The organism is Pseudomonas sp. Pf153, assembly GCF_001269775.1.
Lineage (GTDB): Bacteria > Pseudomonadota > Gammaproteobacteria > Pseudomonadales > Pseudomonadaceae > Aquipseudomonas > Aquipseudomonas uvaldensis.
The window spans coordinates 1-115,343 of the sequence record NZ_LHVL01000030.1; the positions used below are offsets into that span (position 1 = coordinate 1).

At 61.1% G+C, this 115,343-nt stretch carries 93 protein-coding genes and 4 pseudogenes (1 of these 97 running past the window's edge); 41 read left to right on the plus strand and 56 right to left on the minus strand.

All coding sequences use genetic code 11. The features are described 5' to 3' along the window. On the plus strand, positions 1–12,172 hold a 12,172-nt coding region (locus tag AD666_RS21565; RefSeq protein WP_053156489.1), incomplete at its 5' end, for a non-ribosomal peptide synthetase. A 70-nt stretch (positions 12,173–12,242) separates the two neighbouring features. Further along, on the plus strand, positions 12,243–13,586 hold the full coding sequence (locus tag AD666_RS21570; protein ID WP_053156492.1) for an MFS transporter: 1,344 nt from the start codon (positions 12,243–12,245) through the stop codon (positions 13,584–13,586). Between the two features lie 54 nt (positions 13,587–13,640). Here AD666_RS21570 and AD666_RS21575 read toward each other — a convergent pair whose 3' ends face one another. Next, positions 13,641–14,432 (minus strand): LuxR C-terminal-related transcriptional regulator, encoded by a 792-nt coding sequence (locus AD666_RS21575; protein ID WP_053156495.1) that lies wholly within the window; start codon positions 14,430–14,432, stop codon positions 13,641–13,643. A gap of 136 nt (positions 14,433–14,568) precedes the next feature. Between AD666_RS21575 and AD666_RS21580 the strand changes: the two genes are divergently transcribed. Together AD666_RS21580 and AD666_RS21585 are read left to right on the plus strand one after the other, a co-directional pair. After that, a complete protein-coding gene (locus AD666_RS21580; RefSeq protein WP_053156498.1) occupies positions 14,569–15,672 on the plus strand; it encodes a polyamine ABC transporter substrate-binding protein in 1,104 nt (367 codons plus the stop codon). A 143-nt stretch (positions 15,673–15,815) separates the two neighbouring features. After that, a complete protein-coding gene (locus tag AD666_RS21585; RefSeq protein WP_053156502.1) occupies positions 15,816–16,061 on the plus strand; it encodes a hypothetical protein in 246 nt (81 codons plus the stop codon). An 11-nt stretch (positions 16,062–16,072) separates the two neighbouring features. On the opposite strand, the gene AD666_RS21590 is transcribed toward AD666_RS21585, so the two are convergent. From AD666_RS21590 to AD666_RS21605, 4 genes are read right to left on the minus strand one after another with little or no spacing between them, the layout of a single operon-like run. Beyond that, complete coding sequence (locus tag AD666_RS21590; RefSeq protein WP_156315974.1) at positions 16,073–16,906, minus strand: hypothetical protein; 834 nt, start codon at positions 16,904–16,906, stop codon at positions 16,073–16,075. 32 nt (positions 16,907–16,938) lie between these two features. Continuing rightward, a complete protein-coding gene (locus AD666_RS21595) occupies positions 16,939–17,928 on the minus strand; it encodes a PAAR-like domain-containing protein (protein ID WP_053156509.1) in 990 nt (329 codons plus the stop codon). 1 nt (position 17,929) lies between these two features. After that, positions 17,930–18,961 carry a hypothetical protein gene (locus AD666_RS21600; protein ID WP_053156513.1) on the minus strand — a complete coding sequence of 344 codons (1,032 nt, stop codon included), beginning with the start codon at positions 18,959–18,961 and terminating at the stop codon, positions 17,930–17,932. Next, on the minus strand, positions 18,958–20,052 hold the full coding sequence (locus AD666_RS21605) for a DUF2169 domain-containing protein (protein ID WP_053156517.1): 1,095 nt from the start codon (positions 20,050–20,052) through the stop codon (positions 18,958–18,960). Before AD666_RS21605 ends, AD666_RS21600 begins: the two co-directional genes overlap by 4 nt. 324 nt (positions 20,053–20,376) lie before the next feature. Here AD666_RS21605 and AD666_RS21610 point away from each other — a divergent pair, with 324 nt between their 5' ends. Genes AD666_RS21610 through dmeF form a run of 5 tightly spaced genes read left to right on the plus strand, consistent with a single transcriptional unit; the run spans position 20,377 to position 25,619 of the window. Then, a complete protein-coding gene (locus AD666_RS21610; protein ID WP_053156520.1) occupies positions 20,377–22,578 on the plus strand; it encodes a type VI secretion system Vgr family protein in 2,202 nt (733 codons plus the stop codon). Positions 22,579–22,594: 16 nt separating this feature from the next. Beyond that, positions 22,595–23,053, plus strand: coding sequence for a DUF6484 domain-containing protein (locus AD666_RS21615; protein ID WP_053156523.1), 459 nt, complete (start codon positions 22,595–22,597; stop codon positions 23,051–23,053). Positions 23,054–23,075: 22 nt separating this feature from the next. After that, positions 23,076–24,338, plus strand: coding sequence for a TIGR02270 family protein (locus tag AD666_RS21620; RefSeq protein WP_053156527.1), 1,263 nt, complete (start codon positions 23,076–23,078; stop codon positions 24,336–24,338). Positions 24,339–24,388: 50 nt separating this feature from the next. Then, positions 24,389–24,664 carry a metal/formaldehyde-sensitive transcriptional repressor gene (locus AD666_RS21625; RefSeq protein WP_053156531.1) on the plus strand — a complete coding sequence of 92 codons (276 nt, stop codon included), beginning with the start codon at positions 24,389–24,391 and terminating at the stop codon, positions 24,662–24,664. 19 nt (positions 24,665–24,683) lie between these two features. Then, the gene (dmeF, locus tag AD666_RS21630; protein WP_053156534.1) at positions 24,684–25,619 is read left to right on the plus strand and encodes a CDF family Co(II)/Ni(II) efflux transporter DmeF; all 936 of its coding nucleotides are present in this window, start codon (positions 24,684–24,686) and stop codon (positions 25,617–25,619) included. Positions 25,620–25,651: 32 nt separating this feature from the next. Here dmeF and AD666_RS27060 read toward each other — a convergent pair whose 3' ends face one another. The 4 genes and pseudogenes from AD666_RS27060 to AD666_RS21640 all read right to left on the minus strand — a co-directional run bounded on the left by AD666_RS27060 (position 25,652) and on the right by AD666_RS21640 (position 30,521). Next, positions 25,652–26,542 carry a sensor histidine kinase gene (locus tag AD666_RS27060; protein ID WP_371259627.1) on the minus strand — a complete coding sequence of 297 codons (891 nt, stop codon included), beginning with the start codon at positions 26,540–26,542 and terminating at the stop codon, positions 25,652–25,654. Beyond that, positions 26,543–27,028, minus strand: a pseudogene (locus AD666_RS27065) (response regulator transcription factor); the annotation flags it as partial. A 51-nt stretch (positions 27,029–27,079) separates the two neighbouring features. Further along, a pseudogene (locus AD666_RS27070) lies at positions 27,080–29,392 on the minus strand (ATP-binding protein); the annotation flags it as partial. A 16-nt stretch (positions 29,393–29,408) separates the two neighbouring features. Then, complete coding sequence (locus AD666_RS21640) at positions 29,409–30,521, minus strand: ABC transporter substrate-binding protein (RefSeq protein ID WP_053156539.1); 1,113 nt, start codon at positions 30,519–30,521, stop codon at positions 29,409–29,411. Between the two features lie 463 nt (positions 30,522–30,984). On the opposite strand from AD666_RS21640, the gene AD666_RS21645 reads away from it, so the two are divergent. From AD666_RS21645 to AD666_RS21655, 3 genes are all read left to right on the plus strand, one after another. Further along, the gene (locus tag AD666_RS21645) at positions 30,985–31,404 is read left to right on the plus strand and encodes an organic hydroperoxide resistance protein (protein ID WP_053156542.1); all 420 of its coding nucleotides are present in this window, start codon (positions 30,985–30,987) and stop codon (positions 31,402–31,404) included. 62 nt (positions 31,405–31,466) lie between these two features. Further along, positions 31,467–32,237 carry an alpha/beta fold hydrolase gene (locus AD666_RS21650; RefSeq protein ID WP_053156545.1) on the plus strand — a complete coding sequence of 257 codons (771 nt, stop codon included), beginning with the start codon at positions 31,467–31,469 and terminating at the stop codon, positions 32,235–32,237. A 127-nt stretch (positions 32,238–32,364) separates the two neighbouring features. Next, positions 32,365–32,910, plus strand: a complete 546-nt coding sequence (locus tag AD666_RS21655; protein WP_053156548.1) for a hypothetical protein — start codon at positions 32,365–32,367, stop codon at positions 32,908–32,910. A 73-nt stretch (positions 32,911–32,983) separates the two neighbouring features. Here the strand turns inward: AD666_RS21655 and AD666_RS21660 are convergent, their stop codons facing one another. From AD666_RS21660 to AD666_RS21675, 4 genes are all read right to left on the minus strand, one after another. Further along, positions 32,984–33,409 (minus strand): VOC family protein, encoded by a 426-nt coding sequence (locus tag AD666_RS21660; RefSeq protein ID WP_053156551.1) that lies wholly within the window; start codon positions 33,407–33,409, stop codon positions 32,984–32,986. A gap of 178 nt (positions 33,410–33,587) precedes the next feature. Further along, positions 33,588–34,223: a hypothetical protein gene (locus AD666_RS21665; protein ID WP_053156554.1), complete on the minus strand. Its 636-nt coding sequence runs from the start codon at positions 34,221–34,223 to the stop codon at positions 33,588–33,590. Positions 34,224–34,382: 159 nt separating this feature from the next. Then, the gene (locus AD666_RS21670) at positions 34,383–35,555 is read right to left on the minus strand and encodes a hypothetical protein (RefSeq protein WP_053156558.1); all 1,173 of its coding nucleotides are present in this window, start codon (positions 35,553–35,555) and stop codon (positions 34,383–34,385) included. A gap of 67 nt (positions 35,556–35,622) precedes the next feature. Further along, positions 35,623–36,765 carry a sensor histidine kinase gene (locus AD666_RS21675; protein ID WP_053156561.1) on the minus strand — a complete coding sequence of 381 codons (1,143 nt, stop codon included), beginning with the start codon at positions 36,763–36,765 and terminating at the stop codon, positions 35,623–35,625. Positions 36,766–37,033: 268 nt separating this feature from the next. On the opposite strand from AD666_RS21675, the gene AD666_RS21680 reads away from it, so the two are divergent. After that, entirely contained in the window at positions 37,034–37,507 is a 474-nt protein-coding gene (locus tag AD666_RS21680) for a (2Fe-2S)-binding protein (RefSeq protein WP_053156563.1), read from the plus strand. Between the two features lie 11 nt (positions 37,508–37,518). Further along, a complete protein-coding gene (locus tag AD666_RS21685; RefSeq protein WP_053156576.1) occupies positions 37,519–39,759 on the plus strand; it encodes a xanthine dehydrogenase family protein molybdopterin-binding subunit in 2,241 nt (746 codons plus the stop codon). A gap of 43 nt (positions 39,760–39,802) precedes the next feature. On the opposite strand, the gene AD666_RS21690 is transcribed toward AD666_RS21685, so the two are convergent. Next, positions 39,803–40,252, minus strand: coding sequence for an HIT family protein (locus tag AD666_RS21690; RefSeq protein WP_053156579.1), 450 nt, complete (start codon positions 40,250–40,252; stop codon positions 39,803–39,805). A 71-nt stretch (positions 40,253–40,323) separates the two neighbouring features. After that, positions 40,324–40,887 (minus strand): TetR/AcrR family transcriptional regulator, encoded by a 564-nt coding sequence (locus AD666_RS21695; RefSeq protein WP_053156582.1) that lies wholly within the window; start codon positions 40,885–40,887, stop codon positions 40,324–40,326. A gap of 137 nt (positions 40,888–41,024) precedes the next feature. Between AD666_RS21695 and AD666_RS21700 the strand changes: the two genes are divergently transcribed. After that, positions 41,025–41,726 (plus strand): glutathione S-transferase, encoded by a 702-nt coding sequence (locus tag AD666_RS21700; protein WP_053156585.1) that lies wholly within the window; start codon positions 41,025–41,027, stop codon positions 41,724–41,726. Between the two features lie 353 nt (positions 41,727–42,079). Beyond that, entirely contained in the window at positions 42,080–42,298 is a 219-nt protein-coding gene (locus tag AD666_RS21705; RefSeq protein ID WP_218186710.1) for a hypothetical protein, read from the plus strand. Positions 42,299–42,335: 37 nt separating this feature from the next. On the opposite strand, the pseudogene AD666_RS21710 reads toward AD666_RS21705, so the two are convergent. After that, positions 42,336–42,765: pseudogene (locus tag AD666_RS21710) on the minus strand (DUF1810 domain-containing protein). Between the two features lie 112 nt (positions 42,766–42,877). On the opposite strand from AD666_RS21710, the gene AD666_RS21715 reads away from it, so the two are divergent. After that, positions 42,878–43,285 (plus strand): hypothetical protein, encoded by a 408-nt coding sequence (locus tag AD666_RS21715; protein ID WP_053156591.1) that lies wholly within the window; start codon positions 42,878–42,880, stop codon positions 43,283–43,285. A 13-nt stretch (positions 43,286–43,298) separates the two neighbouring features. Here the strand turns inward: AD666_RS21715 and AD666_RS21720 are convergent, their stop codons facing one another. After that, positions 43,299–44,264, minus strand: a complete 966-nt coding sequence (locus tag AD666_RS21720) for a LysR family transcriptional regulator (RefSeq protein WP_053156593.1) — start codon at positions 44,262–44,264, stop codon at positions 43,299–43,301. A 316-nt stretch (positions 44,265–44,580) separates the two neighbouring features. Here AD666_RS21720 and argH point away from each other — a divergent pair, with 316 nt between their 5' ends. The 7 genes from argH to AD666_RS21755 all read left to right on the plus strand — a co-directional run bounded on the left by argH (position 44,581) and on the right by AD666_RS21755 (position 51,702). Beyond that, positions 44,581–46,008, plus strand: a complete 1,428-nt coding sequence (gene argH / locus AD666_RS21725; protein ID WP_053156596.1) for an argininosuccinate lyase — start codon at positions 44,581–44,583, stop codon at positions 46,006–46,008. A 58-nt stretch (positions 46,009–46,066) separates the two neighbouring features. Further along, positions 46,067–46,945 carry an amino acid ABC transporter permease gene (locus tag AD666_RS21730; RefSeq protein WP_053156599.1) on the plus strand — a complete coding sequence of 293 codons (879 nt, stop codon included), beginning with the start codon at positions 46,067–46,069 and terminating at the stop codon, positions 46,943–46,945. Between the two features lie 10 nt (positions 46,946–46,955). Beyond that, entirely contained in the window at positions 46,956–47,720 is a 765-nt protein-coding gene (locus AD666_RS21735) for an amino acid ABC transporter ATP-binding protein (protein WP_053156602.1), read from the plus strand. 38 nt (positions 47,721–47,758) lie between these two features. Then, the gene (locus tag AD666_RS21740; protein WP_053156605.1) at positions 47,759–48,583 is read left to right on the plus strand and encodes an ABC transporter substrate-binding protein; all 825 of its coding nucleotides are present in this window, start codon (positions 47,759–47,761) and stop codon (positions 48,581–48,583) included. 150 nt (positions 48,584–48,733) lie between these two features. After that, positions 48,734–49,573 carry a polysaccharide deacetylase gene (locus AD666_RS21745; protein ID WP_053156607.1) on the plus strand — a complete coding sequence of 280 codons (840 nt, stop codon included), beginning with the start codon at positions 48,734–48,736 and terminating at the stop codon, positions 49,571–49,573. After that, entirely contained in the window at positions 49,566–50,453 is an 888-nt protein-coding gene (locus AD666_RS21750) for a polysaccharide deacetylase family protein (protein WP_053156609.1), read from the plus strand. The genes AD666_RS21745 and AD666_RS21750 overlap by 8 nt, the downstream gene beginning before the upstream one ends. A gap of 61 nt (positions 50,454–50,514) precedes the next feature. Next, entirely contained in the window at positions 50,515–51,702 is a 1,188-nt protein-coding gene (locus AD666_RS21755) for an MFS transporter (protein ID WP_053156611.1), read from the plus strand. A gap of 73 nt (positions 51,703–51,775) precedes the next feature. Here the strand turns inward: AD666_RS21755 and AD666_RS21760 are convergent, their stop codons facing one another. From AD666_RS21760 to AD666_RS21780, 5 genes are all read right to left on the minus strand, one after another. Continuing rightward, complete coding sequence (locus tag AD666_RS21760; RefSeq protein ID WP_053156613.1) at positions 51,776–52,774, minus strand: saccharopine dehydrogenase; 999 nt, start codon at positions 52,772–52,774, stop codon at positions 51,776–51,778. 78 nt (positions 52,775–52,852) lie between these two features. Further along, positions 52,853–53,545 carry a type 1 glutamine amidotransferase domain-containing protein gene (locus tag AD666_RS21765; protein WP_053156615.1) on the minus strand — a complete coding sequence of 231 codons (693 nt, stop codon included), beginning with the start codon at positions 53,543–53,545 and terminating at the stop codon, positions 52,853–52,855. A 134-nt stretch (positions 53,546–53,679) separates the two neighbouring features. Then, positions 53,680–54,933: an OprD family porin gene (locus AD666_RS21770; RefSeq protein WP_053156618.1), complete on the minus strand. Its 1,254-nt coding sequence runs from the start codon at positions 54,931–54,933 to the stop codon at positions 53,680–53,682. A gap of 92 nt (positions 54,934–55,025) precedes the next feature. After that, positions 55,026–56,330 (minus strand): CitMHS family transporter, encoded by a 1,305-nt coding sequence (locus AD666_RS21775; RefSeq protein WP_053156622.1) that lies wholly within the window; start codon positions 56,328–56,330, stop codon positions 55,026–55,028. A 143-nt stretch (positions 56,331–56,473) separates the two neighbouring features. Further along, entirely contained in the window at positions 56,474–57,556 is a 1,083-nt protein-coding gene (locus tag AD666_RS21780) for a 4-oxalomesaconate tautomerase (protein WP_053156625.1), read from the minus strand. Between the two features lie 167 nt (positions 57,557–57,723). On the opposite strand from AD666_RS21780, the gene AD666_RS21785 reads away from it, so the two are divergent. Beyond that, entirely contained in the window at positions 57,724–58,614 is an 891-nt protein-coding gene (locus AD666_RS21785; protein ID WP_024777250.1) for a LysR family transcriptional regulator, read from the plus strand. Between the two features lie 75 nt (positions 58,615–58,689). Here AD666_RS21785 and AD666_RS21790 read toward each other — a convergent pair whose 3' ends face one another. Together AD666_RS21790 and AD666_RS21795 are read right to left on the minus strand one after the other, a co-directional pair. Next, positions 58,690–60,126 (minus strand): aldehyde dehydrogenase family protein, encoded by a 1,437-nt coding sequence (locus tag AD666_RS21790; protein WP_053156628.1) that lies wholly within the window; start codon positions 60,124–60,126, stop codon positions 58,690–58,692. A 95-nt stretch (positions 60,127–60,221) separates the two neighbouring features. After that, positions 60,222–60,971, minus strand: coding sequence for a creatininase family protein (locus tag AD666_RS21795; RefSeq protein ID WP_053156632.1), 750 nt, complete (start codon positions 60,969–60,971; stop codon positions 60,222–60,224). Positions 60,972–61,181: 210 nt separating this feature from the next. On the opposite strand from AD666_RS21795, the gene AD666_RS21800 reads away from it, so the two are divergent. Then, positions 61,182–62,114, plus strand: coding sequence for a LysR family transcriptional regulator (locus tag AD666_RS21800; RefSeq protein ID WP_053158790.1), 933 nt, complete (start codon positions 61,182–61,184; stop codon positions 62,112–62,114). Between the two features lie 34 nt (positions 62,115–62,148). Here AD666_RS21800 and AD666_RS21805 read toward each other — a convergent pair whose 3' ends face one another. From AD666_RS21805 to AD666_RS21815, 3 genes are read right to left on the minus strand one after another with little or no spacing between them, the layout of a single operon-like run. Further along, on the minus strand, positions 62,149–63,612 hold the full coding sequence (locus tag AD666_RS21805) for an aldehyde dehydrogenase family protein (protein ID WP_053156635.1): 1,464 nt from the start codon (positions 63,610–63,612) through the stop codon (positions 62,149–62,151). Continuing rightward, positions 63,609–64,904, minus strand: coding sequence for an aminotransferase class III-fold pyridoxal phosphate-dependent enzyme (locus AD666_RS21810; protein ID WP_053156638.1), 1,296 nt, complete (start codon positions 64,902–64,904; stop codon positions 63,609–63,611). The genes AD666_RS21805 and AD666_RS21810 overlap by 4 nt, the downstream gene beginning before the upstream one ends. Then, positions 64,901–66,424: a serine hydrolase gene (locus AD666_RS21815; RefSeq protein WP_053156641.1), complete on the minus strand. Its 1,524-nt coding sequence runs from the start codon at positions 66,422–66,424 to the stop codon at positions 64,901–64,903. Before AD666_RS21815 ends, AD666_RS21810 begins: the two co-directional genes overlap by 4 nt. 139 nt (positions 66,425–66,563) lie before the next feature. Between AD666_RS21815 and AD666_RS21820 the strand changes: the two genes are divergently transcribed. Then, positions 66,564–67,442: a GntR family transcriptional regulator gene (locus AD666_RS21820; protein ID WP_053156645.1), complete on the plus strand. Its 879-nt coding sequence runs from the start codon at positions 66,564–66,566 to the stop codon at positions 67,440–67,442. Between the two features lie 89 nt (positions 67,443–67,531). Here the strand turns inward: AD666_RS21820 and AD666_RS21825 are convergent, their stop codons facing one another. The 8 genes from AD666_RS21825 to AD666_RS21860 form a co-directional block, all read right to left on the minus strand. Continuing rightward, positions 67,532–68,815 (minus strand): OprD family porin, encoded by a 1,284-nt coding sequence (locus AD666_RS21825; protein WP_053156648.1) that lies wholly within the window; start codon positions 68,813–68,815, stop codon positions 67,532–67,534. Positions 68,816–68,926: 111 nt separating this feature from the next. After that, positions 68,927–70,555 (minus strand): ABC transporter ATP-binding protein, encoded by a 1,629-nt coding sequence (locus AD666_RS21830; protein ID WP_053156651.1) that lies wholly within the window; start codon positions 70,553–70,555, stop codon positions 68,927–68,929. A gap of 2 nt (positions 70,556–70,557) precedes the next feature. Further along, the gene (locus AD666_RS21835) at positions 70,558–71,424 is read right to left on the minus strand and encodes an ABC transporter permease (protein ID WP_053156654.1); all 867 of its coding nucleotides are present in this window, start codon (positions 71,422–71,424) and stop codon (positions 70,558–70,560) included. After that, complete coding sequence (locus AD666_RS21840; protein WP_053156656.1) at positions 71,421–72,362, minus strand: ABC transporter permease; 942 nt, start codon at positions 72,360–72,362, stop codon at positions 71,421–71,423. The genes AD666_RS21835 and AD666_RS21840 overlap by 4 nt, the downstream gene beginning before the upstream one ends. A gap of 14 nt (positions 72,363–72,376) precedes the next feature. Then, on the minus strand, positions 72,377–73,915 hold the full coding sequence (locus tag AD666_RS21845; RefSeq protein ID WP_371259628.1) for an ABC transporter substrate-binding protein: 1,539 nt from the start codon (positions 73,913–73,915) through the stop codon (positions 72,377–72,379). A 320-nt stretch (positions 73,916–74,235) separates the two neighbouring features. Continuing rightward, positions 74,236–76,521: an Orn/Lys/Arg decarboxylase N-terminal domain-containing protein gene (locus AD666_RS21850; RefSeq protein ID WP_053156659.1), complete on the minus strand. Its 2,286-nt coding sequence runs from the start codon at positions 76,519–76,521 to the stop codon at positions 74,236–74,238. Next, complete coding sequence (potE, locus tag AD666_RS21855; RefSeq protein WP_053156661.1) at positions 76,518–77,924, minus strand: putrescine-ornithine antiporter; 1,407 nt, start codon at positions 77,922–77,924, stop codon at positions 76,518–76,520. Before potE ends, AD666_RS21850 begins: the two co-directional genes overlap by 4 nt. A 133-nt stretch (positions 77,925–78,057) precedes the next feature. Further along, entirely contained in the window at positions 78,058–79,104 is a 1,047-nt protein-coding gene (locus AD666_RS21860; protein ID WP_053156664.1) for a class I SAM-dependent methyltransferase, read from the minus strand. Positions 79,105–79,586: 482 nt separating this feature from the next. Here AD666_RS21860 and AD666_RS21865 point away from each other — a divergent pair, with 482 nt between their 5' ends. Beyond that, complete coding sequence (locus tag AD666_RS21865; RefSeq protein ID WP_053156667.1) at positions 79,587–80,087, plus strand: type VI secretion system amidase effector protein Tae4; 501 nt, start codon at positions 79,587–79,589, stop codon at positions 80,085–80,087. Continuing rightward, positions 80,087–80,542: a type VI secretion system amidase immunity protein Tai4 gene (locus AD666_RS21870; protein WP_053156670.1), complete on the plus strand. Its 456-nt coding sequence runs from the start codon at positions 80,087–80,089 to the stop codon at positions 80,540–80,542. Before AD666_RS21865 ends, AD666_RS21870 begins: the two co-directional genes overlap by 1 nt. A 120-nt stretch (positions 80,543–80,662) precedes the next feature. Here AD666_RS21870 and AD666_RS21875 read toward each other — a convergent pair whose 3' ends face one another. The 3 genes from AD666_RS21875 to AD666_RS21885 all read right to left on the minus strand — a co-directional run bounded on the left by AD666_RS21875 (position 80,663) and on the right by AD666_RS21885 (position 82,277). Next, entirely contained in the window at positions 80,663–80,842 is a 180-nt protein-coding gene (locus AD666_RS21875; protein WP_053156673.1) for a DUF2986 domain-containing protein, read from the minus strand. A gap of 73 nt (positions 80,843–80,915) precedes the next feature. Then, entirely contained in the window at positions 80,916–81,794 is an 879-nt protein-coding gene (locus tag AD666_RS21880) for a hypothetical protein (protein ID WP_053156676.1), read from the minus strand. Between the two features lie 141 nt (positions 81,795–81,935). Then, positions 81,936–82,277 carry a carboxymuconolactone decarboxylase family protein gene (locus AD666_RS21885; protein WP_053156679.1) on the minus strand — a complete coding sequence of 114 codons (342 nt, stop codon included), beginning with the start codon at positions 82,275–82,277 and terminating at the stop codon, positions 81,936–81,938. Between the two features lie 109 nt (positions 82,278–82,386). Here AD666_RS21885 and AD666_RS21890 point away from each other — a divergent pair, with 109 nt between their 5' ends. Further along, positions 82,387–83,292, plus strand: coding sequence for an AraC family transcriptional regulator (locus tag AD666_RS21890; RefSeq protein ID WP_053156682.1), 906 nt, complete (start codon positions 82,387–82,389; stop codon positions 83,290–83,292). A gap of 24 nt (positions 83,293–83,316) precedes the next feature. Here the strand turns inward: AD666_RS21890 and AD666_RS21895 are convergent, their stop codons facing one another. Together AD666_RS21895 and AD666_RS21900 are read right to left on the minus strand one after the other, a co-directional pair. Further along, complete coding sequence (locus AD666_RS21895; RefSeq protein WP_053156685.1) at positions 83,317–85,371, minus strand: pyridoxamine 5'-phosphate oxidase family protein; 2,055 nt, start codon at positions 85,369–85,371, stop codon at positions 83,317–83,319. A gap of 189 nt (positions 85,372–85,560) precedes the next feature. Then, a complete protein-coding gene (locus tag AD666_RS21900) occupies positions 85,561–86,802 on the minus strand; it encodes an OprD family porin (protein ID WP_053156688.1) in 1,242 nt (413 codons plus the stop codon). A 341-nt stretch (positions 86,803–87,143) separates the two neighbouring features. Here AD666_RS21900 and AD666_RS21905 point away from each other — a divergent pair, with 341 nt between their 5' ends. The 7 genes from AD666_RS21905 to AD666_RS21935 all read left to right on the plus strand — a co-directional run bounded on the left by AD666_RS21905 (position 87,144) and on the right by AD666_RS21935 (position 94,296). Then, positions 87,144–87,947 carry a putative hydro-lyase gene (locus AD666_RS21905; protein ID WP_053156690.1) on the plus strand — a complete coding sequence of 268 codons (804 nt, stop codon included), beginning with the start codon at positions 87,144–87,146 and terminating at the stop codon, positions 87,945–87,947. 30 nt (positions 87,948–87,977) lie between these two features. Continuing rightward, positions 87,978–88,517 (plus strand): hypothetical protein, encoded by a 540-nt coding sequence (locus tag AD666_RS21910; protein ID WP_053156693.1) that lies wholly within the window; start codon positions 87,978–87,980, stop codon positions 88,515–88,517. A 38-nt stretch (positions 88,518–88,555) separates the two neighbouring features. Next, positions 88,556–89,476 carry a LysR family transcriptional regulator gene (locus AD666_RS21915; RefSeq protein ID WP_053156697.1) on the plus strand — a complete coding sequence of 307 codons (921 nt, stop codon included), beginning with the start codon at positions 88,556–88,558 and terminating at the stop codon, positions 89,474–89,476. 159 nt (positions 89,477–89,635) lie between these two features. Beyond that, complete coding sequence (locus AD666_RS21920; protein WP_053156705.1) at positions 89,636–91,015, plus strand: UDP-glucose/GDP-mannose dehydrogenase family protein; 1,380 nt, start codon at positions 89,636–89,638, stop codon at positions 91,013–91,015. A gap of 176 nt (positions 91,016–91,191) precedes the next feature. Next, a complete protein-coding gene (locus AD666_RS21925) occupies positions 91,192–91,899 on the plus strand; it encodes an HPP family protein (RefSeq protein ID WP_053156708.1) in 708 nt (235 codons plus the stop codon). A 134-nt stretch (positions 91,900–92,033) separates the two neighbouring features. Further along, positions 92,034–93,140 (plus strand): enoyl-CoA hydratase/isomerase family protein, encoded by a 1,107-nt coding sequence (locus AD666_RS21930; RefSeq protein ID WP_053156710.1) that lies wholly within the window; start codon positions 92,034–92,036, stop codon positions 93,138–93,140. Positions 93,141–93,144: 4 nt separating this feature from the next. After that, a complete protein-coding gene (locus tag AD666_RS21935; protein WP_053156713.1) occupies positions 93,145–94,296 on the plus strand; it encodes an acyl-CoA dehydrogenase family protein in 1,152 nt (383 codons plus the stop codon). Positions 94,297–94,421: 125 nt separating this feature from the next. Here the strand turns inward: AD666_RS21935 and AD666_RS21940 are convergent, their stop codons facing one another. The 11 genes from AD666_RS21940 to pssA all read right to left on the minus strand — a co-directional run bounded on the left by AD666_RS21940 (position 94,422) and on the right by pssA (position 106,392). Further along, complete coding sequence (locus AD666_RS21940) at positions 94,422–95,195, minus strand: enoyl-CoA hydratase (protein ID WP_053156718.1); 774 nt, start codon at positions 95,193–95,195, stop codon at positions 94,422–94,424. 13 nt (positions 95,196–95,208) lie between these two features. Beyond that, positions 95,209–96,336 carry an acyl-CoA dehydrogenase gene (locus AD666_RS21945; protein ID WP_053156721.1) on the minus strand — a complete coding sequence of 376 codons (1,128 nt, stop codon included), beginning with the start codon at positions 96,334–96,336 and terminating at the stop codon, positions 95,209–95,211. Between the two features lie 9 nt (positions 96,337–96,345). Next, positions 96,346–97,533, minus strand: a complete 1,188-nt coding sequence (locus AD666_RS21950; RefSeq protein WP_053156724.1) for an acetyl-CoA C-acyltransferase — start codon at positions 97,531–97,533, stop codon at positions 96,346–96,348. Between the two features lie 14 nt (positions 97,534–97,547). Further along, the gene (locus AD666_RS21955) at positions 97,548–98,309 is read right to left on the minus strand and encodes an SDR family NAD(P)-dependent oxidoreductase (RefSeq protein WP_053156727.1); all 762 of its coding nucleotides are present in this window, start codon (positions 98,307–98,309) and stop codon (positions 97,548–97,550) included. Positions 98,310–98,325: 16 nt separating this feature from the next. Beyond that, positions 98,326–99,990, minus strand: a complete 1,665-nt coding sequence (locus AD666_RS21960; protein ID WP_053156730.1) for an AMP-binding protein — start codon at positions 99,988–99,990, stop codon at positions 98,326–98,328. A gap of 257 nt (positions 99,991–100,247) precedes the next feature. Continuing rightward, complete coding sequence (locus tag AD666_RS21965) at positions 100,248–101,708, minus strand: glycosyltransferase family 39 protein (RefSeq protein ID WP_053158795.1); 1,461 nt, start codon at positions 101,706–101,708, stop codon at positions 100,248–100,250. 67 nt (positions 101,709–101,775) lie between these two features. Further along, positions 101,776–102,069 (minus strand): lipid-A-disaccharide synthase N-terminal domain-containing protein, encoded by a 294-nt coding sequence (locus tag AD666_RS21970; protein ID WP_053156733.1) that lies wholly within the window; start codon positions 102,067–102,069, stop codon positions 101,776–101,778. A 1-nt stretch (position 102,070) separates the two neighbouring features. After that, positions 102,071–102,814: a glycosyltransferase family 2 protein gene (locus AD666_RS21975; RefSeq protein ID WP_053156736.1), complete on the minus strand. Its 744-nt coding sequence runs from the start codon at positions 102,812–102,814 to the stop codon at positions 102,071–102,073. 23 nt (positions 102,815–102,837) lie between these two features. Next, complete coding sequence (locus tag AD666_RS21980) at positions 102,838–103,809, minus strand: NAD-dependent epimerase/dehydratase family protein (RefSeq protein WP_053156738.1); 972 nt, start codon at positions 103,807–103,809, stop codon at positions 102,838–102,840. Between the two features lie 211 nt (positions 103,810–104,020). Continuing rightward, positions 104,021–105,037 carry an AraC family transcriptional regulator gene (locus AD666_RS21985; protein WP_053156741.1) on the minus strand — a complete coding sequence of 339 codons (1,017 nt, stop codon included), beginning with the start codon at positions 105,035–105,037 and terminating at the stop codon, positions 104,021–104,023. Positions 105,038–105,048: 11 nt separating this feature from the next. Next, entirely contained in the window at positions 105,049–106,392 is a 1,344-nt protein-coding gene (gene pssA / locus AD666_RS21990; RefSeq protein WP_053156744.1) for a CDP-diacylglycerol--serine O-phosphatidyltransferase, read from the minus strand. Positions 106,393–106,529: 137 nt separating this feature from the next. Between pssA and AD666_RS21995 the strand changes: the two genes are divergently transcribed. Both AD666_RS21995 and AD666_RS22000 read left to right on the plus strand, forming a co-directional pair. Next, positions 106,530–107,117: a TetR/AcrR family transcriptional regulator gene (locus AD666_RS21995; RefSeq protein ID WP_053156747.1), complete on the plus strand. Its 588-nt coding sequence runs from the start codon at positions 106,530–106,532 to the stop codon at positions 107,115–107,117. 41 nt (positions 107,118–107,158) lie between these two features. Continuing rightward, a complete protein-coding gene (locus AD666_RS22000; RefSeq protein ID WP_053156750.1) occupies positions 107,159–107,638 on the plus strand; it encodes a nuclear transport factor 2 family protein in 480 nt (159 codons plus the stop codon). Positions 107,639–107,776: 138 nt separating this feature from the next. Here AD666_RS22000 and AD666_RS22005 read toward each other — a convergent pair. Continuing rightward, positions 107,777–108,839: pseudogene (locus AD666_RS22005) on the minus strand (M42 family peptidase). A gap of 259 nt (positions 108,840–109,098) precedes the next feature. Here AD666_RS22005 and AD666_RS22010 point away from each other — a divergent pair. Further along, positions 109,099–109,500 (plus strand): hypothetical protein, encoded by a 402-nt coding sequence (locus AD666_RS22010; RefSeq protein ID WP_082339896.1) that lies wholly within the window; start codon positions 109,099–109,101, stop codon positions 109,498–109,500. A gap of 178 nt (positions 109,501–109,678) precedes the next feature. Here the strand turns inward: AD666_RS22010 and AD666_RS22015 are convergent, their stop codons facing one another. From AD666_RS22015 to AD666_RS22030, 4 genes are all read right to left on the minus strand, one after another. Then, positions 109,679–112,102 (minus strand): TonB-dependent receptor, encoded by a 2,424-nt coding sequence (locus AD666_RS22015; protein WP_053156753.1) that lies wholly within the window; start codon positions 112,100–112,102, stop codon positions 109,679–109,681. 67 nt (positions 112,103–112,169) lie between these two features. Beyond that, entirely contained in the window at positions 112,170–113,117 is a 948-nt protein-coding gene (locus AD666_RS22020; protein ID WP_172679672.1) for a FecR domain-containing protein, read from the minus strand. Further along, positions 113,114–113,623: a sigma-70 family RNA polymerase sigma factor gene (locus AD666_RS22025; protein WP_053156759.1), complete on the minus strand. Its 510-nt coding sequence runs from the start codon at positions 113,621–113,623 to the stop codon at positions 113,114–113,116. Before AD666_RS22025 ends, AD666_RS22020 begins: the two co-directional genes overlap by 4 nt. Before the next feature lie 168 nt (positions 113,624–113,791). Then, positions 113,792–114,313: an SgcJ/EcaC family oxidoreductase gene (locus AD666_RS22030; protein ID WP_053156762.1), complete on the minus strand. Its 522-nt coding sequence runs from the start codon at positions 114,311–114,313 to the stop codon at positions 113,792–113,794. Positions 114,314–114,528: 215 nt separating this feature from the next. Here AD666_RS22030 and AD666_RS22035 point away from each other — a divergent pair, with 215 nt between their 5' ends. Continuing rightward, positions 114,529–115,343, plus strand: partial view of a GAF domain-containing sensor histidine kinase gene (locus AD666_RS22035; protein ID WP_053156765.1) — the 5' portion only. It continues 370 nt past the right edge of the window; only the first 815 of its 1,185 coding nucleotides appear in the window; it begins with the start codon at positions 114,529–114,531; the stop codon falls past the right edge of the window.

Consider the following 115,343-nt stretch of genomic DNA (forward strand, 5'->3'; position numbering starts at 1 on the left):
CCCGCGCTGCATCGAGCGAGTACTACGGCGGTCACCTCCCGGGCAGCTGCTCAACGGCTACGGTCCCACCGAAAGCACCACCTTTGCCACCACCCATCGCATCACCCTCGAGGATGCGCTGGCGGGCGACATTCCCATCGGYCGGCCCATCGGCAATACCCAGGTCTACGTCCTCGAYGAGCRGCGCCAGGCCCTGCCCATCGGCGTCGCYGGCGAGCTGTACATCGGTGGCGACGGGCTGGCCCTCGGTTACCTGAACCAGGCGCAGTTGAGCGAAGAACGCTTCGTCACCAACCCCTTCAACCCCGGCACGCGCTTGTACCGCACCGGTGACCTGGTGCGCTGGCGCGCGGACGGCGTGCTGATGTTCCTCGGACGCAACGACCTGCAGGTCAAGGTCCGCGGCTTTCGCATCGAACTGGGGGAAATCGAAGCGCAACTCAAGGCGCTACCCGGCATCACCGAAGCGGTGGTACGAGTCGATGCCCAACAGCGCCTGCTCGCCTATTTCAGCGCGACCCAGGCTCAACAGCCCAATGAGCTGCGAGGCCGCTTGGCCGCGGTTTTGCCCGACTACATGCTGCCGGCGGCCTTTGTGCAAGTTGAGGCTTTCAGCCTGACCGCCAACGGCAAACTCGACCGTCGCGCCCTGCCCGAGCCCGGTGAAGAGCACTTCGCCTTGCAGCGCTACGAAGCACCGCAGGGACCGGTGGAAACTCGTCTCGCCGAGCTCTGGGCGCAAACCCTCGGCGTGCCGCGGGTGGGACGCCAGGACAATTTCTTTGCCCTGGGCGGGCATTCGCTGCTGGCGGTGCAGTTGGTCGAGCAACTGCGGGTAGACGGTTGGGCCATCGATGTGCGCACCCTGTTCGGCGCCCCCACGGTCAGCGCACTCGCGGCGATCCTGGCCAAACCCGGCGAGACGTCGACCGACGCCCCTGATGCAGCAGGCGGTCCCCTACCGCCGGGCTGCACCCGGATCACCCCAGACCTGCTGCCTCTGGTGGACCTGACCCAGGCACAGATCGATCGGATCGTTGCCGGCGTTGAAGGGGGCGCGGCCAACGTCCAGGACATCTACCCCTTGGCCCCGTTGCAGGAAGGCCTGTTTTTTCATTATCTCTTGCAGGATCAGGGCGATACCTACCTGCTGCACACCACCCTGGCGTTTGACCAGGAGACCGGCCTGGACGCGTTCTGCGAAGCCTTGCAACGGGTCATCGACCGTCACGACATCCTGCGCACCGCCCTGGCCTGGGAAGACCTGGACCAACCGGTGCAGGTGGTCTGGCGCACCGCGCCGCTGCCGGTCGAGGTCCTGCGTATCACCCAGGACGATGCGTTGGCGCAGTTGCAAGCCCACACCGATCCCCGCCAGCTACGCCTGGACATCCGCCAGGCGCCGCTGCTGCGGGTGGTGAAGGCATTCGACGCCGCGCAGCAGCGCTGGCTGTTGCAGGTCTTGCACCATCACCTGGTACTGGACCACACCACCCTGGAGCGCATGGTCGAAGAAATCGTCCTGATTCAACAGGGCCGGAACAGTGCACTGAGGGAACCCGTACCGTTCCGCCGCTTCGTCGCCCACGCACGGCGGGACCAGGACAGCGCCCGACAGCAGGCATTTTTCCAATCGATGCTGTCCGACGTCAGCGAACCCACGGCCCCGTTCGGGCTGCTCGATGTGCAGAACACCGGCGTCCTTGACGAAGTACGCGCGCCCCTCGAACCGGCGCTGGCGACAGCCCTGCGCCAGGCGGCGCGTCAGCATCGGGTGGGTGTGGCGAGCCTCTTTCACTTGGCCATGGCGCTGGTGTTGGGCAAGGCCACAGGCCGCGCCGACGTCGTGTTCGGCACGGTGTTGCTGGGGCGGCTGCAAGGGGTGCAAGGTGCCGACCAGGCATTGGGCGTATTCATCAATACCCTGCCGCTGCGCATCGGTTTTGCACAGCGTTCGGTGGTCGACAGCCTGCAACACACCCATCAGGCGTTGTCGGCACTGCTCGAACACGAGCACACGCCATTGGCCCTGGCCCAACGTTGCAGCAGCGTGCCGTCCGGTACGCCGTTGTTCTGCGCCTTGCTCAATTTCCGTTACAGCCTGGAAGACACCCCGCACCAGCAGGTGGAGGGCATGCGCGTGCTGAGCACCGCCGAGCGCACCAACTATCCCTTCACCTTTTCGGTGGACGACCTGGGCCAAGGCTTCAGCCTGACTGCGCAGATTGCCGGTAAAGTGGGCGCGCAACGGGCCTGGAGCTTCATGCACTGTGCACTGGAGAGCCTTGTCGAAGCCTTGAATACCGATCCGCAGCGGCTTGCCCGTAGCCTCGATGTACTGCCGGCGCAAGAACGCCAGCAACTGGCGCGGTTCAACGCCACCCAGCGCGCTCTACCCGAGCGCGCCCTGCTGCACGAGCGCTTCGAAGCCCAGGCGCGCCTTACGCCAGGGGCGGTAGCGGTGCGTTGCAAGAACCGCGAGCTGACCTATGCCCAACTGGACCGCCAGGCCCGTCTCCTGGCCCGGCACCTGCAGGCACTCGGCGTCGGCCCCGACCAGCGAGTCGGCATCCATTTGCGCCGCAGCCCCGAACTGGTCGTCGCGCTGCTGGCTGTGCTCAAGGCCGGCGGTGCCTATGTTCCGCTGGACCCGGCGTACCCGGCCCAGCGTCTGGCCTACATGCTTGAAGACAGCGCCCCGCTGGCAATCCTGGCGATGAGCGATGCGCCGCTGACGCTGACCCTCGCCAGCGATTGCCAGCGCCTGAACGTCGACGAGGTGTTGCGCGGCGGCGATGCACCACAGAGTGACGCGCCGTTGGACACGGGGCTTGAGTCCCATCACCTGGCTTACATGATCTACACGTCCGGTTCCACCGGCCAGCCCAAGGGCGTGATGATCGAGCACCGCAACGCACGCAACTTCCTTGACTGGGCGCTGCACAGCTTCAGTGCACAAACCCTCGAGCGCAGCCTGTTCAGCACCTCGATCAACTTCGACCTGTCGGTGTTCGAATGCTTTGCGCCGCTGTCCTGTGGCGGCACCCTGGAACTGGTGGACGACGCCCTCGCCTTGCTCGACCAACGCCCGGACCTGAGCCTGCTCAACACCGTGCCGTCGGCGCTCGACGCGCTGCTGCGCGCCGATGCTCTAGCGGCTTCGCTGGAGTGCGTCAACCTGGCCGGCGAGGCATTGCCCCGGGCATTGGTGGAACGATTGTTCGCCGACAGCGCCGTGCGCCAGGTCAACAACCTCTACGGCCCGACCGAAACCACCGTCTATTCGACCTGGGTGTCGATGGACCGTGACCGGGGATTCCAGTCGCACATCGGCCGACCCATCGACAACACTCAGGTGCATGTCCTCGACGAAGCTCTGCAACCATTGCCGGTGGGCGTGCCGGGCGAGCTGTACATCGGCGGTGCCGGCGTCGGGCGCGGTTACCATCGCCGTCCGGAGCTGACCCGGGAGCGTTTCCTGGCCGACCCGTTCAGCAGCGACCCGACGGCGCGGCTGTACCGCACGGGCGACCTGGGCTTTTGGGATGCCGAGGGGCAGCTCCATTACCTGGGACGCAACGACTTCCAGGTCAAGATCCGCGGTTTCCGCATCGAATTGGGGGAAGTCGAAGCGGCCTTGCTGGCCCTGCCCCAGGTCAGCGCCGCAGCGGTGCTGGCGCTTGCGCGCGAGGGTCGCGAGCCGGCGTTGGTAGCCTACGCTGTGGCGGCCGAAGATCATGGACCGCTGGTCGCAACGGCCCTTCGTGATGCCCTGGCCGAGGTTTTGCCGGGGCACATGGTGCCGGCCCTGATCGTTGCGCTGGACACCCTGCCGTTGACGCCCAACGGCAAACTCGACCGTGCGGCCTTGCCGCGCCCCGGCGAAGACGCTTGGAGCACTCAGGCCTACGAGGCACCGTGCGGAGAACAGGAATGCCTCATGGCCGAAATCTGGTGCGACCTCTTGGGCGTGGCCCGGGTTGGCCGGCACGATGATTTCTTCGAGCTGGGCGGGCATTCGCTGCTGGCCGTGCAATGGGTTTCGCGGGTGCGCCAACGCCTGGGCCTTGAACTGCCCCTGGCCACCCTATACGCGCATCCGAGCGTGGCCGGACTGGCACCGCTGCTGGTCAACGCTGCACACAGCACCCTGACGGGCATTCCCGTATTGCCGCAGACAGCGGCGCGGCCCTTGTCATTCGCCCAACAGCGTCTCTGGTTCATCGCACGCCTGGACGCCCAGGCCAGCGCCGCCTATCACATCAGCGGTGCCCTGCGCTTGGACGGCGAGCTGGACGAAAACGCCCTGCGCAATGCCCTGGCACGTATCGTCGAGCGCCACGCGGTGCTGCGCACGCGATTCATCGAACAGGACGGCGAGGTCCGGCAAGTCATCGACCCCACCCCGCGCTGGGATTTCGAACGGGTGGAGCTGGCCGAAGCCGCCGACTTGCAGCCCGCCATGGCCCACGAAGCGGCCCGTCCCTTCGATCTGAGCGAGGGCCCACTGCTGCGGGTGTGGTTGGCGCGCCTGAGTGCGCAACGCCACGTGCTGCACGTGACCTTGCACCACATCATCGCCGACGGCTGGTCCATCGGCGTGCTGATCGACGAACTCTCGGTGCTGTACAAAGCTTTCCATGGCAACGCACCGGACTCGCTCGCGCCCCTGGCCATTCAATACGCCGACTACGCCGCCTGGCAGCGTGACTGGTTGGCCGGCGAACGTGGTGCCAGGCAATTGGCCTATTGGCTCGAACACCTGCGCGAGGCCCCGGAACGGGTCGATCTGCCCACCGACCGCCCGCGGCCGCCGCGCCAGGATTTCGCCGGCGCGCGGCTGGAGGTGGCCCTGGATGAGCCTACCGCTTCGGCGCTCAAGGCACTGGGCCGGCGCCACGGTACGTCGCTGTACATGACGCTGTTGGCCGCCTGGGCCGTGGTGGTGGCGCGCCTGTCCGGCCAGGCACGGGTGGTCATCGGCACCCCGGTCGCCAATCGCACCCGCAGTGAAGTGGAGCCGCTGATCGGCTTTTTCGTCAACACCCAGGCACTGTGTGTGGACCTGAGCGGCGCGCCGGAAGTCGGCCAGTTGCTGGCCCAGGTTCGTGAGCATGCCTTGCAGGCTCAAGCCCATCAGGACGTTCCGTTCGAGCACGTGGTCGAGGCGCTCAACCCGCCGCGTTCGTTGGCCCATACGCCGGTGTTCCAGCTGATGTTCGCCTGGCAGAACGCGCCCCGCAGCAGCCTGGACCTCGATGGTCTGAGCCTCACGCCCCTGTCCGGAGAGCAGACCACCGCGCCGTTCGATCTTTCCCTGGAACTCTACGAAGCCGAGGGACGGATCATCGGCGGGCTCAACTACGCCACTGCCCTGTATGACTGCGCCAGCGTCAGCCGGCATTGGTCTTACCTGATCCAAGTGCTGCGTCAGTTCATCACCGACGATCGTCAGGCGGTCACGCACCTGGCACTGGTCGACGCCGACGAACGCCAGCGCCTGCTGCAACAGCTCAACCCGGCGCCGACCCCATTTCCTGAGGCGAGCTGGGTGCACCGCCCCTTCGAGCGTCAAGCGCTGCTGCGGCCTGACGCCATTGCCGTTGAACTGCATGGGCGCGGCTTGAGCTATGGGGAACTGGACCGCCAGGCCAACCACTTGGCCTGGGCAATGATCGACCAGGGCGCAGGGCCCGGCCAACGAGTGGCCATCCACCTGCCCCGTAGCCTGGAAATGGTGCTGGCCCTGGTCGCCACGCTCAAGACCGGGGCGGCCTACGTGCCGCTCGACCCCAGCCAGCCGATTGCCCGTCGGCAAGGCATCATCGACGATTGCCAACCCTGCCTGCTGCTGTGGGATATCGAGCACGTCGAGGCCTTGCAGACTGGCGAGGGCTGCCGCACGTTGTCCGTCCGCCTCTCGGCTACCGCGACACCCGCCCCCGCCGCACCACCGTTGGCGCAACCGAGCCCGGACGATCTGGCGTACGTCATGTACACCTCCGGCTCTACCGGCCTGCCCAAGGGCGTCGCCATGGGGCATCTGGCCCTGAGCAATCTGTTGACCTGGCAGGCTGGTCACGCGCTGCCTGGCGCCGCGCGCACCCTGCAATTCGCCGCGCTGGGCTTCGACGTGGCTTTCCAGGAGATGTTCTCCACCCTGGGCAGCGGCGGGACTTTGGTGCTGCTGGACGAAGCCCGGCGCCTGGACCTCGACGCCCTGCCGCAGTGGCTCTGCGATAACCGCATCGAGCGATTGTTCCTGCCGTACATTGCCCTGGCGGCACTGGCCGAGCGCTGGAGCGAAACACCGCTGGCGTTGCCGGCGCTGCGCGATGTGATCGTTGCCGGCGAAGCCCTGCGCATCACCACAGCACTGCGCGCGTTTTTCCGCCAGCACCCCCAGGCCCGCCTGCACAATCACTACGGTCCGACCGAAACCCATGTGGTCTGTGCCCATACCCTGGGCGATGACCCCGAGCAATGGGCCGACGTACCGGTGATCGGCCGGCCGATCGCCAATACCCAGGTGTGCCTGCTGGACCCGCATGGCCAATGGGTGCCCCAGGGCGCGGTGGGTGAGTTGCATGTGGCGGGCCTGGCCCTGGCCCAAGGCTACCTGAATCGACCGGACCTGACCGCTGAACGCTTCATTGACCACCCTCTCGACCAACGCTGCGGAGCCCGCCTCTACAAAACCGGTGACCTGGCGCGCTGGACCGCTGAAGGCACCTTGCAATACCTGGGACGCAACGACTCGCAGGTCAAGATCCGCGGTTATCGGGTCGAGCTCGCCGAGGTGGAGAGTCGCCTCGATCAAGTGCCCGGCATTCGCGAATCGGTGGTCGTCGTGCAGCGGGACGAGCGTGGGGAACCCCGCCTGGTGGCCTACTTCAACGCGGCCCATGCGTTGTCGCCACTGGCGCTGCGTAGTCAGTTGAGCGAACGCCTGCCGGAATACATGGTGCCAGCCGCCTTCGTGCAACTGGCGAGCCTGCCGCTCACCGCCAATGGCAAGGTCGATCGCCTGCGCCTGCCGGCCCCAACGCCTGAATCGTTCGCCCAGACGCCCTACAGCGCGCCGCGGGGCGAACTGGAAATCGGCCTGGCGGCGATCTGGAGTGAACTGCTTGGCGTCGAGCCGATTGGCCGGGAGGATGACTTTTTCGCCCTCGGTGGGCATTCGCTGCTGGCGTTGCGCTTGCTCGCCCAGGTCCGCCATCGGTTGGGCCTGGAGGTGCCGCTCTCGGCGGTCTTCGCCCAGCCGCGCCTGCACGCCATGGCCACACTGCTTGGCAGTTCCGTCCACAACCGCCAGGCCCCGTTGCCGGAGGCTGATCGCAGTCAACCGCTGCCACTGTCGTTCGCCCAGCAGAACCTTTGGCTGATCCAGCAGCTCAATCCGGATTCGACAGCGGCCTTCAACATGCCCGCCGGTTTGCGCTTGCGCGGTCAGTTGGATGAAAACGCCCTGCGCCGGGCCCTTGACCGCATCGTGGCGCGCCATGAAAGCCTGCGCACGCGCTTTGTCAGCCTGTCCGGACAAGCGCGACAAGTCATCGACCCGCCCGCCGCGTTGCCGCTGGTCAGCCTGGACCTGAGCACAGGCGGCGCGACGGAGTGGCAAGCCCATTGCGCCGAAGAAGCCGGTCGCCCCTTCGATCTCACCGTCCAATGGCCGGTCCGTGCCCGCCTGCTGCGTCTGGAGGCCGACGACCACATCCTGCTGGTAACCGTGCACCACCTGGTCTCGGACGGCTGGTCCATGGGGGTGCTCACCGACGAGTTCTCCCAGCTCTACCGGGCCTTCAGCCAGGGCCGGGACGATCCGTTGCCGGCACTGACGCACCAGTACGGCGACTACACCCTGTGGCAACGCCAATGGCTGCAAGGCGATGAATTGCAGCGCCAGCGTTCCTACTGGACCGCACACCTGGGCGCCGCACCGACCTGCGTCACCTTGCCCACTGACCGGCCACGCCCACCGCGCCTGGATTACGCGGGTGCCAGCTTGCCGGTGCACATCGACGCAGAGCTGACCCAGGGTCTCAAGACCTTGAGCCAGCGTCATGGAGTGACCTTGTACATGACCTTGCTGGCCGCCTGGTCCGTGGTGGTCAGTCGTTTCTCGGGCCAAGCCCAGGTGGTCATTGGCTCCCCCATCGCCAACCGCGCCCGGGTCGAGCTGGAACCGCTGATCGGCTTCTTCGTCAACTTCCAGGCCCTGTGCATCGACCTGGACGAAGGGCCGCGGGTCGACGCGCTGCTGACCCAGGTCAGGGCGCTCGCCCTCGCCGCCCAGGACCATCAGGACTTGCCCTTTGAGCAGGTCATCGAAGCACTCAACCCGCCGCGGTCACAGGCCCATAACGCGGTTTTCCAATTGATGCTGGCCTGGCAGAACGCGCCCCGTGGGGAGCTTGACCTGGGCAACGGCTTGCAGTTGGAAAGCGTTGGCGCGCCCGTGACCACGGCCAAGTTCGACCTGGCGCTGGACGTCCATGAGGCCGGCGGCGTGATCCAGGGCGGCTTCAACTACGCCACCGCGCTATTCGATGCCGCCACCGTGGCGCGTCATTGGCATGCTCTGCTGTCGGTGCTGCGGGCCATGGTCGCCGACGATCAGCAGACCGTGGCCACCATCGACTTGCTCAGCCCGGCTGAACGCCAGCAGTTGCTCGACGGTTTCAACCCCGTCGCCCCCCTGGCGCCGGCATCGGGCGAACGCCTGCACCAGCGTTTCGAGGCCCAGGCTGCGCGCCGAGGCGACGCCATTGCACTCCAGTACGGCACGCAGACCCTCACTTATCGGGCCCTCAACCAACGCGCCAACCGCCTGGCTCATCGTCTTCGGGAGCTGGGTGTCGGCCCGGAAAGCCGCGTGGCGATCCACGCCGAGCGCGGCTTGGACATGCTCGTGGGCATCCTGGCGAGCCTCAAGGCCGGCGGCGCCTATGTGCCGCTGGACCCGGTCTATCCCGCGCAACGCTTGGACTTCATCCTCGGCGACAGTAACCCCCGAGTGGTACTGACCCTCGGGACACTACCGCCAGCGCTGCAGGTGCCTGCCGCCTGCACGGTCCTGTCCCTGGACCCGCATCGCGGCAACTGGAGCGAACACCCCGGGACGGATCTGCCGGCCGATCCTCAGGCCAGTGATACCGACCTGGCGTACATCATCTACACCTCCGGCTCCACCGGCGTGCCCAAGGGCGTCATGGTCGAACACCGCGCGGTGCTAAGGCTGTTCAGCGCTACCGAAGGCTGGTTCGGGTTCAACGAGCGGGACGTCTGGACGCTGTTTCATTCCTTCGCGTTCGACTTCTCGGTCTGGGAAATCTGGGGCGCGCTGCTGCATGGCGGCCGGCTGGTGGTGGTGCCGTATTTGACCTCACGCAGCCCGCAGGATTTCTACGACCTGCTGGTAGACACCGGCGTCACGGTCCTCAACCAAACCCCCAGCGCCTTCTATGCCTGGATGAAGCAGACCCGCGCCGCCCCCCATCGCCTGCGCTGCATTGTGTTCGGTGGTGAAGCCCTCGACGGCGCCGCACTACGGCCCTGGTTCGCACGGCCGGACAGCCACCGTACACAACTGGTGAACATGTACGGCATCACCGAGACCACGGTGCACGTCACCTATCAAGCGATCGAAGCCGCCGACTGCACCTCCGACGTCGGACTGGTGCCCATCGGCCGGCCGATCCCGGACCTGCGCATCTACTTGCTCGATGAACATGGCGAGTTGGTACCCCAGGGTGTGGTCGGGGAGATCCACGTTGCCGGGCCCGGCCTTGCCCGGGGTTACCTGAACCGACCGGCCCTGGATGCCGAACGCTTCCGGCCTGCGCGGTTTGCCGGGAGTCGCGGCGAGCGGCTCTACAAGACCGGCGACCTGGCCCGCTGGACCGCCGACGGCCGGTTGCAGTACCTGGGTCGTAACGACCAGCAGGTCAAAGTGCGCGGCTTTCGCATAGAACTGGGAGAAATCGAAGCGCGCCTCGTGGCGCTGGACGGTATACGCTCGGCCGTGGTAGTGGCGCGTCAGGACGAGCCAGGGGATCCGCGCCTGGTCGCTTACCTGCTGGCCGAGTTGGGTGGCGATCTGGCACCGGGGACGCTGCGCGCTGCTCTGGCCGAACAGCTGCCAGCGCACATGCTGCCCGGCGCCTATGTCCAGGTGCAAGAATGGCCGCTGACTGCCAACGGCAAACTGGATCGGCGTGCCTTGCCGGCGCCGGACCACCAGGCTCTGCAGCAACGCCCCTACACTCCGCCGCGCGGTGCCACGGAAACCTGTCTGGCGCAGCTGTGGTCGCAGTTGCTGGGGGTTGAGCAGGTCGGCCGTGAAGATAACTTCTTTGCCCTCGGCGGACACTCGTTGCTGCTGGTGCAACTGCTCGACGGCCTGCGCGCGCAAGGCCTGGACGTCCCCGTTGCTGCACTGTTCAACGCCGAGGACCTGGCGGCACTGGCCCGTCAGGTGGTGGCGCGGGATACCGCTGACTCTCAGGGCCTGCTGTGTATTCGTCCGGGCAGCGGTCGCCAGCCGCCCTTGTTTTTCATCCACGAGGGCACAGGCGAGGCGCTACCGTATGAACGGTTAGCCCGCCACCTGGATCCGGAACTCGGTGTCTACGCCGTGCAGGCCGCGGCCGAGTTGGAAGACGACATCGACAACCCAACCCTCGCCAAACGCTACATCACGCTGTTGCGCACTGTTCAGCCCGACGGTCCTTATCGGCTGGCGGGCTGGTCGGCCGGCGGTGTGCTGGCCTATGAAATGGCGCGCCAACTGCTGGGCGAGGATGAAAAAGTGGCGTTTCTCGGGCTGATCGACAGCAGTCAGCCAGGGGCATTGCGGGCACCGGTGTTGCCCTTCAGTCTCGACGAAAGCGATCTGCGTCAGCAATTGCTTGGCTACCTGGCCACCCAACAGGCCGATGACGACCGGGAGGCAACCTGGCACCGCGGCCTGGACCTCGACGCCGTGCTCGCCACGGCGCGCACCCGAGGTTGGTTGCCGCCGGCCTTTGATCGTTTGGCACTGATCCGCCGGGCGCGCCTGAACCTGACTCTGCGCAACGCGATGGTCCGCTACCGGCCGGTGCCACTGGGCTTGCCCGTGCATTTGTTCAGCGCGGTTTCGGCGCGTCCAGAGTTGATCGGAGCCCGGGATCTGGGCGCCGACTGGCGAGCGCTGCCGGGGGCGGATGTGGTGGAACAGCGGATCGCAGGCGATCACTGGTCGATCATGCGCGATCCGACGCATCTGCAGGGCCTGGCGGCCGCCCTGGAGCGGGCACTGGCACAGAGCGAGGCGCATCCGCTTCAGCCTGTCGCCAGCCGTGCCAGCCTGACGTTACAAACCGGCTCGCCCACTGCGCCCTGCCTGTTCATGGTGCCGGGCGCAGGCGCCAACGTGAGCAGTTTCGTGCCTTTGGTGCGCCAGTTGGATGGGCGGTTGACGGTGATCGGGCTGCAAGCCCGTGGCCTCGATGGCCGCAGCGAACCCCATGGGTCGGTGCAGGCGGCGGCCCGCGCCTATGTGCGGGAAATCCGTGCCCAAGTGCCACAGGGACCCTACTACCTGCTGGGGCATTCGTTCGGTGGCTGGCTGGCCCTTGAAATCGCCCGTCAGTTGCAGGCGAGCGGTGCGCAGGTGGCCCCCGTGCTGCTGATCGACAGCCGTGTACCGGGCCAGCGCATGGCACGCGACGCTCGCGAGGCCTTGGGGCGCTACGTGACTTTGCTGGAACTCGACGCCGGATGCAGCCTGGAGCTTGACCTGGACACCCTGGCGGACCAGGAGCCGGAAGAACAATGCGCCACGTTGCTGGAGCGCATGCAGGCTGTCGGCTTGATGCCGGCACAGGCCAGGTCCACGTCACTGCTCGGCCCTCTGCGGGTGTTCCAGGCCAACCTGGCGACCGACTACCAGCCGACGCCGGCCTACCCAGGCCCAGTGGTACTGCTGCAGGCCGAGCACGGCCGTGAACCACCCACTTCGGTCGAACAGCACTGGGATGCCTTCGCCATGGACTGCCAGCAATGCGTGATCGCCGACTGCGACCACTTGTCGATCCTCAAGGCACGAGCAGCACCCACCCTGGCCGCGCACCTGCGCCACCACTGGCCCGCGCTGGAGGCGCCGTTATCCCGTGAAGATTGACGCAGGCTCACGCACATCCGCTCCCCGAACTGGGCGCGACCTTGCTCACGGAGCGGGTACTCAGCCGCTATTGCGGTCAGGCTCGCTCCCACAAGGGGCCCGGGCGATCCGGCTCTGGCTGTGGGCCTGGCTCGGCCAGGTCGCTTCGACCCTGGGTTCAGCCCTCGCGGCTTTCAGCCTGGGCATCTGGTTGTTGCAGCAACAGGCCAGTGTCACCGACTACGCCTGGGTCATCGCCTTGTCGGCTTTGCCCGGCCTGCTCTTGGCACCGCTGGCCGGCTGGCTGGTGGACCGTTGCGAGGCGCGGGCGATTCTGCTCGGTGTCGAAGGCTGCAGTGGCCTCGCCGCGCTGGTGCTGTGGTGGTTGTTCGACCAAGGGGCATTGGATCGCGGCCAGGTGTATGCCTTTGCCGCGATCAACTCCAGTGCGCTGGTGGTGCGCATGCTGGTCTGCCAGGCGGCGATCCCGCGCTTGCTGCACAGCCCTCGCGCCATCGGACGGGCCAATGGCCTGATGCAATTGATGGTTGGCTTGCCGCAGCTGCTCGCGCCGACCCTGGCGGCACTGCTGCTGGATGGCATCGGGGTTCCGGGGGTGCTGTTGCTGGAGGTGGGCGCAGTGCTGTTTTCCGCGGGCATTCTGATTTGGCTGGCGGTGGTCGCTTCGGCAGTGCGCGTCAGTGGCACAGGCCGCGCAGCGCCCACCGTTGGCCCGCCGAGCGCACTGGCCGTGCTGCGCGGCCGTCCGGCTTTGTGGGCACTGTTAGGCTACCTCGCGTTGGAACACCTGATGCTCGGCCTGGCCTCGGCGCTGTTGTCACCGTTGGTGATGGAGCGCCATTCGGTGCTGGTGCTGGGCACCGTGATGACCTGCGGCGGCCTGGGCATGCTCGCCGGCTCGTTGTGGGTGGTGGCCAGGCCACCCGCCCGGCTGATCCGCACCGTATTGCTCGCGGATCTGTTGCTGGGCGCCAGCGTGCTAGGCATCGGCATCAGCGACTCCCCGGTGCTGCTGTACGCAGCGGCTTTCGTTGCGTTTGGCTGCTTCTCGCTGAGCACCAGCAGCGACCAGAGCTTCTGGCAGCGCAGCCTGCCTGCCGAAGTGCTGGGACGCGTCCTGTCGACGCGGCAGATGGTTTGCCTTTTGGCGATGCCAATCGGAGCATTGGGCGCCGGCACCCTGGCGGACACTTGGGCGATCCCGCTGTTGAGTGCCCCTGGCGACTGGAAAGCTACACTCGCCCCGGTACTGGGTAGCGGCAAGATCGGCGGTCTGAGCTTGCTGTTTGCCATCGCTGGTTTTTTGTATGTGCTGCTGGCTTGTCTCGGTCTGCTGATCAAGCCGCTACGACGGCTGGCACCGGGATGGGCGGGAGCACCTGCGCCGTTTGTGCCAGACGCGGAACCTTGTTGAATCCAGGCTCTGTTTGAAAAGTCTTGAGACGAAGGTCAGGAACAGTCCGCAGGTTCAACTCGACGTAAGCGCATCCTGCTTCGACGTAAAGAAACGAGCAAACAACTCGGACTGTGACTTGATGTTCAATTTCGAGTAGATATTGCGACGGTGCACTTTTATCGTTTCGGCTGACAGGGAAAGTTTACCCGCGACTTCCTTATTGGAAAAACCACTCAGCAATAATTTGAGCACATCATTCTCCCGCGTAGTCAACGGCGTGCCGAGTGAGGACATTGTCTCCGGCCATGGGGCTGGCGCGGTAAAATCCTTCGCGACGTCAACCTCGAAATTCATGCGCTGATGCATGAGTGCCGTCACCCAGGGCTTGATAAGATCAAGCGTGGTTATCTGCTCCTGACTGAAGCGGATATGACTTCCAAAAGAAACGCACAAGGTTCTTTCCGCATCGAGCCTGACGTTGTATTGCGCCTCATCCACCGAAATATACTGTTCAAAATACTGATGGTAATACTCCGTCTCGAGAAAGTGCTCAGGTGCGACATCGAGCATATGAAAGAAGCCGCTTTGAGGGTCCTCTCGATCAGCTATGTAGAACGGATCCAGCATGTAAAGTCCCTTCACATAGCGATGGATAAACGCATCGACTTCTTCTGTGTCGGCTACTTCAGGAAGGCTGACAACTTGCACTTGATGATTGCTGAAGATCAGTACAACCCAGTTGTCGACCTGCACGTATTCATTCAACAAACGAACAAGTGAGCTCCAGAATTCTGGACGGTTCAATCGCATGATCAATTGTCCAATCGATCGATGCCAAGCCAGGCTATGGAGGTCGAGAGGCATTTTCTACCCCTTTTGGGTTAGGGATTCGTCGGGCGCGGATAAGTATTCGTAGGTATTTACTCTCCGTCAATGCCCGGTATATTCGCTACCGGGTTACGAGGACCATGAGGGCCCTCGTCTTGACAAGGATAGTTGTATGAGCAAGTCGCGCCTGCGCAGCATATTTTCAGCCTCGCTTCTTTGTATCGGGATAAGCAGCTCGGTGGGAGCTGTGGAACCCGGCATGCATCTGTACAACTGGTTTGGGTTTATCGCCCCGCAGACCCCGAAGGAGTTCGAGCAGGAAACCGGCACCCGCTTCCACATGGATGCATTCGACAGTGCCGAAATCATGCAGAGCAAGGTGATGGCTGGCCGCACGGGATACGACGTGGTTGTCGCCACATCCAATGTCTTGCCAAGTCTGATCCAGGCGGGGGTGCTCCAGCCGCTGGATCGGAATCAGCTAAGCAATTTATCCCATGTCGATCCGGACATCTTGTCCCAACTTGCCGTCAACGATCCCGGTAATCGTTACGCCGTACCCTATCTCTGGGGCACCACGGGCATCGGCTATGACATCGATAAAGTCAAAGCCGCACTGGGCGACGATGCTCCGGTCGGCAGCTGGGACCTGATATTCAAAGAAGAGAACATCAGTAAACTGAAGTCCTGCGGCGTGGCGATGCTCGATTCACCCAGCGAAATCATTTCCATTGCCTTGCATTATCTGGGGCTGCCAAGCAACAGCAAGAATCCGGATGACTACAAGAAGGCCCAGGCGCTGCTGTTGAAAATCCGTCCTTACGTGCTCTATTTCGACTCATCCCGAATTGACGCTGACCTCGCCGACGGCAATATCTGTGCGGTAGTGGGATGGGCCAATGGTGCTCTGGCTGCGCAGGCCATCAACGAGAAAAACCAAACCGGGCGCAAGATTGCCTACAGCCTCCCTCGCGAGGGCGCACTGGTCTGGTCGGAAAATCTGGTGTTATTGAAAGACGCGCCCCACCCTAAGGAAGGCATGACGTTTATCAATTACATGCTGCGCCCTGAAATCATCGCAAAGACTTCAAATCACACGCTGTATCCCAACGCCAACAAAGACGCCACTGAGTTTGTCGAGCAGCAGTTACGTGACAACCCCTGGATTTATCCAGACAAGAAAACAGTTGCTTCACTTGTCCCTCTAGAGCCGTTGCCCCTGGCCTTGGAACGAATTCGCACCCGCGTCTGGACCAAAGTGAAGAGCGGCATTTAAACCGCTGGCTTGCCTGGCGCTCAATTGGACAGGCGAGTCGCCCCCGGCCTGAGGGGGCTGTTTTGACGTAATTAAAACTGCATAGGGAAGGACAGTCCTCACTAAACAGGACTGTTCTAGAGGTCTTAGGAAGGGACAAAATCATGTGCCAAGGCGATTATCAAGCCAGCCTGAACTCGGACGAAAGCAAAGCCTACAACGAGATTGAAGAACAAATTATTCATTGCACGCCCGAACAAGCGTGGGCGATGTATTCCATCTCGACCGGGGTGGTGCGATTGAACATCTCCCAGGCAGTGAAAAAACTCATCATCGGCGGGAACAAGGCATTGCTGGAGGAGTTTCCAGAATTTGCCCCGGTCGGAAAGGCAGATCACCAGGCAAATTAGTGTGGATTTTCCTAATCCGGAATACGATGCCCGAAGAAATAACGAACACCACTTTCGAACCTGCTGGCATGGGGGTCTTCGAGAAACGCTTCCAGAAGGGCTGACGCCTGCATCGGTCTGAACACCCGATCATGATAAAAAGAAGAGCAGTCGATGCCGGTCGTACACTCGAAGCGCCGTCGCAGTTCGAATGGAAAATAAGGTTCTCGCAAGCGCCTTAAAATCCGCTGGGCCAGGCCAATCACACTCAGCGGTTCACCGCCGTCCACACAGACCTGGTCCGTACCGAATCGACCGGCCAGTTCGGCGCATCTGGTGAGCACCGCGTTGCGATAGCTTTCCAGTGAGTCATAGTCCTGAAGGTCGCAGAGTTCGTACCCCGTCTCCAGGCATTCCGAGAGATGCACTGGCAGGATCTCGGCATCGCTGATGGTCGCGACCCGTTCGAATGCAGCCAGAACAATGGGCATATCGGCCAGCTTTCCGCGCCGCGTGAGCACTGCGCCCCAGGCCAGTGTGAGCTCAAGCCCCACTTCTTCGGATGCCAGTCGTGTTGCGAGAGTGTCGACAGTAGACGTCGGTCCGGCATCGCCTAGCAGCTCCGCGCATAAGCGTCGGTTGACCGGATGGGTGTCGCCGCTGCCCAACTCGACGAGCCCCGGCAGTGGGCTGAAATCGCCAAGCTTTGCCCGCCTCAGGGCTTCCAGCCACTGAAAGTAGTCACCCTCCTGCGGCAACCGCCCGACTTCCCTTCCGGGAGGCATGGTCACGACGTCAGGGTAAGCAAAATACCCCCGCCCCTCCCAGTCGACCATTTCGGGATTTCCGTAACGACTCCAGTCCATTGTCATTCCTCATAGTCGTCGCTTGCGCCGGTTCAGGCTTTTGAGGCCAATGACTGCAGCGTACCAAAACGCTTGTCCAGACTTCGACATACAGGACACAAGTCGCCGTTTTTCTCAAGATTACCTTCACCGACGGGGCAACCGCCGGCCGCAGCCTTGGGAACCAGGTGATTGACTTGCCGCTCGTCCTGAATCTCGGCCTGCACCGGTGCGCGACCCAGCTTTGGCGTCAGATTCGCAATCACTTGCGCTTCGCTCGGTACATTGAAAACCCCTTGGTACGTGTCACGCAGGCTGTTCCAGGCACTTTTGTTCGCCTGCCGCTCCGCTGGTGTCACGGGTCGCCTGAAGACGTTGCAAGGCGCAGACGGAACGAGCCGGCTGCTGCAGGTGCAAGGAGGCGTTGCCGTCTTGCGATTGTTCACGTCGTTCATCAAGGCGGTGTAGGTAGCCGCATGAGGGGCCACATTGCCGGCAGAATCTTTCATGTACCAATCATCCATCGTCATCGGTTTGCCGGCTGAATGACGAGGCCCGTTGCAACACGCGCATGTGTAAGGCCTTTCATCTTCCAGTTCGCCCCACCCCACCGCTTCAAGATTAGGATTAGGCGCCCCCACGCCAGGCGCGCTGGCATGATTGCTGGTGGTGATGTCGCAGTGTCGGCAGACGTACTTGCCCTCAATCTGAACGTCCATCGACCAGGCCTGGAAATAGGTCTTGCCCGTAATCTGGTGCGTGATCACCGACATTCCCCACGCCCGGGTTGCCGCTTCGTCGCCGAGCATGGAAGGCTGGTAATAGGACTGTTGTGACAACGCTGCCGGCTTGCGTTTCAGCATCACCGTCCTGGAGCCCTGTTTGAGCGTCGATGAGAAGGAGGTGTCCGGATAAGGAATCGGAATCGGCCCGGCAGGTGGCCCTGGCGGCGAAAGGCAGACATCGGGAAACGAGGCGATCACTTTGCCCATGCCGGCTTTTCCGGCGATCTCATTGCTGTTGGCATAAACCTCGTGCGACATGTCAGCGCTCCCTCACTGTGCCACTGATAACGGCTGCTGCGCGTGCACCGTTCGCTGATGAGCTGTGTACCAGCGCAATCGGACCAGGCGCATAGCCACGCATGAACGCGTGTTCAAGCCAAGCGATTTGGATCGCTCCCAGCGCTGCTCCGCAGTCGCCAACATAGCTCGCCGGGTGCCACAGATCCTGGCTCGGGCGGGTTTGCTGCATCAGGCGAGACTGGGCCAGGGCCAGGTCCTCGAACCCATAGGCTTCGCCCGACACATCGCTCAAACGCCAAGCGATGTCGTGCATGGCAACGCCGGCTTGTGCGAGAGCCGCGGCGACAGCTGTCGTCATCCCCAGGCCCAGTTGTGGATCGTCATTGAGCACCGTGGCGGTATCGTTGCCGGTACCCACGCCAAGAACGACCAAGGGCGCCGCGCTCATCGGCTTTCGACTGACGAGTAGCACCGCAGCGGCTTCACCCGGTATCACGCCATCTGAGCGTAGCGTGGTCTTGAGCCGACCGCTCTGCTCCAACCAGAGCAAGCAGCGAGGATCCGCGAGAGAGTCGACCGCCACGATCAGGCAGGCGTCACGGTCGGCCTGGTCCATGGCCCGCCCCACCAGACTCAACGCTTCGATGCTTGCGACATGCCCAAGGGCCACGTGGGCCGCGCCTTTCCGTTGCAGCAGCCCTCCCAATCGCGCCTCGACTTGCGTCACGATGCCGTCGATACGCGAGCCAGGCCTTTGCGGCTCGGACGTGCACAGAAGCAGCGGCAGCTCGCCCAGATCCGCGCGGCCCGCCAATGCGGCACGGCTTTGCCCCAACACCTGAACCAGCATTTCGACAAGCCGTGCACGCCCGTGCAGATCCTCCGCCACCGTTGGCACTCTCGCGCCAATGATCGGTTCCAAGCCATCTTCGACCCACGGCAATTCATCGAAGCCGCTGATCCCCGCACGCATTGCTGCAGCGGCCGCCGCGGGTGTCAGGCCAACCGCGCAGACCAATCCCAGGCAAGACACGTAGACGGGCTGCGTCATGTCTTCGCCTCCCCATGTCCCAATGAGATGACCAGGTCTGACAGACTGGCGAAATGCGGTTTACCGTGCAGGTCTGTATAACGGCGCTTGCCGACCTGTATTTCTCGCAGTTGCGCCAGTTTGCGAGGCAGCGCTACCGATGTCCTGCCGAGTAGCGTAAGCCGGGCACAACCAGGTTCGAGGATAACGGTGTCGGCGTTGATGACCGCCTGTACCTGGCGATTCTCGAAGAAGAAGGTGATCGGGATATCGAAGGCCGGCGTCTGAGCCACGAATGCCCCGCCCGGACTCATATTGGCACAGGTGAAGCGTGTGCCAGCCTCCAGACGATCCAATTGCTGGTCGAGCGGCGCCGCCTGGAAATAACGAATGTCGAAGTTTTCCGGCAAAAAGGGGCGTCGTGTCTCGAACCAGTGCCGGTCGTACGTCCCGGCGAAGCCGATACGCGGCAGCCAGCCCCGGCCGACGGGCGCAAAACCAATGGGTTGCGGCTTATCCGTCCAGGCACCCGTCAGATCATCGTGACGCTCTACGTTTGGCAACCGCGTATTGAGGATGCTGTCGTCCCGGTCATTCAGATGGAAACCAACACCGGTGGGATTACGCAGATCGCTGCCACGTTTTTTCTCATCGTCATGGGATAGATCGCTGCCACCAAACGCACGATCCCAGGAAAGCGGTATCGAGGTGAAAGGCGACGGCGGCGACGCGATGATACCCGTCACACCGAGCGTCCAAACGCGATCGCCACTCACCACTGCATGCTTATGGATACCCGCACCCGCGAAGCCGACCTGTAGCCGGGTCACGGGTTCACCCTTCGGGGAAACGGCCGAAGCGTGAACCAACACATCGACGCGTGGCTTCACCGGCGCGAAGTCCGTCTCGAAACGGACCGATGTCGTACCGGGATCGCCGTGGTGCTGGTCGCAATAGACAAAGGGGACCTGCTCCGACGCCGGCACGCAGCCGCCCTGATCGTCGACATCAAAGGTCGCCCTGACAACCACAACGCAGTGCTTCTGTCCGCTTTTATCTGTTGAAACAAAGCGTTCGGCGAGAAACGGGGTGGTATTGCTGGTGATCTGCATAGTGCGTGTCTGGCGACTCGTGCACATAGCCTGGCAACAATCCCGAGGGACATGCACACCCTGCCGTGGCGCTGCGAGCCGCACCTCCCTGTCCTTGGCACACCTGCGTTGTTTTATTGCAACGATAGCATGCTGCTGGCTTGGCGCTTGGCTCGACGCTTTGACCATGAGGCCAGCAACAACCTCGCCATTCCCGTCTACGCTTGCTGAATGAGGCTAGAGCGCCGAATAGACCGATAGGGAGATCAATCTGTGATGGATAGACAGCGCCATGCAGTCAAGACGGCCCACTGACGTCCGAACCCGAGCCAGAGGACGCCGTTGATGCCTATCACGCAAAACAACCGCCTGGTGCAGATCGACAGCCCCCTCGGTGGCGATGTCCTGTTGCTGCAAGCCATGGAAGGCAGTGAAGAGTTAGGTCGGTGTTTTCACTACGAGCTGGATCTGACCTCCGAAGACCGGGCGATCACGTTCGATCAGTTGCTGGGCAAGCCCATGGGCTTGACCCTGGAGCTGTATGAGAGCGGTAAACGCTATTTTCACGGGATTGTCTGCAGTTGTCGCCAGTTGACCGGACGCGGTCAGTTCGCCGGTTACCGTGTTGTTCTACGGCCCTGGCTGTGGTTGCTCACGCGTACGTCGGATTGCCGGATTTTCCAGAACAAGACGGTGCCGGACATCATCAAGCAAGTATTCCGCGACCTCGGTTTCTCGGATTTCGAAGACAGCCTGAGCAGCAGTTATCGCGAGTGGGAATACTGCGTGCAATACCGCGAAACCAGCTTCGATTTCGTCAGCCGGTTGATGGAACAGGAAGGCATCTATTATTTCTTCCGACATGAAAAGGAGCGCCATGTACTGGTGCTGGCCGATGCCTATGGAGCACATACCACGGTGCCGGACTACGACAGCGTGCCCTTCTATCCGCCCGACCGGCAAATGCGCGAACGGGATCATTTCTACGACTGGCAACTGGCACGAGAAGTACAACCCGGTTCGCTGGCGTTGAATGACTATGACTTCCAGCGTCCTCGCGCCAGCCTCGAGGTCCGCTCCAGTGTCATGCGCAGCCACAGCAACGGCGACTATCCGCTCTATGACTATCCCGGTGAATACCTGCAGAGCCATGACGGCGAGCATTACGCCCGTACCCGCATCGAAGCCATCCACAGTCAATTTGAACGGGTTCAGTTGCGCGGTCTCGCTCGCGGGCTGGGCTCCGGTCACTTGTTCGCGCTGACGGGTTACGAGCGGGCAGACCAGAATCGCGAATACCTGGTGGTAATCGCCCGCTATCAGATCCGCCAGGATCCCTATGAGAGCGGGCAGTCGGACCTGGCCGAACAGTTCGTCAGCGAGTTGGACTGCATGGACGCTCATCAGGTCTACCGCCCTCTCCCGCTGACGCCCATGCCCATCGTCCGCGGGCCGCAGACGGCCGTGGTGGTGGGGCCCAGTGGCGAAGAAATCTGGACCGACCAATATGGCCGGGTCAAAGTGCATTTCCACTGGGATCGCCATGACCAATCCAACGAGAACAGCTCCTGCTGGATTCGCGTGTCCCAGGCCTGGGCCGGCAAGAACTGGGGTTCGGTGCAGATTCCACGGATCGGCCAGGAAGTGATCGTCAGTTTCCTGGAAGGCGATCCGGACCGGCCGATCATCACGGGCCGTGTCTATAACGCCGAGCAGACCGTGCCCTACGGGCTGCCAGCCAATGCCACCCAGAGTGGCGTGAAAAGCCGCTCAAGCAAGGGTGGTTCACCGGCCAACTTCAACGAGATCCGCATGGAGGACAAGAAAGGCGCGGAGCAACTGTTCATCCATGCCGAGAAGAATCAGGACATCGAAGTCGAGAACGATGAAACCCACTGGGTAGGCCATGACCGCAGCAAGACCATCGACAACGACGAAACGGTCCATGTCAAACATGACCGCACGGAAACCGTAGACAACAACGAAACCATCACCATCGGCGTGAACCGTACCGAGGAGGTGGGCAACAACGAAAAAATCACCATCGGCGTCAATCGCACCGAGAAGGTCGGCAGCAACGAGACCATCACCATCGGTGCAGACCGCACGGAAAAGGTCGTTGCCAACGAAACCATCAGCATCGGCGGCAACCGCAGCGAGGACGTGGGTGGAAACGAGACGATCGATATTTCCGGTAACCGCAATGAAACGGTCAAAGGCAACGAAGGTATCGAGATCAGTGGCAACCAGAGCACCGATATCAACGCTAACCACAGCACCCGGATCGGCCAGAACGAATCCCGTGACGTTGCCCAGAACCGCAGCACCGATATCAAGCAGAACGACAGCCTGGACGTCGGCAAGCATTTCTCCCTCACCGCCGGCGACTCGATCACGCTGACCACGGGGGCAGCCAGCATCACCATGAAGAAGGACGGCACCATCATGATCAGCGGCAAGAACATCACCCTCGACGGCTCCGGGACCATCAACATCAAGGCCAACAGGAACGTTGTCGTCAAAGGCCAGAAGATCCTGCAGAACTAGCCATGGAGTGGCCGCTATGACCGTTGAGTATCATTTTTGCGCCACCCCCACCTCGGCGCCGGTGCGCGTGGACGGCGTTGTGATTGGTGTCTTGCTGGACGTGCCACAAGTGGACGCGCCAGTGGTGGCGTTTCCCGGCTGCCCCGGTGAAATGGGCCTCGCCGCACGCACCACCACCCCCCTGACCCGCGAAGACATCGGCGTCCAGGTCGCGTTGATGTTCGAGGCAGGCGACCCGGCACGGCCGCTGGTGATCGGCCGCATCCAGCGTCTGGAAGAACCCACGGCACCTGCGTTCGCCCACCTGGACGGCGAGCGCCTGGAGTTCAGCGCCAAACGGGAAATCATCCTGCGGTGCGGCAAGGCCAGCATCACCCTGACCCGCGAGGGCAAAGTGATTATCCAAGGCGCCTACCTTTCCAGCCGCTCCAGCGGGGTCAACCGCATCAAGGGCGGTTCGGTGCAGATCAACTAGACGCTGTACGAGAGCCTGCCTCATGAACAACTCGCTGTTCCCGATCATCGAGCAGCACGCCGAAGAAGCCAGCTTCCTGGCCAACCTGCGCGACTACGCCCTGCGCGCACCGCACTACGATATCGAACACCTCAGTGCACTCGACAACCGTCTTGACGCTCACCTCGACGGGTTGCGCATCGCCGCCGATGATGGCCTGGAAGCGCTCCTGAGCCAGCTAGGACCCCATGGGGTCGGCGAGATGTTTGCCTGTGCGGTGCTGGCCTTCGAGTCGGCCAATGGGAGAGTGTTGTCCCGGCTGAGCGAACACCTGCGAAGCGCCGCAGAAACTGAACGCGGTTATCGAATGGCCTTGGGATGGCTCGACTGGGAACGACTGTCGCCCTGGATCTACCGGATGCTCGCCGCGCCTGAGCCGATGTTTCGGCGCCTCGGCCTGGCCGCCTGCGGCATGCATCGGCACGATCCCGGCCCTGCCCTGATCGGTGGACTTTGCGACACGGACCCAAGCGTGCTGGCCCGTGCTGCCCGTACCGCCGGCGAGTTGCGCCGGCACGACGTGCTACCGAACATCCGCGGCCACTGCCAGCACACGGATACCGCCACCCGTTTCTGGGCCAACTGGGCCTCGGCCCAGTTGGGCGACCAGCAGGCTTTGGAACCCTTGCGCCAATTCGCCGAACAGCCGGGCGAGTTTCAATACCGCGCCCTTGGCGTGTTACTGGCGTGGCAGGAGCGCGAGCCCAGCATCGCCTGGATACGCCAATGGGTACAGGATCCCAGGCATCGACGCATCGGCATCCAGGCCCTTGGTTTACTGGGAGACCCGGTCTGCGTGCCCTGGTTGATCCAGCACATGAGCGACTTGCCTTACGCCCGCGTCGCCGGCGAAGCCTTCAACCTGATCACGGGGGCTGACCTGACGCTCCTCGACCTCGAATTGCAGGACCTGCCGGATTTCGATGCAGGCCCGAACGACAATCCCGCCGACCCGAACGTTGCCATGGACCCCGATGAAAGCCTGCCCTGGCCCGATCCACGATCAGTCGAAGCCTGGTGGCACGCCAACGGTGGACAGTTGCACATGGGCACTCGCTACCTGCTCGGATCGGCCCACAATGAACACACGTTCGAGCGGGTCCTGGTACGCGGTCAGCAACGCCAGCGCATCGCCGCCGCTTGCGGCCTTGCTCGTTTTCGGCCGAACGACGTGCTTTTTCCCACCAGTGCGCCGACCCGGCGGCAAAAGCGGTTGCTGGACATGGCGGCGTCATTCGGCCGTTGATCCGGCGGTACAGATATGCGACGCTCCCACATAGGTAAGGGGGGTATCCTATGAGTCATCTCGCATCCAACAAAGACAACCTGCAAAAGCGCGTGAAGCGCATTGCCGGCCAGATCCAGGCGGTGGAACGCGCCCTTGAGTCAGATCACGACTGTGCGCGGACGCTCCATCTGGTGGCCGCCACCCGCGGAGCCATCAATGGCTTGATGGAGGAAATCATCAAAGACCATGCCCGGGAGCATGTGGCCAACCCTGCACTGAGCGATGAACAACGCGCCAAGGGCGTAGAAGAGCTTCTCGAAGCCATTCGACGTTACTCCAAGTGATAAACGCAGGCTGAAATCAATGAGCAGCACCACACGTTTCACCCACGAGCACGTCTATCTCGGCTCGGCACATGATGAAAATGCAAAGCGTACCCTCTGGGTGGTGATCCTGACCCTTGTGATGATGGTCGGCGAGATTGCCGCCGGGTACATCACAGGTTCCATGGCGCTGCTGGCCGATGGATTTCACATGGCTACTCATGCGGGTGCACTGGGGATCGCCGCGGCGGCTTATTGGTATGCCAAGCGCCATGCATCCAGCACCCGCTTCAGTTTCGGCACCGGCAAAGTCGGCGACCTGGGTGGCTTCGCGTCAGCGCTCATCCTGGGATTGGTATCCCTGGCAATTGTCGCCGAATCGCTCATCCGGCTGTTCCAGCCCACCGACGTCCAGTTCGGGACGGCAACGCTGATTGCCGTCGTCGGCCTGGCCGTCAACATCGTGAGCGCCCTGCTACTCGGCCACGGCCACACTCACAGCCATCACGATCACGATCACGATCACGATCACGATCATCACCATCCCCCGCACGGGGGCGATAACAACCTCCGGTCTGCCTACCTGCATGTGGTTGCCGATGCGCTGACGTCTGTTCTCGCCATCGCCGCCCTCCTCGCCGGCCGCTACCTCGGATGGATCTGGCTTGATCCGGTCATGGGTATCGTTGGCGCGATGGTCATCGCACGATGGGCCTGGAGCCTGATGGGTGATACTGCGGGTGTTCTGCTCGATCAAACCGATGATCCTGTTGCACAGGAAATTCGCGAGTTGGTTGAACAACCGGGTGATGCCAGGATCATCGACCTGCATGTGTGGCGCGTCGGCCCGCAAGCGCATGCCGCCATTGTCAGCGTTCTGGGCAGCGCTACGACGGACGCGGACGGCATCCGTGAACGGCTCAAGCCCGTTCACGAGATCAGTCACCTTACCGTTGAGTTTCGAGCATCGATGTGATGTTCGCAAAATACCGATGGGTCAGAGGCTTGTCATCGATCAGTAGCCTGCGCCGATCCGGTGTTCACCTTGGCCTGAGAAGCACCAATCGGTATTTCGAGAATAAAGGTCGCCCCCTGTCCAACCCCATCGCTGTGCACGGTCAAGCTGCCGCCCATTTCCTGTGCGGCCAGCGCGCAGCTGTGCAGGCCAAATCCGTGACCCTCCTTGCGGGTGGTGAAGCCGTGGGTAAAGACTCGCTTCAAGTGGTCTGGTGCAATTCCACTGCCGTTGTCGGTCACCGTGATACGCAATACCGACTCGTCGCTGAGGGAGGCGCCGAAGGTGATGCACGGGCTGCGATCGCTCACGCCTTGCAACGCCTGCTTGGCATTGCGGATCAGGTTCACCAGAATCAGCAGCACCCGGTGCCGGTCCAGTGACAACAGGGGCAAGTCGGTGATGTGCTTGACCACCGTCACCTCCTGGCGCGCCGGTGAACCGGCACTCAAGCGCAGGGCGTCGTCGATCAGCTCCGGGAGCAGTACTGTCTCGACGACACTGACGGCAACCGCGTAGGACTGTTGGGCCGCGACAATGTTCTTGATGTGATCGACGCCCTTGGTGAGTTGCCCGAGCTCTTCGATGATGCCCTGCTGCTCCGCCGTTACCACCTCCGCCAGCTTGAGCAGGTAGCCGGGCAGCATTTTCCCTTTATGGTCGCTGGTGAGAAATTCGCTCAGGTCGTCGACGTGTTCGTTGATCAACTGAGCCACCTTGCCCAGTCCCTGGGCTTTGGAAGTGCGCATTTGGCTGCTGACTGTTTCGGCCGATACGTTCACACTGTTGAGCACGTTGCCGACGTTGTGCAGAACCGCCGTGGCGATCTCGGCCATGCCTGCTTGACGCGCTTTTGCTTGCAGTTCGGCTTGCACCTGGCTCATGCGTAGCGCTGCTCGTACGCGTGCCTTGAGCTCCAGCGGCGAGAAGGGTTTGGCGATATAGTCATCGGCGCCACTCTCCAGCCCGGAGACGCAAGCTTCGCTGCCGCCGCGAGCGGTCAACAGAATCACGGGCAGATGGACGAAGCTGGCGCTGGCTTTGATCCTGGCAGTCAACCCAAAGCCGTCGAGCTTGGGCATCATCACATCCGAGACGACGACATCGATAGGCTGGCGTTGCAACAGTGCCCAGGCCTGCTCGCCATCCGATGCGGTGGCGACGATGTAGTCATCGTGCAGAAGTTCGCTGAGGTAGCTGAGCATCTCCGGGCTGTCATCTACCACGAGCACTCTGGATTGCGAGGCGCGGACCGGGTGCGTCTCATCTATGCATTCTGGCGAAGCACGGCCTTTGCCAACACCTTGGTGCCCATCATCGAAACGCAAGTGGCGCTGTTCGGTTGTGCTCGGTGACGATCGCTCATGCATGTCACTGGCTTCGGTCGACACGGTGTTCGGCTCGACCCCGAGCGGCAGCCGGACAAAGAAGCACGAACCTCGTCCGGGCTCGCTGTTGACGCCCACTTCGCCGCCCATCAGTTCGACCAGATCCTTGACCAGGGCCAGCCCAATGCCTGTACCGCTGTAGTGGCGCGTGGCGGAGTTGTCGATCTGGGAAAAACGCTGGAACAACAGTGGCAGCTTGTCGGCCGCAATGCCGATGCCCGAGTCTTGTACCGCGAACTCAAACCGCTCGTCGCCAAGCGCTGTGACTGCCAGGTGCACAGTGCCGCCGGCTGGCGTGAACTTGATGGCATTGCTCACCAGGTTAAGAACAATCTTCTCGAAGTGGCGGGGGTCGAGAAACACCGTGGCGAGCGTCGGATCGATGCTGCAGGTCAAGGTGCAACCTTTGCCCTTGGCCACCAGCGCCGCATCCTCGGCCAGTGTGCCCACCACCTTGTTCAAATCGGTGGGCGCCGGGCACAAGTCGAACTTGCCCGCTTCGGCCTTGGAAAAATCGAGAATGTCATTCACCCGGTTCATCAAGCGCAACGCGTTGCGCTGGGCGCGATCGATTTGCGCATGCCAGTCCTCTGGCGGGGTGGTCGCCGCTGAAAGCTGCTCCAGAGGTGCGAGGATCAGGGTCAGGGGGGTGCGCAGTTCGTGACTGACCGTGGCAACAAAATCGCTCTTGGCCTGGTTGACCGCCTCGGCCTGATTGCGCGCCTCGATGAGCTCCACAGCCTGTGCTTCCAGCATTGCGGTTTGCTGGTGCAACGTCTCGGTTCGCTCGGCCACCATTCTTTCCAATGACGCCTGGACTTGTTGTCGTTCAGCTTCGGCCTCGGCCTCCAGCACCCGGATGCGCAGGGCATTCTCCTGGAACACCCTTACAGCACGGGTCATGATTCCGATCTCGTCGCCGCGACTGACACTGGCGATCTCGGCGTTCAGGTCGCCGGCCGCAAGCCGGCGCATGGCCGAGGCCAGGGCCACGATGGGCTGGGCAACAAATCGTGACGTGCTCCAGGCGATGGCGCCGGCCAGCAGAATGGCAATGGTACCCGCGACCAACGTCGCCAGCATGCCGCGATCGTTATGGATCAGGGCGTCGGAGCGCGCCTGGCCCGCAAAACTGGCGACCAGCAGGCCGGCGCTTCGTGCCTCGTCTCGAACCTGGTCGCGTGCATCGCTCAAGGCGTTGCTCGCCTGTTGAAACCTGGCGAATGCCGCCCGGTAGCCGGCAATCTGATCGCTGACCGTCAGTGAGGTGGCCTTGGCTTGCAACGCCACTGACGAAGGAAGAACGCGAGCCAGACGCGAAAGCTCGTCCAGGATGGCGCCGACGGAGCCGGCAATTTCTGCCGAGGGTGTCAGGCGAAACGACAAGGTCTGCGCTTCCAGAGTGGCAACACGCTCGGCGAAACGCTTGGACAACGCAGCTGCATTTTGCAGCAAACCGGTGGCCGCCTGGATGTCGCCTGCATCATGGGCGACGCGCTCTTGCGCTGTCCCCGTCATTGCCTCGAGGCGCTCGACGCTATCCTCGGTGATGGCAAGAGATCGCAGAGCCTCGGCTCCCCGGAGCTTGGGCGCCTCGCCGAGGTGCGCGATCGCCAGGCTGGCAGCGGCGAGCGCCGTCGCCAACCGGTCCAGCGTCTCGACTTCCGGTGGGGCCGTCATCACCTCGCGCAACTGCTCGACAACGGGAACAAGCGCCGCGCAGGCGTTCCGCGCCGTGGTGACGGTCGCCTGATCACCGGTCACCAGCATCTTGGCCACATTGGAGGTGATGATCCGCTGGCCGTTGCTCAGGGTATCCAGGATTCGATGGGCGCTTTCGAGGGCGTTCACCCGCGCTCGGTGGTCTCCGGCGCGAGATTCAAGTCCCTTCATCCCATCGGCAATGCCCTGTTCGACAACAATAGTCGCCTCTCGCATCCGGCCGTAGTGGGCCGTCATGTTCTCCGTTTCGCCATCCATGGTCAGGCTCGCCGCCCGCAAGGCCGAGATTGCCGAGGCGAGCCGCTCCAGGCTGCCCTTGAGCGACTGCGCTTCTGCCGCCGGAATGGCGGAGAGACCGGCGATGGCCGTTGCCACCATCCCTTCGGCCTGGGACAGGCTTTGCTGATCGCGGGTGGCGATGAAGTTTTCCACCCGTCCGGTGGCTCCGTTGACCGAGGCCAGGATTTCCGCGGAGTGGCTGGTGGAATCCACGGCACGGACCATGCCTCGCAGGCCGTAGAGGTTCACCAGCGATACCGTCAGCATCAGGAACACCAGCGCGGCAACGGCCAGGCCGATCTTGACGGCAATGGGCCGGTCCTTGGCTGGTTTGAATGTCAACATGGCGCCTCCCCCGCCGCTACTGTTTCGTCATCTCCGGCAAAGGTGTTGGCGCCACCGTATTGTTGATGGCCGCTTCGATCATCGCCGCAACGGATGCCTGGTTGTAGGAAGGATTGGCGGCCCCGCCCACCGGCATAGTAGCGAGCCAGGCGTCCAGGTCTTTCGCATCGATGCGTACCAGCGGCACCTCGACGAACTTTGGCACCTGTTTACCCGCCAGGATCTGCTGGGCCACCCAGAAGCCCACTTGGGAAACGCTCGGGGAGGCCGAGACCGAGACGGTTTCATAACCATTGGCATCGCGTTCCTGTTTCCATAGGGCAAGCTCGTCCTGGCGGTTACCCATCACAATGATCGGCAGAGGGCGCCCCGCCGCCTTGAATGCCATGGCCGCGCCATAACCGTCGCCGCCTTGAGTCGCGACGGCATCGATGCCGGGCAGCGATGGCAGTGCCAGCGCCACCTCCTTGCGTGCGACGGACGCCGTCCAGTTCCCGTACACGGTCTTGGCGAACTTCAGACCCGGATAGTCGCTGGCGGCCTTATGGATTCCGTCACTGATGTTCTGATCGGTGGCATCGCCGGCAATACCGCGGATCTCCAGCAGCGTTCCCTTGCCCTTGAGGCGCTTGGCGATGTAATCGATCTCGACCCGGCCCATGGCCGACCAGTCGTAATCCACGGTATAGACACAGCGCTCGGTGACCAGACTGGCCATGACGACCACCACGATACCGGCATTGCAGGCATCCCGAATCACGCCGTTGAGGGCCGTGTCCGACGCGGCCAGGATGACGATGGCATTGACGCCCTTGACGATCATGTCCTGGATATGGGCGGCTTGTTCCGGCGCGGAGTTATTGGCACTGACCACCGGAGCCTCGCGGATCAAGCCATCCTTTTGCGCCTGGGCCGCAATTTCCTGCCAGTTGCGCACCATGACCTTGCGAAAATCGCTGCCTGCGTAAGAGTTGCTAAAAGCAATGCTATAGCTGGCGGTAGGACCGCGGGCGATAGCGTCGTCCGCAGCCTGGACTGTAGGACTGGCAACCGTCGCCAGTCCGATCAGACAACCGGCGAAACGCCACAGGATTTTGCAATTGAACCGGGCATGAAAAACCGAATTCATACGGACTCCTTTCCAGAGCGGTCGACCATCGAAATGAAACCAACACATTGGCTGCAGTAGGGATGAGCATAGTCTCAATTCCGATTTCACCTGGCTGAAAAGCTTGCCGGCTTTCGTGGGTCGCTTCATATACGCGGCGCTTGATCGCGTTGTTTATGCCGGGGCCATCCTCCATTGATTTTGCGTCACAGCGTGGTCGGAAGCTGAGCTTGGCCCCTCCGTTCACGGCTCGAAGGATTGCGACGTTCAAGCATCGCTTCGCTGGCCGTCTCGCCACGGTGCCGTCCGTAAAAAACATTCCCATCAAAAACAATGGGTTAACAGAAATTCAGGAATTTTCTGAAAATTTATATTGCGCACTAACTTTTACTTCTCTAAATTCATCTCAACTTCTTAGCGCGCAAACATTGAGCGCACTTCAATTCAACCACACACCGTCTCATCGATCCCAAGGAGAAACATCATGAAAGCACTCTACACAGCAGTAGCAACCGCCACCGGTGGCCGCGATGGCCGCGCTGTTTCGAACGACAACATCCTGGACGTGAAGCTGACCACGCCAAAAGAACTCGGCGGCGCCGGCGGCGAAGCGACCAACCCTGAGCAGCTGTTCGCCGCCGGCTATTCGGCCTGTTTTATCGGCGCGCTGAAATTCGTCGCCAGCCAAAGCAAACGCAGCATCCCGGCGAATACCTCGATCACCGCCCATGTGGGTATCGGCCAGATCCCCGGTGGCTTCGGTCTGGACATTGATTTGAACATCAGTCTGCCTGGCCTGGATCAAGTCGATGCCCAGGCGCTGGTCGACGCGGCCCACCAGGTTTGCCCTTACTCCAACGCCACCCGCGGCAATGTCGATGTGCGCCTGCACGTCACTGTCTGACGCCAGCGGCCGTAGAACCCGATAGCAACCGCCTTCTTCATTTCTATTACAGGTAGTGACCCATGAAAAAGATTCTGTCTGGCTTGGCCTTCGCCACCGCTTTCGCCGTCGCCGGTCTTGCAAACGCTGCTGACGTCAAACCCACAGTGATTCTGGTGCACGGTGCTTTCGCCGACTCGTCGAGCTGGAACGGCGTGGTGAAGATTCTGGAGAAGGACGGCTACCCGGTCATTGCAGCGGCGAACCCGCTGCGCGGCGTGAGCAGCGATGCACAAGCCGTGGCGAGTATCGTCAAGAGCGTCAAGACGCCGGTGGTCCTGGTCGGCCATTCCTATGGCGGTTCGGTGATCAGCGAAGCGGCCTACGGCAACCAGAACGTGAAGGGTCTGGTGTATGTGGCGGCGTTCACTCCGGAAGCGGGCGAAACCGCGGCAGAACTGTCCGGGCGATTCCCGGGAGGCACCCTCGCCTCGGCCCTTTCGGCCCCTGTCGAACTGGCTGACGGTGGCAAGGACCTCTACATCCAGCAGGACAAGTTCCACGATCAGTTCGCAGCCGATGTTCCCGAGGCCGAAGCACGTCTGATGGCCGCCGGTCAGCGCCCCGTCACCGTCGCTGCTCTGAACGAAGCCGCCACCGACCCGGCCTGGAAAACCATTCCGTCCTGGTTCGTGTACGGCGACAAGGATAAGAACATCCCGCCGCAAGCCATGGCGTTCATGGCCGAGCGTGCGCACTCCAGGCAAACCGTCGTCGTGAAAGGCGCCTCCCATGTGGTGATGGTTTCCAATCCGAAGGTAGTAGCCAACCTGATCGAGAAAGCTGCGCAGTAAATGCCACTCGGCAACCCGAGGCCCGCGAACGCGGGCCTTTTGCCGTAGGCCCCAGGGCTTTCATGCTTGATGGCGCAAAGCTATCAGTCGATAATCGCGCCCTCAAAAAAACACATAAGGATTTGCTGTGAAGAAGCTCTACCTGGCTCTGCCGTTCTGCGCACTGCTGCTACAAGGCTGTGGTGTGACCATGACCCGCTACGAACCCAATTATCAGAACGTCCAGCAGCTCAAGCAAAACGCGCCCTTGCAGCCCCTGCGGGAAGCGCAGGTGAACGCCGATTCCGGTCAAGGGTCGCTGATGGTTCGCCTGAATCCGATTTCTTCGCCTGTTGGCAGCGTGCCACTGCACATCCAGGCAGCGATCAACGATGAGCTCCGTCAGGCAGGTCTGCTGGACCCTCGCGCTGACCGGCAATTGCAGGTTCAATTGATCAAGAGTCAACTCACCGCCGGCATGAGCGAAGGTCATGGCGAGCTGGCTGCACGCTTCACCCTGCGTAAAGGTGACCAGGTTTTGTACGAAACCACCAAGGACGTGCAGCGTGCATGGGACAGCAGTTTCTTTGGCCCGGTTGCCATCCCGGCCGCTGCAAACAACTACAACCCGATGGTGCTGGACCTGCTCAAGAGCTTGTACAGCGACCCGCAGTTCACTCAAGCGTTGAAATGATCAAAAAAGAGCCGCGATTGCGGCTCTTTTTCCATCGGTCCAAGCCCCACGCGAGGGCCTGCCATAGCGTTGGTCATTTGGCGAAAAGCTGGCTCATATCCTTGAATGCCTTGAACTCCAGGGCATTACCGCACGGATCGAACAAGAACATGGTGGCTTGTTCGCCTACCTGCCCTTTGAAACGGATGTAGGGTTCGATCACGAATTCAATGCCAAAGGACTTCAATCGCTCGGCCAGCGCTTCCCACTCTTCCCAGCCCAGGACGATGCCGAAATGAGGAACCGGTACGTCGTGACCATCCACCGGATTGCGATGGGCATTTTCCTGTGACGCGGTTTTTGGTTGTTCGTGGATAACGAGTTGATGGCCATAAAAGTTGAAGTCGACCCATTGAGTACTGGAGCGTCCCTCCTCCAGACCAAACACCTCACCGTAAAAGGTACGTGCTGCAGCAAGGTCATAAACAGGGATTGCGAGATGGAAAGGTGAAAGGCTCATCAGAACTCCAATGGTTGGATTTTCGTTGGGTTTCACCCGACGCTTCAGGCCAGGCATCGCACCGGCATCGGCTGACTGGGGTACGTTGAAGCATCGTAGAACGTTTGTGCCCCTGGCGTTGCGGGAATGCAACCCCACAACTGAAAAGAGCCGCGATGGCGGCTCTTTTCTATCCGTCTCAGCCCCTTGGAATACGGGTTTCGACAGCGGAGTATCTCGTGCGGTTGTTGTCGACCCAATTCTTCAGCAGCGCATTGACCTGCCGGTTGAAAGTGTCGGTGACGGCAGCCTTGGGCGTATTGCCTGCCAGCGGCAGGAACCAGATGCCCATCCACGTGTTGATCGCATCATGGTTGCTGCTCTTGCCCAGCGGTTGCCCCTGCTCGTCCAGAGTCTCCAGGCTCATGGTGTACTGATCGGTAGCCAACGAAGGAATCACCGTCAGCGTGAGCCCACTGATGAACGCCAGGACCAGTTGCCCACCGCCTGGCGCGTGGTTGTAGACCTTCAACCGAAGGTTATAGTCGCCAGGTTGCTTCTGGAATTCGTCGAAGACCACGCGCCCGAAGAGCCCTGACTCATCGAAAGCTCGCTTCAGCTCGGGCTTGAGCATGTCCCGAGCCTGCGGCACCTCGGTGGCCTTGGCATTGTCGGGATCGCCCTGATAGAAATCAAAGTCGACATAGACATTCGGCTTGTTCGCGTAACTGGCCATCGAAGGCAGGTTCACGGGCGCGACTTCATCTTTAGTGAAACTGGCGCATCCACTGAGGCTCAAGGCCAAGGCGAGGCCGATGGCTTTTACACATTGCATATCAACTTCCTTGCGTAGTTTTCGTGCCGCTCACTGAGCAGGGGCACGAATTCTAGCCGGATGCGACTGAAATCAAAAGGCCATCACTCGAACAACCTTGTTCCGGCATCACTCGGAACGTTGCCGAGGCACACCTGCTATGGGCCAATTACCGGGGCCTCAGGTGGATTTCGCTTTCTGGTAGGCGTTAATCAGGTTGTATCTACCCAGTTTCATGATGGAAAGGGATTCAGCTCCGACCTTCAGCCCTGTCATTGCCTGAAAGATGTAGCCTGTCACGGGAATCGTATTGTTGATCATCGCATCCAGAATCTTCTCGACCAGTCCCCTCTTCGCATAACGATCAGAAGCGGCGGAGCTGGCGAGCCTGTGATCGTCGCTGAATAATCCAACCAGGCAGAAAAATACCCACTTGGGAGACATCTGCTGGCCATATTCGGTATTGGTCAGTTTTGCGCCCAGGCTGCCTTTCGATTCGATGATCAGATATTCCTCGACGGCCCCACTCAGCATATTCCTGCGTATCCAGATCTGGTCTATGCCATTGGTTCTTCCCGATGCAGCTTTGCCAATTTTCATCTGGTAATTCTGACCTTGAATGGTCAGCAGGTATTTGGCTGCAGCGTATTCACCGCGTGCTTCTGCCTGACCTGCACTGTCCAGGTTCTTGAAGTGTCTCCTGACCCGTCTGGCTGAATACAAGTCGTGGTGAACAAATCTTTCCCACCCTGGCTGGCTCGCGCCAAATGAACCATAAAGCCAAGACTTGACGTTTCGCATCAAATCGTAATTAGTGCTGTTCTGGGAGACGATTTCGCTGAACCGTCGAAGAAACTCAGGTTGCGGGCTCACGCGACGAGTCATCGCATCAAAACCCGCGAGAGCTTCCTCTTTGTTCTCCATGAACCATTGGATTCTTTCGGCGAGAGGTTGATCATTCAGACCGAACACTACAGCGGCCGAGGCCGCTTTATTGATATTCTTGGGTCCCGTGTGCCTGGCATCTCTTCTGATGGCCTGTTTGATCAGTTCTTCATCGGTCGAATCCAGCAGGATCAGTTGGCTTGCAAGATGTGTAGACCCGATATTGGCTCCGTATCTGTTTTGGTACTGATTGACGACCTGATCATTAATTTGGTCGTTGGACTTGACGATAGAAATCGCACCCACGGTTGTATAAGGATACGCCTGGGAAGACAGGGCGATCTGATCTCCCCCGCGTGAATCGAACTGCAGTATTTCCGTGCCTTCTATCGTCGCGATAGGGTTACAGTTCTCCAGTATCTTGGTGTTGAGCGTATCCATTCGGTCATAGCTGTTCAGTTTGTTCAATTCATTTTCCTTCCCTGGAATGCGACATCCGCCACCACTGGAAAAATCATAAAAAACCGGATGTCTTTCAAGCAGCCTTATCTCGTGACAAAGGCACTTTCACGTAAAACGTCGTACCTCGGGTTTCGTCGGATTGAACCTCTATCGATCCGCCATGGGATGCAACAATTTCAGACGCGATAAAGAGGCCGAGCCCCAACCCTTCCATCGATGGATGCTCGGCAGTTGAGCGTTGAGAAAAACGTCCCATTGGATTGAAGATAAAAGGCAACACCTCTTTGGGTATTGGCTCTCCGCGATTATGGACGGAAAAGCTGGCTTGGTTCCCTGAAACAGCCAGTTCGACAGTGACTGGCATAGTGGGATCACCGTGCAGAACGGCGTTGCTGACAATATTGGAAAAGACTTGTTCCATCCTGGCTCCGTCAAACTCCCCAACAACGGATCCGCATGCTTCAAGGTGCAAAGTAGACGCAGGATGGACCGTCCGGACTTCCGCCAGTACTCGTTTACAAAGCGGCAGTAAATCAAGAGTCTCTGGTTTGATAGGGATTCCCGGGCCCATCTGACAACGGCTCAGGTCCAGAAGATCGTCGACGATTTTGCTGGCACGGCCGACGCTGTCATGGATCTGTGTCGCCAGCTTCGTAACCTGTTGGCTGCTCTCGGGTGAGCGGCGCAGGCGGTCCGAGCCAAGCAAAATTGCGCCTAACGGGGTCCGCAAGTCATGGCCGAGGATGCCGATGAACAGGTTGTGCGAAACTTCCTGGGCATGCGAATAACTGGCGATCGACTCCGTCAGCGCCTGATCGATGGCTTCATGGAAGCGGATCATATCGACGACTTCATCAGGCGACAGGCTGGACTTGATCGCTTTCATCCATTGGAACAGCACGCTGGTTCTGAGCGCCCGGTATTCCGACACCATCTGTTTGATGCTGAAGCCCGCCAGCAAGCGCGTCACGGCATGAGTTTCAGCAGCTGTCTGAGGCTCGTTCACCGGACCATGGCCCTGAGACTTGGCGATCTGTTCTCGTACGGTCTGCTTTTTTCGAAGATCGGCAACAACTGCTTGCAACATCTGTTCGGCATGGTCTCGCAACGCGCTGCGGCCCAGAGGCGCACCAGGCGCATCGATCGACGCGGCGAAGTCCTCCCACGCTTGAAGGATAGACTCGGTGTTCTCGCTGATAAAATCGGGCAAGCGCATGTCAGTATCCTGGTCGTGGGTGGAATGCAACGACGGGCGGCCTGTGAATTGTAGGGGGGCATGTAGGGATTTCAAATTGCACCGGACAAGGGGAGTCGCAACGCCAGTCGGTGACGCGATGAGCGCCCTGGCGCAAACCTGCGCTCGGACGACCAGCATCACGCCAAGAATAGGCAATGATTCGAGAGGATCGTGCAATCCAGCCAGGGCAATGGGTCCTATAGTGGTTTGCAAGGACTGACTTAACCCGTATGGAGAACCAGTCATTATGAGTGCCCTCACTATCAATGGCCGTGAGTACACGGTCGACGTAGACCCTGCAACGCCCATCCTCTGGACCCTGCGCGATACGCTGGGCCTGACCGGCACCAAATTCGGCTGCGGCGCGGCGCTGTGCGGCGCTTGCACGGTTCACCTCGATGGCCAGGCCATCCGTTCCTGCGTGACCCCCATTGCCGCCGCCGAGGGCAAGCACATCACCACCATCGAGGCTGCCACCAATGGCAGCGACCCGGTCGGCACCGCCGTCCATGAGGCCTGGGTCAAGCACGACGTGGCGCAATGTGGCTACTGCCAGAGTGGCCAGATCATGAGCGCCACCGCTTTCCTCAAGACGCAACCCAAGGGCAAGCAGCCCACCATGGCGGAAATCGACTCAGCCATGGCCGGCAATATCTGCCGTTGCGGCACTTACGCCCGTATCCGCGCCGCAGTGGCGGATGCCGCCAAAGCCCTTGTCTGACGGAGCCTGCCATGTTGAACGACCTCTTTCATCCAGAGACGCCGCGTGCGCTGGAACACTTGTTTGAGCGCGATCTTGCCGATGGGCCCGCTACCCTGCCCCGTCGCAGCTTCCTGAAAATCGTCGGCATCGGCGGGCTGGCACTGGGGGCGTTTCCTCACCTGGCTACGGCGCAACAGACCAGCGACGCTGCCGGCGCACCGCTCAAACCGGCCCAGCAACCGTCCGCATTCGTGCAAATTGCCCCCAACGGCGAAGTCACGGTGACGATCAACCGTCTGGAATTTGGCCAGGGTGTGCAGACCAGCCTGCCGATGATCCTCGCCGAAGAACTCGATGCCGACTGGAGTCTGGTACGCAGTCGCCACGGCAACAACGATGCGGCCTATCAGGACCCTATTTTCGGCATTCACCTCACCGGTGGTTCCAATTCGATCAAGAACAGTTTCACCCAATACCGCGAACTCGGCGCCCGCGCTCGCGCCATGCTGCTTGCCGCCGCTGCCGCGCGCTGGAACGTGGACGTGGCGAGCCTGAGCACCCAGGCGGGTACGGTGCTCGGCCCAGCGGGACGGCGAGCCACTTATGGCGAGCTGGCCGAGTCTGCAATGGCGATGCCGGTGCCCGAGAACGTCACACTCAAGGACCCCAAGGACTTTCGCATCATTGGTCAGGCCACCACGCGCATTGACGCCAAGGCCAAGAGCAGCGGCCAACAGGACTTTGGTATCGACACGCACCTGCCCGGGCAGCTCACGGCGGTCGTCGCTCGGCCACCGGTATTTGGCGCCAGGATCAGCGCCCTGGATGACAGCGCGGCGCGTGCCACCCAAGGCGTGAAAGCGGTGTTGCGTGTGCCGCTGGACGGTGGTGGCGAAGGCGTGGCGGTGGTCGCGGATGGCTACTGGCAGGCCAAGGTCGCCCGAGATGCATTGAAACTGGAGTGGAACCTGGCCGCCGTGGAGAAGGTGGACACCGACAAACAATTGATTCAGTACCGGGAGCTTGCCAACCAGCCCGGTCCACTGCATTTCGATGCTGACATGACACCCCTTGCCACCGCACCTCATCGCCTGGAAGCCGAGTTCGTCTTTCCCTACCTGGCCCATGCTCCCATGGAGCCGTTGAACTGCACGGTGCAGCTTGACCAGGATGGCGCGCACCTGTGGGTCGGTACGCAGTTCCCAGGCGGCGATGGCGCCGCGGCCGCGAAAGTCCTCAACCTCAAGCCAGAGCAGGTCCAGGTCCACGTGCAGACGGCCGGCGGTGGCTTCGGCCGCCGTGGCGTCGCCACCAGCGATTTCGTCGTGCTGGCTTGCGAGGTGGCCAAGGCCGCTCGCACGGGTGGGCTGAACGCCCCGATACGTACGCTCTGGAGTCGCGAAGATGACATCAAGGGCGGCTATTACCGTCCCATGCACTTGCACCGCGCGCGAATAGGTTTCGATGACGAAGGTAAGGTCCTGGCCTGGGACCACGCCCTCGTCGGGCAATCGATCCTCAGCGGCACCCTGTTCGGTGGGCGGGTAAAGAACGGTATCGACCCGACCGCGACTGAGGGCATGCGCAATCCGTATCCCTTGCCGATGCGCCTGACAGTGCATCATCCCAAACTCAACGTGCCGGTGCTCTGGTGGCGCAGCGTGGGCTCCACACACACGGCCTTCGTCATGGAAACGTTGATCGACGAAATCGCCCGGACCACACGGCAGGATCCTGTGGCCTACAGGATGAAATTGTTTGGCGACCAAAACCCTCGCCATCGAGCAGCCCTGCAGCTGGCCGTGGACAAGAGCGAATATGGCAAGCGCCAGCTCGCGGACGGCCGCGCTTGGGGCGTGGCGGTACACGAGTCGTTCAGTTCAGTCGTGGCTTACGTCGTGGAGGCTTCCGTACAGGATGGTCGGCCGGTGTTGCACCGCGTCACCGCAGGCGTGCACTGTAACCTGGTCGTCAACCCGCGCAGCGTGGAAGCCCAGGTGCAGGGCGCGGCATTGATGGGCTTGTCCATGTGCCTGCCGGGCGGCGCCATCACCTTGAAGGACGGCGTCGTGCAGCAAAGCAATTTCGCGGATTTCAGCGTGCCACGCATTACCGATATGCCGGAGTTTTCCATCCATATCGTGCCCAGCGCCGAACCCCCGACAGGAATGGGCGAGCCCGGCCTGCCAGCCCTGGCGCCCGCTTTCGCGAATGCCATTGCAAGTCTCACGGGCAAGCCGCTGCGGCAGTTGCCTTTCAGGCTGGCGTGACAGGAAAGAAACGGAGGTCTGGGTCCCTTTCCGGTTGTCTTGCTCAGACCCCGCCCTGCGCCGAAATCCGCTCCACCAGACGCGCCTGCAAGGCCTGGAGCTCCTGGGCCTCGGCCTTGCCTCTGCCATGCTCGCTCGCCTCCTTGCCTTCCCAGCGAGGAATGATGTGCATATGAATGTGATAAACCGTCTGTCCTGCCGCCGCGCCGTTGAACTGCGCGATCTGGACGCCGTCCGGCTGCAACTCGTCTACGATGATTCGCGTCAGGCGTTGCACTGCCGCCATCATCGCGCTCAGTGCGGCGGGCTCGACTTCGAGGATATTCCGGGCCTGGGATGATTTCGGGATGACCAGGGCATGGCCATACGATTGGGGGAAGACGTCCAGGAAAGCCAATACCTGTTCATCTTCGTAGATTTTGTAGCACGGCGCATCGCCGTTCAGGATCAATGCAAAGATGTTTCGTGGATCATATTGACCATGGAGGCTCATGCTCGCTCCTTCTGTGGGTATGAGTGCGGGGTGTTCTCGATGCTACAAAATAGACCTGACAAGGATAAACGTCATGCCACCAGCAGTCCCGCTTCCTGATAACTCAGCACCAACTCGTCGAACAGGCTGATATCGAGTCGTGTACGTGCGATCAATTGCGCGCCGGCCACGGCAGTGTAGATGGCTCGGGCCCGCCGCTCACAGCGATCGGCATCGCCCAGGCCGGCGTCAGCCAGTACCTGCGTCAACCAGGTCACATTGGCATCGGCGAACGCCTTGACCTCCTGCTGTACGACTTCGGGCAAGTCCTGGTATTCGGCCGCCATGAAGCTGGACATGCAGAGGCGGTTACCGTTTTCCAACGAGGTACGAAAGATCGAGGGATAGGCCTCAAGACAGCGTTTCGGATCCGGATTCGACTCACGGATATCCGCCAGCACGCGGACCACGTCCTGCCGATACCGCTGCGCCACGGCGGCGCCCAGATCAGCCTTGCTCGGGAAGTGGTAATAGATACTTGCGTTCTTGATCCCCACCACTTCACCGATGCTACGAAAATTGATGCCGTTGTAGCCGTGCATTTGTGCCGCCGCTTTAGCTGCCGCCAGGATGGCTTCACGTGCGTTTGCGCTCATCTTCAGGCCCTCTACCCGCTTTGCTTGCCGAAGGATTCTAACCAAACGCCAGCTACCTGCCAATTGACAGGTAGGGCTTGACAGCCCGAAAGCACGTGCTCAATCTTTACCTACCAATTGACAGGCAGGTGACCTCCATGACCCCGCTCCAATCGCAATCCGATGCTTCAACGCTTCCGATGATGAAACTCCATGACTGGTTCAACGGCCCATACCCTGCCCGTGTGCGCATCGCCCTGGCGGAAAAGGGGCTGCTTTCGCGAACCGAGTTCGTGCCGGTCAACCTGTGGAAAGGCGAGCACAAGAAACCGGAATTCCTCGCCATCAACTACTCAGGAACCCTTCCCGTACTGGAGCTGAACGACGGCACACTGATCGCCGAATGCACGGCCATCACGCAGTACCTCGACACGCTCGATGGCAACCCGACGCTCACCGGCCAGACGCCTGTCGAGCAAGGTCGCATCCATATGATGACCAAACGCGCCGAGATCGAGTTTCTCGATGCGGTCAGCGTGTATTTCCACCACGCTACGCCGGGCCTGGGACCACGGGTCGAGCTTTATCAGAACCCGGAATGGGGCAACCGGATGCGCGACAAGGCCATCAGAGGCATGCACTACTTCGACAGTGTCTTGCGTAACCAACCCTTCGTCGCCGGGGAGCGCTTTTCGATGGCGGACATTGCGCTGCTCGGCGGCATGATTTTCGCGGCGCTGGTGGAGCTTCCTGTACCTGAAGCATGCGCATCGTTGCACGCCTGGCATGCCAGGATGCAAGCGCGTCCCAGCGTCCAGACGTGGCGTGCGATGGTTGAAGCAGGCGCCCCTCAGGAGTGAGACAGGGTACATCCGCCCTCCTGGAGCGAGGGTGGATGCGCTTACGCGGCAAGGCTCATTCCCATGGGCACCGTCTCTATGAAAAACATGCCGCCGCTCATAGATTTCATCTGCTCAAAACCCCGGATTCGCCAACATATTGGCGTCGACTTTGACAAAATCGATATCTTTTAAAATAGTGACGTTTTTCCGACAGAAGGCATTGATTGGCCATTGCTGGCCATTTGAAGAAGGGCACATCATCCGCCTGTCATTGCTACTCGCTTAAGCCCGACAGGGTTAAACGCAGCATGCATCAATCGCATCGCTTCGATGGGAGCAACACCAGGATGATGACCGTCTACGTAATGGTAATGACTATCTGCAGTGGCTTCGAAGGCTGTGTGGAGGTACGCAAGACGGAGCCTACCTATGCCACCAAGGAGATGTGCATGGCGATGGCCAGGGATATCACGCCGCGCAAAGGCGTGAAATACAAATGCCGCAGTGAGCGATTGTTGATCCCTGTAAAGGCGCCAACCGCCAACAGCCTCGACAGTGTGGTTTCTACCGGCGCCAAAGGACTTCCTTAGTTCGACGCAGAACGTTTTCAGGACGTTGAATTCGGGTTTACTGATGACCCAGCAGCAGAAGCGTCCTGCGATCCGGCTCACCCGAATAAAACTGTTCGAGCGCTTGTTCATACAGTAAGGATCCTGGCCCGGCGTTCATGAACAGCGTGAGACATGAGCGAAACTTCAGGTCGTCGGGCGAGCCGAATATCTGCCCGGCATTCATGTCGCGGTGTTGCAAAACAGTTTTCACGCACTCTTCCAACCGGGGGCCGAGCAAGTCGTGCCGCAGATAGGCGCGGGCTTCGGCAATACCGGAAATAGCGAAGCGACTGGGCCATCTCGGAACGCCCCAACCCCTGCAACTGCGGGAAGATGAACCACATCCAGTGACTCATCTTGCGGCCTTCGCGCAGTTCGCTCATGACTCGACTGAACACAGGGCCTTGAGCCTCGACGAAACGAGACAGATTGAATGTGTCGTGCATGATCCGTTTTCCTCGGACAGTGGACATTGGGCGACGCGACAGACGTCGTCAGGGGCCTTGGATCCTCAAAAAAAGTACTTACAATCTCCTCCCCTTTATCTGGACCACAATCATGCTGCGTCTGCTTCCCTTGGCATTATCGGTCCTGGCTACACAGGCCATGGCTTACCCGGCCCTCCAGGACACTGAGCTCTACACTCAGAAAACCACTGACTGCCAGGACGTCGACCTCGCCACCTGGAAACATCCGACCCGTACCGTGCTGGAAAAGAACGGTATCAAGCTCGAGCGGGTGCAGCTGTGTAATGGTGGGCGTTATCCGATTTTTCAGGGAGAAGTGCCCTACGATCCCCAGGGTCAGACCAAAGACTTCTTCCTGCCGTTGTACGAGCAATTACGAAAGGCCAACGGCAAGTGGCCCTACGTATTGGTCGCCAGTAACTACGGAGAGATGGTGTACGTCAGTTATCCGCAGAGCGACTCGATCTCCCTGGCGTATGAAAACTTTGACGTGCCCTGACGGCTGGCAAGCATCACCGTACCACTTTCAAATCCACCCCCAGCGCCTGGGCAAACGCCTTCACCAACGGACTGCGCACGGTGTTGTGCCGCAAGATCAGATTGAAAGGCGTGACGATACTGATCAGGTCCGGGCGTAGGGCGCGCAACAACCTTTGTTCCACCAGGCTGGCGGCATAATGTTCAGGCAGGAAGCCCACGAAGCGCCCGGTCTTGACCAACAGTGCAACCGCCTCCACCTGGGTCGCCGAGGCGGAATAGCTGTCATAGCGGGCGAAATTCAACTTGTCACGGTGAATGGCGTAGCGGTGGTTGACGCATTCATGTTCCTTGAGCATCTGGCTATCGATTCGGGCCTCGGGCACGTCAAATAACGGATGGCCCTGCGCGCAATAAATCAGCGAGCGCTCTTCGTACAAGGCAAAGTAATCAAACTCTTCGCGTTGTTGGTAGACCGGCACGATTCCGGCGACCAGTCGTCCTTCTACAACGCCACGTTCCACTTCATCCAACTGAGACGCCTGAAGTTGCAATCTTACTTTCGGTGACTCCTCGTTTATGCGTTTAAGCGCTGCAACTAACGGCGAATTCTGATCGGTAATTGTATTGTCAATCACGCCCACACCAAGATCGCCGACAAGTTCATTTTGCGCTGAACTAAGCCGATCTCGAAAGTTATCGACGGAAGCAAAAAGATCAATCGACGCCTGATAGACCAACTTGCCCTCTTCGGTCAGGTGAAAGCCCTCGCGGCCGCGGGTACACAGGCGCATGCCAATGCGAATCTCAAGGTCCGATATCTGTTTGCTGATCGCTGCCAGCCCCACGTTGAGCTCATTCTGGGCGGCGCTGAAACCACCTGCCTCGACCACCGCCTTGAACACTTTCAGCAGTTTGAAGTCCAGGCCGCTGAGCGCCAACGGCGCTCGGTGCGGCGGTTTGGGCGGCGGGTTTCCGGAATTGGAAAGTGGGGTTTCCATAATGCTTATTTACCTCTGGCGCCCTATTCAACACTCTGTGTCCAACAACAAAAATAACGCTGGCTAATAATAATGATCACAGAAAACCAGGCTTGGCAACCGCTAAGACATTTCGCACCCGAGTGCCAACTCGCTGATTTTCCGCTGTTAAAAGCTGACACTTCGATCAGTCCTTTCCACTTCGAAACTGCGCTTGTCCCCCTGCCCCCGATGAACAAATAAGCCGAGTCACGCCGGATGGTTTTACACCGTCCACGGCGGATGTTCAGGGCCTGGCAGAACGCTTCAGGTTCGCTTTACCGATGAGGAAAAACCGATGTCCCAAACCACTGACCGTCTCTGGGGAGCGCGTTTCAAGAGCGGCCCGTCCGAAGCCCTGGCGTCCCTGTCCCGTTGCCCGGAACGTTATTTCCGCCTGACCCCTTACGACCTTGCCGGGTCCAGGGCCCACGCCGGGGAGCTGCAGCGTGCCGGTCTGCTGAGCGAAGAAGAAACCCGGACGATGCTCGACGCCCTGGACCGGATCGGCGCCGACTTTAGCGCCGGCCGCATCGCTCCGACCCTGGATGACGAAGACGTCCACACCTTCATCGAACGCCTGCTGACCGAGCGCCTCGGCGCCTTGGGCGGCAAGCTGCGTGCCGGACGCTCGCGCAACGACCAGACTGCCAACGACCTGCGCCTGTTCCTGCGCGATCACGTCCGCACCCTGGCTGCCGAAGTACTGGCTTTGCAACAGGCTCTTGTGAGCCAGGCCGAACAGCACGTCGAGAGCATCTGCCCCGGTTTCACCCACCTGCAGCAGGCGCAACCAATCGTATTCGCCCATCACCTGCTGGCCCACGCCCAAGCGATGCTGCGCGACGTGCAGCGCCTGATGGATTGGGATGCGCGCACCTCGCTTTCGCCACTGGGCGCCGCCGCCATGGCCGGTTCCGCCATCGCTCGCCAGCCCGAGCACTCGGCCAGGGAAATGGGCTACAGCGGCGTGTGCGAAAACTCCATCGACGCCGTAGCCAGCCGCGACCATGTCGCCGAATTCCTGTTTATCGCCAGCATGCTCGGGATCAACATTTCCCGCCTCGCCGAGGAGTTTTGCCTGTGGTCCTCGCGGCAGTTTCGCTGGGTCACGCTGGACGATGCCTACGCCACCGGCAGTTCGATCATGCCGCAGAAAAAGAATCCGGACATTGCCGAACTGGCCCGAGGCAAGGCAGGTCGCTTGATCGGCAACCTGACGGGTTTGCTGTCCACCCTCAAATCCCTGCCGCTGTCTTACAACCGCGACTTGAGCGAAGACAAAAACGGTGTGCTCGACAGCGTCGACACCCTGCTGCTGGTATTGCCCGCCATGGCCGGAATGGTTGCCACCCTGCAGGTCAATGTCGACGAGCTACGGCGTCAGGCGCCGCTGGGCTTCACGTTGGCCACCGAAGTCGCCGACTGGCTGGCCATGCGCGGCGTGCCCTTCAAACAGGCCCACGAAATCACCGGTGCCCTGGTCCAGGCCTGTGAGAAACATGACATTGAATTGTGGGAGGCGTCCCCGACACTGTTGGCCGAGATCGATCCGCGACTGACCCCGGAGGTGCGCGAAAGCCTGACCCTGGAAGCGGCCATTGCGGCTCGCAGTGGCCGGGGTGGCACCGCGCCGCAGCGGGTGCGCGAGCAGATCGCTCGCTTGAAAACCGCCCTCGTCGCACAGCAGGCATGGACCGAGGACTACCAGGGTTTTCGCCTCTGAATCAAACACCCCTGCGGGCCAAGTGTTTGACCCGAAATAAAGAGTACGGAGAACCCACATGGGCCAGACCCAGGCAGAACAACTCCAGGCGGAGCGCAAACTGGCGGAAAACCAGTTCGACATCACCCAGTACCAGCATGTGCCACGGCGCTACTACGGGCGGATTTTCTTTGCCACAGTCATCGTCATAGCCCTGCTGGGCCTGGCGCGGGCCTTCGCCGAGGGCAAGATCGAATGGTCGTACATCGGCCAGTTCCTCACCTCCCAAGCCATTCTGTGGGGCTTGTTCAACACCATCGTCATGGCCGTGCTGGCAATGGCGCTGGGGATTGTGTTCGGGGTGATCACGGCGATCATGCGCATGTCGGCCAACCCGATCCTGCGCTACGTGGCGTTGACCTACACCTGGCTGTTCCGCGGTACGCCGCTGATCCTGCAATTGCTGTTGTGGTTCAACCTGGCGTTGATCTTCCCCACCATCGGCATCCCCGGTGTGTTCGAAATGGACACCGTGAACCTGATGACGCCGTTCGTGGCCGCGCTGCTCGGACTGAGCATCAACCAGGGCGCCTACACCGCCGAGGTGGTGCGCGCCGGCCTGTTGTCCGTGGACACCGGCCAGTACGAAGCCGCCAAGTCCATCGGCATGCCGCGCTTGCAGGCCCTGCGCCGGATCATCCTGCCCCAGGCCATGCGAATCATCATCCCACCGGTCGGTAACGAATTCATCGGCATGGTGAAAATGACCTCCCTGGCAAGCGTCATCCAGTATTCGGAACTGCTCTACAACGCCCAGAACATCTACTACGCCAACGCCCGGGTCATGGAGTTGCTGATCGTCGCGGGTATCTGGTACCTGGCCGCGGTCACGGTGCTGTCCTTTGGTCAAAGCCGCCTGGAGCGCCGCTTCGCTCGCGGCGCCGGCAAGCGTTCGTGAGGAAAGCGACATGAGAAGCATCGTCAAGGCCGTGAGCCTGAATAAATTCTATGACCAGTACCACGCCCTCAACGACATCAACATAGAAGTCGAACAAGGCGAAGTACTGTGCATCATCGGTCCGTCGGGCTCGGGCAAGAGCACGTTGCTGCGCTGCATCAACCAACTGGAAAAAATCGACAAGGGTGGCCTGTGGGTCGACGGCGAACTGGTGGGTTACCGCATTGTCGGCAACAAACTCCATGAGCTCAACGAGACGCAGATCGCCCGGCAACGCCTGGCCACCGGCATGGTGTTCCAGCGCTTCAACCTGTTCCCGCACATGACCGTGCTGCAAAACATCATCGAAGGCCCCTGCCAGGTGCTCAAGCGTTCGCCCAAGGAAGCGCACGATGAAGCATTGGAACTGCTGGCCCGCGTTGGTCTGGCCGACAAACGCAACAGCTACCCGATCGAACTGTCGGGCGGCCAGCAACAACGAGTAGCCATCGCTCGTGCCCTGGCCATGCGACCCAAGCTGATGCTGTTCGATGAACCCACTTCGGCACTCGACCCGGAACTGGTCGGTGAGGTGCTGTCGGTCATGCGCGATCTGGCGCAGACCGGCATGACCATGATCGTCGTCACCCATGAACTGGGCTTCGCTCGCGAAGTTTCCAACCGCATGGTGTTCATGGACGGCGGGCAGATCGTGGAGGCTGGAAGCCCCGAAGAAATACTGATAAGTCCACAAAACCCGCGCACCCAAAGCTTCATATCTGCCGTTCGAACCTGAACGCCATCTGGCGTCACAACACACATAAGAGAACGACCATGAAGAACTTCGTTATCCCAGCAGTACTCGCCGGCCTGATGGCTTCCAGCGTCAGCTTCGCCGCCGATTTACCAGCAAGCATCAAGGACAAGGGCGAGATCGTCGTGGCGATCATGCCGAACTACCCGCCGATGGATTTCAAGGACCCGGCCACCAACACCCTGACCGGCTTTGACTATGACCTGGGCAATGCCCTGGGCGAACGTCTGGGGGTCAAGGTCAAATGGCAGGAAACCGGCTTCGAACAGATGATCAATGCCTTGACCACCGACCGGGTGGACATGGTGCTGTCGGGCATGACCGATACCGCCGAGCGTCAGGCCAGCGTGACCTTCGTCGACTACTTCACCAGCGGCCCGCAGTTCTACACCTTGCAGAAAAACAAGGACACCAATGAAGCCACCGACCTGTGCGGCAAGAAAGTCGGCACCAGTCGCCGAACCACCTTCCCGGCGGAAATCGCCGAGTTCAGCAAGGCCAATTGTGAAGCGGCCGGCAAACCGGCCATCGTCGTGATCGGCACCGAAGGCTCGGCTGACGCCCGTGCGCAACTGCGCCAGAGCCGGATCGACGCGGCGATGCAGGGCAGCGAGACCCTGTCCTACCTCAAGACCCAGGAAAAGGACATGTACAAGACCGTCGGCCAGCCGATTTCCGTACAGTTCACCGGCCTGGGCGTAAGCAAGAAAAAGCCCGAGCTGAGCGAGGCGGTCAAGGTCGCCCTGCAAGGGATGGTCGATGACGGCAGCTACCAGGCGATCCTGAAGAAGTGGGACCTTGAATTGGGCGCGATCAAGACCGTGACCATCAACGCCGGTAAATGACCAGGGTCCGTCCCCCCCTGTGGGAGCAGCCTGCTCGCGATGGCGTCCGATCAGTCGCTATTGGATTGCCTGGCCCACCGCTATCGCGAGCAGGCTCGCTCCCACAATTGGAACGTGTGGCGATGACTTATTGATTGCTGGAGCACAAAGATGTCTTCCCCCACTTGGCCCGATGAACACAAAGCCTGCCTCGCCCTGGCTTTCGACCTCGACGGCCCGACCGGCGATGCGATGCTCAACGGCTCTATCTGGCACAAACCCGAATACTTCGGCTTCGGTGGCTACGGCCCTTATCGTGCGCTGCCACGGCTGCTCGACCTGCTCGACGACTTCCAGATCCCGACGACTTTCTTTGTCCCGGCCTGGGTCGTGGAAAACTGGCCCAGGCAGTGCCAGGCGATCATCGAGCGCGGGCATGAAGTGGCTTACCACGGCTACCGGCACGAGTCCTTCTACGCCCTGACACTGGACCAACAGAAGGCGGTGATGAACAAATCCCGCGAGGTGTTTGACAAGTACCTGAACATCCGCGCGGAAGGTTTTCGCACACCGTCCGGTGACTGGCGCGCCGAAACCCCGGCGATGTTGGCCGAGGCCGGCGTGATCTATTCCAGCAGCATGCGCGGCGATGATCGTCCCTATCTGGTCGATGTCCCGGGCCTGGACGCCCCCTTGGTGGAAATCCCCGGCCGCTGGGAAATGGACGACTACGCCTCCCTTGCGTACACCCGAGGCCCGGACTTTCCTTCGGGGCTGGACCGCACCGCCAGTTACGAACTGACGCTGGACAACTGGTGTCGCGAGTATGACGGTGCCATGAACGAAGGCCTGTGCCTGACAACCCTTTTCCACCCCAAGATCACCGGCAAGCCGGGACGTATCCTGCTGCTGGAAAAACTCTTCGAACACATGCGTCAGCGCGATGACGTGTGGTTCGCCACCTGCCGAGAGGTCGCCCATTGGTGGCTCAAGGAACATCACCATGGCTGATTCCAGTGTATGGCCCGACGGCTACCGTTGCGCGGTGGTGGTGACCGTCGATTACAACGACATCCACGGCATCCTCACCCAGGCCCCGGAAGTGGCCGGACGGGACAAGACCCTGTCGGTCTGGCGCTACGGCAGTCAACGAGGCGTGGAACGTCTGCTCGGCCTGCTTGCCGAACTGGGAGTTCCCGGCACCTGGTGCATTCCCGGCATCGTCGGCGAAGAAAACCCCGGGCACATCCAGGCGATCCAGTCCGGTGGACATGAGATTGCCTGCGCCGGTTATCGCCACCAAAACTACGACAATCTGACACTTGCCGAGCAGGTGGCCGACATCGCCCAGGGGTGCGAAGCGTTGACCCGACTGACCGGCACGCGCCCGGCAGGGTTCAGGATTCCCGCGGGAAATGGCGCGCCGGGGTTCATCCAGGCGTTGCACCAGCAGGGTATCCGCTGGTCTTCGTCGTCGCGTGGCGACGACCTCCCCTTCGCGCATCCGACCGCACCCGAGGTCATCGAGTTGCCCCTGCACTACGAACTCGAAGACGAACCCTATTTCGCCTTCAACCTCAGCCCCGCGGTGCCGCCCGGACAATCTCGGATCGCTTCATACAGTCATACCCTGGGCAACCTGCAGATGGACTTCGCCGGGTTCCGCCGATTCGGCCTCTGCTATGTGCTGCGGCTGCACCCGGAAATCATTGCCACGCCGGGGCGCATCGGCGTACTGCGTGATTTGCTTCATGGCATCCGGCAGCATCCCGATGTGTGGATCGCCACGGCGGATGACGTTGCACGATGGTGGGCGACCACGGCGGCCGCGGTGACGGACGACCATCCGGCGGCCGTGTACGAGCGCCATTATCGGACCCGGGGCGTGTAACCCCCACGGTGACTGTGCCCCCTCGAACCCAACAGTATCGAAATAAGGACATTTGACCCACGTGCGCAGCTATTCCCTTGTCATCCGTCGCTTGATGATCTGCTCGCTGACCATCGTCGTCAGCCGCGCTATCACCAGTCCCTTGCTCACGCTGTTTCTGAGCACCAAACTCGGCCTCAACCAACAGGACGTGGGGCTGCTGTTGGGTATTGCGGTGTTCATCGCCACCCTGCTGGCGCTGTACGGCGGCTACGTCATCGACCGCCTGGAAAAACGCCAGTTGCTGATCGTGGCCATGCTCTCCAGTGCCGTCGGTTTCGTGTTACTGACGTTCGCCGAGAACCTTTACCTGACCACTGCAATCCTGGTCGTCACCGAAACCGCTTCGGCGCTGTTCCTGATTGGCTCCAAGGCGATTCTCAGCGAGCAACTGCCGGTGGGCCAGCGGGCCAAGGCATTTTCCCTGCGCTACACGTTGACCAACATCGGCTACGCCACCGGCCCGATGATCGGAGTGGTGATCGCCGGGGTCTATCCCACAGCCCCGTTTCTGATCGCGGGAGGCATCGCGTTCCTCAGTATTTTCCTGATGAGCGCCATCCCGAAAGACGCCGCCCCGGTGCCCGTCATCGGGCAACCGCCGAGCTTCATGAGAACCCTCCGCACCCTCAAGAACGACCGCACCCTGATCATGTTCACCTGCGGTTGCCTGTTCAGCACGGTGGTCCACGGTCGATTCACCCTGTACCTGTCGCAATACCTGCTGGTGACGAATGAATCCCAGCGCGCCCTGCAAACCATGGCCGCCCTGCTTGCCTGCAACGCCGTCAGCGTGATCCTGCTGCAATACCAGATCGGCCGTTTCCTCAAGCGCGAACAGCTGCGCTACTGGATCGCCGGTGGCACCAGCCTGTTCATCCTCGGTCTGATCGGTTTCAGCCTGGCCGATGGCTGGGTGGGCTGGTGCGTGGCGATGTTCATCTTCACCCTGGGCGAAATGATTATCTACCCGGCGGAATTCCTGTTCGTCGACACCCTGGCCCCGGAGGACCTGCGTGGCAGCTATTACGGCGCGCAGAACCTCGCGGCCCTCGGCGGTGCGTTGAGCCCGGTCATCTGCGGCTTCCTGCTCTTGCACACCCCGGCACCAACGATGTTTTATGCCCTCAGCCTACTGACAGCGCTGGGCGGGACGCTGTGTTTCATGGCGGGTCGACGGATTGCGAACCGCGCTGACAACAGCGGGTAGTCTGCCATCCGACCCTCGGGCGTATCGCCAGGTCATTCAGCCATCCCACAGTCCCGCGAATTCTGGCAGACACCTAAAGCCTGCGTAACTCACCGCCCTCTTCTTCCAGACGTTTCAAAAACCCGGTGGCGTCCAGTATCTGGTAAGGGAAGTAGAGTCCCGGCGGCGTCGGCGGCTGACCATTCAAGCCGAGCAGGCGTTCGAGAGTCATTGCCACGCTGAGGCCAGTCAGTGGCGCGGCGCCGGCCGGGTGAATGATGGCATGGCGCGTGTGCAGCGGTCCCCCCTTCAGGCCTTCACCATCGAGTTCGATGATGATCTCGGTCGACATGGGTTTGCCCTGGCGTCGAGTCGAGCTCACCCCGGTGGCCATGTTGAACTGGACGTTGGGCGCGCCGGTGGCCGCAGCCAGGCCGACGACATCGATGGACGAGAAGCCGGAGGCCTGGATTTGCGTGCCATCCACTGCGTTGAATCGGACCTTCGAATCCTCGCCTTCGCGCCAGATATACGCACCGTCGCGTCGTGTCAGCGCAGCGGGCAGCATCTTGTTCAAGTGTTCGAAATCGGCGGCAACCGTTGGCCCACCGGTGTCCTGTTCATCGACCAGAGCGTTGATGCTGATCGCGTGTACCCGGCTGAATGTTGCGGCAATGCTCAGTGTCGACACCGTCGTCGCGCCGGCCATCCATTCGTAGCCCAGGACAATGGGCGAGGCGTCAGGCGTATGCATGTACGTCGCGATCTCCGGCGCGATCTCAAAGATGCCGGATGAAATGCTGAGGTACGGTACCCCGCGCTTTTGCGCATAACGCAATCCGGCCAGGGCGTGGTCCATATAGAAAATCGCGACGGCGCTGACCGGGCGCGCGCCGAGACCCAGGTCGTCTGCGTGGGGATCAATCACCACGCCTTGCGCCTTACCCATTCGCTCAGCGGCCTGCTGGGCCTTGGCCAGGTCACGGCCGCCAATCAACAGAGGTACGTCCGGACAGGCGGCACGCAATGCCCGGGCGGTCTGGTGACCAATGGCGCCGGAACCGCCCATGAACAAGACAGGATCAAGTGACATGACGTGTTCTCCTTGTTTTCAGGTTCAGTCGTCCGAGGCATGGACCGCCAGCCCGACGATAATCGGGACGCTCATGACTCAGGCCTTCTGTTCCTGCCTCAGCCGCTTGAGCAACGCTTCGGCGGCGGCTTGCGAGGATGCGGGATTCTGCCCGGTGATCAGGTGCCCATCCTCGACCACATAACTCGCCCAGTCCCCGGCCTTGGAATACTCGCCTCCCTTGGCCTTGAGCATGTCTTCCACCAGGAACGGCACCACCTGCGTCAGTCCCACCGCCTCCTCCTCGGAGTTAGTGAACCCGGTCACTTTCTTGCCCTTCACCACGGGCTGGCCATCCGGCGCGTTGACGTTCTTGAACACCCCCGGCGCATGGCAGACCGCCGCGATGGGTTTGTTCGCGGCATAGAAGGCTTCGATGAGGGTCTTGGAGTCGGTGTCCTCGGCCAGGTCCCATAGCGGGCCGTGTCCGCCGGGATAGAACACCGCATCGAAGTCATAGGGGTCGATTTCCCCCAGCAGCACTGTGTTGGCTAATGCTGCCTGGGCCCGAGTGTCCGCGACAAAGCGACGGGTTGCATCGGTCTGGGCGTCCTCCTCGCTGCTCTTGGGGTCCAGCGGCGGTTGCCCGCCCTTGGGGGAGGCAATGGTGACCGCAGCGTTGGCGTCGACGAACACATAGTAAGGCGCGGCAAATTCTTCCAGCCAGAAACCGGTTTTCTTGCCGGTGTCGCCCAACTGATCGTGAGATGTAAGGACCATCAGGATTTTCATGTGAACCCAGCCTCCGAGCGTGAACGGGCGAGTGGTTCGCCCTGCATTACTCTCAGAGGCTGTGTCGAGGTAGACGTTCCCGCGCCGTGACCCTTGCCGGATGGATTGCGCCTCACCATCGCCGGATCGGTGTTCTACCAAAGCGCAACGTCATACGTCAGGTAGATGCGATTGCTGTCACGTCCCCGTGAAAAATCCGAGCGGTAGACATAGTTACGCAGCTTCACGCCCAGTCCCTTCAACGTACCTTGCTGCACGACATAAGCGACTTCGGCATCACGTTCCCATTCCTTCACGGTGCTCTGGGACTTGCCATCGTCACCACTGAGGTAGCGGGTGGAAAATGTCAGGCCCGGCACACCGAGACGCGAAAAATCGTAACCATAGCCGAGCATCCAGGTCTTCTCGTCTTCCTCGATAAACTTGCCGATACCCACGTTGCTGAAGGAATAGACCGTGGCGCCGCTGATATACGGCAAGCCGGCCTCGCCGCTGAGCTTCTGATAACCCGCGCTGAACGTATGGCCGACAACGGCGTAGGACAGCAGGCCGCTGAACATGTCGTTATCGATCCTGCCGGCATAGGCCGACCCTGAATCGACACTGTTGAAATAGCGCAGGTCACTGGTCAACAGCCCGGCGCCCAGCGGCAGCTCGTGCTGGATGCCAGCGAAGTTCTGCCGATAGAAATTCTCAAGCTCACCGTAGAAATAGCTCAAGCGAATGTTCTTCGTCAGCTTGTAATCGGCGCCGGCGTAGCTGAAGTTGCCGGACTGATCGCCACTGTAACCGTCGGGCACGATTGGCATGCTGTCGCTGGAATCCCTGAGTTTGAACCGCTCTAGATGCCCACCGGTGAGCGCGAGATTGTCGATATCGGTGCTGCTGACTTGCATGCCCTGATAGGTCTGGGGCATCAGCCGCGCATCGTTGTAGATCAATAGCGGGTTCTTGGGCAGCAAGGTGCCATATTTGACCGTGGTCTTGGCCACCCTGGCCTTGGCGGTCATGCCCGCGCTGGCAAACTCATCGGCAGCCCGGCCATCGTCATGTACCGGCAGCAGGCCTGTGCCACTGCGGCCGCGGCCGGAATCGAGCCTGACACCGAGCAGGCCCAGGGCATCGACGCCAAAGCCAACCGTGCCTGGCGTAAAGCCCGATTGGTAATCCAACAGGAACCCTTGGGCCCACTCGGTGCGCTCGCTCTTTGCGGATCTTGCCGCTCGTGCGCTCATTCCGTGCTCGTCGCGAAAGTTTTCATTGAAGTAGACATTGCGCAGTTGCAGCTTGAGCTTGCTGTCGTCGATGAAGCCTTCTGCATTGGCCATGGCCAGCGGCAACAGGCCTAGCATTGGAAATAAAGCCCCACGGGTCAGGACGGTATTCATATCAAGATTCTCGTTGTTGTTATTCGGCGCGCAGGCCGGCGCACCCCTCGGTTGCGAGGCGTGTCAGGCAGAAAATTCAACCAACTGATTTTTCAGGAAAAGAGCGTCAACGCTCCGGTCAGCAAGGCCAGCGCGGTAATCACCAGAGACGTGAGCACGGCCCACTTGACGGTGGCCTTCTGGAAGTCGCCAAGGTCGCGATCGACCATGCCCACCAGCAACAGTGTCGAGGCCACCAGCGGGCTCATCAGATGCACGGGTTGACCGAGAATCGAGGCCCGTGCGATTTCCACCGGATCAATCCCATAGGCCGCCGCGGCATTCGCCAGGATAGGCACCACGCCAAAGTAGTAGGCATCGTTGGACAGCACGAAAGTCAGCGGCATACTGGTAATGGCAACCACCAACGGGAACAGGTGCCCCCATGAAGGCGGAATCCAGTCCACCAGGGTCTGCGCCAGCGCATCGACCATTTTCGTTCCGGAGAAGATGCCAGCGAAAATACCGGCCGCAAAGACCAGCAGAACGACGGTCATTGCGTTGCCCGAATGGGCCAGAATGCGCTCCTTCTGAAGGTCCAGTTGGGGATAGTTGATCATCAGCGCCAGGACGAAACCGATCAGGAACAGAATGGCCGAGTGCATGACCCCCATGACCAACGCAACCATGACTGCGATCACCAGCAGCAGATTGACGTAGGCCAATTTCGGGCGCTTGTACGGGGTGTCCTCGATAATTGCCTTGATATAGCAATCCCCACCCCCGCTCTGCAGCTGAACATTGCCAATGCGCTTGCGCTCGGCACGGCCCAGCAGAAACGCCGTGAAAACGACCCACATCGCTCCACCGATCATGGTGGGCAGCAAGGGCACGAAATATTCGCCGGCATCCAGGCCCAGCGCGGCGATCGCGCGGGTTGCCGGGCCGCCCCAGGGCGTCATGCCGCTCATGATGCTCAGGGACAGCATGGCGACCGTCGCCAGGATCATGGGGTTCATGCCGATACGCTTGTACAGCGGCAACATGGCGGCGCAGGTGATCATGTAAGTCGTGGTGCCGTCACCGTCCAGTGCCACCAGCAGCGACAACAAGGCGGTGCCTACGGCGATTTTCATCGGGTCGCCATTGACTCGCTTGAGGATCTTGCGGATCAACGGATCGAATAGCCCGGCATCGATCATCAGCCCGAAAAACAAGATCGCGAACAATAGCAACGCGGCCGAGGGCGCTACCATTTTCAAGCCGTCCAGCATCATTTTGCCGGTGGTCCCGCCGAACCCACCGATGACCGCAAAAACGATGGGCACGAGCGTCAAGGCCACGATCGGCGACAGCCGTTTAGTCATGATCAGGAAGGTAAAGGCCACCACCATGGCCAAGCCAAGTAAAGCGAGCATAGGTCGGATCTCTTGTTGTTATCAGTAGTGTTGCCAACACCCAGGCGTACGACTCCCAACCCGCCAGGCAACACGATCCATATGTGCCTGGCAGAATGATTGATGTCGTGACGTCGTGATGTCGAGTTTTGCCAATTGCCCGGCTAGCCGGCCAGTCGGTGGGAAGCCTTGGCGTAGACGAAACCTGAAAAGAGCCGACGTGCGGTGCGCACCACCGAGGCACGGATAGTCTCTCCTTTGTCGCCGACGTAGGACAAAACCACATCGATCCCTCCGCTGGGGTGCTCGATGCGAACCCGCTGCAAGCGTGGCTCGCGGACTCCGCCGAGCAGTTGAGCGGCCACGCTGCCTTCAGTCACACAGGCCGTGGCGATTCCGATGGAGCCCGTAATTGCCAACGCGCGATGACAGTTGTGGGGCATGAAATAGCGCACCTGGAGCGTGCCGCCCGATTTGGCCGGGGCTACCAGCACCGGCTTGGGAATCACCTTGTCGCTGACGTCCCCCAGGCCCATCGCCAGGCCGGCCTTGAGCCGCAGGGATTCCAGGCGCTGCAGAAAGGCTTGATCGGCATCCAGTTCCGCGGGGCTTTCGTCGCCGCGCTTGCCCAGCTGGCCGGCTTCGACGATCACCATGGGCATCGCCATATCGATGCAGGTCACTGCGACACCGTCGATCAAGTCCAGCGCTTGCCCGGTAGGGAACAGTTTCCCCGTCTTGCTGCCGGCGGCATCCAGGAAGGTCAATTGCACCGGCGCGGCAGTGCCCGGCACGCCATCGATGGCCGTGTCGCCTTCATAGCTGACCTTGCCCCCGGGGGTTTGCACCTCGGAAATGACAAAGGTACCGGTATTGAGGTTGCGAATACGCACCTGGGTCAGGTCGCCACCAGCCTTGACCAGGCCCTGCTCGATGGCGAACGGACCGACTGCGCAGAGCATATTCCCGCAGTTGGGAGCCGTATCGACCCGACGTTGAGAAACCATCACCTGGACGAACAAGTAATCCACATCCGCCTCAGGGTGCAGTGAAGGGCTGACGATCGCCACCTTGCTGGTTTGGGGGCTGCCACCCCCGATACCGTCGATTTCCAGCTCATGGCCGGACCCCATCAGATCGAGCAACAACTCATCACGGGCGACGACGGAAGTCGGCAGATCCCAGGCGAGAAATACCGGCCCTTTGGAGGTGCCACCGCGCATCAATACACAAGGAATTCGTTGCATGAACAGTAACTCTTGTTGATCAATCTGGATAATTGATGTTCTGGAGGCAAGAGTGGCAGGGTTTCAAAAGTGTTTCCAATGCAAAGATCAGCGAGTTTATTGCGTTTGACGAATGAATTTCCGTAGGATGACGCACACCACACATCGCCTTTCTTGTGGAATTCAATATGGAATATGAGCTTCAAGACATACGGTCTTTCGTTAAAATCGCCGAACTGGGCAGTTTTCACGAAGCCGCCGATGCACTGCACCTGTCGCAGCCGGCGTTGAGCCGGCGGATGAAAAAACTCGAAGAGGGTCTGGGCACGGCACTGCTCGACCGCACGACTCGCAAGGTCAGCTTGACCAGCGTCGGACGCGATTTCCTGCCCAAGGCGCGGCGCTTGCTGGATGATTTCGACGATTCGATTCTCAACATCCGCGAGTTGGCGGAGCGGCAGATCGGTCGAGTGACACTGGCTTGCATTCCCACGGCCGCCTTCTACTTCCTGCCTTCGGTGATCCGCCTCTACAACGAGCGCTATCCGAAAATCCGCATACGCCTGCTCGACCTCAGCGCCAACGAAGGACTGGAAGCGGTACTGCGAGGCGAAGCCGACTTCGGCATCAATATGATGAGCGGACAGCATCCGGACATTGAATTCGTGCCGCTGGTCAATGAACCCTTTGTCCTGGCCTGCCGACGCGACCATGAATTGGCTGGACGCAGCGCCGTTACCTGGTCGGAGTTGAGCGATTATCGGCTGATCGGGGTGGGTCGCCTGAGCGGCAACCGCATGCTGCTCGATCATGCCTTGTCGGGCTTGAGCTGGCGTCCCCAGTGGTTCTACGAAGTACAACACCTGTCTACGTCACTGGGGTTGGTCGAGGCCGGTCTCGGCGTCTCGGCAATGCCCAGCCTGGCGATGCCCGCCGGTGACCATCCGACGCTGGTCAGCGTGCCGCTGATCGAGCCGGTGGTAAACCGATCACTGGGGCTGGTCTATCGACGCGGCGCGTCTTTGTCTCCTGCCGCCGAGAAATTCGTTTCGATTCTGCTGGAGCAGTGGCCGCAATGAAGCCTCGGTCGCGGCTTTCGTGTGCAGATCGAGTCCACGCACCTACCCGGCCAGATATGGCCAAGCGCGCTCAGGTTATTCACCCGGCTCGTCCTGATCCACCACAATACTCTTCGCCTCAAGAAAGGCCTCCAGGCCATGAACCCCGAACTCCCGTCCGACGCCGGACTGCTTGACCCCGCCAAATGGGGCAAGCAGCTCCGGCGTGATTCTGTTGATCAATACCGAGCCGGCCTGCAGCCTCGCCGCCAGGTGCCGGGCGCGCTGCGGTTGTCGGGAAAAGACGTAGGCCTGCAGCCCATAGGGGCTGGCGTTGGCGATTTCGATAGCCTGTTCTTGCGAGTCATACGGGATGATCGATAGCACCGGGCCAAAAATTTCCTCCTGCGCGATGTCCATGTCATTGTTGACGTCGGCAAAGACCGTGGGCCTGACGAAATAGCCCGTGTCCAGGCCTATCGGCCGGCCTTCCCCGCCGGCGATCAGCGTGGCGCCTTGCGCCAGTCCGCGGCGGATATAGTGTTGGACACGGTCGAATTGGGCCTTGTTGACCAGCGGCCCGATGACGGTGGCCGGGTTCCGTGGATTGCCCACGACCATTGCCCCGACCAGGTTCTTCACACGGTCGATGATGTGCTTGGCCTGCGTGCGCGGCACCAGCAACCGCGTGCCGGCGACGCAGGCCTGGCCGTTGTTCATGAACGCCGCATTCAATGCCTGCGCAATAGCCGTATCGAGATCGGCGTCGTCGAGCACGATGGACGCCGACTTCCCCGTCAGCGACAGACTCACTCGCTTCATGGTCTCGATACCGGCGCGGGCAATCAGTTTCCCGGTGGCGGTGGAGCCGGTGAATGAAATCTTCGTGACCTGAGGATGGGTGCTGATTTCGTCACCGACATCGCTGCCGCGTCCCAACAGAATGTTGAAAACGCCTTCAGGCAAACCTGCGCGGTGCAACGCCTGGGCGAGCACCCCGGTTTGCAAGGGACTCAACTCGCTCGGTTTGATCACCGAGGCACAACCGGCGGCGATGGCCGAGGCCAGCTTGCTGCATATCGTGCCGGCGGTGCTGTTCCAGGGAGCAAACAGCGCCGATACCCCCACTGGCTCCATTACCACGGTCGCGTCACCGACCGAGCGAAGGAGCTCGTAATGCTCCAGCACCTGCGCCGCATTGGCAAAGGATTGCGAAGCGTAACGGCTGACCCATTGGGCGCGGGCAAGCGGCGCGCCGTACTCCTCGATGGCGGTATCGCGAATTTCATTCGTGCTCGCCAGCACGGCGGCCTGCAACTGTTTGAGCATGTCGATACGCTCGGCTTTGGAGGTGCGGCTCATCGAGGCTTGAGCACGCGAGGCAGCCGCGATGGCACGTCTGGCGTCATCACGATCAGCCAGCGTGACCGTACCGATAACCGCTTCGGTCGCCGGGTTGATGCACTCCACCGTTTCATCCCCGTGAACGGGAACGAAGGCTCCATCAATGTAACTGTGATTGATCTTCCACATCGTGGCGTACCTGACCGATTGCGGGATTCCCCGAAATGAAGCACCAACGCCTGGCAGGCCCAGGCGTCGCCCCGGCTCGATGGCTTTGCCGTGATTCAGCCCGGCATGGACTCACGGCTGAAAGCGTGCACCTCCTGCACCAATCCTTGTGCGGCCATCATCACCAGTTGCCGACCTTTTTCCACAGACGCTTGCGCCGGATCCGAGCCCATACGGCCATCCGGATGACGAGCGCGGAAATCGGCAGCCTCGCGGATAGGGCCCCAATTGGCGATTTTTGGCGAGTACTCAGCCGACTTGATGGCGTGGGGGTAGGCCCACTGGGTCACGGCAATTTCCGAAGGTGTGGCATGAATGCCATGACCTTCCGGGAACTGGTCGCGGGCCAGCTCATTGACGCCTTCCAGGTCCCACCAATTACACAGTTTCAAGGCGAAACCTGCCGGGCGACGGGCGAAGCTCGCCTCGGCGTAGAGCTCCGAGAAAGCCGCTTCAATCGAGGCAATGTTGCCGCCATGGCCATTGAGAAAAAATATTTTCTCGAACCCGTGGGCAGCCAACGAACGTGTCCAGTCACCGATAGCAGCGATGAAGGTCGAGGGCCTGAGCGAGATCGTTCCCGCAAAACCGAGGTGATGCTGCGCCATGCCGATGTTGAAAGTCGGGGCCACCAGGATGTCCGCTGTCTGCTGCGCCTGGTGGGCGATGATCTCGGGACACATCCAGTCCGTACCCAGTAGCCCGGTCGGCCCATGTTGCTCGTTGGAGCCGATCGGGATGACGACGGTACGGCTGCGTTCGAGAAATTTTTCGATTTCGGCCCAGGTCGATAGATGTAGAAGCATCTGCGTTCTCTCTCTGCAAAAGGTTCCTTGCGGAACGATGGGTATGAAGACCAAAGCACCTGTTCAACCTTCGGTGCACTCAAGGCCGGTTCGCAACGAGCCAGCGGCTTTGTCAAAGATGTTGCGCCGATCCTGTGAACAGCAGCAAGAGCAACTATGTTCATGTACTGTTGCTTTATGAGCAACGCCAAGCCCCTGGAGAAACGCCCGATGCGAGAAATCAACCAGCAACGCTTGCGGTATTTTCATGAAGTGTTGACCCACGGATCGATCCGTGGCGCGGCGGACAGCATCAACACGTCCCCTTCGGTGATTACCCGTCAGATTAAATTGCTGGAAGAGGAACTGGGCGCCCGCCTGTTCGAACGTCAGGCCCGCGGCGTCCAGCCCACCGAGGCTGCCGCGCACCTGCTGGAGTTCTGGCGGGGCTATCGATCACATCAGGAAAAGCTCGAAGACCAGCTTCAGGCCATCAAGGGGCTGCAGCTGGGGCACGTGCGGGTAGTCATCAGCGAAGGTTATGTCGACACGTTGGTCGACCATGTACTCGCACCGTTCTGCAAACAGTACCCCAGGCTCGATATCCGGCTGGACATACTGCCCGTGGACGATGTCCTCAACGAGATCGCGGAAAATCGGGCGCATATCGGCTTGGCCTACAACCCTCCTGCTCACGCTCACATCGATGATCGGGCAACATCCCGGCAGCCCGTCATGCTGCTGGTCCGCCCGGACCACCCGCTGGCATTGACAGGAGCGAAGGCCACCGTCGCAGACTTGCTCGACTGCCAACTGGTGCTGACGCCGACGACCTTCGGTATCGGTCACGCGTTGAAGATGCTCGAGTATGCCGAGAAGATCCAGATCCGTCCGGCGCTGGTCAGCAATTCATTGGCCGCCCTCAAGCGCCTGGTCGCTTGCGGTCAGTTTGCTTCGCTGTTGGGCGAGGTGGCGGCCTATCGGGAGATCGCCCAAGGCAGCCTCGCGGCCGTGGCCGTCGATCACCCTCTTTTCCAAGGCGTCGAAGCGAAGCTGCTGGTCAAGTCCGGACGCCCGCTGGCGGCCCCTGCCCAGGAATTGCTGAACTGGATGTTGCAGCGTTTGCCGATGTTCGCCGGCGATACAGGCCAGCCAGACGCTTGAACATCGCTTGTATCTTGACGAGGGCATAAACCAGTCAGTCTTTACCCGGCTGGCGCTCCTGCGCCAATTGCATGCCTGCTTCACCGTTTCGGTGCCCAAAGATGGATTTGTGCTCCAGGTATTCTTCTAACCCGCACACACCCCACTCCCGGCCATTACCGGACCGCTTGTATCCGCCGAACGGTGCGCCATTGTCAGCCTTGCTGCCGTTGAGATGGACCATGCCCGTACGCAGGTGTCGAGCCACGGCGCGAGCACGCTCCAGCGTCCCGGCGCTCACGTAACCCGAAAGTCCGTAGGGACTGTCATTGGCAATAGCGAGGGCTTGCTCTTCACTGTCGTAAGGAATGATCACCAACACAGGGCCGAATATTTCCTCCCTGGCGATGGGCAAGTCGGGTTGGACGTCCGCAAATACCGTCGGCCTGGCGTAGAACCCGGTCGTTATGCCCTCCGGGCGCCCCAGGCCACCGCACACGGGCTGTAGGCCTCGCACCTCGGCCAGGAGCGTTTGGACCCGATCGAACTGCGCCTGATTGGCCAGAGGTCCCATGACGGTGGTCGGATCGCTGTCGTCAAAGCAGACGTTGGCCGCCACCTCCCGGGCAATCTCTATCGCCCGCGCCTGGATGGTACGAGGCACGAGCATCCGCGTCGGCGCATTGCACGACTGGCCACTGTTGCGAAAACAACTGCTGACCCCATGACGGACTGCCGCTTCAATATCGGCATCGGCAAGAATCAGGTTCGCCGACTTGCCTCCCAGCTCCTGGCACACACGCTTGACGGTATCTGCCGCAGCCTTCGCCACGGCGATCCCTGCGCCGGTGGAACCGGTGAACGAAACCATGTCGATACCAGCATGCCGCGCAATACCATCCCCCAGGGTCGGTCCGTCGCCGTTGACCAAGTTAAATACCCCCTTCGGCACGCCGGCCCGATGAAGAATATCGGCCAGGAGCATGGCCGACAGCGGTGCCTTTTCACTGGGCTTGAGAACCACGGAACACCCCGCTGCCAGCGCCGGCCCCAATTTGCAGGTGAGCTGGTTCAACGGCCAGTTCCAGGGCGTGATCAAGCCGCATACACCGATGGGCTCACGGGTGATCAAGGTGCTGCCATGGAACCGGTCGAACTCATAGGTCGCAAGAACTTCATAAGCCAGCTGCAGGTGGCCCAGGCCCGCCGGCACGTGGGCGCTTCGGGCCAGAGACAGCGGCGCGCCCATCTCCTGATGCACGCACTGCGCCAACGCTTCGCTGTTCTGGCGATACCCATCTATGATCGCCCTGAGCAGTTCCAGTCGCTGTTCGCGAGACCATTGCCCATAACTCTCGAATGCGCGGCGAGCCGCCGCCACGGCGCGGTCAAGATCAGCCGCGGTGCCGAGGCTGATGGTGGCGATGGTGCGCTCGGTGGACGGGTCGATCACCGGCAAGGTGTCGTTACCCTGGGGCCTGACCCAAGCACCCTCGATGTAAAAATCCAGATGATTCATCGGGTCGCCTCCAACGCCTTGGACAAGGTGTCGAACACCCGGTTGATCTGCTCCTCGTCAATGATGAGCGGTGGCGACAGCACGATGTTTTCTCCAGAAGCACGTACCAGCACACCGGCCTCGAAACAGCGCTGGGCCACCTCCGCCGCTCGTGCGCCAGACGCCTCGCTACGAGGATCGAGCTCCACGGCGCAGAGCAGGCCGATAGCGCGTACATCCAGCACCAGCGGGTGGTCGCGCAGAGCCAATGCCGCGCTCTGCCAGACCGGTGCGATCTGCTGGACGTGGGCATTGATGCCCTGATCTTCGTGCACATCCAGTGTTGCCAGGCCCGCGGCACATGCCAGCGGGTGGGCGGAATAGGTATAACCATGCATCAGCTCGATAGCCTGCTCCGGCCCTTGCATGAATGCTTCGTACACTGCGCCACTGACGAGCACACCGCCCATGGGCACTGCACCGTTGGTCAGGCCCTTCGCCAGGGTCATCAAGTCCGGTGTCACGCCAAAGGTCTGCGCCGCGAACGATTGGCCGACACGGCCAAAGCCGGTGATAACCTCGTCGAAAATCAGCAGCACACCATGACGGGTACAGATCTCCCGCAACCTTTGCAGGTAGCCCAGGGGTGGCGCGTACACGCCGCCGGAGCCGGTTACCGGCTCGACGATCACTGCTGCCACCGTGGCCGGGTCATGGACTTCCAGCAGTTGCAACAAAGCGTCCGCGTAATGTGCGCCTTGCTCAGGCTGGCCGCGGCTGAAGCGCAAGCCCGCATCGTAAGGTAACGGCAGGTGAGCCACATCACCGAGCAACGGGCCGAAATCGCGCTTCTGCCGACCGAGGCCCGATACCGACAGCCCGCCGAACCCCATGCCATGGTAGCCCTTGGCTCGACCGATCAGCTTGGTGCGCCGACAATCGCCACGCGCCTGGTGATAGGCTCGGGCGATCTTCAACGCGGTATCCACGGCTTCGGAGCCAGAGTTGGTGAAGAACACCTTGTCCAGTCCGGACGGAGCGATCCCGACAAGGCGGTCCGCCAGGGTCAGCGCCGCCGGATGGCTCATCTTGAACGAAGAGACGAAGTCCAGGCGCCCCGCCGCTTCGCGGATCGCTTCGACGATCCGGGGCTGACCGTGGCCTGCGTTGACACACCACAATCCAGCCATGGCATCGAGCACCTCGCGGCCATCGGTCGTGAAGTAATGCATGCCGGCGGCGCGCTCGAACAGCATCGGCTGACGGTTGAATGGGCGCATCGCGGTAAAGGGTGCCCAGAAGGACGATGTCATTGGTTGTGCTCCTTGGAGGGCTGGATTCGCGCGCCAGACAGGGTTGGACGATGCAAGGCGCCGGCGTTGGTGTTCACACCCCGGTCAAAGTGCAAGCTGCCGTTGTGCACCTGGCACCTGACATGGTCGCCGAACGCGGTTTCAACGAAGCGCCAGTCCATCAGCAGCTCGCCTTCGGGGCCCCAGCAAGCCTGGGCGACCACTGGGGCCTGTTCTGGCTGATATTGGTGGTGCAAGTAATTGCCCGTTACGCTGGTGAGCGTCTCGATCGGCCGCTCGAAGCCAGCGCGCACGTGATGCGTGCCACGGTGATCCACCAGGGTGAAATCGCAGTACCCGTTCTGAAAATCGAACCCTATCTCCAGCACGCCATCCTCGTTTGGCTGCATGGCAAAACGACCTTGCAGGGCACTGTTGGGGGGTGAGCTTTTCAGGTCTTGCAGTGTCGGTAGATGCAGGCCTTCGACGAGGGCGTCAAGTTTTGCCTGATCGGCCAGCGGATCGGCCGCATGGCGTCCCAGCGCCGGATACAGGTGTTGCCACAGGGCCGAGTGCAGACGCTTCTCTCCCAGGCGAAGACCGCACGTAAAAACAATCACCGTGTCCTTGTCCGGCAAGACCATGCATTGCTGGCCGAACACCCCGGAAGCGTAATAACCACCACGCTCGGTCATCCACCATTGGTATCCATAGCCTTCACGCTGGGCGCTATTGGGGCTGTTTTTGTCCCGTGGCAGGTACTGCTTGCCGTCAAACTCGCCCATCCAGACGTCCTCGACCTGATTGCGCGTGGCCTCCGCGACCCATTGTTCGGACAGCAGTTGCCGGCCGTACCACTGCCCCTGGTTCAAGTGCAGCACACCGAACTTCAACGAATCCTCGCTGGTGCAGCTCAAGCCATTGCCGCCTGAATTGAAGCCCCCCGGTGCCAGGTCCCAAGTCAACTGATCAACCCCCAGGTGGTCCAGCACGCGCTCCTGAAGAAGCGCATGCACCGTCTGCCCGCTGACCTGAGTGACAATGGCCGACAGCATGAAGCTGGAAGCACTGCTGTAGATGAAGGAATTGCCCGGTGGCTCGTCCACGGGCTCGTTGAGAAAGGCCTCGACCCAGCTGCTTTGCAGGTTGCGCCAGTCGCCGCCAGAGATCCCGCGCTTGTGGCCGGTGCGCATGGTCAGCAGGTCCTCCACGGTCATGGCGGCAAGATTGGCACTGATCGGCTGCGGACAGGATTCGGGGAAAAAGCTGACCACCTTGTCATCGAGCGCAAGGCGGCCATCATCGATCAACAGGCCGACGGCTGTCGCCGTCCAGCTCTTGGTGGCTGAGTGTTGCACATGCATGCGCCGCGCCGAATAAGGGTTCCAGAACGCCTCGACCACCACCGCGCCCTGGCGATAGAGCATGAAGCTGTGCAGCTCCAGACCTGCTTCGGCGACCGCTTGCAGGAAGTCGATAACCCCGGCCGGATCTACGCCCCGCTCATGGGGCAAGGCTCTGGGCAGCGGAATGTACGTCATGATGGATCCTCGATAATGTTTTTGTATTTCAAATAATGCAGATAACGATTTGTTTTCTTCGGCGCTGGTGTATTTGATCCCCCTATAATTCAGTTTCCGGTTATCCTTGCCTCCCCTGCCAAAGGAGCGACCGCACGCCATGCCCCCACTGACCTCGCTGCAGACCAAAGTCGCCGGCCAGATTCTTTCCGCTATCGCCAGCGGCGACCTGCAGCCCGGTATGCACCTCAAGGAAGTGGAGCTGGCTCAGCGCCTGGGGGTGTCGCGCTCGCCGATACGCAGCGCGTTGTCGTACCTGGCCGAACAACAGGCCATCGAGCCATTGCCTCAGCAAGGCTTTCGCGTACCGCTGCAAGCCAACGATGGCTTGGCGCAGCAGGTCGGCAAGTTGCAGAACGAAGAGGACCAGCTGTACACGAGGCTGATTGACGACCGCTTGAACCAGGCGCTGCCCGATCACATTTCCGAGAGCGATCTGCTGCGCCGCTACGGTGTTGGTAAAAGCGTGCTGCGTCGCTGCCTGTTGCGGCTGTCCGACGAAGGTGTGATGCAGCGCAAGCATGGCCATGGCTGGCAATTCCTGCCGACCTTGAACAGTCCGCAGACCCGCTTCGAAAGCTATCGTTTTCGCATGCTGCTCGAACCCGCGGGACTGCTGGAACCTACATTCAAGATCAATCCAGAGCAGTTCCGTCGTTGCCGCGAGCGGCAGATGGAACTGCTGGAAGGCAAGGTGGACGGCCAACGCTTCATCGAATACAACGCCGAGTTTCACGAACTGCTGGCGGCGGCGTCCGGCAACGGCTACATCCTGCAAGCGATCCAGCAACAGAATCACCTGCGGCGCCTGACCGAGTTCCATACGGTCAGTAACATGGAGCGGGTCAGGGTTTCCTGTCGGGAACACCTGGCAATTCTCGACGCCCTGGAACAAGGCGACAATGAATGGGCGTCGACGCTGCTGCATCGACACCTGGATGTGGCCAGCAAGTTGCGAGTGGCGCGCAACAAGGGGTAGCGCAGTACTTCGCTGCCGCAACGCCCTTCTCCGTGAAAGCGTCTCTCCTTGAGGGACGACTGCCGCCAAGCACCACTTGCAAACGTTCATTACCAGAGCGCCACGGTGTAACCGACGATCAGTCGGTTTTCATTCATGTCACGCAGGTAGTTCGCCTTGCTGAACCCGTTTCTCCAGCGTAATGAAACGCCTTTCAACGTGCCCGACTGGACCACATACCCCAGGTCGATATCCCGCTCCCATTCACGCCCCTCCCCCGTAAACCCTTTCACCTCAGCGTCGTCGCCCTTGGCCCAGCGGGTCGAGAACGTCAGGCCAGGAACTCCCAGGGCGGCAAAATCGAAGTCATACCGTGCGTGCCAGACTCGCTCGTTAGTCTGAGAAAAGTTGCTCAGTTGGTATTCGGAGAACAGATACGTATTGGTCCCATCGACGTAGGTGAACGGCGTTTCTCCATACTGCGCCTGATAGCCACCACCGATGCTGTGCCCCTTGAAGCTGTACGCCGCCCGCGTGCTCAACGCCCGGTTATCCACCTTCCCCGCCAGACCGGCGCCGGCCTTGTCCGCGTCGAAGTAACGGATGTCGGTCTTGAGCGTACCGCCCCCTAGCGCGAAGCTGTTTTTCAGGCCCACGTAGTGCTGCTGGTAGATGTCTTCCAACTGAGCGAAGTGATACGTCACGGTCATGTTTGGCGTGAGTTTGTAATCGCCTCCCGCAAAGCGAAACTGATCACTTTTGGCGCTGCTCTTGTAGGCACCGTTCTGGCTGGTCAAACCCATGTCTTGGTATTCGGTGGACTCGCGTTGCCGGGTCTGGTCGATCTGCCCACCGATCAAGGTCAACCCGGCGACGTCCGCCGATGTCACCTGGGTGCCACGGAACGTCTGTGGGAACAGGCGGCTGGTGTTGGGCTGCAGCGTTGGCAAGTCCGGCAACAGGTAACCACTGCGCAGTTCACTCTTGGCCATGCGCATCTTCGCGGTCACGCCGAGCTTGGAGTATTCGTCATGGGCACGCCTGGAATAGCTCGGCTTACCCGGCGTCGCATCGTTGTCCCGGGACAACAGGCCGGTGCCCGAACGATCAGGACTGGAGTCGAGTTTCAGGCCCAGCATGCCCACCGCGTCGACACCGAAGCCCACCGTGCCCTCGGTAAAGCCCGATTTCAGATTGAGGATGAAACCCTGGGCCCATTCCTCGCGTTTGGATTGCCCGGCATCCTCGCGGTAATCGCGGTTGAAGTAGTAATTCTTCAGTTCCAGATCAGCCTTGCTGTCCTTCAGGAAATCAGCCTGGGCCGTGGCACAGCACAGCCCCCCGCCCATCAGGCCGACGCTCTTCAAGATCAAGTTAAGGTTGTTGTGGTACATCTCTTCGGCTCCTGGCAGTCGTTGTAATGAGTGGTCTTATTGTTTTTCTGGGCACGACATTCCCCCTCGCGCCGGCTTTAAAACCTGCGCGCTCGATGAAACCGAGGTGGGTTAAACGGCGGGTCGTATTCGGTAGCCGCCGCTCTCAAGCTTCTCCAGCGGGCTGGCAGCAGCCAGCAGTTGCCGGGTATACGGGTGTTGCGGATGATCGAAAATCTGCTCGCGTGGCCCTATTTCCACCACATGGCCCTGATGCATCACCGCCACGCGATGGGCGATGCGCTCCACTGCCGCCAGGTCATGGGAAATGAACAGGCAGGCGAACCCGTACTGCGCCTGGAGACGCTCGAACAGCTCGAGAATCTGCTTCTGGATCGTCATGTCCAATGCAGAGATCGGCTCATCGGCAATGACCAATTGCGGATGACGTACCAGTGCACGGCCGATGGCCACACGCTGGCGTTGGCCACCGGACAGTTGGTGGGGAAAGCGCTCGATGAATGGTTCGCCCAGGCCGATGTCTTCAAGGGTCTGGCGCACCCGCTCACGGCGCTGCGCCGCGTTCAGGCCGGGCTCGTGGCGCAGGGGTTCGGCGAGAATCTCACCGATTTTCATCCGTGGATTGAGGGACGAATAAGGGTCCTGGAAGATCATCTGGCATTGCAGGCGATGCGTACGGTTGGCGGCCTTGAGGATATCCACGCCCTTGAATCGTATTGCACCGGCGCATGGTTTGATCAAGCCCACCAGCGAGCGGCCGAGGGTGGTCTTGCCCGACCCACTTCCGCCGACCAGGGCCAGGGTTTCGCCCGGCGCGATCATCAGGCTGGCGCTGTGCACCACGCGGTTGTGCTTGCGTCTACCCCAGAATGAGGCGAGTCCGGGGTGCTCGATACTCACCTGCTCGACCTCCACCAATGGCCCGTCATTGGCTGGCAGCGGCGCCAACACGCCACGGCGCGGCAAAGCCTCCAACAGTTGGCGGGTGTACTCGGCCTTGGGCGCCAGCAGCACCTCGTCGATGCTGCCTTGCTCCACCGCCTGTCCATGCCGCATGACCACCACCTTGTGGGCATAACGGGCCACCAGCGATAGGTCATGGCTGATGAACAGAATGGCCGTGCCCTGCTCCCGCGTCAGCTCGAGCATCAGTTCGATCACGTCCAGTTGTGCCAGGCAATCGAGCGCGGTGGTTGGCTCATCCGCGATCAACAGGGCCGGACGCAACAGCATCACCGAGGCGAGCATGATCCGTTGCCGCATCCCTCCCGAGAACTGGTGCGGATAGGACTCCAGGCAACCCGCGGCATCCTTGATGCCGATGCGCTGCAACATGGTGAGGCAGCGTTCACGGATCTGCGCAGCATCCAGGTCGGTGTGCAGCTGGAGGGCTTCGCTCATTTGCTGGCCGATCCTGAGCGCCGGGTTGAGCGAAACCATGGGTTCCTGGAACACCATGCCGATGCTCGCTCCCCGGATAGACCGCAGCTCCTGGGCGCTGATGCTGGCCAGGTCACGCCCCATGAAATCCAGGCGGCCGCCGCATACCTGCATCGGCAATGGCAATAAGCCGATGGCAGCCCGGGCAGCCATGGTTTTTCCGCTGCCGGACTCGCCCACCAGTGCAACGATCTCGCCAGGCGCGATATTGAAACTGAGATCGTCAACCGCCAGGTGACCATGGTCGCCAACGCGAATCTTGAGGTTTTCAACACTCAACAGAACAGGTTCAGCGGACATGCTCACTTCCTCATCCGGGGGTCTAGACGATCACGCAACGCATCGCCAAACAGGTTGATCGCCAACAGGGTCACGCAGATAAACAGCCCGGGGAACACGCCCAGCCAGGGCGCCGACGCAATGTAGGGCCGGCTGCTCGCCAGCATGTTTCCCCAGGTCGCCGCAGGTGGTGGTACACCCAGGCCGAGAAAGCTCAAGGCGCTCTCCGACAACAATGCCCAGCCGAACATGCTGGTGGCGAGCACGCACAACGGTGCCAGGCAGTTGGGCGCAATATGCCGCAGCATGGTGTACAGCTCTGAGTTACCGATCACCCGCGAGGCTTCGATGTACTCCAGCTCCCGCAGTGACAACACGGTCCCGCGCACCACGCGCACCACCGAAGGCGTGTAGGCGATGCCCAGGGCCAGAACGATGCCGTACTTGCTGGCACCGATGATCGCCATGATGCCCAAGGCCATGAGGATGCCGGGGAACGCCAGCAAGGCGTCGTTGAACATCATCAGGAGGCGGTCGGTCCAGCCGCGCAGATAACCGGCCACCATACCGATCAGCGTGCCGGCCAGCACCGCGACGCTCACAGTCAGCAGGCTGATCCACAGACTGGTACGCGCACCGACCAACAAACGACTGAACACATCGCGCCCGAACTCGTCGGTCCCCAGCCAGTGAGCCGTCGACGGTGCCTGGAAGCGCGACAGCAGATCGATCTTCAACGGATCGAACGGCGACCACACCAAGCCCATCAGGGCCAGGACGATCAAGGCCAGCAACAATCCGCCGCCGATCAACGCATTGGCCGGGGCCCAGGCGCGTGCTCGCCTGGCCGGGGGTGGAGCGACCAGTGCCGCCGGGATATCGGAACTCATAATTTCACCCTTGGATCGAACAGCGGATAGAGCAGATCCACGCACAGATTGACCAGCACGTAGATAAAGGTGATCAGCAGCAGGCAGCCCTGGAGCACCGGGTAGTCACGGGCAAAAATCGCGTCCACCATCAACCGGCCGATGCCTGGCAGCGTGAACACGGTTTCCAGCACCGCGATACCGCCCAGCAGATTGCCCAGGATCAGGCCGACCAGGGTCCAGGTCGGGGCAAACGCATTCGGCAAGGCATGCCTGCACAACACCGCACGCTCCGACAAACCCTTGGCCCGTGCATGGGCGATATACTCCAGGCGCAACACCTCGATGGTACTGGCCCGGGCCATACGGGTGATCGCGCCGACTTCCACCAGGGTCAAGGTCACCACCGGCAGCACCATGTAGCTCATGGCCTGCCAGGGCGCCTGGGAAAAGCTAACGTAGCCCACCACCGGCAACCAGCCCAGTTGGATGCCAAAAGTGTTCAGCAACAGCAAACCGAGCCAGAAACTGGGAATCGACAATAACAAGGTCGCCACAGTGACCAGCCCCAGATCGATCGGGCTGTTCTGCTTCCACGCCGCGATCAGGCCAACCGGCACGGCAATCACCGTGGCCAGTAGCACCGCCACCAGTACGATGGTCGCGCTGACGGCGAAGCGGTCGAGTATCAATGGCAGCACCGCCTGCTTGGTACTGATGGAGGTGCCCAGGTCGAAACTCAGCACCGCCTTGAACCAGATCAGGAACTGCGGGACCAGCGAGTGATCCAGCCCCAGCGCACGGCGCATTTCGGCCAGGCTCTGGGGGTCGGCCATGTCACCAAGCATCAACAATGCCGGATCGCCCGGGATGAGGCGGATCAGCGCGAACACCATCACCGAAATCAGTAACAGCGTCGGTATCGCCATCCCGAGCTTTTGCAGGATAAGACGCAACATGTTCAGACTCCGCGTTACTGGGCTGCGAGGCTGACGCCCCACAACCGTGGCGATGAGACTGGCCAGGAGCGGAAGCCCTTGACGCTGTCACGCAGCGCGGCGGCGACCGTGCCGTTATAAATGATGACCATCGGCGTATCGTGGATCATCATCCGATGCAGTTGATCGAAGAGTTCCTGGCGCCTGGCCGGGTCGCTCTGACGCACCGCTTCCCGTAGCAGGCCTTGCGCCTGGGGATTGTCCCAGACCTTGCGGGGTTCCTTGGCCTTGTCACCCATCAGCGAATCGAAGCTCAGGGCCGGGTCCAGACGTGAGGAGTACGAGAACGCCATCATCTGGTAATTACCGCTCTGGTAACGCTCCAACTGGGTGCCCCACTCCAGGGTTTCCATCTGGATGTTCAAACCGCTGGCCTGGGCCATGGCCTGGCTCAGCAGCCCCATGTCGAACATTTGCGTATAGCGCTTGTTGACGATCATTTTGATCGGCTGGCCTTGATAACCGGCCTCTTTGAGCAATCGCTGGGCTTCTTGCGGATCGTAGCGATAGCCCTGCCTGGCCGTAGCACTGTAGAAGGGGCTGGTTTGGGGAATCGCCGAGTTGTTGGGCTCGGACGTGCCGTTGGTCAATGCCGTGACCATCTGCCCATAGTCCAGGGAATGGGCAATGGCCTGGCGGATACGCACGTCCTTTAGCAACGGGTCGTTGGTCTGGAACAACAAGCCACAGATCGCCATGATCGGACTGAAAGAGATCTGCACGCCCCGCGTCGCTTTCAACTCCTCGGCATCGCTGGCGCTGACATTGGGCAGCAGGTCGACGTTGCTGGACATCAGGGCCGCCTTGGCCGAAGACGGGTCGGGGATCACCATGAAGCTCACGTCGTCCACCAAGGCCTGCTTCTTGCCGGTGAAACCGTCCGGACCTGCTTCGTCACGCGGGCTGTAGTCCTTGAATCGCGACAACAGCACCGATTGTCCGGGTGTCCATTTGGCAAGACTGAACGGCCCCGTTCCAACAGGCGCCTTCCAACTGCCGTCCGCCGCCAGCGAGTCCGGGTGCAGAATGCCGCTGCCGCCGCAATCGGGACGGGCCATGGACGCAAGAAACAACCCGTTCGGCTGGTCCAGGCGGAACACCACGGTCAACGGGTCCGGCGTCTCGATGCCGATGATCTTTGCCCCGCCACGACCATCGAACTCTGCCAGACAACGCCATTGGGTTTTCGGATTCAGATAACGGTCCCACGTCCACTTTACGTCATTGGCGGTCAGTGTCGCGCCGTTCTGGAAACGCACGCCTTCGCGAAGCTTGAAGGTATAGGACATCCCGTCATCGGAGAGCTGCACCTGACGGGCCAGCAAGGGGCCGACCGAAGCGTCCTCGCGGTGGGCAACCAGCCCTTCGACGATGTGCAGCATGACCGTGTCGGTGTTTTCGTCACGGTTGACGCCCGGTTCGGTACTGCGAATGTCGGCGTTCAAGCCAACGCGCAAGGTGGTCTGCGCCTGCGCCAGGCCGGTACCGAGGGCGGCCAGGCTAAGGGTGTGCAGGGTCACGCACAGCGTTCTGGTAAGTAAGCGCTTCACGGGAGAGGTTCTCCTTCGCTGAAGGACCGGCTTGGGCAGGGAGCCGGTTTCAGGCCTTTGTCAGTCGTTGTTGTAGTGGCCTGATCGGAATCAGCGCCGCGTTTTTTTGTTTTTTTAAATTCGCAGCGACATAATCACAACATAAATCACGGCTGTAAATGTTTTTTTAACAATTAAAATACATACATGATTTGAGCTGTGGGAACCTGACCTGATCGCGAGCAAGCGTTGCGCTCGCAGGTTCGTGGCTCGACGACAGGTATCCGCCGTGTAAAAAACTCAGCTCACTTGAGCACCAGCATCCGATAGACCCCCGCCTCACTTTCAATCCCATGGGTATCGTGAGCGAAGCCAGGGAACGATCGGTCGAAGCTCTCGAGTGCCTTGAGATACGCCAGCAGCGGGCCGTCAGAGGCCCCTGCATTCTCCCCCGGCATCAGCAGCGGAATGCCCGGCGGATAAGGCACGATGCCAGTGGCGGCGATGCGGCCGGCGGCTTCGTCGAGCGTGACTTGTTCGACCTCGCCCTTGACCAGGTGCTCGTAGGTTTCCACCGGGCTGAGTTCGGCTTTGGGCAAGGTGCCGAAGGCCCGGGACATGGCGGCGGTGATCCGGGTCTTTTTCATCGCCGCGAAGATGTCTTGCGCCAGGTCCTTCAACCCCATGCCGGCGTAGCGTTGCTGGTTCGCGTTCAGCAAGTCGGGCAGGCACAGCTCAAGTTCCAGGTTGGTGTCGAAGTCGCGCTTGAAGTCCAGCAGTGCGTTAACCAACGTGCCCCATTTGCCCTTGGTGATACCGATGGAGAACAGAAACAGAATCGTGAAATCCGTGGTTTTCTCGACCACGATGCCTTGATGCCCCAGGTAGGCGCTCAATACACAGGCAGGGATGCCAAAGTCGAGCAGATTGCCGTCATCGCCCATGCCCGGACTCAGGATCGACACCTTGATCGGGTCGAGCATGCAATAGCCGTCCTCGATGTCACCGAAGCCATGCCAGACCTCATGTGGGTGCAGCACCCAGCAGTTCGGATCGGTCTTGAGCCGCAGAGGATCGACTTCATGGAAAGGAAGCTGCACCGCATCCACTTGAACCGAAGGCGGCTGCCAGCATGAGAAGAACCAATCGTCATGGGTCGACATCTCACACTGCATGCGCGAGATAACCTGGCGGAACGCAATAGCCTCCTCGATGGATTCATTGGTCAGAATCTGTCCGCTGGGGGCCTCCATCATTGCCGAGCTCACGTCGCACGAGGCCATGATCGCGTAATTGGGCGAGGTCGAGGCGTGCATCATGAAGGACTCATTGAACCGGCCATGAGGAATCGGGTTGCGGCCGTTACGCACGTGGATCATCGACGCCTGGGACAGTGCCGCCAGTAGCTTGTGTGTCGATTGCGTGGCGAACACGGTAGGCTTGGACGGGTCGTGATCGTCGGGGTTGCCGTGCATCGCGAAGCGGTCCTTGTACAACGGGTTGAAGCGCGCATAACCGTACCAGGCTTCATCGAAATGCAGGCGATCGACACTCTGCCCGAGCAACTCTTCGACGCGCCGAACATTGTAGGTCAGGCCATCGTAGGTGGAATTGGTAATGATCGCGTGTATCGGCGTCGGATCAATGTGGTCCAGGACCAATGGATTATTGGCGATGGCGGATTTCACGCCCTCGGCGCTCAAGGTCTGCGGCAGGATCGGGCCGATGATGCCGTAGCGGTTGCGCGTGGGCACCAGGTACGTGGGAATCGCACCGGACAGCGTCATCGCATGTTCGGCGGACTTATGACAGTTACGGTCGCACAGGGCGATCTGATCGCGTGTGACACTGGCCATGAGGATCACCCGATTGGACATCGACGAGCCGTTGGTCACGTAATAGGTGCGGTGGGCACCGAACACCTTTGCCGCGTAGCGCTCGCCCTGGCCGATGGGGCCGCTGTGGTCGAGCAGCGAGCCCAGTTCGCCGACCGAAATCGACAAGTCGGAGCGCAACAGGTTTTCGCCGAAGAACTCATAGAATGCGCGGCCTGCGGTGCTTTTCAGAAAAGCCGTGCCGCCGGCGTGGCCGGGAGTGTGCCAGGAGTATTCGTAGCCGCGGGCGAACTTCAGCAACGCGCCGAACATGGGCGGCAACACAGCCTGGCGATAACGCTCGATGGCGGCCATGATGCGGCCGCTGAGGAAGCGACTGGTGTCCTCCGGCAACCAGATGAAATCGTCGGCGTATTGCATCACGATCAGCGGCACGCTCGATGCGGTGCTGCGGTCACTGATCAGGAACACCGGCACGCGAGTGTTGCGCTCGCGCAAGGCCGCCAGCAGGTCGATGCACTCCTGATGGTCGTCGCTGCTGTCCATTTCCCAACTGAGCAATACACACTGGATAGCCGGATCGCTGCTGAGGATCGACTTCGCATCGCTCAGGCTTTCGGATGTCAGTACGCTGATGGAGCGCTCCTCAACGTCCGTGATCAGTTGGATCAACGCCCGGCCGAAGACGGTACGCTTGTCCGGCTGGTTGCAGACCAGCAACGCGAGCATGCCAAGCAGCTGTCTGTTTTCCGTCATGATTGAGGCTCCATTCTGGTCGTTTTCAGGCGTTTTGCCGGCAGGTCATTGACTGGGACAACCTCACCCACGATGTGTTGCGCCGCGACGGTCTGGGTCGGAGCGCTGTTATTCAGCGCTTCGAGACGAATCAACCGGGTGTTGACGAAACCAAAGAGCGTGTAGCCGACGATGGTCGCCACGCCGCCGAGCATCAGCGCCTGGGCCCCGGCGCTGTAGAGCGCCAGGTAGCTGTAGGCCGCCGCGATGCCGGCGACGATATTGGTGATCAGTGCCTTTCTGGCCGGGACGCCCGAGACGTTTTGCAGCGTCATCAAGGTGGCCATCGACAGGATGTACGGCACCAGGTTGGTGACCACCGCCAGATTGACCAGGGTGTCGAACTGCTTGGCCAGGTCAGGGCTGATGGTGAGCAACGCCATGGCGGTTTGCAGCGCGAGCAGGATCAGCATGCCGATGATCGGAACGTCATGCTGGTTGGCCTTGGCGAAAATCGGCAGGAAATACCCCGTATCGGCCGAACTCTTGAAGACCTGGGCCACGGTGAACTGCCAACCGAGCAAGGAGCCGATGCAGGCCAGCACCATCAGGCCCATGACGATATCGCCGATCATGGGCGTGAACATTCTGGCGAAAACCAGGCCGAATGGCGCGGTGGAACTGACGAGTTCGGCGTTGCCGACGATGCCGGAGATGACGTTGGTCGACGCGATATAAATCACCGCGGCGCCCAATGTTCCCCCCAGTACGGCGATCGGTACGTTCTTCTCGGGATTGTCCACCGCATCGCCGTTGGCGCAGGCAGACTCCAGCCCCAGGAATGCCCACAACGTGATCGCCACCGACGCGCCCGCGGCGTCGTACCAGGTCTTATCGTGAGGATTCCAACCAGCGGCGTACACGCTGCCATCGAACCAGAACCAGCCGATCGTCGACACCAGTACCACCGGCGCGATAACGCCCCACACGGTAACCGAGCCGATCCTGCCGGTGATGCTCGCGCCGCCGAAATTCGCGAATGTGGTGATCCAGAGCAGCGCGATGGTAGCGAGGCAGACTTGCAGCGCGTCGAGCCTTATATCGAAGAGGGTCTGTATGTAGCCGACCGCCGTGATGCTGATCGCCACGTTGGCGATCAGCAGGGACAGGCCATAGGTGTAGTTGGTGATGTAGTTACCGGACTTGCCGAAGGTGTATTCGGCATAGCCACCCATGCCTCCGGTCTTGCGACTGAGCATGCCGCATCGCGCAAAAGCATAGGCCAGCGCCAGCGAGCCCGTGGCCGTGATCAGCCAGGAAAGAATCGAAATACCGCCGACTTCGGCGAGTTTGGTGGGCAACAGCACAATACCCGAGCCCAGCATGTTGACGGCCGTCAACATCGTGAGCTGTCCTACAGTCATTTTTTTCGCCACGGGGGTCCCTTCTTCACGATCGTCCGTGTGGAAGCTTAGGCGCAGTGGAACAAAGCTGCAGAACAAACCCGATCAGGCCGTGCATGGTCTTCAAAGCCATGCACGGCGGAGTCCAACGCGATTACTTACGAGCCTCCAGAATCAAGTTGAAAGGCGTTTCTGCCGCACGACGCAGGTGTCTGAAACCCGCCGCCTCGAAAACTTCCCGCAACCTCGCCTCCCCAGCCTGCGCACCGAGCCCCAACCCAACCTCCTGGGACAACGAGTTCGGCGTGCAGATAAAGGTGGACGCGGCGTAGAACAGTCGTCCGACAGGGTTGATGTTTTCGTCGAGCGTGTCGTTGGCATAGGGTTCGACCAGCAGCACTGTTCCGTCTGCCTTCAGCGACCGATACGCATGTTGCGCCGCACCGACCGGGTCGCCCATGTCGTGCAGGCAATCGAAATAGCAGATCAGGTCGTAATCCTCTCCGGGAAAATCCTTGGCGGTGTTTTGGGCAAAACTGACGCGCTCATCGACGCCGCCCTCCTTGGCCCGCTGCATGGCGGTCACGATGGAAGGACCGTGATAATCGAAACCCACGAAGCGCGACGCCGGGAAGGCCTGCGCCATGACGATGGTCGAAGCCCCGTGCCCACAGCCAACGTCCGCGACCCGTGCACCGGCCGTGAGCTTTTCCACGACCCCTTCCAATGCCGGCAACCACTGCGACACCAGATAGGTTTTGTAACCGGGCCGGAAAAAACGCTCGGTACCGCTGAACATACAGGGGTGATGATCGCCCCAGGCCAGCCCGCCATCGCCACGCATGGCCGCCACCAGTTTGTCCTTGTCGTGGAACATGGAGGCAACCACCATAACGCCGCCCGCCGCGTACACCGGCGAGTCCTCGATGGCCAATGCCATCGCCTGCTCCTCGGGCAGCACGAACTGTCCTTCTCGATGCGCCATATAGCCGGACGCCACGTGAGCGCTCAGCCACTCCCGAACCAACCGCGGGTTGCAACCGGTCCTGGAGGCAAGCGCCTCGGGAGTCACCGGTTGGCTATCGGCCATGGCCTTGTACAGCCCGAGTTCATCACCCAGTATCACATTGGCGAGCATGGCCGAGGCGCCCATGTCGGACACCAGCTTACCCATGAACTCGTTCAGTTTTGCCTCGTCCATTACGTACCCTCCTGCAAGAAGGCCACCGTCGACACGGGCGTAAAGAACCTGAAAACTGTTTGCGGTGGTCGGATGGATAACGGCGCGGGCAGGCGTCACGTTCATCGGGTCCGACAGCACCCGATAAACCAAACACCCGCCTGACTACCCGCGGTGCTGGTGGCACCGCGGGGATATCCAGTCTATGCCTTGGCCGGAACCTGCGTGGGATGAGGCGACATCCGGTGGGCCCGGCGTTGGTCCATGGTTGCCGTTTTACTTCTCGCGACGATTCCTATGGCTCTGTCCGGTTTGTACGTTTGTTAGCGCTGGAAAATTTGTCCAGCATTCAAGCCTAGCTCCCTTCTGGAATGCGATACGCGACGGCTACACATAACGTCGGTCCCACTTGCGGCACCGATAAACCCATGCAAACATCATCGACTCGGCATCAAGGATCAAACCCCGCCATATCGTTTACAGCTCGACATCAAGGACGACACATGATCAGACCGTCATTTTCCAGTGCATGGGCCGCTTCTCAACGCATCTACGACACCGTCAATCCCTCCCAGAAAGTTGCCACGGTCATTGGCGGCAACGTCGCAGCGAATATCAACAGCCGTGACCCTGCCCTCAGGTGGGTCAACACTTGCGCAGTGCGCATGAGTTACATCCTTAATTATTCCGGCTCATTGATACCGCACATACGCGGCGAAACCGTGTCTGGCGCTGACAAGCGTTGGTACTTCTTTCGCGTCAAGAACCTGATCAACTACCTCGAACAGCAATGGGGAAGCGCCGAGACGGTCAAGTATCCGGCCTCGAACGGTGGCCCCCTGGCAGGCAAGAAAGGACTGATCCTGTTTGAGGTCTCTGGCTGGTACGACGCCCAGGGCCATGCCACTTTGTTTGATGGCAAAATGTGCTACGACCATTGCTATTTCAATGAGCCAGGCGTGAACTACCAAACCGACCGGGCAAATTTCTGGAGTTTGCCTTGATGAAATATCTCACCACCGCCCTGATCCTGGCTTGGGCATCCCTACCCTCCAGCAGTTGGTCCAAGGACGACCCGAGCCACTCGCCACAGGCCGCCGGGCGCAGCTACGCACAGAACTACAAAGACATGGCACTGGCAGACTGCATCGCGACCGCCTACAAGAGTGAACCCAAAGCGGCCGCGGACGCCGGCAGCAGCGCCAGCGCGCTGATGGACTGGACCTATTTCGACCTCGAACAGGCGCCGCAAGCCAGTCGCCCTCTGGTTGAGCGGTTCCTGGCGCGCGATTACAGCAGCCCTTTGGTTGAGTCGGAGCGTAAAGGAGTTCGCTTTGACCTGCTCAAATGCCTGGATCTGTATCACAGCAAGGAATTGGACGAGCAGGCCAGACAATGGGTGATCAAACCCGACCATACCTATCGCCAGGACAACCCGCCGCGAGCCAGCAAGGACTGATTCTCCGCATTCGCGCAAGCAGGATCGCGGCAGGGTCGTGATCAAGGTAGATGTTTCAGCTACGGAACAGGACGGGGTATGGGCCTACGAAACATCAACCCTCATCCTGCCTCGACCGGCTCAATCGGTATTCGACATATCAGCACTCGACGGTGTCGACTGAGCCGCAGCCGATTCAGCCTCCAGTTTCAAACGATCGGCCTTGCTGATGTACTTGGGCTTGTTTCGCGGGGCCAGTTTGGCGCTGGCTTTCTTGGCGTGGGCTTCCAAGAGCTGCTTGATTTTCTTGCGACGATTCATCTTCTTTGCCCGGCCGGTGCGTTTTTGAATGCTGACAGCTTAACGCATTGGGCCCCTTGCCCGCTTCACCGCGTCACGCGGCCTTTGCCTGGGCTTTCGCGACCAATGCCTCGATCCACGGGACCTCTATCGGATTGACCACCCCATAGCGGTCCGGCGCGAAAAACTTCCAGTGATGGGCCGCGTCGTCCAGGCGTTCGAGTTCGGGCGCGCTGAGCCAGTAATCGGTGCAGGCCAGTCCAACCGGCATCCCGGAGAAGCGCATCCCCAGCGAAATGTTGGTGCGCGGGGCAAAGGCAATGGCCAGGTCACGATTGACCTGCAGGTGCTTGCTGGCTGGGGGCTGCACGGTCTTGCCGTAACCCGCGAAGCTGCCTGCAATGCAGTGACGCAGCACCAACCATTGCCCTTCGGCGGTTTGCGCCAGGATCCATTGCGAGATGCCGCTGTCGGGCAACTCCTGGATGCGCTCGTCGAGCCATTGCGGGATATGGCATCGGTCAGGGTCATAATCGAGCGACCACAGGCTGACGCCACGAATCAGGGTGTGCCGTTCCAGCTCCACCTCGCCGGCTATGGGCATGTCTCGCCAGTAACGCAGCCTTGGGTCGTGTCGAGCGCGGTGCCTGTTCCAGGCCACCCAGCCTGCAACGAACAGCCCCGTACCCGCCGCGAGCCACCCCAGCGTGTGTGCCCCGTAGCGATCCATATCGAAGTCAGGGTCGAACAGCCCCTCATAGACCCAGATGCCCAGGAACAGGACCAATGCCGGCAATACAGGTCCGATAGCGAGCGGCATCACTGTCCATTGCAGCCAGCCGCTGGTGTGAGCACTCGCTCGATAACTCGCCCAGGCCCTTTCCTGATCCAGCATCGGCGCGCTTTCACGGGCAGCGATGTCGGCGTCGGGCGAGTGGAAGTCCACGTACAGGTCGTAGTCATTGGCGGGCATATCGAGATGGCGGTCCTGGGTTTGGTTCGCTTCGAAGGGGCCATAACGGTAGCCTCATCCTCTGGACGTTGTCTAACCCCTGCCCGATGAAAAAAGCCCCGGTACCTTGGGGTATCCGGGGCTTTGACGGTCATGTGGCAACTAGTGCTTCAAGGCGTCATAGGCTTCAAGGGAATGCAAGGAGTAGATATACGCAGCACCGGCATTCAGGGAAATCGCGGTCGCGAGTGCGGCGGCCACTTCCTCCCGGCTTGCGCCGGCCTTGATCGCAGCGTCCGTGTGCGCGGCAATGCAACCGTCGCAGCGGGTGGTGACGGCTACCGCAATCGAGATCAACTCGCGCGTCCTGGCGTCGAGCACGTTATTCTCGGCGGAGGCTTCGCCCAGGGCCATGTAGGCCTTGACCATCTTGGGATTGCTTTTGCCCAGCGCGCCAAAGGATTTCTGGATGGTGGGCAACAGTTGGGACCAGTTATTGAACATCGTGTTAACTCCTGAGCAGGTTGGTGTACTGTTTCGACGTGCTCAGTTTTCCACCCCTGTGCTGGGCGGTTTTGTTCGATGCGCTCAGCTTTTTTCGCGAAACGCTCAAATGAATGCACTCGACAAGCTGATCAGCCTGGCCAACGTTCGCGGCAGCCTGGACCTGCGTTGCCAATTTCAAGGCGACTGGGCGCTCGATCATGGGCAGGAAGCGCTCGGCAAGGCGCCTTATCACATCGTGCTCGCGGGGGAGTGCCGGGTGGAATTTCCCGACGGCCAGCGGGTACCCATGCGCGCCGGGGACATCCTGCTGCTGCCCCGTGGCGCCCGGCATGTGATGCACAGCCCCGGCAATACCGTTGCACCCTCTTCTCCCGAACAGATTCTGGGTGGCGTGTTACCAATCCACCGCATCGGTCGCGCCAGCCCCGACCTGGACATGCTGTGCGGTGCCTTTCACTTCAACCGTGCTTCGCTGTTGTTTGCATCCTTGCCTGAATACCTGGTGATTCCCAGCGGTGCAGTGCCGGCCAACGGACCGCTACCGGCACTGGTGGAAATTATTCGAGGAGAAGCGGATGACAACAGGACCGGCGCCCGTTTTCTGCTCGATGCACTATCCCAGGCGCTGTTCACCTTGATCCTGCGGGCTCATCTGGCCTGTCATGGGCAGGACAGCGGCACGCTGGCCCTGCTGGGCGACAAACGTCTTGGAAAAACCTGGCAGGCGATGCTGGCCGATCCCGCCCATGAATGGACTATCCAGGGCCTGGCCGACCTGGCGAACATGTCGCGGGCGTCCTTCATGCGGGCATTCGTACGGGTGGCCGGGGTATCGCCGTGGGTGTTACTGACGCAAGTGCGGATGGAACAGGCGTTCAGCCTTTTGAGCCACTCGCACCTTGGCCTGAGCGACATTGCGCAGCAGGTGGGGTATCAGTCGCAGGCGGCATTCAGCAAGAAGTTCAAGGAAATCTACGGCGAAGCGCCTGGGCGAATTCGCCGGACCATTTGAGCCGAAGGCATCCAGGGGCGCCCTTCACACCTCCAGCACCAGCGTCTCGCTGCCCTGGGCCGGCACCGCACAGCAAATCAGCACCTCGTCTTGCGCCAACGGCATGGCCGGCGTGTTCAGGTAATGCACCTGGCCGCGGGTCATGCGGGTTTTACACGTGCCGCACGAACCGCCACGGCAGCTGAACTCGGGGTTCAATCCCCGGGCTTCAGCCAGTTCCAGCAATGTCCCGTTGCCGGGCTCCCAACGCCCTTCCTTGGCCGAAGTGGCGAACAGAACCTTGACCGGTTCGCTCGCCGCAGGCACTTGCTGTGCCGCTGGCAGGCTGATTTCAACGTCCCGCACCAGGGTGGAGGGACCGAAGGTTTCGGCATGGATGCGGTCGTCCGGAATGCGCAACGCGCGCAGGCCGTCATACAGAGCCTGGGTGAAACTGCCCGGCCCGCACAGGTAGTAATCGTAGTCGTTGAGGGGCAGCAGTTGCTTGAGCAAGTCGATGTCGATCCGGCCTTCGGCCTCGTAGCCTTTGCCGGCGTCTGCCCCGACGGGCGGCTGGCTGACCATCCGCAACACCCGGACCTTGCCGCCCGAGCGGGCAACCAACGCATCGATCTCCTCACGAAAGGCCAGGTCAGCCACCGTCCGGGCACTTTGCACCACCCAGACCGGACGCATGCGGTTGATACGCAGCCCTTGGTAAACCACCTCGCGCAGCATCGACAACAGCGGCGTTACACCGACGCCCGCCGCCAGCAGCACCAGGGGGCGTCGCTCAGTGGCTTGCACGATGAAATGCCCTTGGGGTGCCCGCACTTCGATTTCATCCCCTACCTGTACCCGGTCATGCAAATGGGAGGATACCGAGCCATCGCGCTTGACGCTGATGCGCAGGAAATCATCCGACGGGGCGCTGGAGACGCTGTAGGTTCGAATCACCGCGGCCGCCTGGCCCTGCACCGTTACCCGTACGGGCAAATGCTGCCCGGCGTCGAAGCCGGGCAAACCGACACCGTCAGTGGCCTCCAGATAGAAGGAACGGATGTTGGGGCTCTCGTCCACGATGCGAGCAACCCGCAACGCACGCCAGCGTGTGCGCATGGCCTCGGCCTGCAAACGCTCGGCCGCCTGTTCCCAACTGCCAGTCATCGACGAATTAGGTGAATCGCCTTCGACCTGGTCGTCCCAACGCAACGGGATCGCGGCCCGGCGCAAGACAATGCGCTGCGGCGTGAAACGCCATAACCGTTCGGCACCCTGGAACGCGGCGATTTCCGGAGAGTCCAGCAAGACCTCTGCCGAGCCGGTCATCTGCACGAGATCGCCGGTGGCGAAATCGATGAAAAGCAGCCCGGCACGCGGATTGAGCAGGATGTTGCCCAGGGTGTTGAAAAACAGGTTTCCGGAAAAATCCGGAATGGTCAGCGTCCCGGTCTCGTCCATGCGCACGAAACCAGGCTTGCCACCCCGGTGGGACGCATCGATCTGCCGTTCGCCGTTACGTTCTACGTAAGTGGCGACGTGAAACGAGTCCGCCGCAGTGACCAGGCGATGTACGAGCGGATCCGCCGCTGTCAGCTCAAGCGCTTCGGACTTCTGCACATCGACAAAGCGGTACTGACGCAGGTTGATATAGCGCGGGCAATTGCCGTACGCCTGGCGGACCGTAATGTCTACCCCATGGTCGAGGCGACGGACGATGGTGCCGTTCATGCGATTGCGCCGACGGGTGTGCAACTCGATGCCCAGCAGGCCGATGGCGTCACCCTCGTTCATGCCCGCCTGGGCCGGATCGTCCGGCTGTGGCGCGAAATCGATGTGCAGTGTCTGTGGATCGGGCGAATTCATGAAACCGGGTTGTCCCGTGCGGAGGGTGGCCCAGACGTCACCTTGAGGATCCACCGCCCCCAGCACGACGAAAGGCAGCTGGGCGTAGAACTCCCGATGCTGGTCCGGCATCCATGTCCGGGACATCTGCCGTTGACCAACACCGACCATCATCTCCACCGCGCCGACGGAGCGTTGCAGGGTCAGTTCGCCTTCATGCCAGGGGGAGCCGGTTGATGTCGAGGCGTTGTCCATGGGTCTGTCCTCCTGCCCGCAGGGATGGCACCTACGGTGTGAGTGGGTTCGCACCGATACAGGGGTGCGTTGTCGTGGGCTCATCTTCTGTCGTTTGCCGACGAGGCGGAATACCCATGAACCGCAATCCACCCTTTCATAAAATGCAATAGCGCCGCTCACACAGCAGCGCCATCAGGGCATCGAGGGTTAACAAAGCGACATCGTATAGCTGACGATCAAGCGGTTCTCATCCAGATCATTACCAAAATTCGAGCGGACCGAGGCGTTGCGCCATTTCAGGCCCAGTCCCTTGAGCGTGCCGTCCTGTACGACATAGGCAATGTCCGTGTTGCGCTCCCATTCCTTACCTTCGCCGGGCGCGGCGCGTTGCACGTTGTCGCCTGAAATGTAGCGCGTCATGAATGTCAGTCCCGGTACGCCGAGCGCAGCAAAGTTGTAGTCATAGCGGGCTTGCCAGGAGCGTTCATCCACGTTGGCGAAGTCGCCGATCTGCACGAAGTTCACCAGGTACGGGTCACTGCGGCTGATATACGGGAACGGATCGTCACCGCTCATGCGCTGATAGCCCAGGCCCAGGGCGTGCCCACCGAGGCTGTAGGTGAACAAGGCGCCGAACGCCTGGTTGTCCAGGTCACGGAAATTGCCGTCCTCTGTGCTGCGCGAGTAGCGCACGTCACTCTTGAGGGACTGGCCATCGCCCAGGTCCAGGGTATGCACGAACCCGAGGTAGTTCTGCTGGTAGATATCTTCCAGCTTCCCGTAACGGTATTGCGCCGTGAAATTCGGCAGGAATTGATAGTCCGCTCCGGCGAACTGGAACTTGTCGCTGGTGCCGCCAATGCGGTTGGCGGTCATGTCCTGGTAATCGGTGGAATCGACGAAATTGATCTGGGTGAGCTGCCCGCCGGTCAGTTTCAGCCGGTCGATTTCCTGCACGCTCACCTGGCCGCCCTTGAACGTTCCCGGTAACAGCCGGGTGTCGTTGGAGTTGACCACCGGGTCCTTGATTTGCAGCGTGCCCAGCTTGAGGGTGCTGTTGGACAGGCGCATCTTGGCGGTCAGACCCACCTCCCCGTAGCGGTCTTGAGACCCCCCGGACAAATCCGCCGGCAGCAGATTGGTGCCTGACGTGCCGCCCCCGGAGTCCAGCTTGAAGCCGGCCATGGCCAGGGCGTCCAGGCCGAAGCCGATGGTGCCGGCGGTGTATCCCGACTCCATCCGCAACAGGAAACCCTGCGCCCACTCTTCGGCCTTGTCCCGCGCGCCCGTCTGGCGAAAGTCGCGATTGAAATAGAAGTTGCGTGCTTCCAGGCTGCCTTTGCTGTCGGCGATGAAATCGGCGTGGGCGCTGGGTAAACCAATCAAGCTCAAACCCAATGCCGCGCCAAGTGGGGTATAGAACGGTTGGATGGGGTTTAAATGTCGCATGCGTGCTCCTTTTATCGACGCGAGCGAACCCTTTCGGGGGGCTTTGCGTGCGCCTCGTTATTGTTGTGTGAAGACGTTGTCGTGGGGACACGGACGCCATCAGCGGCGTCGTGGTGCGGATTCTTGGTTTCGCGATCCGGAAGCGTCAAACGGGAAAAAAGCCGGATCGGCCATAAGAAAATCTGATGCGCCGTGGACTCTGATCCGGAGTGATCATTGCAGTCGCTGGCGACCACACCGTGGCGATAACTTTTACTTGTCGCACGCACCAACATTCCTTGTTGGACGCCGCCATCGCGGGCTTTTAGGGTAAAAATCCAACAAGAACAGGCGCCACTTCGATGACCCAGCCAGCCCCCACCTTCGAGCAACTGCAGCAGTACGAACCGCCAGCCCTTCGCCAGAGCATCGCCGCCGGCCATTACCAGGGGCACACCAGCGGACTGGGTCCGGGCCGGGTGCAAGCCAACATCGTGATTCTGCCCGGCGATTGGGCCGACGAATTCCTGCGCTACTGCACCCTCAACCGCCAGGCCTGCCCGATATTGGACGTGACCGAACCCGGGGACCCGTATTTCCGTAACCTGGGCAGCGCCATCGATATCCGCCATGACGTGCCCCGCTACCGGGTCTTCCGTCACGGTGAACTGAGCGAGGAACCCCTGGATATCGAACACTTGTGGCAGGACGACATGGTCGCCTTCGCCCTCGGTTGCTCGTTCTCCTTCGAACAACCGTTGCTGGAAGCCGGCATTCATCTGCGGCATATCGAGCTGGGCCGCAATGTCGCCATGTTCCGCACCAACATCGACACGCGCCCCACCGCCCGGCTGGCCGGCAAAATGGTCGTGAGCATGCGCCCGATGAAGGCCACTGCCGCCATCCAGGCCATCCAGATCACTGGTCGCATGCCCAACGTCCATGGTGCCCCGGTGCATATCGGCGACCCGACGCTGATCGGCATCGAATCTCTGGACCGGCCGGACTATGGCGACGCCGTGCCGGTCGAAGCGGACGAGATCCCGGTATTCTGGGCCTGTGGCGTGACACCGCAATCGGTGGTCCAGGCGTCTCGTCCACCGCTGTGCATCACCCATGCACCGGGGTGCATGCTGGTGACGGACTTGTGGAACAGTGCGTTGTAAGCACGACGAACAACCTGATGTGGACTGGCAATGAACACAGCCCGGCTATCGATCCAACGTTACATCGACGCCAAGGACGGCAACCGCCCTCACCTGCTCGACCAGGCTTTCACGACCGAGGCTACCCTGGACATGGTGGTGCGCACCGGCGCCATTTCGTTTCCGGGGCATGTGGAAGGTCGCGAGGCCATCGGCGAGGTCCTGGTCAGGCGCTTTGGCCAGACCTTCGAAAACGTCTATACGTTTTGCCTGGGAGCTCCGCCGCCCGCGGATGCCAAGGCGTTCCAGTGCAAATGGCTGGTGGCGATGTCGGACAAGAACAGCGGCGAGGTCCGTGTCGGTTGTGGCCTGTACGACTGGCAGTTCGAACCTGAATCGAAGCGGGTCGAGGTCCTGACGATCACGATCGAGCACATGGAAATCCTGCCAACGGCCGATCTGCCTGTGATAATGGCCTGGGTTTCCGGGCTGGACTATCCATGGTGCGATCCTCAGGCGGCGCTGAGCAATGTACCGGATGTCACCGAGCTTCAACCCGTGATCCACTATGTGAGGGCCGGCATGCTTTAACCGGCTCATGGCCCATCTGTCCCTCGGGAGCGTCCCCAATGAACATCAAGTTTCTGGAAACCTTCGTCTGGGTCGCTCGCCTGAAAAGTTTCCGGCTCACGGCGGAAAAACTGTTCACCACCCAGGCCTCCATTTCCAGCCGCATCGCGGCCCTGGAAGACGAAATGGGCGTGCGCTTGTTCGTGCGCGACTCCAAAGGTGTGTCGCTGACGTCCGAAGGGCAGCGGGTGCTGGAATACGCCGAGCGCATCATGGACACCATGCAAAGCATGAAAGCCGTGATCAAGGATCCGCGCCAGGTCCGCGGCCGGATCCGTATCGGCGCCATGGATACGGTGATCCATACCTGGATCAGCCCCCTGGTGACACGCCTGATGGAGTGCTATCCGGCCCTGGAAATCGAATTGTCGGCCGACACGGCGAGCAACCTGTGCTCACAATTGGAGAAAGGCTACCAGGACATCATTTTCCAGACCGACATCCTGCGCCTGGACAGCGTGCGCAATGCCCTGCTGACCCGATACCCGATGCATTGGGTGGTGCGCACCGGCTCTGTCTACGATCGCCCTTACGCATCGTTGGATGAGCTGTCCCAGGAACGCATCGTCACCTTCTCGCGCAATTCGCGGCCGCACCAGGACATCCTCAACCTGTTGCATTCGGCGAACATCGTTTCGCCACGCATCAACTGCGTGAACTCGGCATCGGCCATCACGCGCCTGGTTCGCGACGGATTCGGCATCGGCGCCATGCCCGCGGCGCTGGTCCAGGGCGAACTGGCCCAAGGCACTCTGAAACTGGTCGACGGCGTGCCGCTGCCCTCGGTGATGGACATCGTCGCCAGCTGGCGCACCGGCGCGGGCATGGAACGGGTGGAAGACATCGTCAGCCTCACCCGGGATGTGGTGGGTGAGTTCGTTGCGCAATTGCCTGTCGCCTACCGATTGGATTCAAACTGACCTGTTGCTCAACGGCACCCGCCTGCCTTTTCCCTCTGATCCGCACAGCGACTTCCCGCTGTAAGTGAATTGCAATATCCCGGACATACGCTGAGAAGAACGCACTGCCCGACGGCTGGCTGTGCATCTTCGTCCGCTCGGATGGCCAGGGAGTCCGCTATGAGAATCAGTGTCTTCGGAAGTGGTTACGTCGGCTTGGTGCAGGCCGCCGTATTGGCCGAAGTGGGCCACGACGTCATTTGCATGGACATCGATGAGCGCAAGGTCGAAAGCCTGCGCCAGGGTCAGGTCAGCATTTATGAGCCAGGCCTTGGGGCGCTTGTGCGCGAGGGGCTCGAGGCCGGACGCTTGCATTTCACCAGTGACGAAAAGCTTGCCGTACAACACGGCCAAGTGCTGTTCATCGCGGTCGGCACGCCTTCCAGGGAGGATGGCTCGGCCGACCTGTCCCAGGTCATGTCAGTCGGCGAAGCCGTCGCACGCTACCGCGAGCAGCCGGTCATCGTGGTGGAAAAATCCACCGTGCCAGTGGGCACCGGCGACGCCTTGCACGCACACATCAATAAATGCCTGATCAAGGCCGGGCGCTTGTTGCAGTTCGATATCGTGTCCAACCCTGAGTTTCTCAAGGAAGGCTCCGCCGTCGCCGATTGCCGGCGCCCGGACCGGATCGTGATCGGCTGCGAGCGCGAGGAAGTCCGGGAAACCATGCGTGACCTGTATGCACCGTTCAACCGTAACCACGAGCGTGTGCTGTTCATGGACCTGCGCAGCGCCGAACTGACCAAATACGCCGCCAACGCCATGTTGGCGACCAAGATCAGCTTCATCAACCAGATCGCCGAGCTGGCCGAACACCTGGGCGCCGATATCGAGTCCGTACGCCTGGGCATCGGTGCCGATTCGCGCATTGGCTACCACTTTATCTACCCCGGCTGCGGTTACGGCGGCTCGTGTTTTCCCAAGGACATGCGCGCCCTGATCCACAGTGCCGAGCAAGCCCACTGCGCCAGCGACCTGCTGCAAGCTGTGGAAGCCATCAACGGGCGGCAGAAACACAAGCTGTTCGAGCGCATCAAGGCTTACTACAAGGGCGATTTGCGCGGCAAGACTTTCGCACTGTGGGGCCTGGCCTTCAAACCCAATACCGACGATATGCGCGATGCGCCCAGCCGCGCACTCCTTGAGGCGCTGTGGGCAGCCGGCGCCAGTGTTCGCGCTTTTGACCCCGAGGCGATGCAGCAGACCCAGCAGTTGTACCCCAACGAGGCGAAACTCATGCTGATGGGTACCCCGGAATCGGTCTTGCCAGGCGCCGATGCGCTGATCATCTGCACCGAGTGGCAACCCTTCAAGGCGCCGGACTTCGATTTGATCCACCAGCGGCTCAAAGTCCCGGTCATCTTTGATGGTCGCAATCTGTATGACCCGGAGCGTATGAACAGCAAAGGTTTTACCTACTTCCCGATGGGGCGCGGCCAATCCTGCGACTTGCCTGTCGCACCCCCCGTACATTTTCAAATGCCTCGCAGTGCATGAACGTCTCTTTAGCTCAAAATAAATGCACTAGAACAGCATTAATATGAATTTGTAAGTGAGGGGGCTGAACGGCAGACTGTACATCGTTCCTCACCCCCAACTGTTGGAACACTTAAAGGGCTTTCTGGGATCTTCCCGTAAGCCCCTTTTTTTGTTCGTTTTTTGGATTTTGCTGAATGCTTGCTCGCTGGATCCCCGCTGCTATCAACACCCGTCCCACCGAATGGAGCCGCGCCGCCATCGGCATGGCGCTCGGAACGATGTTCAGTGTCTGGCTCTGCAGCCAGGTCTACGGTCTGGAAGTGGCTCAACATTTGATTGGCCCCCTGGGTGCCTCGGCGGTGCTGCTGTTTGCCGTGTCTTCGGGCGCCCTGGCCCAGCCCTGGTCGATTTTTGGCGGTTACCTCTGCGCATCGGTCGTGGCGCTTTTGGTCGCTCATGTGCTGGGCCGTACGCTGGGCAGTGCCTGTCTGGCAGCGGGTATGGCGCTGGTGCTGATGTGCTGGTTGCGCTGCGTACATCCGCCAGCAGGCGCCTTGGCCGCGACCATGGTGTTGGCCGACCCGTCCATCATTGCCTTGGACTGGCAGGGTGTCGCAGCCGCCATGCTGGCCGGTTCGGCCCTGCTCGCCAGTGCCTTGGCCTACAACAATCTGACGCGGGTGCGCTATCCGAAGCGAGCCGCCGAGCCGGTCGCCGTCATTCCGGCCGATCATCCTCCTGTCGACAGCCAGGCCATCACCGCCGAAGACTTGAAACGCGCTCTTGAGGAAATGGAAGCATTTTTCGACGTAACCCCCGAAGATCTCGAACAATTGATCCACGCCAGTGAACGACATGCCAAGCGTCGCAGCATCGCAGAGGTGCTGTCAGGTCGCGGATGATCCTGTGACTGCTATAAATATGCAGAAAGGACCTGCACGTATGCCAGTTGTGCAATGCAAATTTGCACTGTTACGATCCAGACCGGGTACGCGCGACACAATTCATAAAAAAGAATAAAAGCAGGGAGTTAGCGATGACTGCTCAGGTTTCATCACAACCCGTAGGAAGCGTCCAGATCGCGACCTGCGATGTGTTGGTCGAGGTTCGAAACCACATCGGCCATCTGACCCTGAACCGCCCCGCCGGCCTTAATGCCCTGACCCTGGACATGGTGCGCTGCTTGCAGCGACAGCTCGACACCTGGGCTCTCGATCCGCGCATCCATGCGGTGGTCTTGCGCGGCGCCGGCGAGAAGGCGTTCTGCGCCGGTGGCGATATACGTTCGCTCTACGACAGCTTCAAACAGGGCGAGACCCTGCATGAAGACTTTTTCGTCGAGGAATACGCCCTCGACCTGACGATCCATCATTACCGTAAACCCATCGTCGCTCTGATGGACGGTTTCGTCCTGGGCGGCGGCATGGGGCTGGTGCAGGGCGCAGACTTGCGGATCGTTACCGAACGCAGCCGTCTGGGCATGCCGGAAACCGGCATCGGCTATTTCCCGGACGTGGGCGGCAGTTATTTCCTGCCGCGCATTCCCGGCGAGCTGGGCACCTATCTGGGCGTCTGCGGAGTCCAGATACGCGCTGCCGATGCGTTGTACTGTGGACTGGCCGACTGGTACCTGGAAAGCCACAAGCGCCTGCAACTCGATGAACGCCTGGACCGACTGGAGTGGAGCGATACGCCGCTCAAGGACCTGCAAAGCCTGCTGGCCAAGCTTGCCGTGCAGCAACTGCCAGCTCCTCCCCTCGACGCACTGCGCCCGGCCATCGATCATTTTTTTGCCTTGCCCGACGTACCGAGCATGGTCGAGCAACTGCGTCAGGTGACAGTCGCCGACAGCCATGAATGGGCCCTGGAAACCGCGGACCTGCTGGAGTCCCGCTCCCCCTTGGCCATGGCCGTGACCCTGGAGATGTTGCGGCGCGGCCGGCAGTTGAGCCTGGAGAACTGCTTTGCTCTGGAGTTGCACCTGGACCGGCAATGGTTCGAGCGTGGCGACCTGATCGAGGGCGTGCGCGCGCTGCTGATCGATAAAGACAAAAAACCGCGCTGGAACCCGCCGACCCTGGAAGCGCTGGACGCTGGGCACGTAGCGAGTTTCTTCGACGGTTTCGACGACCTTGGGAACTGACTCCATGCACGATCTCGAACTGACTGACGAACAAGTGATGATCCGCGACATGGCCAGGGATTTTGCCCGCGGCGAAATCGCGCCCCACGCACAGGCGTGGGAAAAGGCCGGCTGGATCGACGACGGTGTCGTGACGAAGATGGGCGAATTGGGCCTGCTGGGCATGGTGGTGCCCGAAGAATGGGGCGGCACCTACGTGGACTACGTAGCCTATGCGCTGGCGGTGGAAGAAATTTCCGCGGGCGATGGCGCGCTTGGGGCACTGATGAGCATCCATAACTCGGTGGGTTGCGGACCGGTGCTCAACTACGGGACCGATGAGCAGAAGCAGACCTGGCTCGCCGAGCTGGCGAGCGGCCAGGCCATTGGCTGCTTCTGCCTGACCGAGCCCCAGGCGGGCTCCGAGGCCCACAACTTGCGCACCCGCGCCGAACTGCGGGACGGCCAATGGGTCATCAACGGCGCCAAGCAGTTCGTCAGCAACGGCAAGCGGGCGAAACTGGCGATCGTGTTTGCCGTGACAGACCCTGACCTGGGAAAAAAAGGCATCTCGGCGTTCCTGGTACCAACCGATACGCCGGGCTTCATCGTGGATCGCACCGAGCACAAGATGGGCATTCGGGCCTCGGACACCTGCGCGGTGACCCTGAACAATTGCACGGTGCCTGAAGCCAATCTGCTGGGCGCCCGAGGCAAAGGCCTCGCAATCGCCCTCTCCAACCTCGAAGGCGGTCGCATCGGCATCGCAGCCCAGGCCCTGGGTATCGCCCGAGCGGCGTTCGAAGCGGCCCTGGGCTATGCGCGGGATCGGGTGCAGTTCGACAAGGCCATCATCGAACATCAGAGCATTGCCAATCTGCTGGCCGACATGCACACCCGCCTGAACGCGACCCGCCTGCTGGTCCTCCACGCCGCCCGGTTACGCAGCGCCGGCAAGCCCTGCCTGTCGGAAGCGTCCCAGGCCAAGCTGTTCGCCTCGGAAATGGCCGAGAAAGTTTGCTCCTCCGCCATCCAGATTCACGGCGGGTACGGCTACCTGGAGGATTACCCGGTGGAGCGCTACTACCGCGATGCACGGATCACCCAGATCTACGAAGGGTCGAGCGAGATACAGCGGATGGTCATCGCCCGGGAACTCAAACACTACCTGGTGTGAGGGCTTGAAAAGCATCGCGAGCAGGCTCGCTCCCATAGGGATCCGGGTTGTACGCAAGCATTGCATACGACATCCGGCTGTGTGGGAGCGGGCTTGCTCGCGATAGCGTCAGCCAGGTCGACGCGTTACTTGTCCTGGAACTCCGGTGAACGCTTGGCGACGAACGCTGCCATGCCTTCCTTCTGATCCTGCGTGGCGAACGCCGCGTGGAATACTCGACGTTCGAAACGAACACCCTCGGACAGGCTCACTTCAAACGCCCGGTTGACGCTTTCCTTGACCATCATGCTGATCGGCACCGACTTGGAGGCGATCAGCGCGGCGGTTTTCAAGGCGTCGTCCAGCAGTTCATCCGTCGGTACGATCCGCGCCACGATGCCACAACGTTCGGCCTCCACCGCGTCGATGAAACGCCCGGTCAGGCACATTTCCATGGCCTTGGCCTTGCCCACCGCACGGGTCAGGCGCTGGGTACCACCCATGCCGGGCAGCACGCCCAGGTTGACTTCCGGCTGACCGAACCTGGCGTTGTCACCGGCCAGAATGAAGTCGCACATCAGCGCCAGTTCGCAGCCGCCGCCCAGGGCGAAGCCGTTCACGGCCGCAATAATGGGCTTGCGGCGATTCGCCACCCGATCGCTGTCGCTGAACAGGTCATCCAGATAAATCTGCGGATAGGTCAGCTCAGCCATTTCCTTGATATCCGCACCGGCGGCGAAGGCTTTCTTCGAACCCGTCAATACAATGCAGCCGATTTTCGGGTCGGCTTCCAGGCTGTCCAGCGCATGGTTCAGTTCGCTGACGATCTGCGCGTTCAAGGCATTCAGTGCCTGGGGACGGTTGAGGGTGATCAGGCCGACACGGTCTTTGATCTCCAACAAAATCGTTTCGTAATTCATGCAGCACTCCTGTTCAAAGATTGCGCGAAATGACCATGCGCTGAATGTCGCTGGTGCCTTCATAGATCTGGCAGACCCGCACATCGCGGTAGATGCGTTCCAGCGGGAAGTCGTTGAGATAACCGTATCCGCCCAGGGTTTGCAACGCCATGGAGCAGACTTTCTCGGCCATTTCCGAGGCGAACAGCTTGGCCATGGACGCCTCCACCAGCGCCGGTTGGTCGTTGTCCCGCAGGATGGCGGCGTGATGAACCATCTGCCGCGCCACGGCGATCTGGGTCGCCATGTCCGCCAACCGGAACGCCACGGCCTGATGTTCGATGATCGGTTTGCCGAAACTCTGCCGTTCGCGGGCATAGTCCCGAGCGGCCTCGAACGCAGCACGGGCCATGCCCACCGATTGCGCCGCGATGCCGACACGTCCTCCTTCCAGGTTGGCCAGGGCGATCCGGTAACCTTCGCCCTCCTCGCCCAACCGATTGGCCGCCGGCACTTTCACGTCCTCGAAAAGGATCTGGCACGTATCGGAGGCGTGCTGCCCGAGTTTGTCCTCGACCCGCGCCACGCTGTAGCCCGGCGAATCGGTAGGCACGATAAACGCGCTGATACCGCGCTTGCCGGCGCTCGGATCGGTCACCGCGAACACGATCACCACCCCGGCATTCTGCCCCGAGGTGATGAACTGCTTGTTGCCGTTGAGCACGTAATGATCACCTTCCAGGCGCGCCCGTGTCTTGAGGCTGCTGGCGTCCGAGCCGGCCTGGGGCTCAGTGAGGGCGAACGCACCGAGCATCGCCCCACTGGCCAGGGGGGTGAGGAACCGTTCCTTTTGCTCATCGTTGCCAAACTTCAGGATCGGCACGCAGCCCACCGAGTTGTGCACGCTCATGATGGTCGAGCACGCACCATCGCCGGCGGCGATTTCTTCCAGGGTCATGGCATAGGCCAGGTAACCGGTGTCGCAACCGCCCCACTGCTCCGGCACGAGCATGCCGAAAAAGCCCAGCTCACCCATTTCGGCAATGGCCTCCCTGGGGAAACGATGCTCGCGATCCCACTCAGCGGCGAACGGTTTCAGGCGTTCCTGGGCAAAGTCCCGGGCCATGTCACGGATTTGGGTTTGTTCTTCAGTCGGGAGCATGGTGATTCCTTAATACAGGCATTCGACAGCCATGGCCGTGGCTTCGCCGCCGCCGATGCAAATCGCCGCGACACCACGCTTGAGGCCTTTTTGGCGCAGGGCCGAGAGCAGCGTCACCAGGATCCGTGCACCGGATGCGCCAATCGGGTGGCCCAAGGCGCACGCGCCGCCGTGGATGTTGACCTTGTCGTGGGGAATCTCAAGCTTGCCCATGGTCACCAATCCGACCACGGCAAAGGCTTCGTTGACTTCGAACAGGTCCACCTGATCCAGCGACCAACCGGTTTTCTGCATCAATTTTTTCACTGCGCCGACAGGCGCCGTAGGAAACAGGCTTGGTGTGTCGGCAAATGCCGCATGGCCGTGAATCACCGCCAAGGGCTTCAAACCGCGTTGTACGGCCTGGCTCTGGCGCATCAGCACCAGCGCGGCGGCGCCGTCGGAAATGGAACTGGCATTGGCCGCCGTCACCGTACCGCCCTCACGGAATGCCGGTTTGAGGGTGACGATCTTGTCGATCCGCGCCTTGGGCGGCTGTTCGTCGTGGCGTATGGTCACCTGTTCCTTGCCGACCATGACCTGCAACGGCACGATCTCGGCATCGAAGCTGCCGTCCTTGATCGCTTGCTGGGCACGGGTGGTGGAGGCGATGGCGAACGCGTCCTGGGCCTCGCGACTGAAGCCGTTGGCTTCGGCGCAGTCCTCGGCGAAGGTCCCCATCAGGCGCCCCTTGTCATAGGCATCCTCCAGGCCATCGAGGAACATATGATCGAGCACCTTGCCGTGGCCCATGCGCAGGCCGCTGCGGGCGCGATCGAGCAGGTACGGCGCGTTGGACATGCTCTCCATGCCGCCGGCCACCACCACGTCGGCGCTGCCGGCGACGAGCATGTCATGGGCCAGGATCGCCGCTTCCATGCCCGAGCCGCACATCTTGTTGAGCGTGGTGCAACGGGTCGACTTGTCGAGCCCGGCGCCCAGCGCAGCCTGACGCGCCGGGGCCTGGCCCTGGCCGGCCGCGAGCACGCAACCGAACAGGACTTCTTCAACGGCATCGGCGCCGATGCCGGCGCGCTCTACCGCAGCCTTGATGGCGGCAGCCCCCAATTGTGGGGCCGTAAGACTCTTGAGTTCGCCCTGAAAGCCACCCATGGGGGTGCGGACGGCGCTGACGATGACAATCGGATCGTTGGACATGGCTAAGTCCTCCTTCATTTGGCGGCCATGCGCAAGGCACCGTCGAGACGGATCACCTCGCCGTTGAGCATGCTGTTTTCAATGATATGCCGGGCCAACGCCGCATACTCGGCAGGCTTGCCCAGACGCGGCGGGAACGGCACGCCGGCGGCCAGGGAATCGCGCACCTCGGGCGTCATGCCGGCCATCATCGGGGTTTCGAAAATGCCCGGGGCGATGGTCATCACACGGATACCGAAGCGGGCCAGTTCCCGAGCCGCCGGCAAGGTCAGGCTGGCAATGGCCCCCTTGGAGGCCGAATAGGCCGCCTGGCCGATCTGACCATCGAACGCGGCGACCGAAGCGGTGTTGATGATCACCCCACGCTCACCGTCGTCATTGGCTTGGGTCTCGGCAATGGCCGCCGCCGCGAGGCGCATCAGGTTGAAGCTGCCGATCAGGTTGACGTTGATCACTTGGCTGAAGCTTGCCAAGGCATGCGGACCGTTTTTGCCAAGGATCTTCTCGCCGCGCACAATGCCCGCGCAGTTCACCAGTCCGTTCAAGCCGCCAAAGGCGTCGACGGTCGCCTTGACCGCCGCTTCGGCCGCCGCCTCGTTACTGATGTCCGCCACCACGCTCCGGCAGCCCAGTTTTTGCGCCTGGGCGGCCACGGCTTCGGCGTTGAGGTCCACCAACATTACCTTGGCGCCAGCCTTGACCAGCATCTCGCCGGTGGCCGCGCCCAGGCCGGACGCGCCGCCGCTGACGAGGAAAATCTTGTTGTCGATCTGCATCATGGATTCCTTGGGTTCACGCTGAAACGTTCTGCGCCGCGGCCTCTTGAGCCTTGGCGATTTCCTGGTTGCGCAAGATAAAGCGCTGCAATTTGCCGCTGGGGGTTTTGGGCAAGTCGCTGACAAATTCGATTTCACGGGGATAGGCATGGGCTGCCAGGCGCTTGCGCACATGCTGGCGCAGCTCTTCGGCCAGTTCCGGCGCGGCGCGGTATTGGGCGCTGAGCACCACAAAGGCTTTCACCAGCTCGGTACGCTCCGGGTCAGGCTTGCCGACCACCGCCGCTTCGACCACCGCCGGGTGCTCGATCAGGGCGCTTTCCACGTCGAACGGGCCGACGCGATAGCCGGAAGTGGTGATCACGTCATCACTGCGACCGACGAAGCTGATGCTGCCGTCAGGGTTGAGCTCGACGGTATCACCGCTCAGGTAGTAATCACCGACGAACGCCTTGGTGGGGCCGCCCTCGTAGCCGGCGAACCAGCACATGGGGGACTGGCGGCGATCGATGGCGAGAATGCCCGGTTGCCCCACGCCCAATTCCCGTTGGTTTTCATCCAACACCACGATCCTGTGGCCCGGCGAGGCGAAACCGGCCGCGCCGAGATGAACCGGATGATCGAGCCCGTGGTGGTTGCACAGCACCATGCCCAATTCGGTCTGGCCGTAATGGTCGTGGATCACTACGTCGAGATTGTCGGCGAACCAGCGGATCACCTCTGGGTTCAACGGCTCGCCGGCGCTGCTGACGATGCGCAGCTTGCCTTTGATCGACCGGGCGAATTGTTCGCCTCCGGCAATCAACAGGCGGTAGGCCGTGGGTGAGCCCGTCAGGTTGGTAATGCCGTATTTATTGATCACCCGGCAAGTGCTTTCCAGGGTGAACGGGCCGTCGTAGAAGGTAATCGGATGCCCCACGGCCAGGGGGCCGGTCACGCCGAAATAGATGCCATAGGCCCAGCCCGGGTCGGCGACGTTCCAGAAGGCGTCTTCCGGACGCAGGTCAACGGCGTCGCGGGTGTAGCTCTGGAACGCGACGATGGCCTTGAGCGGCACCGACAGCGCCTTGGCCGGCCCGGTGGTGCCGGAAGTGAACATCAGCAGGAAGGGGTCTTCACCGGTGAGCATGACCGGTTCACAGTGACTGGGGCGGTTCGCCACTTCAGCCCAGAAGCTGAAGTCGCCTCGCACGATCCCCTGCCCTTTGGCGCCGCCTACCGTGACAATGGTCGGGCAACCGGCGACTTCGTCGAGCTTGGGGCGGTTGACCGCGTCAGTGACGACGATACGTGCCCCGGAGCTGCCGAGACGATGCTCGATGGCCTTGGGGCCGAAGGCAGTGAACAGCGGCTGGTACACCGCCCCGATACGCCAGGTGGCGAGCACCACGATCAGCAATTCAGCGGTGCGCGGCAGCAGCCCGGCGACCTTGTCGCCCTTCCCTACGCCCTGGGCCAGGAGAAAATTGGCGAAACGTGCCGCGTTGTCCTGCAAGTCGCGGTAGGTCCAGGTCGCATCGCTGCCATCGCGGCCCTCCCAGAACAGGGCGATACGGCCAGGCAGGGCGTGCCGGTCGCAACACTCGACACAGGCGTTCATCGCCTCGAGCGAGCCGTACAGCGCGGCGTTGACAGTGTGCTGGTAATCGAACTGCGACGTGGCGGACGAGTAATCGCGCATGACCAGAATCCCTCTGTACTTTTTATTGGTGGGGGAACCGTAAACAGCAGGGAAATACTCGCGCCGAAGGGCTTGGGCGGCAATGGTCAAAGCCATCAAGTTGCTTGACTGGTTTGGCCATGGTTGGAGTGTTGCGTTGTCAGTGAGGCAGCTTGTGGGAGCTGAGCTTGCTCGCGATAGCGGTGGACCGGCTTGCATTCATGTCGAATGTACCGCAGTCATCGCGGGCAAGCCTTGCTCCCACAGCGAGGTGTCAACTACGGCAAAGGACGCCGCCAGGCAAAAGTATAGACCTTGTCCGGCGCTGAAGGCTGGCACTGCCGGTTATCCGCATCGACCCCGACCAGGAACCACTCGGCCCTTGAGGTTTCGCCGACGCGGCGCGCCTTTTGCGGGTCGTAACAACGCGCCAGCTCCCGCGCCGGTACCAGAGCATGGGCCTGGGGATGGCTACGCAGCCACAGAGCCGATTGTTCCAGGGACTGATTGCTATGGAAGCCAAAATGCACAATGGGTTGCCGAGCGAACAACCAGTGTCCTTCGCGCCAGCTCACCAGCACCAGATCGGCATTGCCGGTCAGTCGCGCCACCTCGCCCATGATCGTTTCGTGGGGGTTGATGCCTTCTTTGTGGGGCTCGATGAAGCCGCGTGCGCACCAGGCACCCAGCCACAGCGCCGTCAGGACAGTGACCACCGTTCGCCCCCTCGGGCGCTGGCTGAACCAACGGCGCAGCAGCCAGGGAATGAGCGGCGCCACCAGCAGGACCAAGGCCGGCACTGCGGGAAAGATGTACAACTTGCGCTTGCCACTGCTGAGGCTGAAAAACAGCAGCACCAGTACCACCCAGCCAAGCAGCACCAGTACCCGCCCGTCGTGCTTGAGCAATTGCTTGCGCCAGGCCGGTACCAACCAGGGCAGCCACAAAAAGATCGGTAACCAGTACTTGGGGATCACCTGGGCGAAGAAATACCAGAACGGTTCGCGGTGCTCCCAGGCGCTGGCATAACGGCCAGCGGTTTGTTTGAACAGGATTTCCTGGATGTAGGCCAGGCTGTCGGTGCCGCCTTGCCAGACGACCACCAGCAACGGCCCGAGCCATACCGCGATGGCGGCCAATGCCACCAGCAGTCCCAGCCACCAGGCGACTGCCTTGCCGGGCATCGGCACCACGCCCCTCCAACCTTTGCGTACCGCATAGGCGTAGGGAATCAACATCAGCGCCGGCAGAAAGCCCACCCCCTTGCTGATGATCCCGAAGCCCATCGCCGCGCACGCCAGGTAATACCAACGCCAGGCGGGACCGAGCAACAGATGGCGGCATAAGCCATAGATCCCGAGTACCGTCCAGAGGGCCAGGAACCCGTCGATCTGCCCGGTTCGCAGGATGCTGTAGGTCTGGTAGGTCGCCAGGAACAGCAGCGCGGCGATCACCCCGATCCGCCGTCCCCATAACCGTCGGCTCAAGTCATACAGGCAGGCCGTCGTCACGGCCCCGGCCAGCAAGGCCGGCAAATACAGGGCCACTTTCGGCCAGTGGGTCAGTTGCACGAACAGCGCGACGGCCCACATGAACAGCGGCGGTTTGTCCGCATAGATTTCGCCGGCACGATGGGGAATGAACCATGAACCGTTCTGCAGCATTTCCAGGGCAACGCCGAGGAAACGCTCTTCATCGACGTTCATCGGCTGGCGCCAGCCCAGGCCGGCTCCCACCATGACCAACGCCAACAGCACCAGCGCAAGCAGCTCCCGCCGCGAGGAAGACAGTCGTATTCGCACCCGGTCAGCCCTTGTTACCCAGTTCGCCGCTGTTGCGCTCTTGATGCCTGGCAATCAATTGCAGGTTGCGCAGGTAGACGATGAAACCGAAGGACTGGCCGACAATGAACACCGGGTCTTGGCGGTAAATCGCGTATGCCAGCAGCAGTGCGCTGCCAACGATGCTCAAGTACCAGAACCCAACGGGAATCAGGCTGCGTTTCTTGTATTCGCTGTACAGCCACTGCAAGGCGAAACGCCCGGTGAACGCCAATTGCCCGCCGAAGCCGACCACCAGCCATAACGATTCTCTGCCCATGTCAGACCTCGGTTTCCTGTGCGTTGACGTCAAGACGGGTGCGTTTGATCAACCACCACACCCCGAACAGATCGAGAATACCCACCAGCGCCCGGTCGAGGTTCCCATACTTGGATACCCCTGCCCCGCGCTCGCGATGGTTCACCGGTTGGACCAGCATCCGCCCGTTGTGGCGACGGATCAGCGCGGGAATGAAGCGATGCATGTGATCGAAGTACGGCAGACGCAGGAACGCCTCGCGCTCGATCAGTTTGATCCCGCAGCCGGTGTCAGGCGTCTGGTCTTTCAGCAGGCTGGCGCGCAGTTTGTTGGCCCATCGCGAGGCCCAACGTTTGCTCGCCGGGTCACGACGGTTGACCCGATGTCCCGCCACCAGCTTGACGCCACCAGGCTTGCCCTCGGAACCGCGCACCCGTTCAAGCATTTTCGGAAGATCCGCCGGATCGTTCTGGCCGTCGCCATCGAGGGTCGCCAACCAATGTCCGCGCGCCACTTCGGCGGCATGGAAAACCGATGTGCTTTGACCCAGGGAGCGGGCATGACTGAGCACCCGCAACTGGCGGTAACCATTGCCCTGCAGCGCGCGCAGTTCAGCGGCGGTGGCGTCGGTGCTGCCATCGTCGACCACGATGACTTCGAAGGCCTCGTCGGCCAGCGCCGTACGAACTTCCTCCAACAGTGGAACAAGGTTGCCTGCTTCGTTTTTGGCCGGAATCAGGACCGACACATAAGGGGTTTCGTGCATGACATTCCAGTAAGAATCGGAGGCTAGACGCCGTAATAACTGCGGTACCAATCGACAAATGACTGCACACCGACGGGCACCGCGACCTGCGGGCGAAACCCCACCCGCTCTTCCAGTTCGCGTGTGTCCGCCCAGGTGTCAACCACATCGCCCGATTGCAACGGCAGGAAATTTTTAATCGCACGCATGCCCAACGCCTCTTCGAGGCATTCGACAAATTGCAGAAGCTTCACCGGAGAACCGAAGCCGATGTTGTAGACCTTGTTCGGTACCCCGGCGCCATTGGTGGGCGGCAGCGGTATCAAGCGCACCAGCCCCTCGACGATGTCATCGATGTAGGTGAAATCGCGAGACATCGCGCCCTCGTTATAGAGATCAATGGCACGGCCACCAAGAATCGCCTCTGTGAACTTGAACGGGGCCATGTCAGGCCGCCCCCAAGGTCCATACACCGTGAAAAAACGCAGGCCGGTGGTGGGAATCCCATAAAGATGGGAATAAGCGTGGGCCATCAGCTCATTGGCGCGCTTGGTGGCGGCATAGAAGGAAACCGGTTGGTCGACGGAGTCAGTCGTCGCATACGGCATACGTTCATTCAACCCGTACACGGAGCTGCTCGAAGCGAAAATCAGATGCTCAGGCCTGTGGGCGCGGCAGGCTTCCAGCACATTGAGAAACCCCACCAGATTGCTTTGCGCATAAATATCGGGGTTGTCGAGGGAATGGCGCACCCCGGCCTGGGCGGCCAGGTGCACGACACAGTCGAAGGCGTCTTCGGCAAACAGATCCAGCAGCGCTTGTTTGTCGGCCACATCCAGTAATCGAAAACGAAAATGGTCATGGACAGCCAACTCCGACAGTCGGGCCTGTTTCAACTCAACGCTGTAGTAGCCGTTGAGGTTATCGAGGCCGATGACCTGATGACCGTCATGACACAGCCGCCTGGCCGTATGGAAACCAATGAAACCTGCCACGCCGGTGACCAGTATTTTCATAGGTCCGGTCCTTGTGGACCTTGACCAACAGCAGGATTGGAAACGGTTTTCAAACCGACATCGCCGCTACCTGAAACGGTCGCTCGCATACACTACTCTGCCTGATGATCTGGCTTTTCCAGCGCCTGCAGAGGCTTATATCAAACAAAAATGACGGTTTTATGAGGGAAAAGAGACAAGGGGGACGGATGAAAAAAGCGCGGCGAGCGGGTCAATCAGGTTCGTTGAGAATCAGGCTCCGATAATGTCCCGGATTGGAGCCCGACCACTTGCGAAAGGCCTTGTAGAACGAGCTTGCATCGGCGAACCCGAGTCGCGAGGCAATTTCGACGAAACTGACGGCAGGCTCGGCCAGCCAGGCAATTGCCAGTTCCTTGCGCACACTGTCCTTGAGCCCCTGGTACGTCTGCCCCTCGTCCGCCAGGCGTCGGCGCAGGGTCGAAGCGGAAACGCACAGCTGCTGGGCCAGGGCCTCGGTCTCCGGCCATTGTTGGGCGGGCAGTTGCCGCAGATCGTGGCGGATGCGGCTGGCCAGGCTTTGCGGGTTGCGGTATTTGACCAGGATATTGGCCGGGGCCTGGGCGAGGAAACGCTTGAGTTCATCGGCGTTGCGCCGGATGGGAAGGTCCAGGCAGTCGGCCGCGAGGATCATTCGCGTACGGGGCCGGCCAAAACGCAGGTTCTGGGAGAACATCACCCGGTAGTCGTCACAAAAATCCGGTTCGCTACAGCGCAACTCGATAGACAGAATAGGAATGCGCCGTCCGGCCAACCAGCAGGCCACCCCATGGACGATCATCCAATAGGTGAAATACGTGAAAGCCCGACGGGGTTCCCGGTTGTCTTCCAGCAGAACGATTTCCGCCAGGCTCTGCTGGCGGACCCACTGCGCCGGCAAGTGTTCGAGCATCAACGACAGAAAACCCAGCCCTACCGTCAATCCGGCCGCCAGCGTCGGCTGGGCCATGGCGCACTGGCAGAAAAACGCCAGGCTTCCGGACTTGAGCTTGCGCGGGTCCATGCCAAAAAACTCGTCGTCGGTGCGTCGGGCCAGCGAACGCCAGAGCCGTGCGTAGGCATGGGCCGGGACACGCGCCTGGGGATCGGCGAGCAGCGCCGGAGCGATGCCGACCTTGCTCAAGACCTCATCCGTCGCCGGACCGGGGGCGCAGCTCTGCAGCAGCGCTTCGCGCACCAACTGGACAGAGATGGTGTCTTTCTCGGACATGGCGCCAGTATTCACAGGATCCGGTAAAGCAGCCGTTCTATCCGTACCCGGCTGACCCGTTTCAGGAACTTGGCCACAGCTGCCGGGTAGTCCGGCAGGGTTTCCAGGTCCAGGTAGCGTTCTATCCGATGGGTGTGTCGGTAGATCTGCTCAAGCTCGGCCCGGCGTGGCGCCAGCAACTCACCCTTGGGATCGTCCAGCAGCAAGGCGTTTTCCAGGTCGAGACGAAAGGCACGCGGGTTGAGGTTGTTGCCGGTCAGCAAGGTGTAGCGCTCGTCGACCCACATGCCCTTGAGGTGATAGCTGTTGTCGCCGTCACGCCACAGGTGCAGGTTCAACTGGCCGCTGTCGATGTAGCGCTGATGCCGCTTGGCGAAGCGCCGCAAGCTGATTTCGTAGAGATATGGCAGCGCCGCGATGATCTTGAACGGCTCGCTCGGTGGGATGAAAAAGTCGTTGGCGGTCTTGTCGCCCACGATGATGTCGATTTTCACCCCGCGCGCCAGGGCACGGTTGAGCTCGCGGGTCACGGCCAGCGGCAGGTTGAAATACGGGGTGCAGATCGTCAGTTGCTGGCGACTGCTGGCGATCAATTCAATGATGACACGGCTCAACGGGTTGTTCTTGCCGACGCCCAGCAGCGGGCTCACCGATAACCCACTCTTGTCGAGGCTACCGGCCGTGGTGTCATAGGCCGCGTACTTGAGGCGGCTGCGCAAGTCGCCGATGTCCTTGCGCAAGCTGCGGGTGCTGGGCGGGTTCGGCAGGTCCAGGCGATGGACAGCCTTGGAAGCCACCAGGCCATGCTCCACCAGATGATGCATGGAGTCGGCCAACGCAGCGTTCTGCAGCAAGTGATAGCGGTCGTAGCGGTATTTCTCGAACTTGTGCAGGTAGACGTTATTGAGGCTGGCGCCGCTATAGAGCACACAGTCGTCGATCACGAAGCCTTTCAAATGCAACACGCCGAACAGCTCGCGGGTTTGCACCGGTACGCCGTAGATCGGCACTTCGCTGGCGTGCAGACGCGTCTGCTCCTGGTACCACGCCGAGTTGCCCGGCTGTTTCTTGGCACCAATCAGCCCACGCTGAGCCCGCAACCAGTCCACCACCACGACCACGTCCAGTTCCGGTCGAGCGGCTTTGGCAGCATGCAAGGCATCGAGGATTTCCTGGCCCGCCTCGTCCTGTTGCAAGTACAGGGCGACGATGTAGATACGCTGCGTGGCCTGGGCGATTTTCTCCAGCAGGCAACGGCGGAACTCGGCGGCGCCATCGAGGATGGTCACGGCATCGGCGGTCAGTGCGAAGCTGCGCAATTTTGGCAGCAGGGTGCGTTTGAAGAGCGACGGCATTAAGACTCGCAAAAGGTCGGTCCGAAGAGCCGATGAGCTTACACCATGATGAGCGGGTTTTGGAGCCACCGTCGGCAAACAGAGTGCCCACAAAAATAAAACTTGACCAAGGAGAACGATCGTTCTACTGTTTCTCCATGAACGAAATCATCAGTAATGAAACACGAGACATCATCCTCGATGTCGCCGAAAAGTTGATCTATAAAAGTGGCATCGCCGCCACTGGCATGGACCTTCTGGTCAAGACCGCCGGCGTCTCCAGGAAGAGCATCTATCGCTATTTCGCCAACAAGGACGACCTGATCGTGGCCGCCCTCAAGCGACGGGACGAGCGTTGGATGCGCTGGTTCAGCACGGAAGTCGACAAGGCCCTGAACCCGAGGGCACGGCTGTTGAACCTGTTCACCGTGCTCAGGGGCTGGTTTGACAGTGAAGGTTTTCGTGGCTGCGCATTTATCAACACCAGCGGCGAGACCGGCGACCCGAGCGATCCGGTACGCCAAGTGGCCAAGTTGCACAAACAGAAGTTACTCGACTATGTCACCCGACTTTGTGTCGAACAAGGCGCAGAAGATCCGGATGCCCTGGCCCGACAATTACTGATCTTGATCGACGGCGCTATTACTGTCGCGCTGGTGATGGGTGACCCCCGTGCCGCCGATAACGCCCGGGCCATGGTAGACACGTTGTTGATCGAAAAGAAGTCTGAAAACGCACCCCGTTGAACCGCTGTAAAACTCAATTCAACACCCACTGGAGATTAGCCATGTCGTCCACCGCCGAACTACGCCCACCGTTGCCGCCTTTCACCCGTGAGTCAGCCATCGAGAAAGTCCGCCTGGCCGAAGACGGCTGGAACTCCCGCGATCCACAGCGGGTGTCCCTGGCCTATACCCTCGACACCCAATGGCGCAACCGCGCCGAGTTCGTTCATGGCCGGGAGGAAGCCAAGGCGTTCCTGACGCGCAAATGGGCCAAGGAGTTGGACTATCGCCTGATCAAGGAACTCTGGGCCTTCACCGACAACCGCATCGCCGTGCGCTACGCCTACGAATGGCACGACGACTCGGGCAACTGGTTCCGCTCCTACGGCAATGAGAACTGGGAATTCGACGAGAACGGCCTGATGCGCAACCGCTATGCCTGCATCAACGACCTGCCGATCCAGGCCAGCGAGCGCAAATTCCATTGGCCCCTGGGCCGCCGCCCGGATGATCATCCTGGATTGTCCGAGCTTGGGCTGTAGCCCCCATTCAAATCTGTGGGAGTTCTGCTTGCTCGCGATGAGGCCAGCCCGTCCAACATCGGCGGCATAGAAAGACCGCTATCGCGGGCAAGCCTTGTTCCCACAGGCGCCATGTTCCTGTCAGATGTGCCGCGAACCTCAATGACTGATCAGAAACTCCAGCAGCGTAGCCGCGCAAGCCTCGATGCTGCCCTCCAGGATCAGTTCATACCCATGGGGTATTCTCGGTGGGAATCGCGATGCAACCGCCCAGCGCCGAGATCCCGCCGCCCATGACCGCACTGGCGTCACTGGCAAAATCCACCAATAACGCAAATTGCGGGCTCAATCCGCAGCGTTCGCCGGCACGGTACAGTCGGTCGGCGATCTCACGGCTGTAGCAGCCGTTCTGGTCCCCCGTGCTGATGATCGGATCGACGCTCAGTCGAGTCCCGTACTCTTGCGCCACCGGCCCGACCTCCACGGCCACGGTCACTTCCCCCGGCAGATGACTGGCGGCGTACAGAGCCCCGGCGTTGGACTCTTCCTCTTGGGTGGTAAAGACAAAATACACTTCGCCGGCCAGCGCTTCACGGCGTCCCGCCAGCAACGCAGCCGCCTGGAGCGTGGCGGCCATGGGTGCGCGGTCATCGAGGAAGTGCGCGGCAATGGCATCTCCCACACGAAACGGCCGGCGCCAATGCTGGCTCAACACCACCCGCGTACCGGGACGCACGCCATGCTCGCGCAATTGCTCGGGCGAACACCGGGTGATGACATGCACATCCCCCCAATGCACATTCCCGGACAGGACATCCGCGCCCTGGTGAGTTTCACCCGTGCTGTGCATGGAGCCGAACGACAATACGCCAGGAATGAAGTCCCGGTCGCCCAGGATGTCCACTGGGCAGACGCCGAAGTTGACCGGATTGGCGCCCCCCAACGCCACCACCCGCAACGTGCCATCCGGTTCGATGCGTTTGACCAGCATGGCGATTTCATCCAGATGAGCCATGATTCTGACGGGCGTCCGGGTTTCGCTTGCCTTGGCGGTCCCGTTGATCAAGCCGATCACATTGCCGGCCGGATCGACCCAGGTCTTGTCGCAATGGGGCTTGAGTGCCTGCAGGCAAATGGCTCGTACTTCATGTTCCTGCCCGCCCGGACCGCGGGCCATCAACAACGTTTCCAGCAAAGATAATGTAGACAGGTTCGTTTGCATCGACGGGAATCTCCTTATGCTTGCCACGAGGCCCGTCGCCGTGCCGATGCCGGAGCGAACCGCAACGTGCCTGTCCTTCTTGAGGCCTCCAGCGGTTGAATAATTTGATCGGATCGAGGAAAACCGGACGAGCGGGCCACGCCGGCTAGCGGACAAGTGGCCTCGAGGGAGGGGTTGACCACAGTAGCGCCAGGCATCACATTGCCTGGGCCGCCCATGGCTTGGGCGGTTTCGTTATGTCGTCGATCTTGTGGAGCCCATGACCGCGTCGATCCCGATCCGCCCCCCCTGCCCGCCCGGCGTCTGCGATTGCGGGCGCGATGCGTTGCTGGAAACCCCCGGCGGCGATTTGCGTATTCTTTGCTTGAACCGCCAGGAAGAAAAACGCCTGCTCGAACGCCTGGAAAACATCCAGGACCTGGCCGAACTGGAGCGGCTTCAACAGCGTCTTTACGAGAATCTCGGGGTGCGCCTGACCATCGAACCCGGCTACAACGAAGTGCGGACCATGCGCGGCATCGCCATCGAGTTCCAGCCGCAACCCGGCCTGTGCCGCAAGATCCGCCAGTCGATCCCGGCCGCCATTCGCCGTGGCCTGGAAAAACGCCCGGAAATCGCCTGGCGATTGCTGGACGCCCACGATCTGTTCCGCGATGCCTGACCCTAGGCTCTGTATGAAAAGTCTTGAGACGAAGGTCAGGCAAGGCGAAAACAGCCGAGCAAGCGCAGTGTACTGGAGTACATGAGCATTGCGAGGCTGTTTTCAACGCAGCATGAACGAGTATCAAGGCTTTTCGTACAGAGCCTAGGCGTGCTCCATCCCTGGAGCCGTACGACGCTTAGAAATCGATAGTCGCTGACAGCAGGTACGTACGCGGTGTCGACAGGGTCAAGCCCGGCTCACTGTCATCCGAGGCCCCGGCCGAACTCCAATAGCGTTTGTCCGCGACGTTCTCGATGTTGGCGCGCAGGGTGATGTTCTTTTCGTCGACCTTGAATCCGTAGCGGGCGCCGACATCGAAACGGAACCAGGAATCGATTTCCTTATCGTTGGATTGATCCAGGTACTGCGAGCTGGAGTAGATGCCGCGACTGGTCAGCGTCAAGCCTTGCAGGGTCGGCACGTCCCACTCTGCGCCCAGGTTGACGTTGTATTTCGGCGTGGCCGGTGCGCGGTTGCCGTCGAAAGCTCCACCGGTGGTATCGGTCAGTTCGCTGTCGATGTACATCACGCCGCCGAGCAAACGGGTGCCCTTGAGTGGCTCACCGAAGACGCTCAGCTCCACGCCCGTGTTTTCGCGCTTGCCGTTCGGGCCGAAGACACGTGTCGTTGCATCGGTCGCGTAGGCCGGCTGCTTGATTCGGAACAACGCGGCGGTCAACGCGAACGGGCCAGCATCATACTTGGCACCGACCTCGACCTGACGGCTGATGAACGGCGGGAAGATCTGATCTTCGTTGACCGACGTCGAAGGCGCGATCTTGCCCTGGCTCAGGCCTTCCATGTAATTGGCATACAGCGACAGTTTGTCGGTGGCCTTGAACAGAATACCGCCCGATGGCGAAACCTTTTCTTCATCGTAAGCCGTAGGCCCCTTGACGCCATCCGACCAGTCGTCGACCTCGACCCGTTGCCAGCGGGCACCGAGGGTCAGCAGCAACCGATCATCGAAGAAACCCAGCGTGTCGGACAATGCCACGCCACTGAAGTGGTTCTCGGTGTAGACCTTTGGATCCGGACGCGTAGGGACGTTCGGGGTCGGTGTTTCCACCGGGTCATAGAGGTTGCTGCGACCGTTGGCATAGCGAGCGCCGCCATTGGTGAAATCCATGTAGAAATAGCTGGCGGCCAGGTTGACCTCGTGACTCACCGGGCCCGTATGGAACCAGTTGCGTACCCCGATGTTAGCCGTCTGGACACTCTCGTCACGGGTGAAGTCGCGGGGAGACACGGTGAAATCGCCGGCGGCGTTGGTGACCAGAACATTGTGCCGCAAGAAGTCATGGCGACTTTCGCGCGCGCCGACACCGCCATACAGCATCACGGAATCGCTGACGTCGTATTCGGCATTCACGGTACCGAAGGTGTCCTCGGTGCGCGCCTTGCTCCAGGGTTGCGCATAGTTGCTGCGTACGTCGCTGGCATGGGGGATCGGTGCTGCGGCGGCAACCTGCACGCGTTCCTGCGGCGCGTCGGTGTCGCGTTCGGTGTGCCCGATATCGGTGGACAGACGCAGGCGTTCGCCACGGTAATCCAGGCCCAGTACAGCCATCTCGCGGTCCACGCTCTGGTGATCCCACTCGGTGTCGCCAGACTGTTTCACGCCGTTGAAGCGGATACCGAACTGGTTGTCTTCACCAAAACGCCGGCCAACATCCACGGCACCGCCCAGCTGGTTGTTGGACGCATAGCTGCCGGTGAACGAGGTGATGGGTTTGTCGCTCGCACGCTTGGGCACCACGTTGATGCCGCCGCCCACGCTGCCCCGTGGCGATATCCCGTTGATCAGTTGGGTCGGGCCCTTGAGGATGTCGACGCGGTCGGCCATTTCCATGTCGATGGTGTAAGTCGGCAGGACGCCGTAGAGACCGTTATAGGCCACATCACTGTTGAACAGGCTGAAACCGCGGATGGTGAATTGTTCATAGCGGCCGCCCGCCGGGTTGGTTGCACGAACCGAAGGGTCGCTGGCGATCAGGTCGCCCAGGGTCCGCGCCTGCTGGTTCTTGACCGCTTCGCTGGTGTAAGTGGTCATGCTGAAGGGGGTTTCCATGAAATCCCGCGATCCCAGCAAACCTTGTGAGCCACGGCGCGCCACCTGGCCGCCGGCGTATACGTCGCCACCCGAGGAAGCGCCGACTCCGACAATCGAGGTGGGCGCCAGTTGCAGGCTACTGCCCTGCGGCGCGGGCATCAGGATATAGGCCTGCTCACCCACCGGCTGCAATTGCAGACCGGAGCCCTGTAACAGCCGGGCGAAGCCCTCCTCCACGCCATATTCCCCTGAAAGGCCTGGGCTGTTGCGGCCACCGACCAGGGACGGGTCCACCGAAAGATTGACCCCCGCAAGGCCGGCAAACCGGGTCAGCGCGGCGCTGAGACTGCCGGCCGGCACCTGATAGCTGCGCCGGGCGGCTTCTTCAGCCTGGCTGGAGGAAATCACGAGGGGACTGGCACTCAGGCTCAGCATGAGACTCAGGCTCAACAGCGGACGCCAGCCGGCGAAGGCCGGGCGAAAGCGCAAAGGTACTGCTACGGACATGGGAGAGAGCTCTCGTTTTTGTTCACTTGCCTTGAATGACAAGCGAGACAAAAAAAGGGGACAGGCTTCAGGCAATATTTTTACGAGGCACCAGCGTGACCCAGTACCGGGTGCGCATTCGAACTTCCAACGGCAGGCTGGCCGCGAGCAGCCCAAGGATTCGATCGGTGTTCTCCAGGCGGAAGCTGCCGGTCACCCTCAGCGACTCCAGGGTTTCGTCCCAGCGCAAGACGCCCGGACGATAGCGATCCAACTCACGGAGAAAATCCCCCAGCGGCTGGTTCTGCGCCACCAGTACACCGTCTCGCCAGCCCAACTGAGCCACATCGAAGGCACTCAGCGGGCCCGCGCCGGCGGTCTGCAAACTGACTTGCTGGCCCTTCTCCAACGTCAGTGAAAGCCCCTGTAGCGGCTGCAATTGCACTGAGCCGCCGAGCACCGACACCTGACAGCCGTGCGAGCTCAGCCGCACGCAGACTTCGCCACGATTGAGCGTGATCGCTCCATAGGGTGCCTCGATGGTCAGCGGCGTATTGCCCGCGACCGTCAGGGCGATTTCACCTTGCACCAGCGTCAGTCGCCGTGCCTTGAGATCCAGATCCACAGCGCTGTCGGTATTCAACCGCAACAGGCTACCGTCCACCAGCGACCAGCGCCGCTGTTCTCCGGTGCCAGTGTGCAAATCGGCCCGCCAGGCTTCCAGCGGCAGTTCTCGCCCCAGCATCCAGACGGCCGGGACCAACGCAGCAACGCCCAGGGCCCGCTTGAGTACGTCGCGACGAGGCAGGGCTGGACGATCCAGTGTCGCCATGCCCAACGCGGGCGGCACCCCGGCAAATCGCTGGCGCAATCGCAGGGCTTTTTGCCACGCCGCCTCATGCTGAACACTGCTGTCACGCCAGCGTTGCAGACCGGCGGAATCGAACTCGCCATCACCAAACTCCATCATGGCCAGCCAGCGAGCCGCCGCCCGGGCCACTTCCCGGGCTTCGAGCGAAGGAGCCGGCTTCATCAGAAGTCCACCAACAGGCAATGCTCGTAAGCCTGGGCCATGTAACGCTTGATGGTGCGCTCGGATACTTGCATGCGCTCGGCGATCTCGCGGTAACCCAAACCTTCGAGCTGGCTCCACAAAAAGGCCCGCCGCACCAGGGGCGGCAGGCCATAGAGCAATTCGTCCAGGGCGTGCAGGGTTTCCAGGAGCAACCAGCGTTGTTCGGGCGACGGTACGCATTCTTCGGGCAGGCTCGCCAAGGCATCGAGATAAGCCTGCTCCAGGTTGCGCCGGGTGTAGAAATTACTCAGTAACCGTTTGCCGACCGTCAGCAGGTAAGCGCGCGGTTCGTGCAGGTCAACCAAGGGCTGAGCGCTGGCCATTACGCGCAAAAAGGTATCCTGGCGCAGGTCCGCCGCATCCCAGGCGTTGCCCATGCGTCGTCTCAACCAGCCTTCCAGCCAGCTTCCGTGATCACGGTACAACGCATGCAGGGAGTGCTCCGTCGGCGTAACTGCGTCAGACATGTCAAGAAGCCCTGCACTTGGAATGACTTAAATGAGACTGATTCTAATTAATATTCATGTGCTATTCCAAGTCCTTTGTGCTGGCAAAGGTGCAGGTACGCGTTGCAGAGTTTTTTTCCGGCATAGACAAGCGCCCCTGACGTCAGGGGCGCTTGTGCAACGCGGCAATCAGTGGCTGGCGTGCAGCACTTTCGGCACTTCCGGCATGGCCGAAGAGTGATGGTTGATGATCTTCCACTGCCCGTCCAGGCGTTCATACAGGAAGGTGTAGCGCGCCTGGACGTCCTTCTTGCTGCCGTCGGCATTGGTCAAGGTAAAGGTGTACACCCCGCTATCCATGGCCGCGTCGGGGCCCAGGCGATGGATTTCCCGGAAATTGATCGTGCCGACCGGCTTGCCCATCAGGAAGTGGTCAAAATAATCCTGGATTTCGGCAGGCGTGGTGCGCACTTTGTTGGACAGCGTCGGCTGGAGCATGGCGTCCGGCGCATAAAGGCTCGTCATCGCGCTAGCGCTGCCGGTCTTGAGGGTAGCGTTCCACTTGTCGAACAGACCGGCGATCTCACGGTCTTTCTCGTTCTTCGGCTGTTCGGCGACGGTGCGATACACGTAAGGCGTGGCATCGACGGCGTGGGCGAAGGGTGTGGTCAGTACGAAAAAAGTGGCCAGGGCGAGGGTTTTCATTTTCATCGTGGCGTTTCTCTGAGTTTAAATGCAGGGGTTCAAATGCAGGGGTTCAAAACGCATGGGTTTCGATGGCCCAACTTTGCCGCCCGCCCGTGCCGCCGCCATCGGCCATCCGGTGTCGATCGCCTATGCCGTTCGGCAGATACGCCCGGCATCGATGACACGTTCTAATATCGGCACCGCGACCGTTCCGGTCCCCTTTCACGCTGGAGCCCCTCATGCAAAGCCCACCCCATGAGCCCGGCAGCGCCCTGGCCATCCGTACCCAATATCGCCAGTCGCAAAGCCGAGCCGCACGCCTGGGTCTGTTATTGGGAACCGGTCATGAGCTGACCCGCCTGCCATTGGCCCAGATGCGCCAGCGTGTCGTATTGCGGGCATGCGCGTTCATGGCGATGGACCATGGCCTGCTGCTGGCGTGGACGCCTGACAAACCCGTGCAGACCCTGGCCAGCCACGGCAGCGGCGAACGGCTTGCCTGGCTCGCCAGCCTGGGCCATGCACCCTGGCCCGACCCACAATGGCTGGAATATCCCGGCAGCGTCCTGCCCCAAGTGCTGCGGGTGCCGCTGCGTGCGTCCGACGGGACGGTGTTCGGCGTTCTGCTGCTGGGCAATAGCGTGAACATCAGTTCGCCGGACAGTGAAGACATCGACTCACTGCAATTGCTCTCGACCTTGTTGGCGGCGCATCTGGAAAACCATCGGCTGCTCGAAGCCCTCCAGGCCCGCGAGCGCACCATGTCCGAGCTGGTCCATCGTCTGTTCAGCGCCCAGGAAGACGAGCGCAAGCGCGTGGCCTACGACCTGCACGACGGGCTGGCGCAGAATCTGGCCGGCCTGCATCAACGCTTGCAGGGATTTGCCGGTCGCTGCCCGGCCCTGCCGCCGGACCTTGCCAACGAGCTGCACACCATCCTGGCCCTCGCCAAGGGCTGCGTCGGTGAAGGTCGACAATTGATCAGCGGGCTGCGCCCCCATGTGCTGGACGATTTTGGCCTGTACAAGGCGGTCGACAAGGAAGCCGACCGCCT

Coding starts and splice junctions, on each gene's coding strand:
- AD666_RS21935 (WP_053156713.1), top strand. CDS start 93,145: ATGCACGATCTCGAACTGACTGACGAACAAGTGATGATCCGCGACATG.
- AD666_RS21770 (WP_053156618.1), bottom strand. CDS start 54,933: ATGAATACCGTCCTGACCCGTGGGGCTTTATTTCCAATGCTAGGCCTG.
- AD666_RS21915 (WP_053156697.1), top strand. CDS start 88,556: ATGAACATCAAGTTTCTGGAAACCTTCGTCTGGGTCGCTCGCCTGAAA.
- AD666_RS21970 (WP_053156733.1), bottom strand. CDS start 102,069: ATGGGCAGAGAATCGTTATGGCTGGTGGTCGGCTTCGGCGGGCAATTG.
- AD666_RS21940 (WP_053156718.1), bottom strand. CDS start 95,195: ATGAATTACGAAACGATTTTGTTGGAGATCAAAGACCGTGTCGGCCTG.
- AD666_RS21615 (WP_053156523.1), top strand. CDS start 22,595: ATGACCGTTGAGTATCATTTTTGCGCCACCCCCACCTCGGCGCCGGTG.
- AD666_RS21960 (WP_053156730.1), bottom strand. CDS start 99,990: ATGCGCGATTACTCGTCCGCCACGTCGCAGTTCGATTACCAGCACACT.
- AD666_RS21880 (WP_053156676.1), bottom strand. CDS start 81,794: ATGCCCGCCAATGACTACGACCTGTACGTGGACTTCCACTCGCCCGAC.
- AD666_RS21840 (WP_053156656.1), bottom strand. CDS start 72,362: ATGTTGCGTCTTATCCTGCAAAAGCTCGGGATGGCGATACCGACGCTG.
- AD666_RS21695 (WP_053156582.1), bottom strand. CDS start 40,887: ATGAGCGCAAACGCACGTGAAGCCATCCTGGCGGCAGCTAAAGCGGCG.
- AD666_RS21795 (WP_053156632.1), bottom strand. CDS start 60,971: ATGCTTCTACATCTATCGACCTGGGCCGAAATCGAAAAATTTCTCGAA.
- AD666_RS21765 (WP_053156615.1), bottom strand. CDS start 53,545: ATGAAAATCCTGATGGTCCTTACATCTCACGATCAGTTGGGCGACACC.
- AD666_RS21600 (WP_053156513.1), bottom strand. CDS start 18,961: ATGACGCAGCCCGTCTACGTGTCTTGCCTGGGATTGGTCTGCGCGGTT.
- AD666_RS21605 (WP_053156517.1), bottom strand. CDS start 20,052: ATGCAGATCACCAGCAATACCACCCCGTTTCTCGCCGAACGCTTTGTT.
- AD666_RS21895 (WP_053156685.1), bottom strand. CDS start 85,371: ATGGACAACGCCTCGACATCAACCGGCTCCCCCTGGCATGAAGGCGAA.
- AD666_RS21680 (WP_053156563.1), top strand. CDS start 37,034: ATGAGTGCCCTCACTATCAATGGCCGTGAGTACACGGTCGACGTAGAC.
- AD666_RS21905 (WP_053156690.1), top strand. CDS start 87,144: ATGACCCAGCCAGCCCCCACCTTCGAGCAACTGCAGCAGTACGAACCG.
- AD666_RS21665 (WP_053156554.1), bottom strand. CDS start 34,223: ATGCAATGTGTAAAAGCCATCGGCCTCGCCTTGGCCTTGAGCCTCAGT.
- AD666_RS22010 (WP_082339896.1), top strand. CDS start 109,099: ATGACCGCGTCGATCCCGATCCGCCCCCCCTGCCCGCCCGGCGTCTGC.
- AD666_RS21865 (WP_053156667.1), top strand. CDS start 79,587: ATGATCAGACCGTCATTTTCCAGTGCATGGGCCGCTTCTCAACGCATC.
- AD666_RS21740 (WP_053156605.1), top strand. CDS start 47,759: ATGAAGAACTTCGTTATCCCAGCAGTACTCGCCGGCCTGATGGCTTCC.
- AD666_RS21700 (WP_053156585.1), top strand. CDS start 41,025: ATGACCCCGCTCCAATCGCAATCCGATGCTTCAACGCTTCCGATGATG.
- AD666_RS21730 (WP_053156599.1), top strand. CDS start 46,067: ATGGGCCAGACCCAGGCAGAACAACTCCAGGCGGAGCGCAAACTGGCG.
- AD666_RS21590 (WP_156315974.1), bottom strand. CDS start 16,906: ATGGACTGGAGTCGTTACGGAAATCCCGAAATGGTCGACTGGGAGGGG.
- AD666_RS21825 (WP_053156648.1), bottom strand. CDS start 68,815: ATGTACCACAACAACCTTAACTTGATCTTGAAGAGCGTCGGCCTGATG.
- AD666_RS21820 (WP_053156645.1), top strand. CDS start 66,564: ATGCCCCCACTGACCTCGCTGCAGACCAAAGTCGCCGGCCAGATTCTT.
- dmeF (WP_053156534.1), top strand. CDS start 24,684: ATGAGCAGCACCACACGTTTCACCCACGAGCACGTCTATCTCGGCTCG.
- AD666_RS22000 (WP_053156750.1), top strand. CDS start 107,159: ATGTCGTCCACCGCCGAACTACGCCCACCGTTGCCGCCTTTCACCCGT.
- AD666_RS21955 (WP_053156727.1), bottom strand. CDS start 98,309: ATGCAGATCGACAACAAGATTTTCCTCGTCAGCGGCGGCGCGTCCGGC.
- AD666_RS21925 (WP_053156708.1), top strand. CDS start 91,192: ATGCTTGCTCGCTGGATCCCCGCTGCTATCAACACCCGTCCCACCGAA.
- AD666_RS21760 (WP_053156613.1), bottom strand. CDS start 52,774: ATGTCACTTGATCCTGTCTTGTTCATGGGCGGTTCCGGCGCCATTGGT.
- AD666_RS21975 (WP_053156736.1), bottom strand. CDS start 102,814: ATGCACGAAACCCCTTATGTGTCGGTCCTGATTCCGGCCAAAAACGAA.
- AD666_RS27060 (WP_371259627.1), bottom strand. CDS start 26,542: ATGAGCCAGGTGCAAGCCGAACTGCAAGCAAAAGCGCGTCAAGCAGGC.
- AD666_RS21850 (WP_053156659.1), bottom strand. CDS start 76,521: ATGACGGAAAACAGACAGCTGCTTGGCATGCTCGCGTTGCTGGTCTGC.
- AD666_RS21860 (WP_053156664.1), bottom strand. CDS start 79,104: ATGGACGAGGCAAAACTGAACGAGTTCATGGGTAAGCTGGTGTCCGAC.
- AD666_RS21705 (WP_218186710.1), top strand. CDS start 42,080: ATGACTATCTGCAGTGGCTTCGAAGGCTGTGTGGAGGTACGCAAGACG.
- AD666_RS21950 (WP_053156724.1), bottom strand. CDS start 97,533: ATGTCCAACGATCCGATTGTCATCGTCAGCGCCGTCCGCACCCCCATG.
- AD666_RS21835 (WP_053156654.1), bottom strand. CDS start 71,424: ATGAGTTCCGATATCCCGGCGGCACTGGTCGCTCCACCCCCGGCCAGG.
- AD666_RS21625 (WP_053156531.1), top strand. CDS start 24,389: ATGAGTCATCTCGCATCCAACAAAGACAACCTGCAAAAGCGCGTGAAG.
- AD666_RS21715 (WP_053156591.1), top strand. CDS start 42,878: ATGCTGCGTCTGCTTCCCTTGGCATTATCGGTCCTGGCTACACAGGCC.
- argH (WP_053156596.1), top strand. CDS start 44,581: ATGTCCCAAACCACTGACCGTCTCTGGGGAGCGCGTTTCAAGAGCGGC.
- AD666_RS21800 (WP_053158790.1), top strand. CDS start 61,182: ATGCGAGAAATCAACCAGCAACGCTTGCGGTATTTTCATGAAGTGTTG.
- AD666_RS21875 (WP_053156673.1), bottom strand. CDS start 80,842: ATGAATCGTCGCAAGAAAATCAAGCAGCTCTTGGAAGCCCACGCCAAG.
- AD666_RS21900 (WP_053156688.1), bottom strand. CDS start 86,802: ATGCGACATTTAAACCCCATCCAACCGTTCTATACCCCACTTGGCGCG.
- AD666_RS21675 (WP_053156561.1), bottom strand. CDS start 36,765: ATGCGCTTGCCCGATTTTATCAGCGAGAACACCGAGTCTATCCTTCAA.
- AD666_RS21735 (WP_053156602.1), top strand. CDS start 46,956: ATGAGAAGCATCGTCAAGGCCGTGAGCCTGAATAAATTCTATGACCAG.
- AD666_RS21775 (WP_053156622.1), bottom strand. CDS start 56,330: ATGCTCGCTTTACTTGGCTTGGCCATGGTGGTGGCCTTTACCTTCCTG.
- AD666_RS21885 (WP_053156679.1), bottom strand. CDS start 82,277: ATGTTCAATAACTGGTCCCAACTGTTGCCCACCATCCAGAAATCCTTT.
- AD666_RS22030 (WP_053156762.1), bottom strand. CDS start 114,313: ATGAAAATGAAAACCCTCGCCCTGGCCACTTTTTTCGTACTGACCACA.
- AD666_RS21945 (WP_053156721.1), bottom strand. CDS start 96,336: ATGCTCCCGACTGAAGAACAAACCCAAATCCGTGACATGGCCCGGGAC.
- AD666_RS21965 (WP_053158795.1), bottom strand. CDS start 101,708: ATGGTGGGAGCCGGCCTGGGCTGGCGCCAGCCGATGAACGTCGATGAA.
- AD666_RS21805 (WP_053156635.1), bottom strand. CDS start 63,612: ATGAATCATCTGGATTTTTACATCGAGGGTGCTTGGGTCAGGCCCCAG.
- AD666_RS21995 (WP_053156747.1), top strand. CDS start 106,530: ATGAACGAAATCATCAGTAATGAAACACGAGACATCATCCTCGATGTC.
- AD666_RS21890 (WP_053156682.1), top strand. CDS start 82,387: ATGAATGCACTCGACAAGCTGATCAGCCTGGCCAACGTTCGCGGCAGC.
- AD666_RS21790 (WP_053156628.1), bottom strand. CDS start 60,126: ATGTGGAAGATCAATCACAGTTACATTGATGGAGCCTTCGTTCCCGTT.
- AD666_RS21685 (WP_053156576.1), top strand. CDS start 37,519: ATGTTGAACGACCTCTTTCATCCAGAGACGCCGCGTGCGCTGGAACAC.
- AD666_RS21980 (WP_053156738.1), bottom strand. CDS start 103,809: ATGAAAATACTGGTCACCGGCGTGGCAGGTTTCATTGGTTTCCATACG.
- AD666_RS21660 (WP_053156551.1), bottom strand. CDS start 33,409: ATGAGCCTTTCACCTTTCCATCTCGCAATCCCTGTTTATGACCTTGCT.
- AD666_RS21810 (WP_053156638.1), bottom strand. CDS start 64,904: ATGACATCGTCCTTCTGGGCACCCTTTACCGCGATGCGCCCATTCAAC.
- AD666_RS21620 (WP_053156527.1), top strand. CDS start 23,076: ATGAACAACTCGCTGTTCCCGATCATCGAGCAGCACGCCGAAGAAGCC.
- AD666_RS21830 (WP_053156651.1), bottom strand. CDS start 70,555: ATGTCCGCTGAACCTGTTCTGTTGAGTGTTGAAAACCTCAAGATTCGC.
- AD666_RS21785 (WP_024777250.1), top strand. CDS start 57,724: ATGGAATATGAGCTTCAAGACATACGGTCTTTCGTTAAAATCGCCGAA.
- AD666_RS21595 (WP_053156509.1), bottom strand. CDS start 17,928: ATGTCGCACGAGGTTTATGCCAACAGCAATGAGATCGCCGGAAAAGCC.
- AD666_RS21910 (WP_053156693.1), top strand. CDS start 87,978: ATGAACACAGCCCGGCTATCGATCCAACGTTACATCGACGCCAAGGAC.
- pssA (WP_053156744.1), bottom strand. CDS start 106,392: ATGCCGTCGCTCTTCAAACGCACCCTGCTGCCAAAATTGCGCAGCTTC.
- AD666_RS21650 (WP_053156545.1), top strand. CDS start 31,467: ATGAAAAAGATTCTGTCTGGCTTGGCCTTCGCCACCGCTTTCGCCGTC.
- AD666_RS21610 (WP_053156520.1), top strand. CDS start 20,377: ATGCCTATCACGCAAAACAACCGCCTGGTGCAGATCGACAGCCCCCTC.
- AD666_RS21690 (WP_053156579.1), bottom strand. CDS start 40,252: ATGAGCCTCCATGGTCAATATGATCCACGAAACATCTTTGCATTGATC.
- AD666_RS21920 (WP_053156705.1), top strand. CDS start 89,636: ATGAGAATCAGTGTCTTCGGAAGTGGTTACGTCGGCTTGGTGCAGGCC.
- AD666_RS21745 (WP_053156607.1), top strand. CDS start 48,734: ATGTCTTCCCCCACTTGGCCCGATGAACACAAAGCCTGCCTCGCCCTG.
- AD666_RS21720 (WP_053156593.1), bottom strand. CDS start 44,264: ATGGAAACCCCACTTTCCAATTCCGGAAACCCGCCGCCCAAACCGCCG.
- AD666_RS21985 (WP_053156741.1), bottom strand. CDS start 105,037: ATGTCCGAGAAAGACACCATCTCTGTCCAGTTGGTGCGCGAAGCGCTG.
- AD666_RS21585 (WP_053156502.1), top strand. CDS start 15,816: ATGTGCCAAGGCGATTATCAAGCCAGCCTGAACTCGGACGAAAGCAAA.
- AD666_RS21870 (WP_053156670.1), top strand. CDS start 80,087: ATGAAATATCTCACCACCGCCCTGATCCTGGCTTGGGCATCCCTACCC.
- AD666_RS21930 (WP_053156710.1), top strand. CDS start 92,034: ATGACTGCTCAGGTTTCATCACAACCCGTAGGAAGCGTCCAGATCGCG.
- AD666_RS21815 (WP_053156641.1), bottom strand. CDS start 66,424: ATGACGTACATTCCGCTGCCCAGAGCCTTGCCCCATGAGCGGGGCGTA.
- AD666_RS21750 (WP_053156609.1), top strand. CDS start 49,566: ATGGCTGATTCCAGTGTATGGCCCGACGGCTACCGTTGCGCGGTGGTG.
- AD666_RS21645 (WP_053156542.1), top strand. CDS start 30,985: ATGAAAGCACTCTACACAGCAGTAGCAACCGCCACCGGTGGCCGCGAT.
- AD666_RS21575 (WP_053156495.1), bottom strand. CDS start 14,432: ATGCCTCTCGACCTCCATAGCCTGGCTTGGCATCGATCGATTGGACAA.
- AD666_RS21640 (WP_053156539.1), bottom strand. CDS start 30,521: ATGAATTCGGTTTTTCATGCCCGGTTCAATTGCAAAATCCTGTGGCGT.
- AD666_RS21780 (WP_053156625.1), bottom strand. CDS start 57,556: ATGCAACGAATTCCTTGTGTATTGATGCGCGGTGGCACCTCCAAAGGG.
- AD666_RS22025 (WP_053156759.1), bottom strand. CDS start 113,623: ATGTCTGACGCAGTTACGCCGACGGAGCACTCCCTGCATGCGTTGTAC.
- potE (WP_053156661.1), bottom strand. CDS start 77,924: ATGACTGTAGGACAGCTCACGATGTTGACGGCCGTCAACATGCTGGGC.
- AD666_RS22015 (WP_053156753.1), bottom strand. CDS start 112,102: ATGTCCGTAGCAGTACCTTTGCGCTTTCGCCCGGCCTTCGCCGGCTGG.
- AD666_RS21580 (WP_053156498.1), top strand. CDS start 14,569: ATGAGCAAGTCGCGCCTGCGCAGCATATTTTCAGCCTCGCTTCTTTGT.